Raw genomic sequence first — 100,817 nt, 5'->3', positions numbered from 1 at the left:
CACCGGGGAGATATCTGGCCACCAGCGGGGAAATCACTGGCCACCTATGGGGCGGCAACTGGCCGCCTACGGGGATTTTTCACTGACCGCCGACACGCCTCCTGTTCGAGTCGGCCGAGAAGATCGCGGACCGTATGGAAAGCGCAGCCAGCTGAGACCGGCTCACTGATTGACGCCACGCCCTGTTGGTTCTCGGACCGAGAATTCCTGTGTGAGACGGGAAACATCTCATGAATGACGATGGTGCTGAGAACGTCGATGAAGTTCGGCGGAACGCGCCGTTCCTCGTCTTCGACGACGCCGACCTCGATGCCGCCGTCGAAGGTGCCTTGCCCGCGCAGTAAGAATTGCGGTCACGCCGCGCGAGCTGGTCTCGGTAGTCGGGTAGTGACCCGGCTGTGTCAGGGGACCTTGGACCGACGACCACCGACGAGACGGGAGCCGGAGATGGCCGCGACAGGTAGGGCACGTTCGCGACGATGCCTTTCACCCGGGGGGCTCGTAGTCGAATTCTCTGTCGGGCAGGGCAAGGCCGTGCATGCCGTGGCTGGCATCTCGATCGATGTGCGGGAAGGCGAGACGCTCGGACTCGTGGGCGAGTTCGGCTGCGGGAAGTCGCGCGATCCCGCAGAACTCCCATCTCCGACATCTGGTGAGGTGCCGGTTTCGCACACGGCGCGACCGCGGTGCGAAGAACTGGTACCTGCCCGGTCTGCTGGCGTGGTGGGCGAGCATGGGGGCCGGTCTGGCCGGGTGCGACTCGCACGCCGGCCAGGCCTCATTCGCTGGGGCCGATCCGGCGCAGCGGCGAGCCTGTTCAGGGACGGAGCTGCGGGCGCAGGCCGTCGAACACGACCGTCAAGCTGCGGGTGCGCAGCTGCTCGTCCCAATGCTGCCGGTCGGCGGCCAGGCACATCGCCGTAATCAACGCGAGCACCTCCGCCATGCCCACCTCTGCGCGCACCGCGCCGGCGGCCTGGGCTCGCCGCAGCAGCACCCCGGTGGCCTTTTCCAGGTCCCGGTGCATCGGTGCGGTGCCGGCCTTGGGGTCAAGGCCCGCTACGGCGAGGGAGTCCACGAGCGCTTTCTCCCCGGTGGTCTCGGTGACCGCGAACGTGAAGAACGTGAAGAACGCGTCACCGGGGTCTGTGGCGTGGGCGGCGGCGTGTGCGTGGTCCAGTAGGCGCCTTACACGCTCGACGACGACAGCCTCGTACAGGGCTTCCTTCGTCGGGAACTGCCGGTAGATCGTCGCCAGGCCGACGCCGGCCTGGCGAGCGATCTCCCGCATCGATGCGGCACTGCCGTCCTTGGCGAGCACCCGCTCGGCGGCGGCCAGCACCTTGAGGCGGTTGCGCTGCGCGTCTGCGCGCAGGGGCCGGCCAACAGTCGACTCGGGCACGGGTCCTCCTCGCTGCGCTCCTGGGCAATGATCATGGGTGCGCGCTCCGGCGACGCCCACGGAACCGGATCTGCCGTTCCGAGTCCAGGTACGATACGCCATCGGCGGCATCATCCACCTCGGCGGGGCGGCGCGTGCCGATCGCGCGGGCTCGACAGGCATGCGCCCCATCGTCGGGCCGGATAGCCGTCTCGGTGAGCTCGTCGACCTGCGCGGTCGCTTCGTCCAGCAGCAGCACGTCCGGGGTGGCCGGCAGTGCCCGGGCCAGCGCGATGCGCTACCGCTGGCCGCCGGTGATTGGCGGTCAGTGAGTGAGGCCGCGTGCGGTCTGCGCTTGCGCCGGGGGATCGGCAGGTGGGTCGTCGGGGTGGTTGTGCGCGGTGATGTCGAATCCGCGCGGCACGAGTAGGTACACCGCGATTGCGGCGAGCAGCATAATGACCCCGCCGACCAGGGCCGCTCGGCCGAGCGCGGTGACGAACGCGGCAGTGGCGGCAGCGGCTAGTTCGGGCAATCCAGCGCTCTCTGCGACGATGAGAGCGCCGACGACGGACTCGTTCGCTTCGACTGCCAGCTGCCCGGTGATGCCGTCGCCGGTGAAGTTCTGGATGTCCAGGTAGGCGCGGTAGAGGACGGCGGCGATGCTGCCGAGGAGGGCGATGCCGAACACATTGCCCAGGTCGTACATGGATTCCTCGATCGCGGCGGCATTTCCGGCCTTCTCCTGCGGGGTGCTGCCCATGATGATCGCTGAGGCGATCGCCAGCGCGCCGGTCCCGGCGCCGACGAGCACCAGGGGGGCGATTAGTTGCCAGTACGTGTCCAGGCCGCGGAGGGCGAACAGGCCCACCAGCCCGATCCCGGCGACCGCCAGACCGCCGGAGAGGATGGCGCGTGCTCCGAACCGGATCGCGAGGGTCGGGGCGAACGGTGCCGTGGCCAGGGATCCAACGGCCATCGGCAGCAGAGCCAGACCGGCGAGGATGGGGGTGAACCCGGCCACGCCTTGGAGCCACTGGGCGACCAGCAGCATGATCCCAGCCATCGCGAGGCTGGCGGTGAACGCGGCGACGGTCCCGGCAGTGAACGGTTTGCTGCGGAACAGGCGCACGTCCAACAGCGGGTCCGGACGCTTCAGGCAGCGCCACACGAACAGGGTCAGCAGCAGCGCGGCCACGATCACCGTCCATGAGGCCAGGTCGGATCGCGGCGGCCACGGCCGGCGTCAGGGCGCAGGTACACCGGGGGCCGTCACCGGCCGGGCCTCTGGCTGGGTGACCCGGGCCGCCCCGGCGACCGCGGCCAGGAACGTCGCCAGCACCACCCCGCCCACGTCGAACGCAGACACCGCGCGCATGCGCACAGCATAGGCAGCCGCACCCGGCGCCGGCGGGACGTCTAGCCAGCCGACCTTGCCGCTCCACCGTGTTGACTGGATCGCCGCCACCGCTAGCCCTACGACCAGTAACCCAGCGACTAGCGCCAGCCACCGGCTGACAGTTCGAAGCCCCGTCGATGCGCGGGGGGCCCGAGTCCTGACCGTTCGCGCCGCTCGCCCTCTGTCGGTCCGACGCATGCCCTTCAAGCCGCCACACCCTCGGAGGTTTCACCATGTCCGCCACCACGAAGATCGCGGTCTTGGCCGCCATCGCCCCTGCGTTGCCCATCGCTCTCTGTCCGGATTGGACTGGGCCATTTTTCGCGCCCGCCATCGGCAAGATCAGCTGAAGCTCAAGGGGCCGTGCGCTGTTGTCACATCGTAACTGGTCTCTTTCGGCGTGGCTTGTTGATGTTCTGTCGAATCTTGTTGATCATGGTGTGGTGTCTGCTGATCGGCGTCCGTCCTATGAGGAGCTTGCTGCGCTTGTTGTGCGGCAAGCTGAGCTGATCGAGCAGTTGCAGACGACCGTCGAAACGCTCCAGGATGAGGTTGCGGAGTTGAAGCGGAAACTGGGACGGAACTCCAAGAACTCGTCCAAGCCGCCGTCGTCGGACTCGCCGTTCATCAAGCCCGCTCCGACGTCGCTGCACCGCAAGAACGGCAAGAATCCGGGTGCTCAGCTCGGCCATCCAGAAGCGACACTTGCCTTGGTCGACCATCCGAACGAACGGAAAAGGCGCGAGCCCGGCACGTGCACGGGTTACGGCCCTGATCTCTCGCAGGCTCCCGAAGGAGGGAGGGGTGGAGCGTCGGCAGGTGTTCGATCTGCCGCCGATGACGGCGCGGGTGACCGAGCATCAGCTCATCGCGCGCCGCTGCTCCTGCGGGACCATGACCTGCGGCACGCCGCCGGGGGGTGTGACGGCGCCGGTGCAGTACGGGCCGCGGATCACCGCGATCATCCTCTACCTCTACGCAGGCCAGTTCCTGTCGAAGAAGCGCACCGCGCAGGTGCTGGCGGAGCTGTTCAGCGCCCGGTGAGTGAGGGCACCGTCGCGGCGACGACCCGCCGGGCCGCCTGCCGCCTGGATGACTTCCTTACCCAGGTCGGCGATCGCATTGCCGCATCCGACGTGGCCGAGTTCGACGAGACCGGCCTGCGGGTAGCTGGCAGCCTGCGCTGGGTCCACTGCGCCCGCGCCAGCAAGTACACCTTGATCGCCTGCCATCCCAAACGTGAGAAGAGGAGCATCGACCACGCCGGTGTCTTCGGCCGGTTCCGTGGTGTCGCGGTGCGCGACGGGTGGGCGCCGTATGACACCTACGTCAACGCCGAGCATCAACTCTGTTGCGCGCACGCCCTGCGCGAGTTGCAGGCCGTCGCCGACACCACGCCGGAGGGTGTCGTCAGCGCGGGCGATGTGGGGTTCAACGCCGGGCCGAACGTTGGCGAGGTGCGCGAACACTACCGAATTGGACTGACAAAGTGATACGACGTGAGCGACTGCGGTCGTTGCAGGCTGTCGTGGTGGCAGCGCTGGTGCTGCCCGTCTCGGCGTGCTCGTCGGGTGATGCCGCCCAGTGTGAGGAGGCGTTCACCGCGGCGGCGACCTCGGTCGCCGGCGTGACCTCTGCGGAGTGGGACTGCAACTTCGGCTTCGGTGGCGGCTGGGTACGTGGTGACGTGGTGGTCGAAGCGGCCGGCGAGGACGAGGCCATCGCGGTGATGGACGCCGTCCTGCGGGCCTTCGCCGCGTCGCCCGACCTCGAGGATGGTTGGTCGACCCCGCAGGAGTACGCGACCCGAGACAGGTCGGTCATCGTCTCAGCGGGCGACGTGGGGTTCAATGGCCCGCCGAACGTCGGCGAGGTGCGCGAGCACTACGGCATCACACCAGGCTGACAGCCATCCGCAGCGGCCGCACAGCCGACCATCACCACTGGCCACAAACGGCCCGGACGAACGTGGTCCCACGCAGTGCGATCAGGACGTCGGGCTCGCGGCAGAATCCCACCCGTCTCCGGTCCGAAGGCCTTCGCCGTGCGCATTGCGTCGGGCGTGCTGGACAAACTCGACGAACCACTCATCGCGATCAGCTATGCTCGGCACTCCACGTGCCGCGGGGTACCGTGCACGACGACGAACGGGCTGCGTATGCCGCCCTGCGAACTGGGGCGACATGAGTGGCATGGCGAAGTGGAACCTGGGCATCGGCGCCGGACTCCTGGTCGTGGCCGTGGTGTGCTCGATACTGGACTTGATTCCGGTCGCGGTGATCGCTGGCATCCTTGGCCTGATCGGGCTCGTCATCGCCGGGTACGACGTGATCTACAACTGGCTGGACCGGGCCCAGTTGCGCCGTCGGGCAGCCAGGGCCAGCCGGGAGAACAAGGGCCGGCAGGGTCACTGAACAGAGATCACCAACGCCGCGACAAGTGGTCTCATCGCCAGCACGACACCAAACCCATGCAGCAGCAACGAAACAGCGTGCCGCCGCGCACGTGTGGGATCCCCTGCCGGACGACCTCCAGTGGGCCGAAGGTGTTGGTCGGGGTCAGTAGCCGACGACGAGCAGGCCGCGGTGCGCGGTGGGTCGTTCGAGTTCGTCGGCGAAGGCAAGGGCGTAGTCCGCTACGCCGATCCACGAGCGGCCGTCGGGGTCTGTGAGCTGCGTGGTCGCGGTGCGGTACCGCCCGGTCCGGACACTGTGGACGTGCGGCCCGAACTCGGCAGCCGGGGCGAGGTAGAGCCAATCGACCGAGTCCGGTGTGGATTCGAGTAGTTCCAGGGTGTGGCGGTGGGCGGCTACTCGCGGAGCGAGCCAGTCTGGGAAGCCGGGAGTCTCGGCCAGGGGCGGGCCGCCGGGGGTGAGCGGGAGTAGCGCCGAGGTGCCGACGATGCCGAGTCGGGCGCCGGTCGCCTCGGCCGCGGTGACGAGGACGGGAGTGCTCGCCGCCAGCCCGCCGTCGTCGTCGATCGGTGGGAGGGCGGACACGATCACCTCGGCCCCGGCGGTCATCTCGGCGACCAACGACGCGTCGTGGACGCTCCCGGTTGCGGTGGCTGTCGGGGAGGGGCTGCGGGCGACGGCGGTCAGCGCGTGCCCGCGGGTGGTGAACTCGCGGGCCAGGGCGTCGCCGACGAATCCGGTACCGAACAGGACGATCTTCATGATGCTCTCCCGGTCAGCGGTTGGGCAGGACGAGGATCTTGCAGTGCCGTTCGGGATCGCCGAGCTGGTCGAAAGCCCAATCGACCTCTGCCAGACCGACCTCACCGGAACCGGGAAGTGAGGCGGACGAGCCACGCTGGCTCGACGACGACGAGACGGCGGCGTGGTTGGCGCTCGTGTCGGTGCTCTCGACCCTGCCGGCTGCGCTGGACGCGCAGCTCCAGGCCGACTCGGAGCTGTCGTTCTACGAGTACATGGTGCTCTCCAGCCTGACCCACGCCTCCGACGGGACATTGCGGCTGCGGGACCTGGCCCTGCTCACGAACGGGTCGCTGTCGCGGCTCTCTCAGGTCGCGACTCGGCTCGAGGCCCGCGGCTGGCTGCAGCGCCGCCGCGATCCGGAGGACGGCCGCACCACCCTGGCCGTCCTCACGACTGCGGGCCGGACCAAGGTCGACGAGGCCGCACCCGGGCACGTCGAGACGGTCCGCAGGCTGGTGCTGGACCCGTTGACCAAGGCGCAGGTCCGGCAGCTGCGCGAGATCCACCACCGGATAGCAGGCGTCCTCTCCCCTGGAGGTACCACGATCTTCGGACCGCACGGCGTTTGACCTTGGTGCGCCGACAGCGCAACCCATGCCAGCTGGGCGGGTAGCGTGCTCGTATGTCTGTTGGCGTGCGGGGGCGCCGGTGGGCGGTGCGCGGGCTTGCGCTGCTGTTTGGTTGCTTGTTGGCGCTGGCGTTTCCGGCCGTCGACGCGTGGTGGCTGGGGTGGGTCGGCCTTGTCCCGCTGGTGCTGTTGTTCGGACGCGCGGGCTCCTACGGTGAGGCCGCCTGGCGGAGTTCGCTTGCCGCGCTGGGGTTTTTCCTCACCCTGTTCCAGTGGCTACTGCCGCACGTGGGAATCCTGGCTCTTGTGGTGGGCGTCGTCGCGGGTGTCCTCTGGGTGCCGTTCGGGCTGGCGACGCACCGGCTGCTGCGAGAACCGTCTGCGGCACGGGTGGCACTGGCGGTGGTGGTGCTGCCGTCGGTGTGGGTCAGCGTCGAGGCGCTGCGTTCTTGGGAAGGTCTGGGCGGCGCCTGGGGTCTGCTCGGTCTGACTCAATGGCAGGTGCGGCCGGTGCTCGCCGTGGCAGCGCTCGGCGGCGTGTGGTTGCTCAGCTTCGTGCTGGTGGCCGTCAATGTCGGGCTCGCCGCCGTGTTCCTTCCTGGCGCCGGCCGGGCGGCGCGGCTGATCGGCGGCGGACTCGTCGTCGTACTCGCCGCATTCGCGTTCGGCTATGGGCTGCTCCGGCCGGAACCGGTGGTGACCGGCAATGTTCGTGTGGTGGGGGTGCAGCCTGGCGTCGTGTACGGAGGTGACGCGCGCTTCGCCGCGCACCTGGAACTGACCCGGAGGGCCGCGGGTCTTGGACAAAACGTCGTGGTCTGGGGGGAGAGCAGCGTGCCGTTCGACCCGGCGCGCCGTCCCGATGTGGCGGCTCGGCTGGCGCAGGCCGCGGCGACGGTGGGAAGTGACGTGCTGGTCAACGTCGACGCGCGAGCAACGGACGGTCGGATCATGAAGACGACTCAGCAGTACGGACCCGGCGGGTTGGCGGGGATGTATGAGAAGCGGCGGCTGGTCCCGTTCGGCGAGTACGTGCCGTTGCGGCTGCTGCTCGGAAAGGTGCTCCAGGGCACCGAGATCGCCAAGGAAGACCGGGCCCCGGGCAGAGACCCGGCGATACTGCGGGTTGGTGGCGTACGGATAGGTCCACTGATCTCGTATGAGTCGATCTTTCCCGACATGCGCCGAGAACTCGTTCGGCTGCACGCCGACATCACGGTGGTGCAGAGCTCCCTCACGTCGTTCGACGGAACCTGGGCACAGCCGCAACAGGCGAGTGCCGAGGCGGTCCGGGCGGTGGAGTCCGGCCGTTCCGCCGTCCTGGTAGTGCTGAACGGCACGTCCGCGGCGTTCGATGCACAGGGCAGGCGGCTGGCCTGGATGCCGCCGGACTCGCACGGGATCTTCGTGGTCGATGTGCCGCTGTACCAGGAGATCACTCCGTACGTGCGGTGGGGCGATTGGGTTCCGGTCACGGCAAGCGCGATCACCGCGATCGCCATCGCCCTACTACTCGCGCACACTGCGCGAGCGCGGCCCGGCGAGGGCGCCGCGACCGTGCGGCCGCGACGCCGGGGGTCGTAGGGTCGGCGTTATGGAGTCCGACCAGTTGGGTCGGCGGGTGTGGTCACTCTTCACCCCCTACCGAACGAGTCTGGTGGTCATCGTCGCGGCCGTTCTGCTGAGCAGCGGGCTGGGCATCATCACCCCGTTCCTCACACAGGCAGCGTTCGACCGAGCGCTCTTCCCCACGAACGGCAGCGGCGTGCACCTCACGCTGCTGGCGTGGCTCGTGGGCGGGATGGTGGCGGTGCCCGTCGTGTCGGCTCTGATCGGTGTCTACCAGACCTACCGGACCACGTTGCTGGGCAACCAAGTGATGGCCGACCTCCGTGGACGGCTGTTCGAGCATCTTCAGAAAATGGACCTCGCCTTCTTCACAGCCACGCGCACCGGGGCGATCCAATCGCGGCTCGCCAACGATGTCGGCGGTGTGCAGTCGGTGCTGTCGGAGACCGCGAGCTCGATCCTCGGCAACGTCGTGACGGTCGTGGCCGCGCTGATCGCGATGGTGCTGCTGAGCTGGCAGCTGACCCTCGTCGCGGTGGCGATGACGCCTGTGTTCGTGCTGCTCCAGGTGCGGGTGGGCCGGGTCAGGCGCCAGCTCGCCGGGCGAACCCAGGAGTCGCTCTCGGACATGACGGCGATCACCCAGGAGTCACTGTCGGTGTCCGGCGTGCTGCTGGCCAAGGTGTTCAACCGGCAGCCCTACGAGGTGGCGCGCTATCGCGACGAGAACACCCGCCAAGTCGACCTGCAGGTGCGCCAGGCGATGTCGGGGCAGTCGTTCTTCGCCGTGGTGCAGACGTTCATGGGCATCACCCCGGCGCTGGTCTACCTCGTGGCCGGGTTCCTCATTGCCGCTGGGATCGGGGTCAGTGCCGGTACCATCGTCGCGTTCAGCACCCTGCAGTCGCGGTTGCTCTTCCCCACGGTGAACCTGCTGCGCGTCTCGCTCGACGTGCAGACCTCGCTGGCGCTCTTCGGCCGGATCTTCGCCTACCTGGACCTGCGGCCGCGGATCGTGGACGCGCCGGACGCGCGCACGCTCGAGATCACCACCGTCAGCGGGCGCGTCGAGCTGGACCGCGTGTGGTTCGCCTATCCGCCCGCCCCCGTTGCGGGCGCCGCGACGGACACGGCACCGGCGGCAGACCGGACCCGGGGCAACGGGTCCGGTGGCGACGGCCGGGGTACGTGGGCCGTGCGCGACGTCTCCTTCACCGTCGAGCCGGGGCAGCTGGCCGCGATCGTCGGGCCGAGCGGGTCGGGCAAGACGACGATCTCCTACCTCGTCCCACGGCTCTACGACGTCGACCGCGGCCGGGTGCTGATCGACGGGCGCGATGTCCGCAGGCTCACGCAGGCGTCGGTGGTGGACGCTGTCGGCATGGTCACGCAGGACACGTATCTGCTGCACTCCACGGTCCGTGACAACCTGCGGTACGCAAAGCCCGACGCCGACCAGTCGGAGATCGAGGAGGCTGCCAGAGCGGCCAACATCCACGACCGCATCCTGTCCTTCGCCGACGGCTACGACACGGTGGTGGGGGAGCGTGGCTACCGGCTCTCCGGCGGGGAGAAACAGCGGCTCGCGATCGCGCGGGTACTGCTGAAGGACCCGCGGATCCTCATCCTCGACGAGGCCACCAGCGCGTTGGACACGACCAGCGAGCGGCTGGTGCAACAGGCGCTGGAGAACGCGACGAGACGGCGCACCACGATTGCCATCGCGCACCGGCTCTCCACCATCCTTGGCGCCGATCTGATCCTCGCTGTGGAGGCGGGCCGGGTGGTGGAGCACGGCACTCATGCCGAACTGCTCGCGCAGGACGGCCTGTACGCCCGCCTCTACACGGAGCAGTTCGCCGGCGGGAAGGTCGAGGCGCGCTGCGCCGACGGCGTCCTCTTCAGCGACGGGGCGACGCTGGTCGCCGGACACACGGACGGCCCGGCCGTCCGTGCCGTTCAGGACCGCAGGGCCACTACGTAACACACCGTTGGATTCGCACCGTTGGGATCACCTCGCCAGGACGAAAGACGCCGAAGGCGACGAGGCGCATCCATGCGCTCTGGCGGGTACGCCCACTGTGTCGGCCATGGCTTGGCGCAGTTCGGCTGGCGCGACGACCTCGACGTCGATACCAAGCCGCAGCAGCTCGCCGTAGCCGTGCTCGGTGCTCTCGGTCGGGATGACCGCCTCGATCCATCCCGCGCCGCCGGCGGCACCTCGCCGAGGTGCAGGCCCATCCCCACGTACAGGACGAGATCCTGCCGGGCATCGAGCGAGCCTGAGACGAGACGCCATACGTAACCTCGGACCACGCGTTTTCCGACGTGCTCCGTCACACGATCGCGTAACTATGACGGAAGTTGTCAGGGTTGGCGTCGAGGATGGTGCTCCGGTCGCCGTCGATGGCTGGGCGTGGACCGAGACCTATGGATGTATGTATGAAGGGTGCTCAATGCGTGAAACGCCGGAAGATCTCACAGAGCTGCAGGCGCTGCTGGACGCCTCGCTTTCCAGTTCCACCCAGCACCTCCGCTCGATCATCAACTCCGAGAGCACTCTGACCGCTGAGCAGCTCGCTGGGGTCCTCACTGGTATGTGCACTCTGGCGCTGTCCACCGTGACGGCGAAGGGGGAGCCGCGGATCAGTGGCGTGGACGGGCATTTCCTGCACGGGAAGTGGCACTTCGGCACGGCACGTGGCGCTGCCAAGGCGCGTCATCTGGCCGCCCGACCGGCCGTCAGCGCCGCATACATGCTCGGCGAGGAGTTGGGTGTGTTCACGCACGGCACCGTGGAGGTTCTCAATCCCCAGGACAGCGATCCGGCCGCGGACTGGCCGGTTCTCCGCGCCTACTTCGCGGGCTTCTACGGTGACGACGCCTTCGACTGGGACAACGACGTGGTCTACTACCGGCTGCACCCACACTGGATGACTGTCTACGCAGCCGACAGCAGCAAGCTCACACAGGCGACGACGTAGTGGCGTGACCGGTTCCTCTCAACCGGTCGCCTACCGAAGTGACCGGAAGCCCATGCGAATCTCTTCTGAAAAGGTTTGCGGCTGTTCCCAGGCAGCGAAATGGCCACCCTTGTCGACCTTGTTGTAGTGGATGAGGTTGGGAAACGCCTGCTCTGCCCAACTGCGTGGGGTTTGATAGAGCTCGTCGGGGAAGACGCTCACCGCAGTCGGGACGGAGACACCCTTGGGGCTGAAGAAGGCGAATTTGTTTTCCCGGTAGAGACGAGCTGAGGATATCGCCGTGTTCGTCAACCAGTAGAGCGTGACGTTATCGAGGACATCGTCTCTTGTAAGGCCCTCGGTGGCACCGTCAAAGACGCGGGAGATCAGCTCCAAGCTTTTCGCGTCATGGTCGAGCAGAAACGCCGCCAAGCCGACCGGTGAATCCGCCAAGCCGGTCAACGTTTGCGGACGGCTCGCCATCATATACGCGTAGTTCGCGTGCTTATAGAAGAAGTCCAGCTGCTCGTACGTACGTTGTTCCTCGGTCGAGAGACCTGCCGGCATCGGCGCACCGGCCGCAGCCGCCGCGTCAACGTCGGGTGGAATCGCGCCAGGCATATTGGTGTGAATGCCGACCAGTTCCGGAGGCGCCTGCACGGCCACCAGATCCGTGATGACCGCGCCCCAATCGCCCCCTGAGGCCACAAACTTCGTGTAGCCAAGGCGCTTCATCAGCTCTATCCAGGTACCCGCGATGCGTTCTGGGCCCCAGCCGGGAGCGGTCGGCTTGCCGGAAAACCCGTAGCCCGGCAACGACGGAATCACCAGATGGAAGGCGTCCGATGCGCTCCCGCCATGCGCCGTCGGATTGGTCAGTGGATCAACGATCTTCAGCTGTTCGATGACAGATCCTGGCCATCCGTGCGTGACGATGAGCGGGAGCGCATCGTCACGCTTCGACCGAACGTGGATGAAATGAATGTCCAGCCCGTCGATCTCGGTCATGAAGTGCGTGAGGGCCTTCAGCTTCGCTTCGCACTTGCGCCAGTCGTAATCTGAGGACCAATAGGCCGCCAGCTTCTTCATCGTCGTGAGCTGTACACCCTCCGACTGATCATCAACGGTTTCCTTTTCGGGCCAGATCGTGGCATTGATGCGCGCGCGCAGGTCCTCAAGTTGGGCCTCGGGGAAGTCGATCGTAAACGGACGGATCCCGTTGGCGCCCGCTGAGGGATCGGTGGCGACAGACATGTGGGTGTCCTCTCCGTTTCGAACTGATTCGCGGTTGTGTGGGGTCTTCCCGCCCTCCTGCCGCGACAAACGGCACCGTCTGTTCAACGCCCGGTGGGACTGCGTCCGCGCAGTCGCACCGACAGCAGCAACGCGGCAGCGGAGCCCACGATCCAGATGCCCTGGATGATGAACGGCTCGCTGTGCTGCGCCGAGGGGAAATAGGCGGCTGTGTGCAGGATGCTGACCGTGGCGCCCTGCGGCAGGAATCGGCCGACGAAGCCGAAGAAGCCCGGCAGGAGGGGCGCGGCCACCGCACCTCCTGACGAAGTGTTGCCCAATATGACCAGCAGTGCCCAGGTCGGGATGATTGCCGCACCGCCGAACAGCACCAGCATCGTGGACGCCAACAGCGCCGACGCAGCGATCTCCAGCGACGAGGCCAGCCATAGCATGCCGATCGACGCCGGTAGGGCACCAATCAGGGGCCCTACCACAGCGGCGAGCACCATACCGCCCACCACGGCCAGCACAGCAAGACACGCCAGCCAGGCGGTCAGCGACAGCTGCGGCGCGTAGACACGCAACTGGAACACCGACAAGAACCCCAGAATCGTGCCCCCGAGCATGACGTAGAACGACACCAGTCCCTGCGGATCACTGGGCGGCAGCGGATGGGCATCGATGATCTCCAGTGTCGGAGACACGCGTTGTGCCCGCTGTCCCGCCTGTTGCAGCACGCGCGCCACCGACACTCCGGCCGCACTCGACAACAGCAGTTGCGGACGATCGGACGTGCCCAGCACGGCCACATAGATCGCCTGCTCGTCCAGCGCGCCCCGTGCCTCGGAGGCCGACGGAAACCTGCGAAAGTCCAGCGCGCCGCCGGTCGCGGCCTCCAACTGCGGCACCAGATCTGACGGTAGGTACGCCTCGCCCGTGATCCCCGCCGGTATATGACGCGGGGCAGGCCGGCCCAGCACCAGGCTGTACGAGGCGACGAAAAGCCCCGCCATCACGATCGCGATGGCGAGCACAACCAGCGCGTTGCGGTACGGCGCCCGCGCCAACTGTCTGACCGCGCGTCGGCCCACACGCCCGACCGGGGTCGTTCGGTCCGGCGACGAGGGCTTTTCTGACGGCGAGTCGTTCGCGTGCTCGCCCATACTCCTCCCCGGACATCACCCGGCGGCCCGTGTTGATAATCGCGACCTGGCCGGTAGCGCACCCGTGCGTCACATTGTCTCGCCTCACAACGGATCCGGGCCAATTGACCCGCACAACCCCAAATGAGATGCGGTCTTTGATCGACATGAGCACGGCACCGGACGGGGCACGATGCGAACCGTGAGGCCCCCGCGCGCCTCGAGGTTTCTCAGCAAGATCGGCCCACAGCTCCAGATACCGGCTCGGTCAATGGAATCCAGATCGTCTTTTCGGCTTTGTGCTTGCACTCCGAAGTCGCCTACCCGGGGATCTGGCCGAACGTGCTAACATCTGACCATGCGGTCAAAAGACCAGGCGGATGGCCAGAAGCGTCGCTCGTTCATCGAAGATGCGCGGCGCGCGCAGATCATCAACGGCGCCGTCGAGACTCTCGCGGAGCACGGCTACGCCGGGACCTCCTTGGCGAGGATTGCCAGTCGCGTTGGCATCAGCAAGGGCGTCATCTCCTACCACTTCGCCGGCAAGGAAGAGTTGATCGAACAGCTGGTGGAGCAGGTCTACGGCCGGATCATCGAGTTCGTCGCTCCCCGCCTCGAGCTGGAACGGACGGTCCTGGGGAAGCTCCGGATTCGTATCCGCGCAGTCGCCGACTACGCGGGCACGCATCGCGCCGAGATGGTCGCTCTGATCGAGGTTTTCGAGAATCTGCGCGATTCGAATGGTCGGCTTCGATACGGAGATGCCTTCAGAGAAACCCTCTACCGGAGCCAGGAAGAAGATTTTCTCGCGGGCCAGGCGACCGGCGAGCTTCGCTCATTCGATGCCCGTGTCATGGCGGTCACTGTGGAGGCAGCGATCGACGCCATGATCGCCTACTCCGACGCTTACCCTGATCACGATATCCAATCGCATGCCAACGAGCTGGCAGACCTCTTCGAACATGCCATCAAGGCGCCGGGCGCCCCGGCTACTGGCGATTCCTGACGCAGCATCCCATATTTCCCGCGCATTCCGGCGACACCACCCACTGGTCGACGGCTCAATTCACCATGCCCCGACATTCGGTGAATCGGTGCGCCCGGCCCTGACGTAACAACATTGGAGAGATCATGACATCGAGTACGGGTCGTACCCCTGAGGCGGCCTTATCTACGGAGCGGACGGCTCGTGTCCCTGCGCCGGACTTGGCGCGTGGGTTCATGCTGCTGCTGATCGTACTGGCCAACTCGGCCTATTACTTGTATGGCCGAGACCACTCGGGAAGTAGCGCCCACCCGCTTGATGGATCGACCGTCGAGAAATTCGTGCAAGCAGTCATGATCATCGGCGTGGACTTGCGTGTCTACCCGATGTTCGCATTCCTCTTCGGTTACGGCCTCATGATGATGATCCGCAGCCAACGAAAGAAAGGGATATCGGACCGGGACGCTCGGGGACTGGTGCAGCGACGAAACCTCTGGCTGATTGTTCTCGGCGCCGTCCACGCCGTTTTGCTCTGGGGTGGGGACGTTCTGGGCGCGTACGGATTGACCGGCCTGATCCTGGTGTGGTTCTTCATGCGTCGATCCGACCGCACCCTGCTGGTGTGGGCCGCTATCGGCACGACGCTGCTGTTCCTGGTGGCGGCGCTCTCTGTCCTCGAGGGCCTGGCTATCTTGGCCGGCGAGCAGGCCCCTAACGGTGTCGGCGCCTGGGCCACCGGCCTCATAACCCAGAGCGTCTCCGCCGAAAACGTGGTGACCGCGGCCATCGCGCGGATCACGCTATGGCCGATCCAGATCTTCGCCGTCCAGGGCATTGCCGGGATGGTCGTGCCGGTATCGATTCTCCTCGGGATCTGGGCGGCCAGGCGCCGAGTCCTCGAGCGCCCCGGTCAGCACCGGCGACTGCTCTGGATCGTTGCCGTGGGCGGTATCGCCATCGGTTGGGCCGGCGCGTTGCCGCACGCGCTGACGCACGTTGGCATATTCGGCGACCTCGAACCAATGTTGTCATCGTTCGCCGCACCGCAGATGGTCACCGGCCTGGCCTGCGGCCTCGGTTACGTCGCGGTGTTCGGCCTCATCGGTGACCGACTGTCCGGCCGGGCTCTCGGGTCATGGGCAGGCGCGGTCAGCGCGGTGGGGAAGCGATCGATGACGTGCTACCTCGCCCAGTCGGTTCTGTGTGCACCGCTACTCGCGGCCTGGGGTTTCGGACTCGGCGCACGCCTCGACAGCGCCACGATGGCCGCGTATGCGGTCGGCGTGTGGCTGATCACCCTGGTCTACGCGATGTACCTGGAACGAGCAGGCAAAGCCGGCCCTGCCGAGACCCTGATGCGGCGACTGACGTACCGGGTGCCGAACACGCCGCGGCGCTCTCCTGCGCACGGCGAAACCTCATAAGCAGTCACCGTGGGGAAATGGTCTGCGGTCACTGCCGGCGCCGTTTTGATCTCATCCCGCGAGGTCATGCCGGACAGCGATCGATGCCCCGTCGATGATCTTGGCGGGGTGAACGCGGTCCAGCTCTGCCCGGTTTCGTTCAGACGCCTTCGACTGCTGTCAGCCGCCCGGCCTTGACCGCGTTGACGAATTCCTGGTGATCGCGCTCGTTCTGGTCCGCGTACGCCTGCGAGAAGCCCGTGATCGACTTGTCGAACGCGTCGGTGCCTCCCAGGTACTCGGCGATGGCTACCGGGTCGCCAGAGCGAGCGTGGGCGCGGGCCAGCGTCCATCCGCACATGCGGGCGTAGGACGTGAGCCCGAGCGGGAGCAACGTCTCGATGTCCACCGAACCCTTCATGTCGCGCAACTGCCGCCAGTAGAAATAGCGGCGTACGTCCACGCCCTTGGTCCAGCCGAGGTAGACGTCGCTGGCCGCCTGCATCATCCGTTGCCCCTGAACCACTCGCTCGCCGGGCTGCCGGTAGCGGCTCTTGCCCACATACGGTTCCAGCACCGACTTCGTCGCCTCCTTGACCTGCAGGAACAGCGGGTCGGCCGCGTCGCGTCCCTGCAGCAGCACGATGAAACACCGGGTCCCGACGCTGCCGACGCCGACCACCTTGCGGGCCGCATCGATGATCTCGAACTGCTTCAGCAGGTGCCGCCGGTCGTCGTCCAAAGTTTCCGAGTAGGCGCGGAACTGATCGCGGATCGAGTGCTCGGCCTCGTCGGCCGACAGCCCATAGGTCCCGGCCAGATCCCGAAGCGGCACGACGAGCGGCGGCTGCGAGACGATCCGGTAACCGCCGTCGACCTGCTCACCGAGCTTGGACAGCGCCTGCAGGCTGTCGTGTCTGCGCGCCTTCCCGGCGATCTTCTCCGCCCGCCTTTCCGCCTTTTTCGCCAGCTGCTCGTCCTTTTCGTCCTTTTTCTCCGCCTTGTTCTCCTTTGCCTTCTTTGCCTTCTTTGCCTTCTTGGTCTCTTTCTTGGTCTCGGCCACCACGCGGCGGATCGTGGCCATCAGCTCATCCTTGTCCAGCCGGGCATACCAGATGTCCATCGCGCCCATCTGCGCGAAGTCGGCCATCGCCTCTCGGTAGGCCCGCACTGATGCCAGCGTCGCCGCCCGGATGTCCGCCTTGGCGAACCCATTGTTGCGGCCGGCGACGGTGAAGCTGGCCGCCATTCGCTTCACGTCGTACTCGAAGGGCCCCGGCAGCGTCTCGTCGAAGTCGTTCACATCGAACAGCAGCAGCCGCTCCGGTGAGGCAAACAGGCCGAAGTTCAACAGATGCGCATCCCCGCACAGCTGCACCTCTAGCCCGGCCACCGGCGTCGGCGCGAGGTCGGCGGCCATGACTGTGGCCGCGCCCCGGTAGAAACTGAGTGGCGAGACCATCATCCGGCCATGCCGCACCGGCACCAGGTCCGGCTCGCGGGTCTTGTCCTGTCCCTCCAGCAGCGCGACCGGGTCCGGGTGGTCCGCCGCCGGGTTCCACTGGGCATGGCTCGACAGGGGCACCTGGTCCCGGGCCTGCAGGCCCTTGGCTTTGCGATCGTCGACGCTCGGGTGCGCGATCTTCCTTGCGGCCATCTGGCTCACCTCCATGGGTTGCTGGGCGCTCGGACGCCGGCCCGCGAGCGGCCACTCTCCCAGGCCGAACCAGCACGAGCAGGTTGCCTACGCAGCCTGCTGTTTCTCCAGCTCTTGGTACCCAATATCCTGCGGCGACGCGCAGGAGACCACATCGCCCAGCCGGTGTGACACGCTCCCTGGGTCCTGTCGACTCGCCCCTGTGGTGTTCCGGAGTCGATCGCTGTCCCCTTCGGTCAGGATTCACCGGGAGACCACGCAACCCGTCACGCATCGACCTGACGGTCGCAGCGCGAAGTCGCGACCTCATTCCTCGTTCTGGACGCTCCACTCGACGAGGGGGTGCAGGACACGCATGAGGCTGGCGCCTCGCAGCAGGTCCCGGAGCGGTCGGGCGGTCGCGTCGATGGGCAGGATCCGATCCGCGGTCCCGTGCAGGATGAACGCCGGCTTCCCGCTCTCGCGCACGGCTTCCACGTCGCGGCGGAAGTCCTCGATCCACGAGGGCACGAGGCGTCGCAGTGCATGAACGTGGCGCTGCCCGGACTCACGATGGCCACGGCGGTGAGCACCTTCTGCTGCGGGGCGTAGATGAAGATGTTGCCGGGCAGTGGTTCTCGCCCTTGTAGGACAGCTCCAGGCTCACTCCACCCAGCTCGAGGACGAGCTCGTCGTCGAATGTCTCGTCGGGTCGCGGGTCTTCGATCTCGATGTCGCGGAATTCGAACGGCCCGTCCTGCACCTCGAGAACGGCGGCTCGCGCGGACGTGGTCATACGTCGTGCGCCTCCCGCGAAGCGCCGTCGGCGCCGTGGTGACAGTGGACAGAGATCATCAAAACGACTCCCAGATCGGGGTTGTGGGCCGCAGGCGCCCCTCCAGCGTGTCCGAACCTACGTCGGCTACCCGCGCTCGCGGATCGGTCGCCATATCGGTCACGGCCTGGTTTCTTTACTGCCGGAGACCTGTGCGCGAGGCCTGTTCGACTCGGGCGATCAGGCGGCTGTTGTGAACGGCGTGGCCGAATCCCGGGGTGTGGTGGGTCCCGTTCGCGATGTCGCGTGCCAGGCTGGCGTACACCTCACCCACATTGATGGACGCACCTGCCCAGATCTCGGCGGCGGTCGAGCCGGTACCGGTGGCGACGGGGCTGTCGGGCGCGGTGAATTCCACGCTCGACGACAGCGCGAGGTCGCCGACCTGAACACCTGCGGGGTGATCGCCGGTCAGCTTCAGCCAGCCGTCCGATCCGCGCACTTCCAGGCTGAAGTGGGCGTCGGGCGCGGGCACGCCTGCCAGGATCTGCACTCCGGCCGGCGCGCCCGACGAGGTCTTGGCGATGGCGTCGTCTCCTTTGGACTCCCCTCGACGCCGAAGTGACCGCGCGTCACCTCGGTCCGATGGCGTCCGATGTGAAGGTCTGGCGCCACGAGTCCAATGGCGATTCTGTTGCGGCGCCAAGGAAAGCTGCGCAAGTCCGGGGTGGGAATCAGGTGCATGGCCGCGGCCCGGCGCTGCGGAGCCGATGTGGATCGTCTCGGCCCGCGGTGGTGATTCGTGTCGAACCACCACGGCATCACCTGGTTGATGTCGGGGTCGGTGCCGGCGGCAGCGACAACTCGGCGTAGATCTGGTTGAGAACGGTGGGAAGCAGGGCGACCGCCGTGGTCCGGCCGTCCGGAGACAAGGTCAAGTTGGCCCAGATGGTGAGCGTGACGTCGTTGGCCGGGTCGTACCCTATGAATGAGTTGAACCCGGGAAGTTCACCGCCGTGGTACCACATCGCGGCGTTCGGTGCGAAACGCTGATAGGAGATTCCGTATCCGTATTTCTGGCCGTCGGGCGCGTTCGGGTTCTCGGGTTGCAGGCTGTCGAGCCATTGTCGCTGGAAGTCGGCATTGAAGACCTTTCCCGAGGCCAGTGCCCGGATCCACGTCGCCACGTCATCCGAGGTGGAGATGACGCCCCCGGCAGCAGTGGCGTACGAGGGATTCTGCCGGGTGTAGTCATTGGGCTGGAGTGTTCCGGCCCGGGCGGCGGCCTGCAGGTCGGCCGGGTAGGTCTGGTCGATGAACGCGTACGCGGATCCACCGTAGAGGTAACCGTGCGAGTAGCGGTCCGGGATGGAGTTGTCGGTGGCTGCGGGAAGTGAAGTCTGCCGCAGGCCTAGCGGCCCGAACAAGCGCTCCCGCAACTGCTGTGCCAAGGGGCGTCCACCGATCTTCTCGGCCACCAGGCCCAGCAACGCATAGTTGGTGTTGTTGTACTGGTACGCCGTGCCGGGCGGGAACATCGGCGGGCGCTGGAACGCGATGGCCAGCACTTCTCGAGGGGTGAAGACTTTCGCCGGGTCGGCATCCAAAGCCGCCGCCAACTCGGGTGCTTCCGTGTAGTCGTACAGGCCGCTGCGCATCTTCAGCAGCTGCGCGATGGTGATGTTGTCACCGTTGGGCACACCGGAGACGTATCGCGACACCGGGTCGCTGAACCTGAGCTTGCCGTCCTGGGCGAGGAGCACGATCAGCGCCGAGGTCATGGTCTTGGTGTTGGAGGCGATGCGGAAGTGGGTGTCCGCGGCGGGCGGTGTGCTGGTGCCCAGTTCCGTGGTGCCGACCGCCGCCGTGAAGTTGCCCTGGGGGGTGCGCAGTAGCACCACCGCCCCAGGAACCACGAGCTCCTTGGCGGCAGCCGCCACGGTTGCGTGGAATGCGGCCGGGTCGATGGGCTTCAGCGCGGACTGCCCTGGTGCGGAGCCGGTCGTCGTGCCGGGCGGCGCCGTCGTCGGTGCGGACGGGGAGCACCCCGCGATCGTCAGGACAACACCGAGCGCGAGCCCTGCGATGCGCCAGGAACGTGCTTTCCGCGACCGAATTCCTGCGTCACGCCGACTCCGTGCCGTGGGTACCACCGCCTTCGCCCCAGGAGTCGAGCACCTCGCTATTGATGTCGTCACCGGACGGTCGCCGTCGTAGAAGCCAAAAAGCTTAGCATCCCTCGCTTTCCGCACTCAATCCCTGCTGAAAATCATTGCCGGACCAACAAAGCAGGGCACTGTGACGAGCCCACCGGCTTTCGTCGTGGCCGCCAAGCTGGCTGAGCGGCGGCTTGGCTGTCGACGCGGACGGCTGCCGCGCCCGCCCTCCGGGATGACCACGAGCTTCGACGCGATCGCACCTCGTCGCTGACAATGCCGACTGTCGGCCGGTACGCCGCTGTCCACGCAACTGGCCCCCGAGGGAACCGGAACCATGGTCCACTGGAGCGGACTCCGGGAGCGGTTGAACGAAACCCGGCGGGGACTTCCTCGACGGCGTTGTCAACGATTGCCGAGGAGTAACGCATGATTATGTCCGCGAGTTTTGACCGCGCTTGTTCGTGGATTCTGACCGCACATGTTGATCACCCGTCATGATCAATGTCGATCGGTTTCGACCGAACTCTGGCGTTCCTCCGATCAAGTGTGGCCGGCACTCGACGCACCTCCGGGTCGTTTGTCCTCCGCTCCGCTCTGGGCGCTCCCAGTGTTGCTTGCTTGCTTGCGCGCTGCGTGATCATCACGTTGCCAGTCGTAGGGCCATCGACAGCAGTACAGAGTGGAACAGGTTATCGCGCTGGCGATGTGGCGAACGCTGCGTTCCCGAATGACCGCTATGCGGCAGAAGAGCGCGTCCCGAACCCAGAACGGCCCAACCGCAGGGCAACCCTCAACTGATTGGCACGCCTGCGATCAGACAGTGATGGCGACTTTGCCTCGGGCATGGCCGCGCTCGATGTAGCGCAGCGCCTCGGGGATCTCGGCGAACGGGTAGGTCCGGTCGATGACGGGTGCGATCTGTTCCGTCTCCATGAGTTCCGTCAGGAACCGCAGGTCCGTGGAGTTGGGCTTCCAGCTGACGGTGTCGATGCGGTGGCTGACGAAGGGGGAGGCCAGGGTCCCGCGGAGCACCTGCGCTGCCGGGCCGAGCAGCCCGCCGCGGGCCGAGGCGATGCCGCCCACGATCACGAGCGTCCCGCGGGAGGTCAAGGGGCGCCGTAGTGCCGCTAGCGACCGGTCGCCCACGTTGTCCATGACAAGGTCGTATTGCCCCTTCCGTTCGGTGAAATCCTCGCGGGTGTAGTCCACGACGTCGTCCGCGCCCAGGGAACGGACCAGTTCGACGTTGCGGGTGCTGCATACGCCGGTGACCTTGGTTCCGAACGTCTTGGCGAGCTGGACGGCGAACGTGCCGATGCCGCCGGAGGCCCCGTTGACGAGAACCCGCTGCCCGGCAGAGATCCTCCCTGCGTCTCGCAGCCCCTGCAGCGCGGTATGCCCGGCCATCGACACCGACGCCGCCTGTTCGAAGGTGAGGCGGGCGGGCTTGACGGCCAGCCTGTTCTGCGGGACGGCGACGGTCTCGGCGAACGAGCCCAGCCGGACCTCCCCGAAGACTTCGTCGCCGGGATGTAGTCCGGTCACCTCCTCGCCTACCCGCTCGACGACGCCGGCGAGGTCGGCGCCGAGGACCAGGCCCGGTTTCGGCCGGCGCAGGCCAATGCTCAGCCGTACCAGCTTCGGGTCGGCCCGCATGTGACGCCAGTCGTAGGGGTTGACGGACGCCGCCCGTACCCGCACGAGCACTTCATCCCGGGCGATGCCGGGTTCGTCGACGTCCTTGAGAGTCAGCACTTCGGGCGGGCCGTAACGGTCCCAGCTCCAGGCCTTCATGGCGTCTTCCTTTCGGTGGGTGTTCACACACCGGGGTGAGCGGGTCGGTCGGGATCACCTGAACGGACTCAGGCTCTGGTTCCGGTTCTCACGGGCGCTCGCCGGCCCAGGGCCCGGTGTGGCCGGTGTCCACATACCGCCTCCCACTCGACTCGTTGCCTTACGACGTAAGATAATCTTACGTCGTAAGGCTACCGTACGACGTAAGGGAGTCAAGGGTGCAACGGAAAGGGGCTCAGCCGGTAACCAAAGGTGACGCGACGTGCGGCGCGCTCGGTCGTATTCGGAGGGGTCACGAACCGGCGGCGCGGCGCCGTTCCAGCCCTTCGAGGATCAGGTCGAGTGCGAATTCGAACTCGAACTGGTCGTCGCAAAAGCCCAGGGTGCCGTCCGGATCATCGTGGATGGCCTCCGCCAGCATCCCGACGACGTTCGGGAACCGGTCGACCATCTGCTCCATCATCGCGGCGGCCTCGGCGTTCGCAGTCTGGGCGCCGTCGGGCTGGAACAACTCCTGAGCGAACCCGAGGGCGCGGCTGCCCAGGACGTGCAGCGCACGGTGGGCCAGATCGAAGGAGAACCCGCCCGCCCGGAGGACGGCGATGACGTGGTCGATGTACGCGATGACGAGCGGGCTCGTGGTGGTGCGGGTTTCGAGTACCTGCGGGGCCCAGCGGTGGCGAAGGAAGACCTCCCGGGCGGCGAGGATCCGCGCCCGCAACGCCGCCTGCCAGTCATCTTCCGGGGACGGAGCCACGACCTTGTCCACCGCCACCATGATCTCCTCGAGGATCACCTCAACGACGCCGTCGAGAACGGCCTCCTTGTTGGCGACGTGGTGGTAAAGCGACATCGCCTCGGCCCGGACCTCCTGCGCGAGCCGGCGCATGGTGAGCGAGTCGAGGCCGTCACGGTCGGCGAGCCGCACGGCGGCGCGCAACACCCGCCTCCGGCTCAACGGAATACGGGGCTGCTCGGTCAGCTCGTCGGCGTCGGTCCGCGGGGTCATGGATCTTCCTCTCGACGCACTCTACCCATACACGGTAAGTCTGCCCGGTCCAAGCCAGGCGCCGACCATCAGCACGAGGCTCTGCCCACCCGCCGAAGCGTCACCTAGGAGCCGTACCCGCACAAACACCGGAATTCCCCAGCATCCGCTCATCGGCAGTAGCGGACGTTCGGTTGCCGTCGCCCTGATCGGTCCGCACGATGAATCTGACCCTGGTGCTGGACTGGTTCGAGCGCCACATGCCCGCCGATGTGACGTTCACAGTGGCGCCGGACCACGGGGTGAGGCGGCAGGCGGGATCAGCTCAGAAGCCGTTGGCGCGGCCCTCGCGGCGTGGTCCGCTGCTCGCGCTGAGCGTTCCGTCGTCAGTGCGCCAGGCCATCTGGTAGGTGCCCATGTGGTAGTCGTACTCGGGTAGCGGGTTGGTGAGGACGCCGAGCTTGGCGAGGTCCGCGCTCACTCCGGGGGCGAGCCGCGACTCGACCGAGATGGTGTGGTCGGGTTGGTAGGGCAGGCAGCGCGGAGCGTCTTCGGCGTCGTAGGGGTCCATGCCGAAGTCGAGGATGTTCGACAGGACCTGCGGCACCGTGCAGTGCACGTTGCCCGGCGACCCGAGCGAGAGCCACGGCCGCCCGTCACGCAGGACCATCGTGTTGGACAGCGTGGACCGCATGCGGCCGCCGCCGGTCACCCAGCCCTCGAAGGGGGAGTCGAGGCTGTTCATGTAATGGCTGCCGACCATCGGCACACCGCCGACGACCTCGCCGGGGATGCCGCCGCTCTGAAGTGTGTTCATCAGCTGCACCCAGTTGCCCTGCTCGTCGACAACGGTCAGCTCGCAGCTCCCAGCCGGCTGTGCGGACGCACCGGACGCCGCCATCGCCGGCACACCACGGGTGAGCTTCACATGTTCAGTGAGATCGACGGTGGCCTTGGCGTTGCGCAGGATCTCGGCGAAACCCTTGATGAGTTCCTTCGAGGTCAACGCCGCGGTGGTGTCGCCGAACAGCAGGGGATCGTTGAGCAGACCGGTTTCGTGTGCGGCGCGGCGCAGCGCGTGGGCGAGGTAGTACAGCGCCTCCGCGCTGTGCGACCAGTGACCGACCGAGGTGATGTCGAGCTCGTCGAGTATGCCGAGGACGATCTGGCAGTAGATTCCCTGGCGCTCCGGCGCCGACTGCTGCACGACGGTGTTGCCTCGGTGCTCGAACCGGTGACCAGTCGTCCAGCGGGGCGGGATAGCGGTGAGATGCTCGAGTTTCACCGGCCAGCCGAGCGCGTTGCCGCGTGCCACGAAGTCCTGGGCCCACTTGCCGGTGAGGAAGTAGTCGGGTCCCTCGGCCGCGAGGTTGCGCATCGTCGTGGCCAGCTCGGCGGATGCCCAGCGGTCGCCGACCTGGGGCAGGTGACCGCCGGGGGTGAAGTGCTTGCGGCCCGACTCGGTGTAGAGGAAGAAGTCGACCGTCTGCGCCATCACCAGATGCTCGAACGAGGTGACCACGTGGCCTTCCTCGGCCCACTGGACAGCGGGTGCGCACAGCTTCTCCCACGACTGGGTGCCGAAGCGCTCGTGGAGCGCCTTCATGCCGGGCATGAACCCGGGCACCACGGCGCGTGGCATGCCGGGCAGCTGTGCGTAGAGACCCTTCCCCGCCGGGATCGGCGCGAAGGGTGCCAGCCCCGCAACGATCGTGCCCATGCTGTTGAGCTCGGCGATCTCCCCAGTGCTCGCGTCGTGGACGAGCGCGGTCACCGTGCCGGTGTGGTTGGTCATGTCCTGCTGGACGACCGCCTGCACGAGGCTGCCGGCGATGGCGGCGTCGACGGCGTTGCCGCCCGACCGCAACGTGTCGAGCATGACGTCGGTGACGACGGTGTGCTGGCTCGACGCCACCGCTCGTTTGCCGGTGACAGGTACCTTCGTGCCGACCCTGCCCAGCTCGGGATCGGAATACGCGCTGCCGGTCATGTTCCTCCTCGATTCGGCTTGTTCCTCGCGGCCGGGTCGGCGAGATCGTCGACCATCGCCCGGAACTCGTCGGTCATCTGCTGCTTGCTTCTCGTGGGTACTCCGGCTCTCGACTCTGGACCGGTCGTGCCCGGAAATCGATCGACAGATGTCGCGAGCCGGCTCGCGCGACCGCGACACCTGACGTGGCTACCGGCCGGTGCCGGCAGGCGGCCGTTCACCCAGTAGGTACTCGACGAAGTAGTCCCACATGATCGTGCGGGTGTATGGGGTGACCACGTTGTAGTGGTCGCCGCCCGGCCAGATCTTGAGGTCGAACCGGCGGTCGGCGTCCATGAACGCCCGCACGAGCGCGAGTGTGTGGTCCATGGTGGCGTTCGCGTCGTTGTCCCCGCACAGCAGCAGAAGACGGCCGCGAAGCCGCTCCGCCAGGTGCAGGTTGCCGAGGTCAGCGAGCGCCTGTGGGTCGTGTGGGTCCCCGTCGCCGAGGAACCAGTTCCAGCTGCCCTTGGGCATCTTGCGAGCATCGTGCACACCGGCCGAGCTGACCGCGACCGTGAAGAAGTCCGGGAAGTACAGCATCGAGCGGACCGAGTTGTAGCCGCCGTAGGAGTGGCCGGTCACGCCCACGCGCTCGAGATCGATGGGGTAGCGGTCGGCCAGGGCGCGGATGGCGGTGACGTGGTCCTCGATGCCACGCGGCTCTGCCGGGACGCCGTGGGTCCACTGCCGGAACCCGCGGTCCCTACCCGGAGTGCCGCGTCCGTCCAGCACGACGGTCGCGAAGCCGAGCGCCGCGTACGCGGCGCCCAGCTGTCCCCACGCCGGGTTGGCGCCACCGGTCAGCCAGCCGGAGGGCTGCGTGACCACCTGGAAACCGGCGTACATCAGATCGACGACCGGGACCAGGCTACCGGCTGGGACGTCGCGCGGCAGTGTGATGAGACCCCACAGCTCGGTCTCACCGTCGTCGGCGGTCACGTGGAACTGTTCCGGCACCGCAAATCCGGTGTGGAGCAGTGCGGTGACATCGGCTCGCTCGAGCTCGCCGGCCACGGCCCCGGTCAGGGTGTCGCGCAGCAGGATCGTCGGCGGAGTGGACACAGTGGACATATGGTCGACGAACCATTTCCCGCTAGGGCTGATCGAACTGGCCGGTGTGTCACCGAAGATGGCCGCGAAGAACTGCGGCGCGGGCGCGATCAGCTCGTGATCGGCAGGCTCGGGGGTGAGCAGGGTCTGCTCGCCGCCGTCGAGGTCCGCGCGGAAGACGGTGCGCCAGTACGGGTTGCGCTCGTCGTCGCCGCACCCGGCGACGAAGATCACCGTGCGCCGCTCCTCGTCAACCCGGAGGATGTCGCGAACGACGAGATTGCCGCTCGTGATGGCACCCAGCCGGGCGCCGGTGGTGAGGTCATGACGGTACAGGTGTCCCCAGCCATCCTCCTGCGAGAACCAGATGACCTCGTTCGACTTCGGCAACACGCGGATGAGCGGCAGGCTGTAGAGATGTGTGTTGGGCTCGTACATCGGGTCGGCCGTCTCGGTGAGCACCACGGTCTGGTCCCCGGTCTGGACGTCGATCCGGACGAGTGACGCCGTTCGCGCGCCCGTGCCGTGGACGAACAGGTACACGGCGGACTCGTCGGAAGCCCAGGTGACCGAGTCCGCGCCGACACTCGACAACGTCGACAGGAGGTCGCGTCCGGTGTCCAGCACCGTGTGCTCGCCGGTCTCGACGTCGATGAAGGCCAGCTGGTGATCGCCCTTGGCGGTCTCGTCCTCGTGGTGGTAGCGGACGGGCCGCAGCCGCGGCAGCGCCCGGTCGGCCGGAAGCTGGTCTACGAAAGGATGCTCGGGCGTGTCGCGTTCGTCGAGTCGCGCGGTGAGCACCCAACGTCCGGAGGGTGAGAAACAGGTCATGGCGGGCGGTGACACCCGGTCCGACACAGCCAGCGGCAGCAGCGCACGGCTGTAGTCGGGCGTGGCGCCCCACGCACGGAACGGTTCTCCGTCCGAGGTGAGTCGCCGTTCCGAGCCGGCGCCGAGGTCGCGCAGCCAGAGATCGTCACCGCGGCGAAACACGTGACGCCGGCTGTCCGGGCCGGTCAGCGCACCGGGTTCCGGGACATCGCCATACCGGTCGCCGACGGGGGAGAGCACCGCCCTTCGGCCATCTTCGAGTCCGATGTAGACATCGCTGTTGTCGCCGCGTCGATAGGCGACGACAGCCGTCGTGGCCAGGTCGACGGGCGAGCCGAACACGGCCGCGAGCCGCGGCGCCAGCTCCGCCGGGTCGAACAGGGGCTCGCGCCGGAAGCCGTCCGGGTCCACCAACACGTACTCGAACCCGCCTCCGTCGGCGTTCCGCCGGTGCCAGAACCGGTCGCCCTCACCTGTCCACTGAGGAACGATGCGCTGATTGCACATCAGCCCCGGAAGCCGTTCCGGGACCAGTGCATGGGCCTGTCGGTATCGGTCGGTGAGTTCGGACGGGCTCGACGGCATCGGTGGTGACCTCCATGACGCGGGGCATCCTCACCCATGAGCCTGACGCTGACAACGGCGCGTTGAACATAGACAGGTGTCGACCAGATACCCGTTGGAACGTCACGTTTGTCGGATGTGGAGCCGGCGACCGGTCCGGTAGGTGGTGTCCTCGAACCGGTGGTGTCAGCGCGCGTCTTTCACGGCGCGGCCAACGTACTCGTCTGGCGCGTGGTTCCCGTCCAGGGCCGGAGCTTCTCGGGGTTGCGGATGGCCCAGATGTGCTTGATCCGGTCGCCTGCGATGTCGAACGCGTACACCGTTACGGTGACACCGTTGTGCTGGGCGATCAGACCGGCCTGACCGTTGACCGTGAGCTCCAGAAGCGTCAGGTGGGGTGCCGCGTGTGCGATCTCGACGCTGGCGCGCGCGACTTGTTCGCCGCCGTGGATCGGGTCGAGGAAGGCGATGGCGAGGCCGCCGCTGTCGGCGACCGACGTGGCGTTGGGGTCGAGCAGGCCGATGAGCGCGTCGATGTCCTTCGCTTCCCACGCGGCCTTGAAGTCCCGGACGATGTCGGCGTGCCGGGCGGTCGGCGTCGCGGGGGTCTGCGCCGCGCGGATGCGGCGGCGAGCCGAGGTGGCGAGCTGGCGGCAGGCGGCCGGCGTGCGGCCGACGATCTCGGCCACTTCTGCGAAGGGGTAGCGGAACACGTCGTGGAGGATGAACGCGACGCGCTCGGCCGGGGTCATCGACTCGAGCACTACGAGGAAGGCCATGTTCACCGACTCGTCGAGGGTGACCCGGTCGGCCGGGTCGGCGGCGGTGGCTCCGGACTGCCCGCTGATCCACTCCGTCGGTTCGGGTAGCGGCTCGGGGATCCATTCGCCGACGTAGCGTTCCCGCCGGGCGCGGGCGGAGGTGAGCATGTTGAGGCAGATGCGGCTGGCGACCGTGGTCAGCCAGGCGCCGGGGGACTCGATGGCTTCCTGCTGCTGTGGGGTCATGGCGTACCAGCGGGTGTAAGCCTCCTGCACGGCGTCCTCGGCGTCGGCCAGGGAGCCGAGGAGCCGGTAGGCGACGTTGATCAGCTGACGCCGCTCGCTCATGATCGCGCTCAGGCCGGAGGAGTTCATGTCAGTTCGACGAGACAGCGCACCGAAGTGTGACGTTGGCGGCCCAGGAAACACCCCGGTGGCGTGCCCCATCACATTCCGCGGGGCTGTGCGGTCAAACCACTGAGAGACCAAACAATCCAGCAAGACAGGAATCTGAGCGGCATCATGGAGGATACAAATGAGCGACCTTGCGCCAATCGCTGACCGGACCGAGATCGAGGTGCTGCGCGGCGAGCACGTCGACGCGCCCATGATGGGCGACTACGACCGTTTCGCGTCGCTGTTCACCAAGGATGCGGTGTGGCGGATCCCCTTCGCCAACATCGAGTTCGCCGGGCGGAAGGAGATCCGCGCCGGGATCGAACGGCTGCAGGATGCGTGGGAGTTCTATGTGCAGAACACGCACCCGGGCACGATCCAGCTCGATGGCGACACCGCGTCCGGCCGGGAATACGTCTTCGAGATTGGTCGCCAGCGCGACGGCAGGTCGGTTGTCGTGTACGGCCTGTTCCATGACCGCTACCAGCGCACCCCGGATGGCTGGAAGTTCACCGAGCGCGTTTTCGAGCCCAGGTACCTCGACACCACTCCGCTGACGGGCGGACCGCCCGAGGGATCCTGGGACGACCAGTAACCCGCTGACCGGCCCAGGCCCACCCGTGCGCTGTACGTGCATGACCCGCAGGCGCGGCGGGTAGCGCACCGCTGGGTGCGCCAGTGGTTCAGGCTGTCAGTCTTCCGAGCGGTGGCGTGGGTGGTCGGCGGGTACGACTGCCGAGTAGAGGGCTGTCCAGCAGGATGGGCAGCAGTATGGCCGGAAGACTACGGGGCGTCGATGTAGTCGGCCGGGTTGGCGATGATCTGTGGCCCCGCATTGGTGGGGGAGCCCTCGTAGCTGGCGAGTGCGAGTTCGGCGTCTGCCGTTCCGGCCTCGCCCAGGACTTGACCTGCAACCGCAGGTTGAAGCTGCGCGGCGACATAACCAATCTGTGATGTTCGATGTCGTCCTTCGGGATCGGCTTCACACCGAATAATCGAACGCATGTTCATCATCATTCCCGTCTGGAGCTCACGACATCGCCGGCGATCCGCAAGAGAGCCGCCGCCTTGTCGAGGTCGTCACCCAGCACAGAAGCAAGTGCGGGAACACCTTTGACGAGAACGGATCCAACGTCGCGCACGCCGTGCCGCCACAAGCATTGGTAGTCCCAGCGGTCCACTGCGTGCCCGGCGCGGACCACCAGCTCGGTGAATGCGGCGGGCACACCGCGGTCCAGTTGCAGAGGTAGCTGGACCAGGTCGGCGCGGTCGATCGACGGATGCACCTCCAGCGCCAACTGGACGACGCTGTCGATCACGTCGCGCGTGCGGCTGAGTACCGGGTTGATCGGCACGATCTGACGTGCTCCCGTCGCCGCAAGCCGGCCCTCGATCTCGGTCATAGCGACCAGCCTGACCCACTTGAGGCAGATGAGCGCCCGCGCAGCGCGCTCGAACCCGTTCGAGGCATTCAGCACCGTGCTGGTGACGACCTCAGGGAAGCCCTGCCGGGAGAAGTACGTCATCGTGTCCCGCCACCTGGAGTTACGATCAATGGCGACCGCGTCCATCTCGGCCGTGCTCTGTGCCAGGACAAGCAGCAGTTCGTCCGTGACAGCGGCCGGATCCAGTTCGCGCAACAGTCGGACGACCTCGAGCGCGGACCTGACGCCGAGGGTCCCCCCGCTCAGCACCGCACCGAGTGAAGTCAGGCGGAGGTCTTGCCCAGTGCGGTCAACCAGTCCCACCGCGCTCAGGGCATCAGCCGTCCGGAACACGTCCTGCGGTGTCAGTTCGAACTGTGCGCCGTCTCCACGACGCTGATGCGCCGCCAGACTGTGGTTAAGAAACTTGTACACATCTGGCGACCACACCCGCAGGGGGTTCCGTGCACGCAGTAATGCCAACGCCCTCAGCACCAGCGAGTCGCGGTCCGGCTCGTCCAGCAGAGACGACCGCACTTTGCCGGGCACGCCACGGACGAAGTGGTCGAACACGTTATATGGATCTCCTGCGTGGACCGGCATCACAGCCCGCCCTAGAGACGTCCTCCCCGCTCGCCCCACCATGTTCTTGTATTTCGACACCGAGCAGTCCCAAGGCTCTCCGCCGCTGGGGTCCCCGAGATCGCGCACCACCACCACGTCCGCAGGGAAGTTCACGCCTTGAGCAAGCGACGTGGTGCACACCAACACCTTGATCTCACTGTTCGGCTCGCGGAAGGCCCTCTCCACCACCCGCCTGGCGGCATCGCTCAGGTCTCCTGTGTGGAATGCGACGCCGTGCCGCAGGCAGGCCGCCAGCGCGGTTCGCACCCGCGTGTGGTCCTCCCTCGGCAGGGCGTCGAGCACACGCGCTGCCGCAGGCAGTTCCAGTCTGCTGAACCACTTCGCGTCCGACATCGAAGCCTCGCGAGAACGCCGGAACACGATCACCTGACGGCCCTGGCGGACCTCTAGCCTGACCAGCTCGAGAACGGTGTCGAAGTCGGCGTCGTACTTCGGCCGCATCAGGAGCTGGTCACTGGATTCTGTCCCGTTCTCGTCCCGGTGCCGGAATGTGCCGTCCGGTGTGAGAGTGCCTTCCACCAGCGAAACCTGTCGCGCCGACCACCGCAACACCCCCAATTCGAGCCAGGTGTCGAGGTGGCTGTAGTCGTCTCCCAGTCCGGAGGACAACGCGATGATTTGCGGCCTGCCGGCTTCGGGCCGGGACATGACCGAGGTAAGAAACAGCTCCAGCGCGGCACCGCGCTCGGTGTCGCCGATCGTCTGCACCTCGTCCACGACCATCGTCTTCACATCGCGGAGCAGCTCAGGATGCGCCTGAACAAGTCCCGCGTACGTCTCGTACGTGAGCACCGCGAGTGTGTATCGACCGTTGACGATCGCCGGTACGTCGGCTGAGAGCTCGCCGGTGGCTCGCACGACCTGGATACCCAGCGGTCCGTACATCCCGGCGAAGCGCGTGTAGAGCTCGTTCACCAGCGCTCGCGTCGGCACGAGGAACACCGAGCGGCCCCGGCGCAAAGCTGACCGGACGGCGGCCATCTCGCCCACCATCGTCTTGCCCGACGCGGTCGGCGCGACGACCAGCACGCTGTTGCCGCGCAGGATCCCACTCTTGTTCACCGCGGTGCACTGGAGGTCGTTCAGCGAACCGATGTGGTGTCGCCACAGGTCGAGGACCGCGTCGGTGAAGCCGTGCTCGCGCAGACTGGACAGCTCGGTGGTCGCCAATCGCGGCGCATGAGGCCCGGCCAGAGCGCGATAAGCGGGCCCGGCCTCCATTACCGGCCACATCAAGTCCTCGCGCGACGACGTGTCGACTACCGGGTGCTGCGACCGCTCGAGCAGCGCCGCGCGGCTCGCTACGTGGCGGCGAACGCTCTCGAACAGAGCACGGAGCGGAATCTTGTCCTCGTTCGTGGTCTCGGCTTCGCCGGTCAACGCCCGTAAGAGCTGCCCGGTGAAGACGCCGTGCCCCAGCTGAGGATCTTCGTAAGCACCCTCGTCCTCACCGCAGGCGGTGAGCAGGTGCAGCGCTGCACCGGGCGCAGACGGCACCTCCAGCGGCCCGGTCGCCGTTCCCGACCACACCGCCTTCGCCCCGGCCCCGCCCGCGAAGCAGCAGTCGAGCAGTACCACGACATGACGCACAGGCAACGAACGCAGGTGGTCGAACAGCTCCGCCAACGGCAACGCCGTACCCGCGAGATCCGCCATGTCGGTGTCGTGGACGATCAGATCGTGCGTGCTCGAGCCGTGGCCCGAGAACATGATCATCACGACGTCGTCGGGCGAGCTGGTCGCCCGTAGGAGTTCGAGTTCCTTGATCAGCCGAGGTCGCGTCACCTTCTCATCAACCAGAAGAGTGAACGCTCCGCCATCGAAGTTGTCCTCGAACAGCGCGTGCGCCTTCCGCACGTCCCACGCAGCGGCGCGCAGTTGGCGCATCTCGTCCGACAGGTAGCTATCGACACCGACGAAAAGTCCCCGGAAGGAAGGCCCGACGTGCTCCACCTCTTCGCCTCCATCGATGCCGGCCGACGGGCGACGATGATAGCCGCCGACGTGGTCAGGGCTCGCTGATGCCACCCGCTGGACGAGTCGTGGTGCGCGTCTACTCCAGTCAGGCGTCCAGGGCAAGCCGGTCGTGCCCGAGGTTTCTGGCGGCGAAAGCCCGGCCAGCCGAGTGGAAGGCTGTGGCCAATCCGGCGGAACGGCGCGGGCTCCCCACGTTCGCCACGAACCCGGTCGACCGCGTGCTGGACCGGGTCGAGTTCGAGGAGCTAGCCGTCGAAGCCGCTGTAGGGGAGCACAACTCGACCGCGCGGCCGCCGCGCTGGCACAGCAGTCTGTCGCTGTGGATCGACCACGCGGCGAGGACCTATCTGCGCGCCGCGGCGCAGCTGTCGGAAGTCGATGGACAGCGTCTGCTGCCGGTGCGGCACCAGTGGGCCGTGCAACATCCGGTCAGGCCACCCCAAGACCAGGACGTACGGGAGATCCGCGCGATCGGCCGCGGGTACGAGTCCGAGGATGGCGAGCTGCGGGAAATCAGGCTGTTGCGCACGTACTCGGTCGATCCCGAGCACAGACCATTTTCCCCGCCCGACCTCGCCGAGATCGCGGCCACCGCCTTTGTGCTGGCTGACGGCCGGACGCTCATCGGCCCGTGGCAGGTCCCGTTCGTTGTGAGCCGGACGGCGCCGGCCGTGCGGCGGGTGCGAATCGTCGAGGTTGGCCTGTACGACGGAACACATCACGTGGTGCTCGACGAACCCACGGCCACCGTGCGTGATCTCTACTCCCAGCATGCCCGCGGCCCGTTGAGCGAGTCCCTCGACGGCTCCGACCTCCTGCCGGGTTACGACTGCGTGCGATGCCACCTCCGCAGTACGTGCCCGGCGTTGCCCCAGCACGCGGGGTTACTCGGTGTCCACGACCCGACCGCACCGGCCCGAACGTGGTCGATCACCACCGGCCGCTACTACCGGAACTGCCCGTGCCAGGCGCACTTCAGAGAACTGCGGTTGCCTTACCCGGCCCACCGCGAGTACGGCGTGGAGGCACGCCGGGGCAACGCCGTGCACCAGTGGCTGGAAGACCAGCACAAGCGCCCGTCCCGCCGCTCGTGCCGGCCCGCCGAGGTACCTCCAGGATCGTCGTGGTGGTCTGAGTGGACGTTGTTCGGCGACGACGCCCGGCGTGGTGACCAGATGATCGGCGACCACGCCGACGAATGTCCACTTGCGACCATGACCTCCTCGGACACGATCATGACCGAGCACCCGATCGTCGTGTACGACCCCGAGGCGAACGTCATCGTGCACGCTAAGATCGACACGGTTTACACCGAACGCGGCCGGACCGTGGTGCGCGAGACAAAGACCACCGGTCGAGTGCACGAGGGTGACCTGCTCCGGAGGTACCCGCAGATCGCACTGCACCTCGTGCTCGCAGCCGGAGGCCACTTCGGTGACATTGTCCGTGTCGAGCTCGAACGCCTCACCCCGGCAGGCGCGTTGGTCACCCGCTTTAATCCCCGCGATGATTGGCTCGTCGCCGAAGCGCGCGAAGTGGTGCACGACCTCGCTGCGCCGTGGCACGCCGATCTTTCCATGCTGCCCGAGCCGGGTCGCGCCTGCGACACCTGCGAGGTGTCCATGTGGTGCCCCGAGAACAGGAAGAAAAACGATTGAACGAGCATTCGCCTGAGCAGCGACAGGAACGGGTGGTCGCGGCCGCTGTTCGCGCCGCGTACGCGTGGAGTGTTCGCGAGGAGTTCCCGAAGCAAGCCATGGAGGAGATCTGCCGGATGATCGGCGTGATCACTGAAGCACGCGGTCCTGGTTTGACGCCTACCGAACCGATAACACTGGTTGAGGCGTTGCGCCGGTCATTAGGCGAATTGTCTCTCTCCGGACATGCGGAGGAGTTCGCCCGAGCACAACTGCTCGACGGCGACCTCCTGACCGATGACGCATACGACCTCGCGGCCGAGCATGCATGTTCACTCGCTCAGGACAGTGAGCGAACGGAGGCTTGGTTGCCTCGATGGACCAGGATGCGCGCGGACAAGGTGAGCAGTGATGTGTTCCGCGAGCTCGTCGAGGATGGTGACCAGGATATGTACGTCAAGTCTCGGAGGTTTCTGATCGAGCACCCAGCAGGGCGCAAGGACGTGCTCCTTGACGAGCGGGGCAAGACGGACGCTCAACCGGTCGGTGACTACCTGCCCTTGGCAGCACACCAGAAGTACGTCGACGGGGAGCGGCAGCTTTGGTGGTCCTGCCCGCGCTGCAAATACCCGATGGTGGTGGAGTCCGGTCTGGTGCGGTGTCAGCACGCGCGGCACGATGCCCGGTTCCAGCTGGACACCACCACGACGACTCCGAAGCTGCTGAAGATCGGTGCCGGCGGCAAACACCGCGCTCCGGCCGCACAGCGTGCCGAGGGGGTTGTGTGCGTGGAACGTGCTGTCTGGCAGTCGATCGTGATGCCCGGCGTGACCGAGCTCCGCATCGCCGCGAAGCTCGGCAAGTATTCCGAGGTCTTGTTGTGGCCAGATCTCGACGCGTACGACCTGCACGTCGTCACCGGTGACTACCAGTATGACGTCAAGGAGTACCGCTCCGCCGACTGGCTCATCGCCCGCCTGCGGGAACGCGGCCCCGACACCGGGATCGCGATCCTCATTCCCGACACCCACGGCGATCAGGTCGAAGCGCTCACCCAAGCAGGGTTCGAGGCCGTCTCGGAAAGGCAGGCCGTCAAGCTCGCGCGCCGTGCGGCCGAGGAGGCGTTGTGAAGAACAACAGCAAGCTTCGTCACGTGCTCCGGGCAGCCGTGGGCATGGCTGCGGCCTACTTCCGGCTCGACGAGATCAACGGCCGGCAGGTGATCACACGCGACCAGGTTGCCCTCGCGCTCGACGGGCACATCGAGGCGTGGGGCAGCTGGGAGAAGCTGTCCTACGACGAGCGCCGCCGGTTCGGCCGCCTGATCGGGATGCGGAACAATCGGCTCGCGGACGCGGCGGTTACCTGCAGGCTCCTCGATGAGGTGCTCGCCGTCGAGGGCCAGGACGACTTGCCGGGCTGCACACCGGCCGCCGACTATACAGACTCCGGTGAGATCCACGTCGAACTCGCCATGCCGCCGCTGGACTTCGTCGATGGCTGCCTCGCCACCCTGGACGACCTGACGCGCAAGTCCAAGCGGTGCCTGCCCGTCGCGGAGCCCGGCACCTATCATTCGGTCCTGCGGGTACCGCACCAGGGCGGTCACATCGAAGTCGTTGACGCGACGTACGACATCCAGCCGCACCACATCCCGGCCCCGCCGCCTCCGCCCCCGGTCCGAGACGCGTTCGACATGCCCTCGATCAAGGTGCCGTTCCGGGAACTCGCCGACATCGCGGAAGAGCTCGACGAACAGTTCGGCACCACCCACCGGTCCAAGGCGGTACAGCGGTTCATCAACGAGATCGAGGGCGAGTTCGACCCCCTGACCGCTCGCGCCGACCGGAAGCTCGAGCTCACCGCGGGCAAACTGAACGAGCTCATCGCATACACCGGCTTCGGCAAGTCCGTCGTGCTCATCGAGACGTTCGCGTGCTGGGCCGTCGACCGCGGCCTCGTCGTGACATACGTTCTGCCCAACAACTCGGATGTCGCCAAGTACGCCCACATCATCGAGACCGCGTTCACCGAGACCAAGCGGACTGCCAAGTCGGTGACACCGTGGGTCTCCCCACGCTCGATGTTCACCGTGGCGAAATCGGTGACCAGCCCTCCACATGGCTGGACATGGCACCAGTTCGGTTATGGCTGCGCTCTCGCAGCCGCTGCCACGACGGACGAGTCGGTCGACACCTGGGCCCCCGGCAGTGAGCCGTGCACGACTCTTCGCGCGCCCAAGAAACGCCGCGTCGACGAGGACCGGACGGTCGCGTGCCCGTTCCGGCAGTCCTGCGGCCGTTATCGGCTCGTGCGCGCGGCCCTCACCGCAGACGTCATCGTGACCTCGCACGCGAACCTGCACCTGGGCATGCTCCAGTTCCCGGTTGACGACGGCCTCGGCGAAACAGACCGGATGTCCGTCGAGGAGCTGGTTCTCCGGCGTAGTCACGTCGTCGTCATCGATGAGGTCGACGACTTCCAACGCGGAACGATCTCCCAGGCGGGCAGGAGCCTCATCCTCGACGAGGCGGGCAAACTCGACACACCGCTGCGCAAGCTGGACATCGAGTTCGGCGCCGCGTTCGGCCGCGTCCGCGCCCAGGTGGACGCGAGCGTCCGGGACGCGTTCCACACGATCCGCTACCTCTCCGAGCTCTACGTCAGCCACCTCGCGTACGGACGGATCGGCTCTCCGGAACCCGGTGTCCGCAGGCGGTGGACGGTGCCGGGCCGGTGGGACCATTGGCTCACCGCCAGGTTGTTCGGGCTCGATGACGAAAAGGTCGAAGGTCATCAGGTCGCGATGTTCGAGTCGTTGTTCCCCGGCCCGCGCTTTGGCGCCCAGCCGGACGAGCCGCAGCACTTCGAGCAGATGCGGCCCCTGATCGAGGGCCTGACGGCGGCCGGCTCGTCTGGGGGGACCGTCGCGACGGTGCGCAGCCGGCTCGAGTCCTTGCTCGGGCCGCAGAAGATCGAGGACGAGTCCGGTCAGCAAGAGATCGTCGCGATCATCCTCGACGAGCGCGACCGGGCGCGCACCATCGACCGGATCGTGCGCCGCGCCATCCTGGAACGCGTCCGCTTCCACCTGCACGAGCTGATGAGCGCCAGCCCCCAGCTGGTCAACGCCGGGATCGAGTCGGTGCAGGCGATCGCCGACGCGCTGGGCACCTACGGGCGCTGGAGGTTCACACCGACCGGCCCGCTCGGCAGGCTGGTGTTCGCGTTCACCGAGCACGTCGATACCGACGACATCGACGACGCCTGGTTGCACACCGCCGCGTTCGGCGGCGACCCGCACGCGTATGTGACGGGACTCGGCGAAGCCACCGCGCTCGCCCACGCCGGCGTCCGCCGCGCGGTGCTCGGGCTCTCCGCGACCTCCTACTTCCCACTGGCACCACACCACCATGTGCACGTGCAACCGAAGTGGTGGGTGTGCGACAACTCCGGCAACGTTGAGATCCTCGCGTCCGAGGTGCAGCGCGGCGACGGCGAGGCGGTCCGAATCTCCGGGTTGGACGGTGGAGCTCGCAACGTCGCGATCCAAGAGCTCGCCGGCTTGCTGTGGCGCGACGAGAACGGTCTCAAGAACGAGCTGGCCAGGCTGCGCAAGGAGCAGCCGGACCGCCAGCGGGTGTTGCTCGCGACGACGTCCTACGCCGCGGGCAAGCACCTGGCCAAGGGACTCGTCGCAGCGGGTGTGGCGCCGCACGACATCTGCCTGGGTGTCAGGCCCGCTTCGGACGAACGAACCCCGGACGAGGTGCACGTCGCCGACGACACCTGGTTCACGCTGCCCGCGAACCGCCTCGACGAGATGCCCGGGTTGAACTGCCGCATCCTCGTCGCCCCGCTCGCCCGAGTGCAGCGCGGGATCAACATCATCGGGAAGGACGACCGCTCGGCGCTGGGCTCGGTGTGGTTGATCATCAGGCCGATCCCCCTCATCGACGAGCCCGAGGAACTCGTCGCCCACATCCAGGCGATGGCGCACCGACGTTGTCCCGACGGCGCCGAGGATCTCGCGGAGCTGCTCCGCGAACGGCGGGGCGAAGCGGGCAAGTACTTCGACAAGATCGTGCGCAGCAGGCCGTACTTTTCCAGTCAGCCGCCGTCGGCCAAGCTCGGCGTCGTCGCCGAGATACTCAACGGCGCGATCCAGCTCGTCGGCCGCGCCCGGCGAGGCGGCACGGACGCGCGGCTGCACCTCGTCGACGGCGCGTTCCTGAACCCGAAGCGAGGCCCCAACTTCGCCGCGCTCATCCAACAGCTCAGCGCCGAGTGGACGAGTGACGAGCAGGAGCGGATGAACGAGATCTACGGCAGCACTCTCCGATCGTTCTTGGCCTACGCCGACGAACACAGCAACTCACAGCCGATCAATCCACCGGAGGAAGTGTCCTGAACATGAACGTGCTCGCGTTCCGGATCCCGCGCCGCCTTGTGAAGCAGGTATTGGGCACGGTCACCGCGTACCCTCTCCCGAAGGAGTTCCTGGAGGCCTGGGACCAGCTTCCACCGCCACCCAGTAAGCACCACAAGCAGCCATACCGGGCGCTGGCCATCGCGCTGACCGCAGCCACCGGACAACCCGTCCGGCTGTTCGGCGAGCGCGATCTCGCGGAGAGTGAGCGGCAGCGGGGCGACCGCATGTTGCTCGTCACCGACGCACTGCTTGACCACCGGTTCCGCTTGGCAGTACGCGCTTGGGAACGACGTGTGCGGGGCGGCCACGCCGCCGACATTGAACTCGCTGATCTGCTCCCCGAGCCAGAGAAGGCCAGATCGTTGGCGCGGTACGTCCAGTTCCGGAAGAACGGCGTACCACTCGCAGCAGGCTGGGTCTTCGAGATCGCCACCTGGCAGGTGGTGCGGAAGCTCGCGGCCGTGCCGTTGCGTGTCAGTGACGATCGGTCCCAGCGCCTCCGCATGGACACGAATGGTGACCTGCTCGCGTGGGACACGAACGACGTGCTGCGCGGGCAATCGCAAATGCTCTTCGGCATGTGCCGGGTCAGTGCGAAGCTGACGACGCGTGCCGGCGTCGACGACTTGGTGCTGACTTTCGATGCCCACGTCTCCCGCTTCCAGACCAAGTGGGCGTACGCGAAACACGCGTGGCAGGACCGCGACGGGAGCAAGCCGCTCGTTCGCATTCCCTTGTGGCACAAGCGCCACGACGACAACTCGTGGATCACGCACCTTCACTCTGGCATCGAGGCGGTGCTGAAGGCGAACGAGATCAGCGCCATCCGGGTCGGTCAGGACCTCCCGCTGGAGCCGGGCGGCATCCGGCCGAGCGCGCGGAGCTTCTATGACCACGCCGTCGGCAGCGGTCAGGGGCCGCGCTATCTGGCGAGGCTGCACGAGCACGTGCGCAAATGCCTGCCGGAGCTGGAAGAGCTCCAGCTCCGGCAGGACAAGAGGATCGTCGTGCCCGTACGGAAGACCAAAGCGGACGACCTGCCCGACATCGACATCTGCTCCACCGGTCACCAAAGCATCCTCATCCTGTGCCTGTACGCGACAACACACGCGCACAGCCGGATGCTGGCCGAGCTTCGCGCGCTCGCGAACGCCGATGTCTCTCCGGTGCCAGGCGGCGCACCGGTACCCGTGGTGCCAGGCGTCGAGGTCGCCGTCCGGCACTGTCCCGAGTTCCTGAAGCACGGGGTGCACAACCAGGCCGCCTTCCGCGACGAGGTGCTGGATCTGGAGCCGATGGATGGCAGGCTCGTCGTGGCGTGGGTCGAGACCGAGTACCACCCGGAAGAGCCCATCGAGGCCAAAGACGACGCGAAACCACGACTCCGCAGGCTGTTCGCCAAGCGCGGCATTCCTTCCCAGTTCCTCGCCACGGATCCGCCCGGGCGCAAGGCTCCCCGCACCGAGCGCGACGAAGAGAGGAAGGCGAAGGAACAAGGTCATGCCGCCCGCAGCGCCCTTCGCGAACTCTTCCGCCTCGCTGGTGCAACCGGCCGCCACTTGTCGGTGCCTCCGGGTGGGGGCGAGGCGGTCAACCCTCTCGGGCGCGACGCTCTGCTCGTCGGCATTCACGCACGACGTCAACAGACCGGCGGCGGGGACGAGAAACCCCTGGTACTCACCATGGTCGCGATCGACGTCCGGTCGAACGCGTCGTCGTGGCGCACCCTCATGGCGGGCACGACGACACATACCTGGTTCCCGGCCGCGCAGGGCATCGCGGAGTTCCACTCGGGCGACATCGGTACCTCGTCACTGGGACGCACCGAGGCGAAGGCCGCTAGGACCCGCGACCACGTGGAGAAGATGCTCCGTGAGCTGGTAACCGGGAATCGCACAGGCCTGCCGGTGGTGGTTTTCGTTGACGCGGCCGCGACCAGGTCGATCTGGCCGGGCCTGCAGGACCAGTCGCTAGGTGAGGGGCCTTTGCCAGGCGATCTCCTGGCGTCAGCGGGTCACGACGTCGCCATCGTGCGGTTGAACGACGATCTCCATGAGATCGGCCGTCCCGTCAACCGCGCGGGCGGCAGACGCCCCGCTGACGCCGAGGCCCCCGGTTCACCGGGACGCACGCCGAAGCTATACCAGGTGGCGGACTCGAATCGGCCGCTCTGGATGTTCCCGCGGATGTCCCGCACGATCGACTCGCTCGGTGGGAGGGCGGGAACGTTGGCCACCCGCTGGACGCTCTCCGCGGAGAACGCGCGCCAGATGGGGCTGCCCTGGCACTCCTACACCGCGACCGAGATCCTTGTCGTGCGCGCCGGTGGGTTCGACCCCGTCGCGCTCGCGGCGATGACCGCCCGGCTGTGCGAACACCCGGTGTCATGGGCCGGCAGAACCGTGTTCCCCGTACCGCTGCACCTGGCTGTGGGTGCCGATCGCGACCACCCCGATCACCGCGCCCCGGCGGACACGGACAGGTGATAGTGCGGAGCTCAGTCCTGCGCCATCGGGCGGTCGAACAGGGGGCACTGGGGCGGCATGGTCGCCGTCAGCGGCGATGCGCTCCGATCACATCGTCCGGTGGCGCACACGAAGCCGCCGGACATGGCGTGCAAGGCCGCCGACCGGCGCTGGAACGGGTCGCCTTTGCTGATGATGTTCTGACTGCCCTCGGCGGCGTTGTTCACGTCCGACAGGAACTTCGCCCAGTCGCTGATCTTGGCAGAGCCCGAGCGAGTGCTGTCCATCAGCTCTTCCCACACGTCGCCGTACCCGAACGCGAACGCGTCGACTCTGATCTTGTCGTAGTCTTCGCAGATCGTTGCCCACTTGGTGCTGTCGGTCAGCACGGTTCCTCCTTGGATGAAGTGATCACGTAGTGAACCCTGTCGAGATCACCTTCGGCCCCGGTGTCGCCGAGAGCGCCGAGTGGTACTCGTTGCTCCGCCGCGTCCCGTGTGACGGCGGTCCGGGGAGCTGGCCTGCCGGCACGTCGTACGTCGAGATGATCCGGCGGCTTGACGGCGGGCGCAGCGGCGGGGTCGTGCTGCTGGCCGAGATCCACCACGGGCCGGTCAACTCGCTGTGCGTGATCAAGATCGACTGCGCCGAGGTGCTCGTCGACGAGTGGGCCGCGCACCAGAACCAGATCGCCCCGCTGACGTCCGCGCTCTTCGCACCTGTCATCGCAGCCACCCCGGACGTCGTGGCGGGCCGGGCCGAGCACGACGACCTCGGTGCCGTGGTGTACAGCGAGGCCAGCGAGTACACCGGCCAAGCCGGGGACACCGTGCGCACGCTCGGTGAGCTCGTCAGCGAGGCGGAGGCGAACCCCGAGGTGCTGCCGGAAGCGCTGCACGTGCTGGAGCACGCCCTGCGCGGCGCGATGAAGCCTCTGTACGGCGACCACGAGCTCAAGGACGGCAAGTCCTCGCTGCGCTACCTCAACAAGTCCCTCGGTCCCAGCCTCGACCTGCGCGTCGACGACGGTCCGGCCGAGACGATGGCCCACGACTTGGTGCTGCGCCGCACGCTCGGCGGGTTCGACGAAGATCTGCGAACGGGTGACCGGATCCGACTGCGCGATCTGTCGAAAGTAGACGGTTTGTTGTCCGGGGATGACTTCGGGATCACGACCGGGGACACCGACCACAACGGCGACTTCGCGTGCGGCACCGTGATGCGGAGTCGCGGGCGCGAACGGCGAGCCCGGTTGCTCGACGCAATTCAGCCGACAGAGATCGCCGACGGGTGGTGGCAGGTCGGCGATGTCGTGGTGGCGGACCCCTTCATCGCGCTGGAGACCGTGCTCACCGACACCGTCGCGAACCGCGTTCTCTCGCGGTCGCACGGTGATCTCAACACCACGAACGTCGTGGTCGTCGGGGGGCACCCCTGCTTCATCGACTACGCACGCACGACCCGCCGGGCCCCGCAACAGGCGGATCACACGTGGCTGGAGGTGTCGTTCCTGCGGGACCAGTTCGCGCACCTGCCGTTCGATCTGGTCGTCGCGGTGCAGCGGGCACTCGCCGTCAGCAGCATGCTTCTCCAGCTCGACGTTCCCGCTGACGAGGCGCGCCACCATGGTCGAGAGCTCCTCGGGGCAGCGCCGACAATCGCCTTCGAGGTGCTCTTCACAGTGCGGAAGTTCGCGCACCAGTGCTATCCGCACGATGCGGGGGCAGAGTGGTGGAAAGACCACCTCTGCCACCTCCTCATCGCCGCACATCGCACGTTCAAGTGGACCGGCGAGGTGCAGACACCCGCCAAGCTCCGCGTTGCGGCCGCGGCTGCCTCCGTCGCCACTGAATGGCTGACGGACGGGTCACCGTTCACCCACTGGCCGCAGCATAAGCGCGACCGCACGATCGACCAGTTGCGTGGCCCTTACGTCAAGAAGCACGGCTCCGAGGTTTTGCGACACGTCCGCACCAACCTGCAGTCGGAGCACGAGACGTTCATCGACGTGAGCTGCGAGGCAAACGAGTACCTGTCTGGGCGACGCAGCGCGGTCGCAGCGGCCGAGCAGCCGATGGCGGCAGTCCTCACCGGAGGGGCGCGCAGCGGCAAGACCAGAGTCCTGGACGAAGCCGCCCATCGGACCGCCGTGGCAGGGAAGCGGGTGCCTTTGCTGCTGAACGCAAACGACATCAACTCACCTCTGCTCACCCGAGAGGCCCTCTGCTTCGACGCCCTGCACCTGTTCGTCGATGGTCTCGACGAGGCACCTGACCGCGCTGCCGCGGTGGCCGCCCTGGGGGAGTTGCGCGAGAACCACCCCGGCCTGCCTATCCTCGTCTGCAGCCGGTCCGTCGACGGCCTGTCGTCGTTCGACGAGGTCCGGCTCGCGGGCTTCGACGAGGAAGCCCTACGCGCCCACCTGTACCGGACGGCGCCGGCGTCGACCGTTCCCGTGCTGCTGCACACTCTTCTCGACGATCCGGCGTGGCAGGCCCTCGATCTCCGGCGGCCACGGTCCCTCGCGATCCTGGATGAACACCTCCAGACGGGCGAGCTGCCCTCGTCGCCCGCTGCGGCGCACGAGGCGATGCTGCGCGGTGAACTGGCCGGGTCCCAGTTCAACGAGGCCGTCGAACTGGCGGCACGACGGCTCGATGAGGACACCGCCATAGCCGATGCCGCATCGGCGACGACGGCGCCCTTCACCGAGCCGTCGGACCAGCATTTCCTGGCCGCGCTCGCGCTGCGCCGGCTACCGGTTTCCGAGGTGGCTCAGCGAGTGAACGCGCCAGCTTGGGACGCTGCGCTCCGCGTCCTGGTGTCTATGCCGGACGCCCCGGACGACGTCGTGCGGCAGGTCGTCGCCGCCCTCGTGAACGTGGATCCCGTGCGCGCGGGGCACCTGCTTCGAGCAGCGCACTCGCCACCGAAGGTTCTGCTCGCCGCATTCGTCTCCACACAGCAGGAAGCCTTGAAACGCAACGACCCGGGGGGGCTGGCGGCGTTGGGTTCACCACGAGCAGTCGCTGAAGTCGTCGTCGACAGGCACGCAGGCACGCCGCCGCGACTCACTGGACTGGTGTTGTTGCAGCAGTTCGTCGACAAGGCGCGACCCGGAGCGGAGCACCGGCGGGCGCGAACGGCATTGACCGATGTGGTCGGCGCGGTGCTCGGCGAGCCGAACCCGTCAGAGCTACTGGTGCTCGCGCTAGGCTGCGTTGTGCGGTTCGAGCTGCGCGGACTCGAGCTGCACCTCGCCGATCACTTGACCGAGCGGCACCCGTGGCAGGTGGTGCACGCCGCCGCCGAGACACTGTGCGGACTCGGCGTGCGGCTCACCGAACCGGCCAGGCAGACTTACCACCGCCGCGCGAGGGCACGGCTCGACGAGGTGGTCAACGCCTTGTGGCGCACTGCGGACCTGGCCGTCGCCCGCTCGCTTACTCACGAGCGACACACACTGCTGAGAGTGCTCGCTGACCACCCGTCATCGGTCGACGTTCTCCTGCGGCACCGCTTTGCCTTGGACGTCGTCGGTGCAGATGCCCTGCTCGACAGGTGGCTACCGCATGATGCGGAGGAAGAACCGTCATCGTTGTTCGGCCAGATCACGGACGGTGACCCGGCGGCGGTTGTAGCCGCCGCACACCGTTTGCTGAAGGAGTGGAACCAGGCGGAGCGGCTGCTGGCGCTCGTCGGTGACGACCCCGACCTGATCCGGCTTCTGGTCGCGGCGGCTGCCGTGATGGTCGCGAAGCCGGTCAACCGATCCAATACGGACAGGGCCGAAAAGCTCTTCCTCGCGGTGCTGCCACACGTCGAGACCGATCGACTCGAAGGCGTTTCCGCACTGCTCCTCGCGATATCCCGGGTGGACCCCGCTCGCGCGGCGCGCCTCGCCTCGACCGCGGCGAAGGCGTTCACGGAACGTCGGTTCCCCGCACGTCTGTACTGGCCGTGGAAGTCCGTGTTCAGCCGTTGCCGGGGAAGGATAGCCGACATCGAGCTGATGCTGTGCGGGTCAGAGCAGCAGGCCGCACTCGCCGTCTACGCACTGGGTTCGTGGGACGTCCCCGGTACCGGTCGACCGGGACCGGGGAAACTCAGCGCTGAGGCAGAGGAAGCGCTCTGGCGAGCCCGGCCCGAAGCGGACGCTCCGGCGCTTGACATCGACAGCTGGGCTCGCGCTGTAGCCGCGGTCGGCTTCCCCCGCGCGCTTCCACACCTGCGTGAGCTGCTCGAGACCGTGCCGGACGCTCCGGTGGAGGTCGGCACGGACGGTGGAGTCGAGCAACACGCCCTAAGGGACGTCCTGCGCCGAGCGCTCGCACACCTGGAACAGTCCACTCAAGGCTCTGTGGCGGACCACGCGATGCCGTAACCGAAACCCGGTCGCAACGCAGTGAAGTTCGCGCCCACCTCCCCGGCACCGTCAACTTCGACAATCGGGCCGGGAGGAACGTCGAGGTCGAGGAGCGCACGGTGGTGCAGCCGGTCGAGCAACCACACCATGCGAGGTTCGCGGCCGACGGCGAACCGGATCTTCACGTTCAGCGCGGCACACGCAATGCTCGGCACCATCGCGTAGTAGGGCCGGATCGGCTGCCCGTCGACCACCCGGTAGGACATTTCGTAAGTGAGCTCCTCACCTCGGTCCAATGCCTGCGGCAGCTCGAGCACGTGTTCGAAATGGCCGTTGCCCACTCGGCGTTCAGCGGTGATCCGAGCGCCCTGCAAGATTCTGGCCTCGACCTTCCGCGACGCGTCCGCATGGGACGGCAGGACCGGCAGGGTGAACCGGGTGCGGATCCGCTGCAGACCGGCTCTGGTCGCAGTGATCGTCCGGCGCTCGATCACCTCGGGCTCGTCCCCGTCGAGGCGCACCAACGCGGCCAGCCTCTCGACTGCCCAACCGGTGTCCAGATCGTCCGGGTCGATCGCGCTCGCGATCACGGCGGCGAGCCGGTCCAGCACAATGTCGATGCGGCGCCGGGCGGTCCTCGGCGAGACCTTGAGCTCCTCCGCCAGGAACGCCGTGCGCTTGCCCAAGCTGGAGAACTGGAAATCACCGTCGAGGGCCATCGCCGCGCGAACGATTACCCGGTCCGTCTCGGGGAAGTCGTCGGGCGGCAGCCTGGCCAACGCGCGGACGATTTGCTGGCGCGCGTCCTCGTCGGAGATCGTCCGGGACACGGTCGCCCACGCACCGATGTGGCCGCCGATGTGGTCGCGCAGTCGCGGCCGCCTCAGGCCCCAGCGCTGACACAACTCCCGCAGCTCGGCCTTCAGCTGGGCCTCGACATCGTTCGTCACGTACTCATACTGGCGGAATTCGGCGCACGGCCAGGTTGGCCACAATCTGGCCACAACGGTCTTCTCGGCTAAGAGAGCATGACGCATCGCCCGAACAGACCATTGGCGTTGAGGAGACTCCAGTGCCGCCGAGAGATGTGCCCACAGCCGGTCACACCGATGTCCAGCTCTTGCACGAGCTCGCTCACCAGGGCGAACTCTCCGCTGCCTTAGCCGCAGCCGACGCGAGAACCCGACGGCGCCTCGACCGTGCGCTCTACACCGTTGTGTGGCCGATTGTCTTCGACAGGATCACTCGGAAGGCGGAACACCGGCGCGGTCACCACGTGTGCACCCGCAGCGTGAACCGCATGGGATCAGACTGCCTCGACAGGTTCCACGACGACGTCGCGGCGGTGATCAAGGCTGTTGCCGAACGAACGACCACCCAGGTTGAGGACCTCACCGCGTGGATCACCGCGGTCGCGCGTTTCGCTGTGGTCGACGCGCACCGCAAGCGGCGCGGCGCGATCGGGGCTCAGCAACGCCCGCGGCTCCCGCAGTGGCTGATCGTGCAACTCGTCGACGAACCGTGGCTGACCTCGCTCGCACTAAGGGTTCTCGAGTGGGTGGGGATCCCCACGACCGCGGGTCATCAGCTCTGGCCACTCGGAAGCTGGACCTTGATCCGCGCCCAGACCACCGGCGACTGGACCGGCAGCAGCCAGGAAGTCGTCGCCGGCGAGGTGGAGCGGGTCCTCGTCGCCATGCGGCAACGTCCGCGTTGGTACGCCGATAACGTCGAACGCCCGTTGGGGCACAAGCAGGCACCAACAGCGGGACAACCCAACCAGGACATCGGTCCGGCCCCGCTCGCGCTGGTCAGGCCTGACGAACGGGCCGACTCAGTGCTTTCCGCCGTCGCTCAGGTCGCTACCGACGTCATCGCGGAACGGCTTCGACGCGGTGAGAACGCACACGCCGTCGTGCGGGACGTCGTCCTGCGGTTGTTCTGCGACGGCGATGTCATTCCAGCGATCTCCTCCGCCCCGCACGCCGCCTTCGCCGACGAGTGGCTGGAAGAGCAGTTGATCGCCACGCCTGGAATGGACCGGATCGTGGCTGCGGTCGTCGCCGCCGTGCGCACCGGAGACGACGCTCAGCGAGCAGTATGAGCCCAGTGCGTGGACGTGCTCCTCGATCACCCAGGAGCACGGCGGTGTCCGCGCCGACCCGCTTCGCTCCGGCGAGGACGGCGGGCGGCTCGCCTCTCGGCTCCTCTGCCACGCGCCGACGTTGCGCGACCGGCAGATCCAGATTCGGTCCGCGCCCCTTGGCTCTGTGCACATCCGCTGACGCCCTCCGGTTCCGTGGGTTCACCACCCGGGTACTGACGGACGCACGCCTCAACCGGCGGTTCGTCGGTGATTGGGCGCCGTCGACGGAGTCAATGCGGCACCAACGAACGCAGCAATGGCGGCGCTGTTCGGAAGACGCGGTGCCCTCGTTGGCAGAACGGCTGCGACAAGGAGTGATGATGGCCTGGTCCAGCGGGTCCACCCGCGTGATCCGACGGCGTGTTCCGGTGTATCCGCGGGGAGCGGAACGAACGGTGCGCGTTTCCTATGCAGCTTTGCTCCGAGTCCGGGAGGACGACCGGTACGTGCTCTTCGCCACCGGATCCCGACCTGGTGCGTTCACCCCACCGGGCGGCGTCTTCAAGTACTTCGCGCCGGGGGCGGACCTGCTCGAAGGGCTGGGCTTCGAGGCCGACCGCCGCATCGAGCGTGGCGACGGCATGCGCGCCGATCTGCGCGGACTGCTGCCGGAGCGGTCAGTGCCCGAGTTCCGCCGTTGGTTCGCGAGCGGTGCGTACCGCGAGGACGCCGTCGAGTGCCTGCAGCGAGAGTTGGTCGAAGAACTCACCGAGGTGAGCTTCCCCGAGCTGGCGGACGCAGTGCCCGCCACCCGGTTCAGTCACCTGCGCACCATCGTCGAAGGGCCTAGTCCCGTGCCCGGCAGGCCGTACCGGCAGCTGCGCCGATTCGAGTTCTACGACCTGGTGTGCGCGAACCAGGCGGCGGCGTCACTCCGCGAGCGACTCCTCGAGCTCGCGGATGCGCCGGACGTGTCGACGGTCATCTCCGCCACGAGCTCGGACATCGGTCAAGGGCGTTGTGGCAAAGCCCTGATCGCACCGCACTCCGCCTATCTCGCCGGGGAGCAGCGCACCTGGCCCGACATCCCCGCGGTCCGGTGAACACCGGGAGCAGCGGGCGACGCCCGCTTCTGGTCCCGAACGGTGAATCGCCTGATCCGCGGACGCGCACGGTGGCGACGGTCGACTGCACGCCGATCTCCATCGTGCAGCGCGATCGCACGGTGGTCATCACCATGTCGATCAGTCCGGCGCCGCCGCCCAGCGGCTGGCGCTACGTCGCCGCGTTCGTCCGTGGCCGGCTCAGCCCCGACACGAACGTCCTCGACCTCAGCGGCCCCGACAGCCTCACCTCCGTGTCCGGACTAGGGAAGCCGTCGTTCAGTTGGTTCGTCGGCGGGTTCGACGGTCCCCCGTTGCCGAACGCGCCCCTCGTCGTGGAGGCGGTTGTGCCCGCCGGCGTGGAGACACGCGAGGCCAGCCTGACGGTTCGTGCTGACTTCTCGCTTGCCAGGGAGCGAACACTGCTCGTGCGCGGCAGGCGTCTCGAACACGGTCGAGCAGGCGAGCCGTGGACGTTCACGCTGACGCTCCCCGCAGCTGCTCGTCCCTCCGCCACCACCTCGCCGATGACCGAGGTCAGGCTGTGCGTCGCTACGGACATCGAGCGGTACAGCCGATTCCTCAACCCGGAAGCCGCGCGCGCTCAGGAACGTTTCGTGGCGTTGCTCAGGGCGGCACGCGCACACGCGGGTATCGACGAGTCGGCTGTCGTGGTCGAGCCCGCGGGCGACGGCCAGTACGCGGTACTGCCGTCATGCCTCGACGAAACCGTCGTGATCCCCAGGCTCCTGGAAGGCTTCGCCATCGCGCTGCGGGAGGCGAACGACAACGTCAGTGACCGACATCGCCTCAGGATCCGCATCGCGATCGACCGCGGTATCGTCACGCCGGGCGCCAACGGGCACATCGGCACATCCACCATCGTCGTCCACCGGCTGCTGGACTCGCCGGGCTTGCGGCAAGCTCTCGCTGCGCGGGTTCACCACGACCACGCACTCATTGTCTCCGACACCGTCTACCAGGACGTGGTGCGTCACGAATACGGGAGTTTGGCGGCCGCTGAATTCCACGAGACCGTTGTCAACCTACCCGCGAAGAACTTCACGGCGCGCGCCTGGCTGCATTTACCAGTATGACGGGCGGTCGGCCGACGGGTTCAGGTCGGCCGACCGCGACTGGTCAACTGATCACCAGCCCGCCAGGAGGGCGAACAGGTAAACGATGAAGTGACTCTCCATGCCAGACCTCCTCTCGGTGTTCGGCCTGAACGCGAGCGTCCGGACCGGTCACCGGCGCGGAGTTGGAGGGAGCGACCTTGGGTGCGCCAGTCGGTCCGGCGACGGCGGCCAGGAACACTCCGGCCCCGACACCGAGCACGAATGACATGAGAACCACCCGGATCATCGTCGAAATCGAGCAGAAAACACCCACGACAGCAACTCCTGACCATACTCCAGCCGGAACAATCGGACTGGGCCACCAGAATTCGGAGCAGGCTCCGATCAGCAGCACCAGAGATAGAATGGCGATCTGCCCGGAAAAGAACCGCGCCGCTTGGCACAGGAGTTGTGTGTAATTTGGCTCAGAGCCGCACCAGGGATTTCAGAACGTCGAGACGGTGCACAACGATCCTCTTGCGACCGGTGCTCACCACACCCCTTTCACGCAGGAGCCCGAACGCACGGGCGACAGCGCGGCGTGACGCGCCCAAGTGTGCCGCGATGTCCTCTTGCGTGAGTGGGGACTCGATGAAAATCTCTTTGCCGTCGACCACTCCGCGTTCGCCCGCGAGGTCGATGAGGTACTTGGCGAGTCGTTTGCTCACGTCCAGGGCAGCGGCGCCGATCCTGGCGTTCTCCGCGTCACGCAGTCTCACCGCCACTGTCTTCAGCAGCGCGACCGCGATGCCGGGAAGGTTCGTCAACGCGGCGAAGAGCTCGCTCTTCGTCAGCTGGACGGCCACCACGGGCCCGATCCCACGTACCGAGGCGCTACGGGGCCAGCCGTGCACGGCGGCGAGTTCTCCCAGGACATCTCCGGGCCCGCGGAGCGCGTAGACGACCTCCCTTCCGTCGTTCAGGGAAGTGGCCACCCGCACCCAGCCGGAGAGCACGACGAGTACGTGGTCCGACGGATCACCCTCGGTTAGCAGGGTGCCGTTCGCCGGGAATTCGCGGCGCAAACCCCGACCTAACAAAAGATCCCGATCACCTTCGGCCAGGTAGGAGAGAAAACTCCCGGCCACGAATTTCTCACCCGTCACGTCCCACCTCTCCGACCGCGGACACGGTTCACACTAGCGACGAGCGCCGCCAGATGACCTCCGCCGATGCGGGCACCTTTGTGTACATCGTCATCGCCCCTTCATCGGACCGAGGTAGGGCTGCCGATCTCGTCGATGACCGAGAAGAACTCTCGGCGGACGAACCAGGGACCTCAGGGCGCCGTGCCGGTGTCCGTCGACTTCTGGAAGAAACAAGATCACCAACCACACGTTCAGGCACTGATCGGACACGCGCCGCAGGCCACCGCCGAGCAAGGCTACGACCGTGCGAGCTTGAAGGTCGATGATGCGGTACGTGCGATGGACGCTCGAGAGTCGACGCACACATCCTGAAGACCGACGACGGCTCAGGAACCGAGCAGTGAACCCGGAGGCTTTGGACGGCCAGGCGAACGGTCGACACCCATCTCGATTGGGTTGACGGCGGAGGCACGACTTCACCATCGCCGGGCACGCTCATTCGAGATTTCTTGTGGTCGAGAAACTGGCGGTGAGGAAACTCGTAGTAGCCGGGCCGGTACTCCGGCCACTAGTCGATTCCTCCCTACATCGGGGGAAGATCACCAGGCCGAAAACCGTGCGCAGGAACCGGATGTCGTTCGGTCAGTCGCCCCGCCAGGTCACCGGTCGCGCCGAAGACCACGAAAACCGTGTGCTGAGGACATCGCTGCAACTGGGCCATCCCCTCAGCGTGCTCCGCTCCCGGTTGACTCGCATTACGAGCGGGACGACTGCCGGTGCACAAAGCCACCGCATGGTACGCAGTGAGCACCCAACGTCGGCCGTGGCGTTGGGTTCGCCGACGACCTCCGGCGGCCCTCCCAGGCTTGCTCGTTCACCGGCCACCGAATGATATGGGTCCACAACGGACCAACAGCCGAGCAGAGCACCCCCTGTCGTGTGTCATAGTGGGTTGGTGCACGAACGCCTGCTGGAACAGCCGGTCATAGCCAGTGTGAAGGACGAGGCCGGGCTGGACGCCGTCGTGGAGGCCGAGCCGCAGATCGTCTTCCTCCTGTTCGGGTCGATCCTGACGCTGCCCGACCTCGTCGAACGGCTGCGCGCGGCGGGCAAGACCGTGCTGGTCAACGTGGATCTGGTCGAGGGGCTGGTGGGCCGGGACATCGCTGTGGCCTTCGTCGCCGAGCGGACGCGGGCCGACGGGGTGCTCAGCAGCAAGGCGGCCATCGTGAAGGCCGCGAAGGCGCGCGGGTTGCTTGCGGTGCACCGGTTCTTCCTTGTCGACTCGTTCTCGTACCACAATGTCGGCAAGCAGCTGGCGATCTCCCAGCCCGACTACATCGAGATCCTGCCCGGGTGCGTGCCCCGGGTGATTACCTGGCTGCGCAAGGACACCGAGGTGCCGATCATCGCGGGCGGGCTCGTGTGCGACAAGGACGACGTTCTGGCGGCACTCGCCGCGGGGGCCGTCGCCATCGCATCGTCCAATGTGGATGTCTGGGCGATGTGAGCCCTCAGTCGCCCGCAGACGCGAGCCACGTGAACAGCGGGTCGGTATAGGTGGGCAGCTCCCGGTACACGTCCACCAGCTGCCGGTAGCGTTCGTGGGTCGCGTGGTCAGGCGTGAACGCCGTGCCGGGCCGTACCATTGCCGCCGTCGCCTCGTCGAAGCCGCCGAACAGGCCCAGTCCCACGCCCGCACAGATCGCCGAGCCCAGCTCCGCGCCGCCCTGCGCGCGCCGTGCCGGCAGGTCGAACGCGTCGGCCACGATCCGCATCAGCACGTCCGAGTCGGCGCCACCGCCGGACACCAGCACCCGGTCGAACTCCGTGCCCAGCTCCGCGGCCATCGCGTTGCCGTTGCCGCACATGGTCAACGCGATCGCTTCGAGGACCGCGCGGTACATGTGGAACGGGCCCTGTCTGCCGTCGAAGCCGAGGAACGCGCCCCTGCGGAACGAGGCGTCCACGGGCGCGAGCCAGTCGAGCACCGCGACGAGGCCGTCGGACCCAGGCGGCACCGTGGCAGCGCCCTCGTTGAGCCAGTCCTGCTCGCCCAGTAGGTCCCGCAGCCAGCTGACCGTCCACATGCCACGCCGGATGCCGTGACTCTCGTAGAGGTACTCGCGCGGCCTGCAGGCGAAGTTCGTCCAGAACGCCTTGGCGTCGTGGACGTTGCGCGCCCCGGTGGTCATCCCCGCGATGTAGGTGCCGAGCGACAACAGCAGGGTCCGGTCGTCGCCGAGACCGCCCCCGAGTGCCTCCACCGCCTTGTCGTTGGCGGTGGCGAACATCGGCACGCCCTCGGGAAGTCCAGTGTGCGCGGCCGCCTCCGCGGTGATGGTGCCGAGCTCGTCGCCGGGCTGGACCAGCTCGAACAGCATCTCGCGGGGGAGTTCGGGCCGGTCGATCCACGTCCAGGTGTCAGTGTCGATCGGCCACACACCCTGGTAGTTGGCGGCGGTGTCGCGGAACTGTCCTGTCATCCTCGCGGTGATGTAGCCCGAGGAGGCGGTGACGTAGCGGACGTCCGGGTTCACGTGCTCGTACGGCCGCGAGACGCGCTCGTCCATCCAGCTCAGGACCGGCTGGGCGAGTGTGCCGTCGGCGCGCAGCATCGCACGGCAGAACCGGATGGTGCACAGCCCGACGCCGAGGATGTCCTCCGGCCTGCCGTCGAACGCCTCCAGCGCCGCGCGCGTGGCCGCGCCGATCGAGTCCCACAGGTCGTCATCGGGGTGCTCGACCACGCCCGGCCGCGGCGTGTCGTTGGGGCGCAACGGGACGCGGGCGCGCGCGTGGACCGTGCCGTGCTCGTCGAACACGGTGACCTTGGTGCTCTGCGAGCCGTTGTCGATGCCGAGCAGGTATCCCGGCATCAGCGGTCCCCGAGGGGGAAGATGGTGCCGGGGTTCATGATTCCGTTGGGGTCGTAGATTTCCTTGAGCTTGCGCAGGATCGGGTAGGCGCTGCCGTGTTCTTCTTCGGTCCAGTGAGCGCGGTACTTGCCGATGCCGTGGTGGTGCACCATCGAACCGCCGCGGGCCAGTGTCTCCTCGACAATGATCGCGTTGAGCGGGATGTGGTACTTCGTGATCTCCTCTCGGGGTTCGCAGTTGATGTCGTAGTCGTAGACGAAGTACATGTTCGTCCCCGTCTGGTAGCTGTGCGAGGAGTGCCCGCCGAGCATCGTGATGTCGTCGACGTGCGGGTACTCCTTGGTGATACGCGAGATCACGGCGTCGTAGATGTCGCCGATCACCGACCAGTTCGCCGACACCTCGGTCGTGTAGCCCAGGTGGTGCTCGGCCAGCATCGTCTCCTGCTCGGCGCGGATCTTGTCCGGGCCCCAGTTGAGGTTGTCGAACCACGCGCGGACCAGTTCCGGGTCCACACGCTCGTTCCGGTGTTTGCCCACGACCCGGTCGATCTCCGCGCTGGTCGCCTCGGCCAGCCCTGCCGGGCCCTCCGCGAGGAACACGGCCACGCACTTGCCGTCGGCGAAATGCGCGAAGTGCTGCGCGGCGTCCTGCTCGGAGTAGACCCGCGCGACGGAGGGATGGTAGCCGTTCGTCACGATCTCGCGCAGGATCTCGATGCCGGTGCGCACGTCGTCGAGCAGGTAGCCGTGGAAGCGGTTGTTCTCCGGCTGGTACTTGAACAGCTTCACCGTGACCTCGGTGACGAAGCACAGCGCGCCCTCGTTGCCGATGACGACGTGCCGGATGTCCGGGCCCGCGGCCCGGCGCGGCACGTTCTTGATCCGGCTGACCGCGCCGTCGGGGAACACCGCCTCCAGGCCGACGACCATGTCCTCGATTCCGCCGTACAGCGTGGAGAACTGGCCGATCGAGCGCGTGGCGACCAGGCCGCCCAGCTGCGCGAGCGGCTTGGACTGCGGTGAGTGGCCGGTGGTCAGGCCCAGCTCGCGCACGCGATCCTCCAGTACCTGCAGCGGGACGCCGCACTGCGCGGTGGCCTGCATGTCGACCGGGTCGACGTGGTGGATCTCGTTCATCTCCGACCCGTCGAGCACCACGGTGCGCCCGACGCTGGTCTCGAGCCCGCCCTCGGTGCCGGTGCGGCCCGTGCGCGGGACGATGTTGACCCCGTGCTCGTTCGCGAACGCCAGCACCGCCGCGACCTGCTCGGTGTCGGCCGCGCGCACGATGGCGATCGGGAACGGCCCGTCGTAGATGCCGTGCACGGCGGTGTACTTCTTGAACCGGTCGACGCTCGCCTCACGCAGCAGCCGCTCGTCGGTGTCCACGCGCTCGGCGCCGGCGATCTCGCGCAGCCGGTCGATGATGGCGGTCGTGTCCATTGTGTCCTTCGCTTTCGTTCCGGTTGGGTTCATCGGGTGAGGTAGCCGCCGTCGACGGTGAGGACGTGCCCGTTCACGTAATCAGAGGCGCGGCTCGCTAGGAAGACCACCGCGCCCATCAGGTCGGCCAGCTCACCCCAGCGGCCGGCGGGGATGTGGTCGAGGACGCGTTGGTTGGTGACCGGGTCCTCGCGGGTCCGTGTCGTGAGGGGGGTGGCGAAGTAGCCGGGGGCGATGGCGTTGCACTGGACGTTGTGCGCGCCGAGTTCGTCGCAGTAGGCCTTGGTGAAGCCGACGATGCCGTGTTTGGTCGCCGCGTAGGCCGGAGACATCTGGCCGCCGAGGAAGGAGAACAGGGAGGCGATGTTGATGATCTTGCCGTGGCCCTGCTCCGTCATCCGCCGTCCGGCCAGCCAGCCGAGCTCGAACGGCGCGGTCAGGTTGAGCGCGACCATCGGGTCCCATTCGTCGCGGCCGAACTCCGCCACCGGAGCCAGTGTGGAGATGCCCGCGGAGTTCACGAGGATGTCGACCGAGCCGAGGGTGTCCACACAGGACTCCACGACACGGGCGGGCTCGCCCGGTTCGGTGAGATCGGTCTTCAGCGTCTCGAAGCGGGTGCCCGCGTCCTCGAGGAGCCGCCGCGTCTCGCCGCCGTCGTCGATCACGCTCGGCACGAAGACGTTCGCACCAGCCTTGGCCAGCGCGACCGTGAACGCGCGCCCGAGGCCGGTGTTGCCACCCGTGACGATCGCGTTGCGGCCGTTCAGAGAGAACAGGTCGAGGGAGAAGTCCTGGATTTCCAACGAAAGCCTTTCTACGGATGGGGAGGTCAGGTCATGGCCGGGGTGCGCGGCTCCGGCTCGGCTGCCGTTTCCCTTTGCTGTACCCACAGTGTCAGGGAGGTCAGTACCAGGCCCAGCACACCGGCGGCGGTGAGGAAGCCGAACAACATGCCGTAGCCGCCGTGCGGGGCCGTGCCGGTCGTCGGGTCGCCGATCCACCAGGCGACCAGGCCGGGCAGGAACGCGTCCGGCAGGTAGGCCAGCCCGGACGCGAGGCCGATCACGCCGCCGCGCTGGTCGGCCGGGATGTTCGCTTCGGTGATGCTCGCCCAGTACACGCCGCGGCTGGCGAACACCATGAACGACAGCACGAACATCAGGGTCACCGCGACCCACTGCAGCGCGGGCGTGCCCGGCAGGAACAGCAGCACCGCCACGCACAGCGTGGCACCGGCGAAGGCGACGCGCAGGAACCGTGGCGTGGACCGGGTGACCTTGTCCACGCAGAACCCGCCGACCGGGCCCGCGACGAACTGGAAGACGTAGCTGCGCACGACACCGAGGATGCCGATCAGCCCCGCCGTGACGCCGAAGTTGTGTTGCAGCAAGGGGGAGAAGTAGCCGAGCGTCGTGTAGAAGCAGTACATCAGCATGATCGTGCCGCCGAGCAGCCAGGTGTACTTGTTCCGCGCGGCCGTCAGCACCTGGCGCAGCGACAGGGCCGAGCGCTCGCCGTCGGGCGCGCGGTCGGCGTGGTCGCGCAGCGCGAACCAGATCAGCACGGCGAGGACGAGACAAAGGCCGCCGTAGATCGCGATGAGGGTGAGCACACCGACAGCCGGGGCCAGCGCGGTGCCGATCAGGTACGCCCCGAGCAGGCTGATCAGCGTCGAGGTGACGCCGCGGATTGCTTCCAGGAAACCGAAAAGCCTGCCTTGCTGTTCGGCGGATCCGAAGGCGCCGATCGCCTTCACCAGAGCAGGCCAGTAGAGCGCCATTCCGGCGAACGCCATCGCGATGTGCGCGAGCAGCACCGTGGTGTAGCCGGGGATGACGGTCAGCGACAGGTCCGCGAGCCCGGTGATCGCCAGCGCGGCCACGACCAGCGTGCGCGGGGCGAAACGGTCCGCGAACCAGCCGCCGGCGAAATACATGATCGCGGCCACCGCGCCGAAGACGGACATGACGCCGCCGTATTCCTGCGCGGTGAGCCCGAGCGCTTGATAGGTCGGTTCCAGGAAAACGAAACGGATGTAGGCGACCTGGAAAATGACACCGCCGGATATACACAGCAGTAAATAGCTCAACCGCCTCCGCGCAGCGTTCACCTGGACCACCTCGCCGTGGGAGATAAAGGCACAAAAAAAGAGAACAGTATCCCCGTGGCGAAATTGGGGTTACTGTTCTCTGCGTCTCTAGTAACGTTGTATTCAGTTCTGGTGGATGGCAGCGTACCCACAGCTCCGCGAGCGTGTCAAGACCAGTGTTCCCGTGGGTTTGGCCTGGTCGGCGGCGGTCTCACTCGCTCCGGTAACGTTCGGGTGGCCGTGGCTCGGCAGGTCGAGGGCCTTCCGGTAGCCGCTCCGAACTCGCCCGTGGTGGTGTATTGACACTCCGAGGAAGCGGTCCCCATACTCGACGCTGCCACAAAGGGGAACGTGTTCCATATGTGGAACGAATGCGGTTCGGGTGGCCCATCCGTCTTTTTCACAAGGAGTTGAAAGCCTGCCGGGCGCGGGATCGCTACGTCATCAACCGGGACGGACCGCCGCTGCCACCCGTTCGATGAGGTCGTAGGGCACCGGTTGCCGGTACATGAAGCGCACGGTGTCCTTCTTCGTTCGGTACGGCTCTAGCAGCGTCTCGAGTTCGTCGTCCAGGCGCGGTACCGGATAGAGGCCGACGTGGGTCTTCCAACCGGCGAAATGCAGGGAGTACCTGCCGCCGAGCATGAACGCCGGCATGCCGTAGCGGATCCGCTCCTCCGCGCCAGGCAGGGCCCGGCGCATCGCGGCGGCCACTTTGGACAGTACCTCCCGAGTCTCGGGCGGGTGGGCGGCGACGTATTCGTCGATGCTGCCCGGCGCGGTCACGACCGCCTCCGTTCGGGCGGGAGGACGCCGTCGGAGCCGGTGCCGCCCAGCGGCGTGCCGGCCGCCAGCGGCTGCCGGGTGGACCTCTGCCGCCTGTGCCGCAGCGCCGCCGCGGCGAGGAAGCTGAGCGGCGCCAGGGTCAGGTGGCAGGTCGCGAGCGCAATCGTGCTGGCGGTGTCGAAGCCGGCTGGCAGCGTCATCAGCCCAATGGTCCCCACAGCCGCCAGCGGCGCTCCGACCAAGGCGAAGCGATACAGTGCCGGCCAGCGCGGGCCGGCCACCGCCACGAGCAGCAGGCCGGCCAGCAGTGGCACGGCGGTGAAGCCGGCCACGGTGACCGCGTCGACGGCCATCGACCGGCCGTCGCGGGTGAAGGCGTACCGCGCCCCGGCTGTCAGGCCGGTGGCGTACACGACCAGGTTGATCGCGACCGCGGCGACGACAGCAGTGGCCACCACCGCGCCCCTCGACCACGACCCCCTTCGCCGTCGCGACGTCAGGTCGCCGTCCGACCGGAGGATTTCGGTCCACCTCATGCCGGCACCTGTCCACGGCGCAGGAATGCTTCGATCCGGTTGAACGCGCCGACCCACACCTCGCCGGTGAAGAAGTCGCGGATCTCTGGCGTCGGGAAGCCGCTCTGCATTACGGTCATCAGCGTCCCGCCGTCCTTCGGCTCGAAGGTGACCTCAATGGTCGTGGTCATGGTCATGCCGTCCGGGCTGCTGCCGCGGGACTCGGTCACCAGCCGGTGCGGGCGCTCAATGACCAGGAAGGTCTGCACCTCCCGGAACAGCTGATCCGGGCTCGGGCCCCACACCGCGGTCTGCGTGCCCCCGACGCGCAAGTCCACCTCAATCTCGACGATTCCCGGCGCCTCGTCGAGAATGCTGAACCAGATCTTCTGCTTCTCCGCGTCGGTGTAGGCGTCGAACACCTCCTCCGGGGTGGCCGGCAACTGCCGCGTCATCCTCAGTTCCAAGTCCTCTGTGCCGGTTGACCGCTCCGCCGACTCGCTGCTCACATCGCTCACGCGTCCGCTCCCTTTCCGTCTGCCCCTTTGAGGAGGGTGAAGTAGGCCTCGAGACCGTCGAGACGACGCTCCCAGAGCCGTTGGTAGAAGCTGATCCAAGCCATCGCGTCCTCCAGGCGCTCCTCGCCTAGGCGACACACCCGTGTGCGGCCGACCTTCTCGCTGATCACCAGATCGGCGTCCTCGAGCACCCGCACGTGCTTGGCCATTCCCGTCAGGCTCATCGCGAACGGTTCGGCCAGTTCCCCGAGCGAAGCCGGTCCGCGTCCGAGGCGGACGAGCACCTCCCGTCGGGTGGAATCCGCCACAGCGGAGAAGACCCGGTCGAGTACCTCATGGTGAACCATACGGTTGACTATAAATCAGTGAACCGAAAGGTTCAATATCTCCGCGGGTCCGACGTGACCGGTAGTGCTGTCAAGGCGCTGTCCCACGCCCGGGTACTCACGAGGCACGCCGCGACGAGGAGGTGGACCACGTGGTCGCCTACTTCGAGGTCCTGCACCGAGTTGCCGACCTCCGTCGAGGTGATCGTCCGAGTGGCAACACCCGATGCGGCATGGACGTCGGGGACACCCGGCCCCGGCGCTGCAGCCTGAAATCCAGTCCTGGCGTTCGTGGTAAAGCAGCTCGCCGACAAGGTCGTGTGCGTTGTCGGCGACCGTCGTAGAAATAGCTCTCCCGAGGTTCGGACGCTGAGCGATATGGTCGATTCCAACGCGCCGACCGCAGCGAGTTGGAATGGGGGCGAGATGAAACTGTTCCGACGTCGGCGCCGTCGAGGGTTGCGGAACTACGTTTACGTCTCGGACACCAAGCTGGACATGTTCTTCGAGCAGATCGACCCAGCGGACCGGCGGCAAGTGTCGGCGGAACTCTCACTGGATCTCGGGATCGCCGGCGTGGCGATCAGCACCGCCGACCAGCCGGCCGCAACACGCATGGCCAAGCTCGCCGTGGTCGAACGTTACATCGACAACCACCACCAGGTCGGCACTCCTGGCTTGCCAGGACGGGAGTTCTTCCGCGGACGGATGCCCATGTACTGGGGCGCACTACATGCCGAGGAATACTTGAAGGATCACCCCCACGACCCCGCCAGGGCAGCCGCGGACTTGCTGGTATTTCGGGGGTTCGATCCCCAGGACGGATCAATGGTGTTCCTCACCGGATCGCCGGGTCACCTGATCCACCAAACCCAATCGGAGCAAGCAGCGGTAGGGCTCTCGTCGATCATGATTTTGCAGCATCTTCTGGAGTTGCTTGACGACGACGCTTACCAGCCCTACGACCAGGTGGCCTCAAGGGCGCTGAAGGTGGGTGCACGATGCCGAATTCGAGGCGCCCAACAGTACCTTCAGTTCCTCGCCGTACCGTTCGGCGACACCTTCTTCCCACTGCCCACACGCCTCGGTGACCCCTGGGCAGGCGACTCCAGCGGTCCGGCCGAGAACCACGGCGTGATCGGCACTCCCCTCTACGTCGCCCACGGCTGACCCGATGCCGGGGCAGGCCGAACCTGCTCAGTAGCTGTGTCGAGCCCGCGATCGCCGCTGGTTTGATGACTTGATAAGTTCATCAAACCAGGAGGTGGATGGATTGCCCGCGCGTTCCCGAACGACTGAGCCGCTGTACCGGATCAAGGCGGACCTGTTCAAGTGCCTCGCGCACCCGACCCGGATCCAGGTGCTTGAAGTGCTGGCTGCTGCGGGGGATGAGGGTGCACCGGTGACGCAGTTGCTCGGGGTGACGGGTTGCGAGGCGTCGCAGCTTTCGCAGCACTTGGCTGTGCTGCGCCGTACTGGTGTGGTGGCGTCCACGCGCACGGGTAATGCCGTGGAGTACTGGCTGGCGCAGCCTCTTGTCGGCGAGCTGCTCGTTGTGGCGCGTGCCTTCCTGTTGTCGAGTCTGACTCCGGGATCCGATCAGTTGGAGGCGGCGCGCCGCCTGCCGCCGTTGCCGGGCGCGAGCCCCCGGGCGCTGCTGGAGGCCGTCGAGGAGGACCGGGCGTGAGCGCGCTGTCCGCGGCGCGGAGCCTGCTGCCGCGTCGGGACGATTACGACCTGCGTCCGACCGTGCTGCGTGCTGACGTGCTGGCCGGGGTCACCGTGGGTGTGGTCGCGCTGCCCCTGGCGCTGGCCTTCGGGGTGAGTTCGGGTGTCGGCCCGGCGGCCGGGCTGGTGACCGCGGTCGTCGCCGGGCTGGTGGCGGCGGTGTTCGGTGGCTCGTCTGTTCAGGTTTCCGGCCCTACCGGGGCGATGGCTGTGGTTCTGGCGCCGATCGTCGCCGCGCACGGGCTTGCGTCCGTGGCGCTGGTCACCGTCCTCGGTGGACTGATCGTCCTCGCCGCGGGTCTCGCTCGGCTGGGCCGTGTGGTGACCTTCATCCCGTGGCCTGTGGTCGAGGGCTTCACGTTCGGTATCGCGTGCATCATCTTCCTGCAGCAGGTTCCCGCTGCGGTCGGTGTCGCCGCCGAGCCAGGCCACAACACGCTCCTGACCGCGTGGGACGCCGTGCGGGAGGTCCTCGCCGGTGGCGACTGGGCAGCCGTGGCCTGGCCGCTCTGCACTGTGGGAGTCGTCGCGGCGATCATGGTGTTGCTGCCGCGGCTGCATGCGGCGATTCCAGCTTCGCTGGTGGGTGTCGCTGTGGTCACGCTCGCCGCCGAGGCCCTGCAGGCGCGGGTGCCGAGGATCGGTGCTCTGCCGGATTCCTTGCCCGCACCGGTATTCCCGGCGCTGGAGTTGGGCGCGGCGCGGGAGCTGGCCGGTGCCGCGCTCGCGGTGGCGGCGCTGGCGGCCATCGAATCGCTGCTGTCGGCACGGGTCGGGGGCTCGATGGTTCAGGCGGGTCCCGGGGTCGCGAACGTCTACCAGCCCGACCGTGAGCTGGTGGGCCAGGGGCTTGCCTCGGTGGCGAGCGGCCTGTTCGGCGGGATGCCCGCCACCGGCGCCATCGCCCGCACTGCGGTGAACGTGCGCTCGGGAGCCAGGACGCGGCTTGCGGCGGTGGTACACGCTGTGGTGATCCTCGTGGTCATCTACGCCGCGACCGGGCCGGTGTCGCGTATCCCGCTCGCCGCGCTCGCGGGCGTACTCATGGTCACGAGCTTCCGGATGATTCCTGTTAGGACGGTCCGTGTCGTGCTGGGCGCGGGCTGGTCCAGCGCGGTGACGTTCATGGTGACGGCGGGCGTCACGGTGGCGTTCGACCTGATCCAGGCCATTGAGGTCGGGATCCTGGTGGCTGCCTTTTTCGCGCTCCGTCAGGTTGCCCGTGGGGCCGGGGTGCATCGCGAGACACTGCCCGGCCCGGCCCAGCCGGGCGACGAGCGCATCGCCCTGTTCCGGCTCGAGGGAGCCATGTTCTTCGGTGCGTCCGAGCGCGTGCTGAGCCAGGTGTCCGAGCTGTCGATCACAGACGGCGTGGCGGTGGTCGTGTTACGCCTGTCGCAGCTGCGCATGGTCGACGCGACCGGCGCCAAGGCGCTCGGCGAGCTCGTCGGCGGCCTTCAGGCCCGTGGTGTGACCGTCCTGGTCAAGGGCGTGCAGCACCGGCACCGCAGGCTGTTGACCACCGTCGGGGTGCTGGGCGAGCTCCGCCACGAGCGCCACGTCCACGACCACCTCGACGACGCGGTCGCCCACGCCCGCGCGCACGTGAGGAAAGCAGCCGAGACCGCAGACACGCCACCGCGGTGACCTTCGCGCCCTCGCTGGATCGTTAGCAGGAAGCGCATCTCGGTGAACATGTCGTAGCCGTAGCAAAGCTCGTGGGTGTGGCATGTCACGACACGGCTTCCTGGTCGGCGAACGCCGTGTGATGCCGCCCTAGCGGCAGCATGAGTGGCCTGCCGGAGGTGGGGTCGGTGATGATGCGGCTGTCGAGACCGAACACGGCGCGCACGGTGTCGGTGGTGAGCACCTCGCCTGGATGCCCGGCGATGTGCACTCGCCCGTCGGCGAGCGCAACGAGGTGGTCGGCGTAGCGAACTGCGAGGGTGAGGTCGTGTAGCACCATCACGATGGTCGTACCGCGGTCGCAGTTGAGGTCGGTGAGCAGGTCGAGCACCTCGACCTGGTGGCTCACGTCGAGGAAGGTGGTTGGCTCGTCCAGCAACAACAGCTCGGTCTCCTGGGCGAGCGCCATCGCGATCCACACCCGTTGCCGCTGTCCGCCGGACAGCTCGTCGACCGCACGCTCGGCCAGGTCGAGCGTGCTGGTCGCCTCCAGAGCCGCGGCGACCGCCTCATCGTCACGACGGCTCCACCGGGAGAGCACGCGCTGGTGCGGATGCCTGCCCCGGCCGACGAGATCGGCGACGGTGATGCCTTCGGGTGCGATCGGCGACTGGGGGAGCAGGCCGAGCGTGCGGGCGAGCTCCTTGGCAGGCATCCGGTGTACCTGCTTGCCGTCGAGCAGCACGTGCCCGTCGCGGGGGGCCAGCAGCCGGGACATCGAACGCAGCAAAGTGGACTTGCCGGACGCGTTGGCGCCGACGATGGCGGTGATCCGCCCCGGGGGCACGGTGAGGTCGAGTGAGCTGATCACAGTGCGGTCCCGGTAGCCGAGCTCGAGCCGCTCGGCGACGAGGGTATGGGATGCGGTCACAGTGAGCCTCCCGTGCGGTTGGTTCGGATGATGAGGTACAGCAGGTAGGGCGCACCGAGTGCACCGGTGACCACCCCGACCGGGTAACGGGTGCCGAAGGCGAACTGTCCGACGAGGTCGGCTGCGAGCACGAGCAGCGCTCCCACCAACGCCGATGGGACCAGCAGGACGCCGCGGGGCCCGACGATGCGCGCCGCGATCGGCCCCGCCAGGAACGCGACGAATGCGACCGGCCCGGCGGCGGCGGTGGCGAAGGCGATGAGGCCGACGGCGCCGACAATGAGCAGGATGCGGGTGCGTTCCGTGTGCACGCCCATGGCAGCAGCCGCATCGTCGCCGAGCTGCAATATCGACAGATTACGTGCCTGACCGAGCAGCACGGGTCCCAGCGCGGCGAGGGCGATCAGCACCGGGAGCACGTCGCCCCAGGTGACGCCGTTGAGGCTGCCGGTGAGCCAGCGCATCGCCTCCTGCAGCTCCCATTGCGGGGCTTTGCTGAGCACGTACGCCGTGACGGAGTTGAGCATCGCGGCGATACCGATGCCGATCAGAACCAGCCGCGTGCCTACCACTCCGCTGCGGAACGACAACAGGTACACCATGATCGCCACAGCGAGCCCGACGACAATGGCGAACACCGACACCCGCGCGCCGCCGAACCCCAGGATGACGATGGCGAACGCGGCGGCCGCGCTCGCACCCGCGCTGATGCCGATGATGTCAGGGCTGGCGAGTGGGTTGCGAAGCATCGTCTGAAACGTGATGCCGCCAAGCCCGAAGCAGGCGCCGGCGACCACGGCGAGCGCCGCCCGCGGCAGGCGCAGGCGCCCGACGGTGAACGAAGCACCCGGAACATCGTCACCGAGAAGCACGCCGAGCACCTCGCCCGGTGTGTAGAACGTCCTGCCGACCATGAGTGCGAGCGCGAACATGGCGACGATGAGCGCGGCGAGTACGGCGATGACGATCCGCCGTCGGCGGCCGCGCCGGACACGGCTTGCGGTGACGATCCCGACGCTCGAAGCGTCATGGGCGGCGAGTGGGGTTTTCACAGCTCACGCACCTTCTGCCTGCGCACGATCGCGATGAAGAACGGGGCGCCGACGAGCGCGGTGATGATGCCGACGTCGACCTCCTCTGGACGGGCGATGACGCGGCCGAGCACATCGGAGGCGGTCAGCAGGCCCGCCCCCGTGAGAGCGGAGAACGGCAGCAACCAACGGTGGTCTACGCCAACGAGCAGCCGGCACAGGTGAGGGACGACGAGCCCAACGAATCCGATCGGGCCCGCGACCGCTGTCGCCGCGCCACACAACAGCACTGCTCCGAGGGAGGCGAACCCGCGCGCGATGGCCACGCGCTCACCGAGCCCCGCGGCCAGTTCGTCACCGAGGGCGAGGGAGTTGAGTGCGCGGGCGGAGAGCAGGCAGATCACCGTTCCGACCGCAAGGAAGGGCAGGACCTGCCCAATGGCTTCGAAACTCGCGCCGCCGACACCGCCGATCTGCCAGGAGCGCACGGAGCCGGCAATGTCGCCGCGTGGCAGCACTACCGCGCTGATGAACGAGGCGAAGGTTGCGGTGGTCGCCGCCCCTGCCAGAGCCAGCTTCAGCGGCGTTGCCCCGCCCCGGCCGAGCGAGCCGATAAGGTAGACCAGCACAGCGGTGACGGCCGCGCCCGCGATGGCAGTCCAGATGAAGCCGCTGAACCTCCACAGGCCGAACCAGGCAATGCCGGTGACGACGGCGAGGGAGGCCCCCATGTTCACGCCGAGTATGCCGGGATCGGCCAGCGGGTTGCGGGTCACACCCTGCATCACCGCGCCGGCCAAGCCGAGGCAGGCGCCAAGGAGAAGGGCGAGCACGGTGCGGGAGATGCGTTTGGTGACCGCCGCCTGGTTGAGACCATCCACGGAGCCGTCCAGTGCGGCGATCACGTCGTCCCATGAGACGACCCGCGAGCCGATCACGACGGACGCGACCACGAGCCCTGCCAGCACAACCGCCACGACGAGCAGCCACAGCAACCTCACCCGCGTCGGGCGCCGCAGGACGGCGACGCCCGAGGTCGACGGCGATACGCCAGCGGTCACCTCGCCCGGTCCACGGCCTCGGCCAGCAGGGCGACATAGTCCTCGAGGACCCACGAGATCGCCAGCGGAGTCGGGTTCGCCGCGGTCCCCAGCGGCCCGCTGCCGTCGAGGAACACCACCGCGTTGTTGGCGATGGCAGGCATCTGCGACAGCAGCGGGTCGGCCTTCAGGGCGTCGACCAGCGCCTGGTCACCGTAGGTGACGATCAGCTTCACGTCGTCGAAGAGGTCCACCCTTTCAGCGCTGATGCTGCCGGAGAACTCGCCGGCCCCGGACGCCTCGGCGACCGCCTTGGGGGTGCTCAGCCCGAGGTCCTTGAAGAAGGCCGCCCGGGTGTCGTTTTCGGTGTAGAAGTTCACCGTGCTCAGGTCGGTGGTGTCGACGTGTGTGACGAACATGGTCGCTTTGCCGGCCAGCTGTGGATACTCACCGACGGTGGTGGCGAGCTGCGCCTCGATGTCCGCAACCAGCTGATCACCCTCCTCGGCAAGACCGAGGCCCTTCGCGTTGTAGCGGATGACCTCGCGCCAGGACGTTGCCCACGGTGCCGTCGGGTAGGCGACGACCGGTGCGATCTCGCTGAGTGTGTCGTAGTCCTCTTTGGTCAGTCCGGAGTAGGCGGCGAGAATGACGTCGGGGTTGGTGTCTGCCACGGCCTCGAAGTCGATGCCGTCGGTCTCGTCGAACAGTGCTGGAGTCTCCGTGCCCAGCTCGTCGAGTTTCTCCTGCACCCATGGCAACAGGCCGTTGCCGTCATCGTCGCCGAAGTTCGCCGCGGCCATGCCGACCGGCACGATCCCGAGCGCAAGCGGCACCTCGTGGTTGGCCCAGTTGACAGTGGCCACCCGCTGTGGAGCTTCCTCGATGGTGGTCGTGCCCAGTGCGTGCTCGATGACGATGGGAAACTCACCCGACGGCGCGTCGGCGGCACCGGACTGAGGTGCCTCGGAAGGAGCCGTGGAGCAGGCGGAGAGGGCAATGGCGACCGATCCGGCCAGCGCCAGGACGAAGGAACGACGTGAAAACATGCGGAAGAAGCTCATCTCTCAAGAAGGGCGGGGCCCTCACTCGCCGCCAAATCTTCGGCGAGTTAGGTGAGGGTTACCTAAAATCCTAGGAAGAATCCGCTGGCTGGCGCAATCGAGCGTTCCGGACATCGGATGTAGTGGTTCAGACATGAGTTCTGCGCAGGCGGTTCAGCCGGCTGCCGTTGAGGCGTTACGGAACTGCCCTGGAGTCAGCCCGGTCGTGCGTCGGAACGCGGCACCGAAGGCGCTGGCCGAGCCGTAGCCAAGGCGTTCGGCAACCTCTTCCACACGCATGCCGGACGCCAGCAACAGCACCGCCCGTTGCGCCCGGACAGCGGCCTGCCACCCCGTGAAGCTCAAGCCGGTTTCAGTGCGGAACGCTCGCGCGATGGTGCGTTCGCTGACCCCGAGCCGGCCGGCCCAGGCCGGGAGGGAGCGCGTGTCGCCCGGATCGGCCTCGAAGGCCTCGGCGATGGGGTGCAGCAGTTCGCTCGTGGGCATCTGGACGAGAAGCGCATGGGACGAGGGCGTCAGCACGTCCAGAACGAGCTGTTCTGTCAGAGCGCGCGAGGCCACACCGAGCGAGTCTTCGGCGAGCCGGTCCAGCAGCAGGCTCAACAACGGGGTGATCTCGACCGCGACCGGCTCGTCGGACAAGCCGGGCACCGCCTCGGTGTCGAAGTGCGCGGTGCGATACCAGGTGCCGGCGGGTGCGTACCCCACGTGCACGACCCCCGCCGGCAGCCAAAGTCCTATGACAGGCGTGATCGTCCAGGTGCGCGTCCCGATCGTCGCGTTCGAGGCCCCTCGCCGGTTCCAGAGCAGCTCGTGCGTCGGGTGCGCGTGAGCCTCCCATGCGGTGTCGCGAGAGACGAGCTCGCCCGGGCCCGAGATGACGAAGGGCACCTCGACCGTGCCGGCCGCGAACACGGGCAACGCGCGGCTGTCGATCGCCTGCGGTTCCCGTCCTTTCCACAACTTGGCCACGAACTGATAAGGTAAGGCAAACCTAAATGCCTCGTGTTGTGTGGTTCACCACGACAGCACAGTCCACTGAGAGGGCACAACTCCATGGCCTTCACCGACGGCCGCAAGATCGGCGGGCTCTACACCGCAGAAGTCCTGCGCACCGACCGCGTCACCCCGCACATGGTGCGCGTGACGTTCACCGGCGAGGACCTGAAGCGGCTGCCCGTGCGCGGTTACGATCAGTGGTTCCGCCTGTTCCTGCCCCGCCGGAACGGCCAGACCGACTTCGCTGCGGTGCCGGAGCGGTTCGGCATGGCCGGCTACCTCAAGTACCTCACCGCGAAGTCGGGCACCCGGCCGCCGTTCCGTAACTACACCGTCCGCGAGCTTCGACCCGACCTCGGTGAGCTCGACGTCGACTTCGTCGCCCACGGCGACCAGGGCATCGCCGGCCCCTGGGCCCGGCGCGCCCAAGCTGGAGAGCGGGTCGCGCTCATCGACCAGGGGCGCGGCTTCGACCCCATCGATGACGCCGGCTTCGTCCTCCTCGCCGGTGACGAGTCGGCACTCCCGGCCATCGCCGGCATCCTCCGCAGCCTGCCCCGCAGCACAGCAGGCCTGGCCATCATCGAGATCCCCACAGCGGACGACATGCAGTCAGTGGAAGCGCCATGCGGGGTCGAAGTGCGCTGGCTCGCGCGCACCGATCCCCACGAGCGTCCCGGCATCCTCGCCCTCGAGGCGGTGCACGCCTACTCGCCGGCGCAACCCGCCTCCCTGCAGGCCTACCTCGCCGGCGAACAGAGGTGCGTAGCGGAGAGCCGACGGCACCTCGTCACCGCCGGCGTGCCGAAGTCCCGCATCGCCTTCACGGGTTACTGGAAGGTCGGGCGCGCCGGTTGAACATGTGGGGCTCGCGCAGCCGGGAACCCATGCTGCGCTCAGCCGAAGCTGCCGAGGTGATTCAGTGCCAGGTCATGGATGTCGCGGTTGCGGAGCGTCCCAGCGGCGAAGCGGGCGGCGAGCGGTCCCCGTACCGGACGGTTGAGGATGAGCGGCACGAACTGCTCGTGTCTGCTGCCGTGTGAGCGGAGCTTCCCGTGCAGCTGGCTCAGGTCGTGGTCGGCGGCGGTCCGGCCGAGCGCGGTACTCGCGGAGGCGGTGACGGCGAGATCGCCGATCCGGTCGGCCGGGAGTTCGTAGCTGGTGGCGGCGTCGGCCCTGTCCCAGATCTCCTCGATCCCCGGGAGTGCCGCCAGCACTTCCCGCGCTGCCGTGCGGTGTTCGGGGGCCAGGTGCAGCCAGGCGAAGCCGCCCAGCGCTCCGTGGTGCCGGACGTAGGGGTCGGTGATGGGCAGCACCACCTCGTCCACGGGCACCCTGCGCTCGGTCAGTACGTCCATCAGGTAGTGCACGCGCGGGTCGCCGTGCTCGTCGTGCTTGGCGTTCATCCCGTGGTCGGCGGTGATCGCGACCGTGCAGCCCGTATCGAGGTATTCGCCGAGCAGCGTGTCGAACTCGGTGAGGAACAGGTCGGACAGCTCCTCGCCGGGCGCGGAGGCATGCTGCACCCGGTCGGTCAGCGAGACATAGAGCAACCGCAGATCGGGAGCGTGCCGCAGCGCCGCCAGGCCGATGCGCATCGCATAGTGGCTGGCGAGTGGGTCGTACACATCGGGCGCGGCCGCGCCGACGAGCTGCTCGACATCACTCACCCCATACCGGGGCAGCGCTGATCCGGCGGCGCGTTCCACGCTGACGCTCGGCACACCGCCATGGCCGAGCAGTAGCCGAAGCTTGTCCTTTGTGGTCACCGTGAGGGTGGGCACTTCCTGGGCGGCGAATGCCGCGTGAATGCTGGGCGCGCGCAGGTACTTCGGATCGTTGAGCAGTTCGAGCGAGCCGTCGGGGAGGCGGCAGTAGTTCCCGGGAATGCCGTGCAGCGCCGGGGAAACACCGGTGACGATGGAGATGTTGTTCGGGTTGGTCAGACTGGGGATCTCCGAGCGGCCGATGCCGAACTCGCCCCCGTTGTCGAGCATCCGCCGCAACCGTGGCATGGTGCCCCGATCCAGGGCGTCGTGGAAGTACCGCGGATCGCCGCCGTCGACCGTGATCACGACCACTGGGTGGTCGGGGACGGTGTAGGGCCGGTCGTTCACGGTGATGGTCTTCACGGTGTTCCTTCCTCTCGAACGCGTTCGAGAAACAGTTCCTCGATCAGGGTCAGCGGCCGGTCGGCCAGCCGGATGAGATGGATCGGGCGCTCGGGAGGCGCCGGGTCGAGATGCAACTCGGCGACCCTGCCCAGCAGCAGCGCGTGCTCGGCGGCCGCGCGGGGAAGGCAGGCGATGCCGAGCCGGTGCTCGACGGCGGCGATGATGGCGCTGGTGCTGGCGATCGTGCTCAGATGCACCGCGGGTATCCGCCATTTCCCGAGCAGTTCGAGCTGGTACTGCCGGGTGGCCGAGCCTTCCTCGCGCAGCAGGACCCTGCTGCCGCGCAGCACGTGGGGATCGACGTGCTGACCGGCGAGTGGGTGGTCACCCGCCGCGATGACGAGCTGCCGTTCGGTGCCGATCTTGCTCACGTCCAGTGCGGGCCGTTCGCACGGTGCCGCGAGCAGCGCCAGCGGCAGATCGCCGTCGATGACGCGCTGGGTGATCGCGGCCGAATTATCGACGTGCAGGTCCACTTCCACGTCGGGGTAGCGTTCGACGAACGACGACAGCAGCCCTGGCAGCAGGTGCTCGGTGACGGTCGTGGTGCCGCCGATCACCAGCGCCCCTGCGACAGGGGCGCACCGGACCCGGGCCACCTGGTCCATGGCCTCGTCGGCCAACGAGAGCAGGGAGCGCGCGTACTCGAGGAAGGTCTTCCCCGCCTCGGTCGGCCGGGAGGACCGTGTACTGCGGTCGATCAGTACCGCGCCGATCTCGCCTTCGAGTTGTTGCAGGTACGAGGAAACGGTCGACTGGGCGACGCCGAGCGCACGCGCGGCAGCGGACACGCTGCCGTGATCGGCGATGGCAATCAGCGCTTCGGCGTGATGCAGGCTGAATCTCCTGGTCATAATGGATTCTCCGGAATTCAGATGACGCGCGCCCTGATGCGCGAGGAGATCAGATCGATCGAGGCCACCGTGAGAATGATGACGATGATGATCGCTGAGACCTCCTGATACTGGAACAACCGCATCGCCACCTGCAGTTCGAAACCGAGCCCTCCCGCACCGACCATGCCGAGCACGAAGGCATGCCGCACGTTGGATTCCAGCCTGTAGAGGCTGTACGTGATCACCTCGGGGAGGATCTGCGGGACGATCGACCACCGGATGGTCGCGAATATGCCCGCACCGGTGGATTCCAGCGCTTCTCTCGGTCCCGGATCGATGTTCTCGATGGCCTCCGCGTACAGCTTGCCGAGTTCCCCGCAGGAATAGACGGTGAGCGCAAGCACACCGGGAAAAGGGCCGAGCCCGACGGCCGCGACGAAGATCAGCGCCCAGATGATGTCCGGCAGGGAACGCAGACCGCTGAGCAGCGCTCGGGACACCGCGTAGATCGCCGGGTTGCCGCCGAACAGGTTCTTGGCCGCTCCGACGGCCAGGAACAGGCTGATGATCACTGCGAGCAGGGTTCCCCAGACCGCCACCTCGACGGTGGTGAGGATCGGGGTGACCAGGCTCGGCACTACCGAGAGGTCGGGAGGGAACATCCGCCAGAGGAAGTCGAGCAGGTTCGGGATTCCCTCGACGAACGTCGAGGGGCTGATCGACAGATCGTTCGCGCTCCAACCGAGGAAAGCGACGGCGGCCATGACCAGCACGGTGTTGCGTGCCCAGCTGAGGTTGCGCTTTCGCCGCGACTCCAGCCGCGCCGACGCGGGCGCAGGACTGCGTGTCGCCGTCAATTCATGTTCCCCTTCGGTGTGCCCTGGCCGTAGATCCGGGTCACGTCGTCGGCGGAAAGGTCGGCCGCACGTTTGTCGATGGCCAGTTTCCCGTCGAGCAGGGCGATGACCCGGTCCCCATAGGACCGGGCGTACTCGAGCTGGTGCAGGCTGATCACCAGGGTGGTGCCCTTTCCACGGTTGATCTCGGCGAGCAGCGTGAGAATCTCCTCCGCGGTCACCGGGTCCAAGCTCGCGACGGGCTCATCGGCGAGGATGATCTCAGGATCCTGTGCCAGCGCACGCGCGATGCCCACCCGCTGTTTCTGCCCGCCGCTGAGCTGATCGGCGCGCTTGCCGGCGTACCCTTCCAGGCCGACCTCGGCGAGAAGGGACATCGCACATTCCTTCTCGGCGCGAGTGAAGAACCCAGGAATCGACCTGTAGCCGGGAATTCCGGGCAGCATTCCACAAAGGACGTTCTGCAGGGCCGTCAGCCGGTTGACGAGGTTGTAGCCCTGGAAGATGATCCCGGCCTTGCGCCGGATGCCGCGCAGGACCGACTTCTCCTTCGTGACACGCTGCCCGGACACCGTGACCGTTCCCGCATAGGGCTGGACGAAGCCGTTGATGCACCGGAGCAGGGTGGACTTTCCCATCCCGCTGCGGCCGAGGACGACGCAGAAGTCGGACCGGGGGATCGTCAGGTCGACGCCGCGCAGCACAGCCTCGCCGGGACCGTGGTAGCTCTGGTGGACGTTGTCGAACGAAATGGCCGGTTGCGTGACTGTCACAGCTCCGGCTCCAGGCCGGTGGCGGCATAGGCTTCCCGGACCAGGTCGTAGACCTCGTCGTCGGCTCGGTCGAACCGTGCGAACCCGGTCCCTTCCAGACTCGCCGTCAACTCGGGTGAGTTCTCCAGCAGGGCGGACCTGAGGGATTTCTTGACGTCCTCGGGAAGGTCCGCGCGGTAGGTGATGGGGTCCGCGGGGATCTCCATCGACTCGAACACCGTCTTGATCTCGTCCTGTGCCACCAGCCCGCTCTCCACGAATCCCGCGATCTTCCTGCTGGAGACCGCCGCGACGTCGGCCTGGCCGTTGATCACCGAGAGCAGGGAGGCGTCGTGGCTGCCGGAGTAGATGACCTGTCCGAACAGTTCGTCCGCCTCATACCCGGCCTCGACGAGTGCGTACCTGCCGAAGATGTGTCCCGAGGTCGAAGCCGGGTCGGTGAACGCAACGGTCTTGCCGGCGAAGTCAGCGATCCCATCGATGCCCGAATCGGACCGTACGACGAAGCTCGTCCGGTAGTCCACTGTGTCCTCCGCCTGGATCGCGGCGGCGAAGGCTTCAACTCCGCTGCTGACGGTCTGGGTGGCGAGGACGTACTCGGAGGGACCGAACCACGCCGCGTCCAGGTGCCCGGAGTTCATGGCTTCGATCACCGCCGTGTAATCGGCGCCGACATAGGGTTCGACCTCGAGCCCGGTCTCCTCGCTCAGGTGGGAGATGAACGGCTCGAACTTTCGCAACACGGCAGCCGAATCCTCATCGGGCGCGAGTCCTAATCGGATGGTGTCACTCCGCCCGCCTCCCGCATTCGATGCGCTCGGCGAGCCGCAGCCCGCCAGCGCGGCCGACACCAGGACGCCGATCGCGGCGGCCACCAGACTGCCTTTCACGACAGGATTCCGCATCGCCTGTTCACTCCTCTGCGCGTGCCTCCGGCACACTGTGGACCGTGTCTCGCGGCCACGCTAAGCGCCACCGCTCGCAGCGCAATGTCCACGAGGAACCAGCTCCGCGAAGTCCACGTGAACACGAGGAGCACACCCGATGACCGCCATCACGATTCCCGATGGAAACGCGCACCGGAATTGGCGAAAAGGGATCTGTTGTGCTGCGCGCGCTACGTTCCGGATGCGGCGGTCAGCTCGTCCGCCCTGGCCCGCATGAGCTGACGGACGATGTGGGCGGCCCGTGAGGGCTGCGTGTTCTGCCGGTGGGTGAGGCAGATCTGCACCGGGCGTGTGTCGCGCAGCGGAATCCACACCAGATCAGGAATATCGGCTGAAGTCTCGATCTTGGCCAGGATGCCGAGACCAGCGCCCTCGGCGACCATCACCTTGAGGGTCCTGGCCGACATCGCCTCGACGACGATGTCGGGACCGGTCACGTGCCGGTGCAGCAACTCCCACAGCACGGTGCCCGCTCGCATGGTGACGATCGGCCAGGTGCCCAGGTCGCGCCAGTGCACGTGCTCGCGTCCGGCGAGCGGATGATCGTTGCGCGCGTAGACCCCCATCGGCGCCGAGACGAGCGGCACCCGGTGCAGCCCCGCCGCGGCAGGGCTCATTGGCACAGTGACCACCGCGAAATCCAGTTCACCGTCGAGAACGGCGCCCTCGACATCGGCGGAGCCTCCCTCCCGGACGGTGAACCGCAGGCCGGGGTGACGCTTGCGCAGTCTGCCCACGACCGGCGCGACGATCGTCTCCGCAGTCACCGAGATCGCGCCGATCCGCACCTTGCCGTGGTAGGCGCCACCGGCCGCCATGGCCGACTCGCGCAGTTCCTCCTCCGCCGTGACCAGCCTCCTCAGCGGGTCGAGCAGTGCCTGGCCTGCCGCCGTCGGCCGCACGCCGTGCCTGCTGCGCGTCAGCAGCACCACGTCGAGCTCCTCCTCCAGCAACGCGATCTGCTGGCCCACGGTCGGCTGGCTGACCTCGCAGCGGGCCGCGGCCGCACGTAGTGATCCGGTCTCGATGGCGGCCAGGAAGTACCGCACTCGCTCCACGCGCATCGGAACACCATAAAAGCAAAAGCTTTCACCCGTAAGCTCCGATCACTTCTTCCTTCCCGCACGACCAGCAGGACATGCTGTGCCGGCTGACAAAGGCGTCCCGAGGTGAAAGGAATACCTGGTGTCCGATGGTCCACTGGGCGGGGTGCGCGTACTGGACGTGTCGACGATCCTGGCAGGCCCGTTGGCGTCCTCGCTGCTCGGCGAGTTCGGCGCCGAGGTGATCAAGATCGAGCAGCCGGGCGAGGGCGATCCGGCGCGGCTGTACCCGCCGTTGGAGGACGACGGCGTCTCCGCGGCCTGGGCGATGCTCGGCCGTACCAAGCAGAGCGTCACTATCGACCTACACGCGCCGGAGGCTTCCGCCCTCGTCGGACGGCTGGCCGCGACCGCCGACATCGTGGTGACCAACTTCCGTCCCGGGACGCTGCGCCGTTTCCGCATCGACTTCGACGACCTGCGGGCCTACCGGCCGGACCTGGTGATGGTGCACGTGAGCGCGTTCGGCCGCACCGGCCCATACGCCGACCGGCCCGGTTTCGCCCGCGTTGCGGAGGCCTTCGCCGGACTGACCTACCGCACGGGCGACCCGGAACGGCCACCGGTCTTCGCCGGCTATCCCGTCGCTGACGGTGTCACCGGCATCTACGCGGCGTTCGCGGCGATGCTCGCCCTGCGGCAGCGGGACCGCACCGGCGAGGCCCAGCTGGCCGACATTCCGCTCTACGAGCCGCTGTTGCGCATGATGGAGGACTTCGTCGTCGAGTACGCCGCGACCGGTGAAACCCGGGAACGCCAGGGCAACCAGAACCCGCACATCAGCCCGAACAGCCTCTACCGCACCCGCGACGGCCGCTGGCTCGCCCTGCCCGCCTCGACCGAGCAGATGTGGCGGCGGCTGGTCAAGGTCATGAATGCCCCCGAGCTCGCCGTCCACGACACCATGACCGCTCGGCTGGACCACCGTGACGAGATCGAGGCACGGGTGGCCGAGTTCGTCGGAGCACACGAACTGGAGTCGTTGATGACCCTGCTCGTCGAAGCAGGGGTGGCCGCGGGGCCGGTCAACTCGGCCGCCGACATCTGCGCCGACCCGCACATCCGCGCGCGCGGATCGGTGGTCGAGGTCGCCGGCGGCGAACGCCCGCGGCTGATGCAGTCGCCCGCCGGCCGGTTCTCCGGTTTCGAGGGCACGATCGGCAGCCGTGCGCCGGGTCTCGGCGAGCACACGACTGAGGTGTTACGAGAGGTCGCCGGGCTGACCGGGCCCGAGATCGAGGATCTGCGCCATCGCGGAGTGGTCTGAAACATAAGGAGCCGCACATGACTATGGCAGTCGTGTCGATCGTTGTCCTGGTCGCCCTCTTCGCGGCCACCCTGATACCCGCGTTCGACCTCGGGCTGGGCGCACTGGCCGCGGCGTTCATCGTGGGCCTCGCGGCCGGTGTGCCCGCCGACGAGGTGACCGGGTTCTTCCCCGCCGACTTCTTCATCCTCATCGTCGGAGTCACCGCACTGTTCGCCGTCGCCCACGTGAACGGGACCCTCGACTGGCTGCTCGACCTGCTGCTGCGGCTGGTCGGTGGCCGGCTGGTGCTCGTGCCCCTGGTGCCCTTCGTGATCGGCGCCGTGCTGACCGCGGTCGGCACCCTGCCCGCGGCGGCGACCGCCATCGTCGCCCCGATCGCACTGGGACTGGCCGCACGGTACGGAATTTCACCACTCGTGGCGGCCGTTCTCGGTGTCACCGGCATCATCAGCGGACTGCTCTCACCACTCGCCGTCTACGGCGTGACCGCCCGCCAGCTCGGCTCCAGGCTCGGCATCGACCTCCCCGGCTCGGCACCGATGACCTTCCTGCTCGGTGGCCTGCTGACCGGGCTGGTCGTGTCCCTGGTCTCTCTGCTCATCGGTTTGCGGACCGGCGCCGTTCCTCGCGGCCGTGTCGCCGCCACTCAGGACACCGCTCCCGCCGCGGGCGGAACCGGGCCCGGCGCTGCCACGGCCACGAAGATCGCGCCCACGGCGAAGGGCACCCACCGGGGCCGGCTTCTCACCGTGCTCTGCCTGCTCGCCGTCGTCGTGCTCTCGATCGGGTTCGAGATGAACATCGGCTACCTCGGTGTGACCGCGGCGCTGATTCTGCAGCTGGTGCTGCGGCTGGAGCCCGGCGCCGTGGTCTCGAAGATCCCGTGGTCGGTGGTCCTGCTGATCGGCGGACTGCTCACCTACGTCGGCCTGATGCAGCACCTGGGCGCCTTCGAGCAGATCAGCGACCTGCTGCGGGTCGAAGGCTCAGCGGCACTGAGCCTGCTGGTGCTGTGCTACATCGCCGGCATCACCTCGTTCGCCGCCAGTTCCATCGCGGTGTTCGTGACGGCCATGCCGCTGCTGCCCCCATTGGTCGAGGCCGGTGTCTCCCCGGTCGGCGGGGTGCTCGCCATCGCGCTGGCATCGGTGCTGGTCGACATCAACCCGCTCGGCATCACCGGAGGGCTGATCCTCGGCGCGGCCGAACCCTCGGCCCGGCCGCGCCTGTTCCGCCAGTTGCTCACCTACGGACTGGTCTCGATCGCCGTCGCGCCAGCTCTCGCCTGGCTGGTCTTCAGCTGGTGGTGAGGTCTACAGGCTCGAGGCGTTCCTCCAGATCGTTGAGCAGGGCGTGCACCGGTGCCCAGCACAGGCGCACGCTGTCCTGATCGAAATCCGGTTGCTCGGCGAGTTCCTTCCGAGGATGGACGAAGTTGCGATAGTCGCGCACTCGGTGAGCAACGCCGGTAACACTCCCTCGACGAAACTGCCGATCCCAATGATCGCGAAAGTGCAGGCTTCGGCGAAGGCGCAGATGTCTGCGTCCTTCGCGCGTTTCACCAGCACATCTACCGTCGCCGACTACGGCAAGAAGTGGGAACAACTGCCGCAGTTCTTCGAGGACTTCCGTGACGCCGACCTCGGCGAGGTTTTCACCCAGGATCTGATGAACGCCGGCATGCATTCCCCGAGCTTCGACGGGCACCGGCTCAGCGAGGACCAGGAGATGACCATCTACAACCACCACCGCGTCGCCGACCGTTTCATCTGGACTCACCGAGTCCAGATTGGATCCTGTCGCCGACCGTGGTCTGCCCCAGGGCCGTGGCGAAGCCACCTGCCCCGGGGCGCGGAGACTACCGTGCGCGGAACGCCTTGGTGACCTATCTCCCTCGTGCGCTCGAGCGGCACGCCGACGGCGCGGGCCTGGATCGCGGTCATCTCGACGCCGGCTCTTCGATTCCCCGCCCGGGGTACCGGTGCGGGAGCTGATGATCCAGGGCAACCAGGCCATGTCCGCCAGGGAACGCATCGGAGCGAATCGACGGCACCACCCGTGGCAGCCGCGTTCGCCAGCTCCGACGGTACCCGGCCAAGAGCAGGCCTTCGTCGAACAGCTCGACGCCTTCGGAACTGACCTGTTCACCCCGGCCTGATAATGCCGGCCGCGCCGTCGTTGGCCGGGTGATCGGCGCGGGTCCGGGTACTGACAGCCCCTCCCTCCAGGTGACGGACGCACCTAGCGTCGAATGCGCAAGGCACGATTCCGAGGAGAGAAGGAACACCCATGCAGTACCGACCACTTGGTCGCACGGGGGTCCAGGTCAGCCCGCTATGCCTCGGGGCGATGATGTTCGGCCCGTGGGGCAATGACGACAGGGTCGACTCGATCCGCATCATCCACGCCGCGCTGGACGCGGGGATCAACTTCGTGGACACCGCTGACGTCTACTCCGGCGGCGTCTCGGAGGAGATCGTCGGCGACGCACTGTACGGGCGCCGTGACGACGTGTTCCTGGCGACGAAGTTCTTCATGCCGTTGGACGACGACCCGAACCATCGCGGCGGCTCACGCCGCTGGATCATGCGCGAGGTGGAGAACTCGCTGCGCCGGCTGAAGACCGATTACATCGACCTGTACCAGGTGCATCGGCCCAGCCCCGACACTGACGTCGAGGAGACCCTCGGAGCCCTCACGGACCTGGTGCGGCAGGGCAAGGTCCGCTACATCGGCTCGTCCTCGTACTCGGGCTCGCAGATCGTCGAGGCGCAGTGGGCGTCGCGCGAGCGGACCCTGGAGCGGTTCGTGACGGAGCAGCCGCCGTACTCGATTCTGGTGCGCGGCATCGAGGAGGACGTGCTGCCGACCGTGCAACGCTACGGGATGGGTACGCTCACCTACAGCCCGCTGGGCGGCGGGTGGCTGTCGGGCCGGTGGCGGAAGAACGCCGCCCCCGCACCCACCTCCTCGGCCCGGCCGAGCGCCCGGTTCGACATGTCGACCCCGGCGAACCGGCGCAAGCTCGACGTCGTCGAAGACCTCGCGCAGCTCGCCGAGCAGGCCGGGATGACGCTGATCGAGATGGCGATCGCGTTCGTCATCAACCACCCCGGCGTCACCGCCGCGATCGTCGGCCCCCGCACGATGGAACAACTCGAGTCCTACCTGCCCGCTGCCGAGGTGACGCTCTCCAGGGAGGTGCTCGACCGGATCGACGAGCTCGTCGCCCCCGGCGTGACGATCAACCCTGATGACAACAGCTACGGCGCCCACGAGCTGACGCTCGCGGCGCGACGCCGCCAGACCTCGCATCCGAAAGGAACACCCGCATGAGTGCATGGACCGACGACGAGTTCCGCTCCCTCGCACGGGCCGGCGAGATCCGCGTGGCGGGCCGCCGTCAGAACGGTTCGCTGCGCACGCTCGTGATCGTGTGGCATGTCATCGTGGACGGCAAGCTGTACGCGCGCTCCGTCCGAGGCGCCGACGGCCAGTGGTACAAGGGCGTCACCCGCCACTTCGAGGGCGCGATCAGCTGGGGCGGTCGCACCCGGCAGGTGACCTACATTCCCGACGACTCGGCTGACGACGCGATCGACGCCGCCTACGCGGCGAAGTACGGCAACGGTTCTGCGACTCGCTCGATCACCGGCGCCGAAGCGCGGGCGACCACACTGCGCATCGAAGCCCGATAATCCGCTCGGGGCCACGTCCTGGTCTGACCTGGTGTGCTTCGGCCACAACCCAGTCGGCCGAGAGATGGTCACCGCGCGGGGATACCAGGGCAGCCTCGGCAACTCGCCCCATCATGTGCCGCAGTGTGCTCAACCCTCGCGGCGCAGACCAAGGGGAGGGGCGACGCCGGTGACGTACTTCGCGTCGTCCGACGCCAGGTACAGGATCGCCTCGGACACCGCTTGTGGTCGTTCGTTCCGCCAGTACCCCATCCGGTGCCTGCAGTACGCGCTGGCCGAGGACTCGGCCGGCGACGGAGCCGCCCGCGGCGGATACGGCGTGATCCGCGACTACCAGGTCCTCGAGGCCGGGACGCTGCTGAAGTACTCCAACGAGAACACCCTGGACGTGCTCGCCCGTGGCGTCGAGGGCGGCGGCAGCGGCCGGCACAGTTACCTCGTCCTGCGACCCGGAACCGACGGCGAAGAGGTGCTCATGCGCCGGACGAACGACGCGGGGGTGCTGCGCCCGAACGACGTGGTCCGGGCCGTGTCCGGAGGCGGCGGGGGCTGGGGGCGTTCACCCGGGCATGCGTAACCGGCCGGCCTCCGGCCGGTTCGACGTTCGTCGAGATGAAGGCGGCAGGGGTTCAACAACCGCCAATTGTTCGCCGATGGTGGCGACCATACGCTCATGACACCCCGGAGGCCGGGCGCGATCGGCCTCATCCCCGCCCGTGAGCGGGCACTCGCACCGAACCCCGACCGAAGGGACACCCGGTGAGCGACGACCACATGACCACCGCGGCGCCGGCCGGCCGCGTCGATCGGCTGGGCGCGGAGTACTTCGAGCTGTTCGTGTCCGCGTACCCGTTCACCGCGACGACGTTCGGGATACCCGGCCACGACGCGCAGGTGCCGGACGTCTCGGCCGAGGCGCAGGCGGAGCTGGCGCGCCGGATGGCGAGCATCCGTGACCGGGTCGCGGCGCTGAGCCCGGAGCAGCTCGACGACACCGACCGCACCTCGCGTGCGCTGCTCGTGCACGACGCGCAAGCGGTCGTGAACACGGTCCAGGCCCGCGAGGACGCGTGGCAGCTCGGCAGCCTGACTGGCGCCGTGTACGCCGTGCTCGGTACGGTCCCGAAGGTCGCGCTGACCGACGCGCGGAGGGCGGCGGACTACGCCGAACGCTGCGCCGCGCTGCCGTCGTACGTCGACGCCTCGACCGAGGCGTTGCGCCGGGGCATGAGCGACGGCCTCGTGGCGAGCCGCCGGCTGGTCGAGTCGACGATCGCCACGCTCGACGGCTACCTCTGCGCCGCCGCGGGCTCCGACCCGCTGCTGGCTCCGTTGGGGCAGGGGGAGGACGCCGCCGTGCGGGGAAGGGTGCAGGACGCGGTGGCCGGCGGGGTGCGACCGGCGATGGCCCGGCTGCGCGACGTGTTGCGTGACGAGCTGCTGGCCGCGGCCCGGCCGGACGAGAAGTGCGGCGTCATGCACCTGCCCCGTGGCGAGGAGATCTACCGGAGGCTGGTCGAGCAGCACACGACGACGACACGGACACCGGAGGACCTGCACGACACCGGTCTGCGGCTGGCGGAGCAACTGCGGACGGAGTTCGCAGAGCTGGGCGGCCGGGTGCTGGGCACGAGCGACTTCGACGAGGTGAAGACGCGGCTTCGCGATGACCCGGCCCTGCGCTACGCCTCGGCGGAGCAGATCGTGACGGACGCGCGGGAGGCGATGCGCCGGGCCGAGGACGCGGTGCCGGACTGGTTCGGCCGGCGGCACCGCGCGCCGTGTGAGGTCGACCGGATGAACGCCGCCGAGGCGGAGACGTCGGTGCTCGGCTACTACCAGCCGCCGGCCGGGGACGGCAGCAGGCCGGGCCGGTGCTGGCTGAACACGTCGCATCCCGGAAGCCGGACCCGGTACGAGTGCGAGACCCTGGCCTTCCACGAGACCGTGCCCGGGCACCACCTGCAGTTCGCCCTCGCCCAGGAGCTGGACGAGCTGCCGGCGTACCGGCGGCGGGGAGATGAGATGAATCGCAAGGGTGATGTCGGCGCGCGTAATCGTGCTTGACAATCGCCGTTTACACCAGGCTCTAGAAATAATAGATTATCGATGTTCTGCGTTCGGCGGCGACCCCGGGAAGTTCACCGAATCCCTTGCCCTACGAGAACTATCGGCCTCCGTCGGCTCAGTTGGCGATGCCTACGACAACGCTCTAGCAGAGACGATCATCGGAGGTGTTCAAGACCGAAGTCGTCAACCGGAACGGCCCGTTCAAGACCCCCGCCGAGGTCGAATACACGTTCATGGAATGGGTCGACTGGCACAACAATGCCCGCCTGCACCCACGCCTCGGCTACCACACACCCACCGAGCACGAGAGCGCCTACTACGCTCAACACCAGCCACGCCGACCGGCACTGGTCTAAACCCAAAGCCGGTCCCTCACCCGTGACGGTTCAGTTTCTACTTCGGAACCACACACGTCTCCGATCCGCTGGCGGCGGCGGTCGGCTTGACGGTCGTCAACGTCCTCGCGCAGAACGCTTTCGACGAAACCGCCCGGCGGCTCGGCGACGTCCGCGGACGAGGGCTCCTCCAGGGGATCGAACTCGTCACCGACCGCGCGACGAAGCACCCGGCGAACGACTTCGGGGCCGAGGTCACCACCGCGTGCTTCGACCTGGGCCTGCACCTGAACATCGTCCAGTTCCCTGGCGCCAGCAGCATTTTCCGGATGGCACCGCCGCTCACCATCACCGACGCCGAGCTCGATCGCGGACTGGACATCCTCGACCAGGCGCTCACCATTGCAGCGCGGCGCGCCTGACAGTGATCGGTCACTCCAGTTTCAGTGCCCCTCGCACATCGCTGAGCAGGGTGACCATGGCTCGTTCGGCGACGCCTGCGTCGCCGGTGCAGATGGCTTCCATGACGGCTTCGTGGTAGCCGATGGTTTCCGGGACGGGGTAGTCGGAGCGGCCGTGGCTGGGTGACTCCTTGAGTACCTCGGCGATCGGGTCGGCGAGCGCGGCGTACATCGCGTTGCCGGACGCTTCGAGGATGATGCGGTGGAAGTCGATGTCGGCGGCGAGGTAGCGCACGGGCCGGTGCGCCGAGCCGTAGCGGCGCATGTCCTCGGCCGCCGCCCGCAACGCCTCGCGCTGGTCGGCGGTGGCGCGCAGCGTGGCCAGGTGCGCGGCGATGGGCTCGATGCCCAGACGCAGTTCGGTGAGCGCACGCAACTGGTCGGCGCGGTGCTTGCTGTCGAGGCGCCAGCGGATCACCCGTGCGTCGTAGACGTTCCACAGCCGCTCCGGGCTGATGGAAATGCCGGTGCGGCGCTGTGAGGTGACCATGCGCAGGGACTCCAGGATGCGCATGCATTCGCGGGCGACGCCGCGCGACACGGAGTAGCGCTGCTGCAGGTTCTCGAGCGTGAGGACCGATCCGGCCGGGAGGTCTCCGCTGACGATGTCCGAACCAAGCGCGTCAAGAACCGCCCAGTGGAGCGTCGAGGCCGACATGTGACCACCCTACTCATGGCCGCGGCGGTCACCGGGCGCCGCGCGGGAGGGGCCTGGCCGGCCCGGACGGACGACGTTGCGCCAGGGGCGCAAACCGAGCAGTGCCTCGGCATTGTGCGCTATCAGGGCGGCGTAGCCGCGTGGCCGGCCACCCGCCGCGTGCGGGCTGATGATCACGTTGTCCAGCCGCCACAGCGGTGACGTGGCCGGCAGCGGCTCGGTCTCGAAGACGTCCAGTGCGGCGCCGCCCAGCGACCCGCTGGCCAGCGCCTCGGTGAGCGCCGCCTCGTCGACGGTGCTGCCCCGGCCGACGTTGACCAGCCACGCGGTGCGGGGGAGCAGCCTGATACGCCGGGCGTCGAGAACGTGCCGGGTGCCCGGCGCGTCCGGGAGGATCATGAAAAGCAGGTCGGTCGCGGGCAGCAGTCCGTCGACGTCGTCCTCGGCGACGACGCGGAAACCGTCGCGTTCGCCTGCCATGCGCGCCACCCCGGTGACCTCGGCCCCGAGCATCCGCAGGTACTGGGCGAGTGTCCGGCCGATCCCGCCGAACCCCCACACCAGGCACCGGGCGCCGGCCAGTGTGGTGAGCTCGCGGGCGTTGTCGAGGTCCTGCAGCCCGCCGCGGTCGCTCCACTCACCGGCCAGTTGGGCGCGGAGGAGCAGGTCGAGCCTGCGGGCGGCGGCCAGGCCGAGCATCAGGGCGTGCTCGGCCACCGGCGCGTCGTGCAGGCCCGCACCGTTGCAGATGACGACGTCGTCGTCGAAGCCGGCCGCGGTCAGTGCCTCGTAGCCTGCGCCGAGCGTCTGGACCCAGCGCAGCCGGGGCAGCCGCGGGACGGCGGCGCGGATCCAGGCCGCGCTGGAACCCCAGAGCACCAGCCCCTCGGTGTTCCCGGCCGACACGGGCAGCTCGGCCCTCGGGTCGTATGCGACCGCACGAACGCCATCGGGCAGCGCGATCGTCATGTCGACGGTGGTCGGCAGCAGGATCTCGACGGAGCCGGTCATCGGTCAGTCCTCCACCTCAAGAGTTCGGCGGCGCTGCCGCACCTTCGGCAGCGCCGTGCTCAGCAGTACCAGGACAGCCAGCCCGAGCAACACGACGGCCGTCGGCGACGACACGAAGATGCCGAACCCGCCGTCGGACAGGACCAGCGACCGGCGGAAGTTGGTCTCGAAGATCGGGCCGAGGATGAACGCGAGCACGATCGGCGCCGGTGGAATGCCGATCCGCCGCAGCAGGTAGCCGAGCAGGCCCGACACCACCATGACGGCGACGTCGAAGGTGTTGCCGTTGATACTGTAGGCACCGACGATCAGCACGGCCAAGGTGAGCGTGGACATCACCGCCACCGGGATCTTCGCGATCCGCACGAACACCGGCAGCAGCGGGATGTTCATGACCAGCAGGATCAGGTTGCCGATCACCATCGAGCCGACGACGCCCCAGAAGATGTCCGGGTGCTCGGAGATGAGGTCCGGCCCTGGGGTGACGCCCTGGATGAGGAGCGCGCCGAAGATCACCGCGAGCACGCCGTTGGGTGGGAACCCGAGGGTGAGCAGCGGGATGAACGTGGAGATGCTCGCGGAGTTGTTGGCGGTCTCCGGACCGGACACCGCCTGTGGCGCGCCGTGTCCGAACTTCTCCGGGGTACGGGACGCCTTCCGCTCGACGCCGTAGGAGACGAGCGACGCCAGGACCCCACCACCGCCGGGAACCAGGCCGAGCCCGGTGCCGATCAGCGAGCCGCGGCCGATCGCCCCGGCGTTGTCCTTGAGGTCGCGGGCGGTGGGCAGCACCCGCCCGACGTGCTGGGTGGTCGACTCGCCGCGCCGGTTGTTCGCGATGGTCACGAGGATCTCGCTGAGGCCGAACAACCCCATGATGACGGCCACCACGTCGATGCCGCCCATGAGTTCTGGCACCCCGAACGCCCACCGGCTGGCCCCGCTCATCGGGTCCTGGCCGATGGATGCGAGCAGCAGGCCGATGCCGACCGCCACCAGCGACTTCGTCATCGTCCCCGCGGAGGTGTAGGCGACCAGGATCAGACCGAGGAAGGCCAGTACCGCGTACTCGGGGGAGCCGAAGTTCAGCGCGAAGTCGGCCAGCGCCGGCGCGAACAGCACCAGGCAGCAGGTCGCGACCATCCCGCCGACGAAGGAGCCGATCGCGGCGAGCCCGAGGGCCCGGCCTGCCTGGCCCTGCTTGGCCATCTCATGCCCGTCGATGGTGCTGACCACCGACGCCGCCTCACCGGGGATGCGCAGCAGGACCGAGGTGATGGTCCCGCCGTACATGGCGCCGTAGTAGACCCCGGCGAGCAGGATCACCGCGGTGGAGGCGTCCAGCCCGAACGTGATCGGGAGGAGCAGCGCGACGGTCGGCGCCGGGCCCAGCCCGGGCAGCACGCCGACCATCATGCCGACCGACACGCCGAGCAGGACGAAGAGCAGGTTCTCCGCGCCGAGCGCGAGTTGTAGACCGTCGAGGAGGTTCTGGAGGACGTCCATGGTCACCGGATCCCGGTCAGTGCGCCCAGCGGGAAGGGCACCTGGAGCAGTTCGATGAAGACGACGACGATGCCGGCGGTGATGGCCACCGCCCCGATCAGACTGCGCAGCACCGATGTCCTGGTGACGAGGACGAACCAGTAGAAGCAGCTCAACGCTGTCGTGACGGTGAGTCCCAGCAGCGTCAGCAGCGACGGCGTCAGCGCGAGCAGCGGGACGGCGACGGCAACCGCCACCGCGTCGGCGCGGGTGATGCGGCTGACCTCGTCGACCACGATGCGCGGGTTCACCAGCGCCGTCACGACGAGGGCGAGGGTCGCCACGGAGACGATGCCGATCCAGAACCCCGGCGCGGGCCGCGCCGGGGTGCCGAACTCCAGTGTCGTGAACGCGCCGACGGTGGTGACGGCCGCCAGCACGGTGAGGACGGCGAAGCCGATCCGCCCGAACCGCAGGTCGGCTGTGTTGACGTCGGTGTCAGCGGGGGCGGTCATGTCAGCCGCGGCCTTGGGCGTAGTCCGACGCGGCCTGGTGCAGCAGCTCGTCCACCTCGGCACCGGCGACGAACTCGCTGGGCGCCACGCCCTCGCCGAGCGAGCTCTTGACCTCCTCGGAGGACATGCAGGTCCGCATCGCGTCCTCGAGCGTGGCGACGACGTCGTCGGGGGTGCCGGGCTGGGTGGCGAGGAACCAGAAGGAATCGGCGTACGGAAGGCCGGTGTGGCCGAGGGACTCCAGCGTCGGCACGTCCGGCATCGTCTCGATCGGCTCGGTGACGGCCGTGGCGAGCGCGCGGACCTCGCCGGAGGCGATCCGCGGAAGCACGACGCCCGCGTCGGCGGACAGGTACCCGGCCTGGACCTCGCCGGAGACGACCGCGGTCATGGTGCCGCCGTTGCCGTCGAACGGAACCGGTTCGATCCCCAGCCCGCTGGTGGCGATCAACGCGTCCGCGGAGATGCCGGGAACGCTGGTGGCGCCGGGGATGCCGAGCAGTACGGTCCCGGACTCGGCGGCGGCGAAGAAGTCCTCGGCGGTCGTGAACGGTGAGTCCGCGGGGACCACGAGCACGATCGGGGCGGTGCCGATCATCCCGATCGGCCGGAAGCTGTCGACGTCGTAGCCGACGTCGCCTTCCAGGATCGGCGGCAGCACGGCGTTGGCCGCGGTGGTCGACACCAAGGTGTAGCCGTCCGCCTCCGCGCGGGCGAAGACACCGTTGCCGACGGCGCCGGAGCCGCCCTCGCGGTTCTCGACGACGACGGTGGTGTCGAGTTCCCGCTCCAGACACGGCGTCAGCACCCGGGTGGACAGGTCGGTGGACGAGCCTGCCGGCACCGGGACGATCACGGAGATGTTCCGGGACGGGTACTCGCCGGAGGCCGGGGCCTCGGTGAGCGAACAGCCAGCGGTGAGCAGCAGTGCTGCCGCGGACAGGGCCGGGATGGGGGAGAACCTCATTGTTCGAACCTTCCTCGAGCACGGACTCGGGTTATGTGGATACGCCTGGCGGGAACACGTAGGTGTCGATGTCGGGGATGCGCGGCAGCCACTCCTCGGCCCAGCGCTGTTCGATGCCGTCGCGCCAGGTCGTGGCGGCGGCGGTCAGCTCGGACACCACCTCGGGATGGCCGGCCGCTCGGTTCATCGTCTCGCCGGGGTCCTCCGCGAGATCGGCCAGGAAGACGGGCTCGGCAGGCGGCAGCCCCTCTTCGAGCTGTCCATTGAGGACCAACTTCCAACAGCCCTGCCGTACGGCCGTCTGCGCGCCCTGTTCCCAGAACAGCCGGTCGTGGGGTGAGGCCGCGCCGTCGGCGAGCACAGGGAGGACGTCGCGGCCGTCGAGCTCGTACCTCTCGGGTTTGCCGCCTGCGGCGGTGAGGACGGTCGGGAAGACGTCCATCGCCGCCATCGGCTCGTCGATCACCTGTCCCGCGCCGATCACGGCGGGCCAGCTGACGGTGCCGGGCACGCGGATGCCGCCCTCGAACAGGCTGAACTTGTGGCCCTTCAGCCCGCCGGAACTGCTGCCGCGGTAGGGGGTCTGTGTTCCGTCCAGCCAGTTGCGGATCTCGCGGGAAGGCCCGTTGTCCGACATGTAGGCAACGATGGTGTTCTCACGCAGTCCCTGGCGGGTCAGCTCGTCCAGGACGGAGCCGACGGCGTCGTCCAGCGCGCTGATCATCGCCGCCATGATCATCTGGTCCCATGGCAGGTGGTCGAACCGCTCCTTGTACTTCGCGGGCGCGTGCAGCGGATAGTGCGGGGCGTTGAACGGCACGTAGAGGAAGAACGGCTCGGCCTCCGCGGCGGCACGGCGGACGGCGCTCGCAGCCCGGCCGGCCACCAGGTCGGTGAGGTACTCGCCGTCGTGGTAGATCTCCGACCCGTTCTCCCACAGGTCGTGCAGGGGCGTGCCGAGGTGGGTCTGGCCGTTCATGGTGACCCGGCGGTTGTTCGGGCTGTAGTGGATGTGCGAGTAGTAGTCGACCGCGCCGGCCAGGTGCCCGAACGTGCTGGCGAACCCGTGTGCCTCCGGGCGCGATTCCGGCGTCAGGCCAAGGTGCCACTTGCCGACCAGCTCGGTGTGGTAGCCCAGTTCGCTCAACGCGGTCGCGAGCGTCGGCACGTCCTGGGTCAGGCCCGGCGTCGTCCGGTAGCCCTGCAGGATCGACCGCACGCCTGCGTTTCCCGGATACCGCCCGCTCAGCAGAGCCGCCCTTGACGGCGAGCACACCGGCGAGTTCGAGTACCAGTTCGTCAGCAGGGCGCCCGAGGCCGCCAGCTCGTCCAGCCGTGGTGTCCGCACCGTCGGCGAGCCCATGCACGACAGATCGCCGTAACCGTGGTCGTCTCCGACGAAGATCACCACGTTGGGCCGGTCAGGTCGGACGCTCGCAGCCATCGATGTGCACTCCCTTGTTACTGGCGATTGGCTCGGAAAGGTAGCACCTAACGGTGAAAGATACAATCTTTGCGTCTCGTATCGGACCCGATACGTCAAATGCCGCATCTGCTGCCGACATATGACCGAGCTGTCGTGGCCCGGTACGACCGTGGTCTCCGCCGTCGAGGACGCAGGCGACGTGACGACCCCGGCGTCGTGCCGGTTGACCATGCGCGTCGCCGATCGCGTCGACTCCGGTGTGGTCACGGTCTGGGTGTACTTGCCACTGCACACCTGGAATGACCGGTTCCAGGGTGTCGGGGGTGGCGGGTTCCTGGGCGGCGATCCGGCGCGCCTGATCGACCCGCTACGCGCAGGCTATGCCGCTGCGGCAACCGATGGCCGGCCCACGCCGGCTCGACCGCTGACTTCACACTCAGTCCCGACGGCAGCCTCAACTGGCCCGCGATCAAGGACTTCGGTTACGAGGGAATCCAGGACATGACCACCACCGCGAAAGCGATGGTGCACGCGTTCTATGGAAAGAACCCCGCCTACTCCTACTTCAACGGTTGCTCGACGGGCGGTCGGCAAGGAGTGATGGAGGCGCAGCGCTATCCGGACGCCTACGACGGGATTCTCGCCGGGGCGCCGGTCATCAACTTCCCCAAGATGCAGACCGGTCAGCTGTGGGGCCAGGTGGTCATGCTGGCCGAGGACAACCCGGTGGCGGCCTGCAAGTTCGCGGCGGCGGTGACAGCCGAGGTCGACGCGTGCGACACCGTGGGCGATGGTGTTCGCGACGGTGTGATCGGAGACGCGCTCGCCTGCCGATTCGATCTGTCCACATTGATCGGACAGGTCACGCCCTGTGGCACGATCACCGCGGCCGACGTTGCGGTCATGGAGAAGATCCGGCAAGGCCCCCGCAGGCAGAACGACGACTTTCTCTGGTACGGACTCTCGCCTGGTGCACCGTGGATGACCCCGACCTGTCCGCCTTCCGTCGTGCGGGTGGCAAGCTGCTGCTGTGGCACGGAGAAGCGGACTTCGGAGTGCCGTTTCAGGGCACAGTGGACTACTACGACCGGGTCAGGTAGGAACTCGGTCCTGGTAGGACACAGCAGTTCGTGCGGCTGTTCCTTGCCCCAGGGGTCGGCCACTGCCGCGGCGGCGCCGGGCCACAGCTGACTGATCCGCTGGGCGCCCTGGTCGGCTGGGTCGAGCACGGCAAGGCCCCGCGGACCTTGGACGCGGCGCGCACCGGGCCCGATGGCGACGTCACCGGAACCCGGCCACGGTGTGCCTGTATCCCACCGTGGCCGAATGGACCGGCAGGGGAGATCCCGCCGACGGCTCGACCTACCGCTGCGTACCGGCACACAGGAAGTAGAGCGGACTGCCTTCTTCACACACGAGCCCCTGGCCGGCAACGCTGCCGGCCAGGGGCCTCTTTGTGCTCTCAGCCGTCGGACTCCGCGGACGGGATGTAGGCGCCGGGAACGTCGTTCGGCGCGTAGATCTTGTCCTCACCCGGGTAGGGCTTGGTCCACTCGTGCGCCTCGTACCACCCGAGGTGGTTCATCTGCGCGGGGTTGGTGGAGTCGGCCTTGGCGTCGGGCCCGGTGACCCGCTGCTGCGCCTTCCAGTCAGCCCACTGCGCCGCGACCGCCTGCTTGTCCGCGGGCACCGTCACCGACGGCACGGCCGCGGCGGCCGGGTTCTGCGCCGCCGGAACGTCGGCGCCACAGGCAGGCAGGGTCTTCAGGCCCGCGGTCAGCGAGGTCCGGTTGGGCAGAGCGGTGAACGGCGTGAAGTCGGGGTTCTGGGTGAATGCCCCACGCATCGGGGTGGCCGCGCTGTCCTTCTGGTTCATCGGCTTGATCCCGAGGATCTGCTCGATGGTCCGGATCATCGTGATCTGCGAGTAGTAGTGGCTGTCGACGACGCCGTGCCGGGCCCAGGGGCTGATGATCTGGATCGGGGCACGGTGGCCGTCGACGTGGTCGACACCGGCCTGGGAGTCGTCCTCGACGATGAAGATCGCCGAGTCCTTCCAGTACGGGCTGTGCGAGATCTCGTCAACGATCTTGCCGGTGGCGAGGTCGTTGTCCGCGACCTGAGCCGCGCCGTTCGGCGGACCACCGGTGTGGTCGCTGGAGAGCCAGAACATGTTCAGGTTCGCAGGCCCGTTCTTCTCGAAGTCACGCTTCCAGATCTCGTACCGGTAGATGTCCGGAACACCGGTGTCGAACTTCGGGAAGCCGTGCACCGACACGTCGTTGAGCGACGGGATCGGCGACGACGAGACCATCGGGTAGGCCGTGTCCTGCCCGGTAGCCGCCATGTTCTTGGTGTCGCAGTACAGGTTCTGCCAGTTCGCGCCTGCCGGTTTGGTCAGGAACTGCTGGAACTCACCGAAGTTGCGCACGGTCTTGCCCGCCGCCTGCGCACCGGTCCAGATGAAGCCGGTCCGCTGGTGGCCGAGAGCGTCGTCCTCGGTATCGTAGCTGCGCTTGTACTCACCGGCCGAGGACTCGGTGTACTCGGGGTTGTCCGACTGCATGAGCCAGTTGTGCCCCTCGGCGGAGTTCGTGCCGATGTCGTAGGTGTTGTCGTACAAGCCGAACTCCCTCGCCAGCGCGTGCTGGTTCGGCGTCACGTTCTCGCCGTACTGCGCGAGCGACGGGTCGCCGTTGCCCTGCGGGAGGTCACCGAAGACCTGGTCGTAGGTCCGGTTCTCCTTGACGATCAGGAAGACGTGCTTGATCGTCGACGGGTCTCCGAGCTTCAGCGGGACAGGCACCGGGCGCTTGTCGCCCGTGCCGTCGGACAGTGTTACCGAGCCGCCATGCCAGCCGTTCTGGGTGAAGACCTTGCCGGTCTCCGCCTTGATGTCGCCATCGCTGGGCAGTGTGAACCGCGTCAGGCTCGACGTCGTGTCGTGGGTACCGTGCGTGGCGCCGGTCGAGCGGCGGGCGTCGATACCACGGGTGTTGGAGACCACCACCTCGTTGCCGACGGTGGCGATCTCCGCGGGGAAGAAGTCCGTCGGGAGCAGGCCGACGTAGCTGACCGGCTCCAGTGGGGTCGTGTACCGGTAGACGGCGACCGCGTTGGCGCGGCCGAGCGTGACCAGCAGGTGACCGTCGTCGGTGAGCGTCACCGCGTCGGGCTGGTAACCCACCGAGGCTTCCGGCCACGGCTGGGTGGAAATAGTCTGGACCACCTTGTCGCTGGCGGTGTCGATGACCGAGACGTCGTTGGTCGCGGTGTTGGTGACGAACAGTGCCCCGTTCTTGGCGTACATCGCGGTCGGGTGCAGACCGACGTCGACGCTGCCGACCGTGGCGGCCGGGTTCGCCAGGTCGATGACGCTGACCGTGCCGGTGGTGGTGGCAGCGGTCACCTGGTCGGCAGGAACCTGGGTGTGGTACGAGTTGATCGTGGGCTCGCCAGGCTTCGCCGGACGCCCACCCTCGTTGCTGACGTAGAGTGTGTTCCCTACCTTGACCAGGTCACGCGGGGCATTGCCCACGGCCCAGCTCTGCTGGATGGCCCCGGTCGCCGCGTCGAGGGCGACCACGCGGTTCTGGCCGTTGACCGCGGCGTACACAGTGGACCCATCGGGTGCGAACACGGCTGCACTGACCAGCGCGTGCCTGGGCCCGTCCGCCGGGATCGAGACGAAGGTCGGGTTGGCGAGAGTGCCGTCGGGGTTGACCGTGAACCTGCGGTAGCCGTCGGTCTGCCCCAGCCACAGCGACTTACCGTCGGGCGAGTACGTGGGGCCTTCCTGGCCGACGTCGTTGGCGGGGATCCGCAGACCCGCCGCCGCGTTGTTGCCGACGTACTGCTGCACCGTCCATGTCTTCAGATCCACGATGGCAAGCGCCATCCCACCGTCGGCGACCGAGGCCGCGACGTGGGTGCCGTCCGGGCTGAGCGTGGACGACATGATCTTGCCCCTGTTGAGGACGAGGCGTTGACCGTACGGGGCGATGTACTGGTCGGCGGACACGACCTGGCCGTTGTCGGTGGTCTGGCCGACCTGGTCGGTGCCGAACTGGTGTGTCTGTGCGAAACCGATGCTGCCGCCGACTGCGACGAGGGCGAGCGCGGTGGTGCCGGCGGTCGCGAGGCGTACTCGGCGGCCGGTGAGTTGACCGAGAAGGCCTGACCGGTCCTTCTCGGCACGCCGTCTACGGCGCGTTACCTGCATTGAGTCATCCCTTCGATGTGGTGGAGAGCAGTTCGACGTTGCCGTCGAACTGCCAGAGCGGGTTGGGTTGGTCCCCGGTCGGGGTCCGCACCTGGAAGTAGCCGTTCACTTCCTTCGGTCCGTCGCCATCGGCGACGTACCGCCCGTCTGACATGACGTCGAGTTGGTAGATGGCCGATCCGGTGGCCTCGACGCCGGGGAGATGCCACGAGACGACGCACCGCCAGTCGTTGCCGGGGCCCTGGGCTGCGACCCGGCCGTCGCCCTTGGTGCAGGCGACCGTGGTGGCGAGTTGCTCCTCGGTCACGTCCGGCCGGTTGAGCTGCTGGGCTTGCTGGCGGTAGAGGTGGGCGAACGCCGTGGCGATCGACTGTTGCAGCTTGTCCTGCTCGATCCCGGAACCCATGGCCGGGGTCGATGCGGCGATGATGCCGACCGTGACGGCGAGGAGTCCGGCCAGCGGCAGGGTTCCGACGGTGAGTGCCCGCCGACCCGAACCGTCGTAGCTGAGGTTGGTGAAGTCGCGCCGCAGGAAGACCAGATAGGCCAGCACGGTTGCAACGGCGGTCCACAGCAGACTGACCCCGATGCCGATCAGGAGCGGACCGACTTGTGCCGGGCTGGTGAACAGGCCGTTCCACGCGATGAAGGCGTAGCTGGGCAGGGCGAGACGGACGGCGACCGGCAGCGGCAGCGTCTGGGCGAGCGCCATCGCGAGGGCGACGACCGCGGGCAGGAGCAGGCCTGCCGGTGACCGTCCTAATGCGACGGACCCGAGTAGCCCGATCGCGGCGAGGGCCAGTGTCGGGGCAAGCACGCAGACCCACGCGAGCAGGACCCGCCCGGCGGCATCAGCAGGGGCCAGCAGGTGGCCGTCGAGGCCGACCAGGGGCCGGTTGCCGACCGCCACGACCCCGCCGACCGTGCTGGACACGGCCATCCCGGCCACGAGCACCAGGATGACAGTGAGGCTGGCGAGCGCCTTCGCCACGAAGATCCGCCGGTACGACCGGACCGCCACCAGCAGGTGGCGCCAGGTGCCGAGCCGGTCCTCGGCGGCGAACGCGTCACCGGCGACCACCGAGGTCAGCAGCGGAAGTGCATACGTGCCCGCGAAACCGAGCATCACCAGCGGTCCAGCCCACCCCGTGGCGTTCATCCAGCGACCGAAGAGGGTGTCGACCGGTAGCGAGCTCTGCTGGCTCACCGCGGCGACGAACAGCGCGGGCGCGATCCAGCAGGCGAGCACCAGCAAGCGAATTCGCCACTGCGACAGCAGTTTGACCAACTCGAAGCGGTAACCACGCGCCACCGAGACCGGGCGGGCAGCGGGAGCAACGGGCTCGGCGATCGTTGCGGTCATCAGGTGGACTCCTGCTGTTCGGTGAGGGCGAGAAACGCGGCTTCCAGCGGCGACACCACGGGTGCCAGCTCGCGCACCGCGATGTCCGTGCGCACGAGCGCCGCCACCAGGTCGTCGAGGGCGGGCAGCAGAGCGCGCACCACGAGCAGCCCGGTGTCCTGCCGGGTTCCGGCAGCGGGGTCGTCGACGAGGTGGAGACCAGGCAGGTCACTGATCAGCCGGCGGGCGGCGTGCGGGGCGGAGGTGCGGAGTCTGTAGTCGAGTTCGCGATCCTCGGTGGAGAGTTTGGCCAGCGCTCCGGTGAACACGACCTGCCCCACGGCGAGGATGGTGATCTGGGAGCAGAGTGCCTCGAGGTCGTCCATCCGGTGGCTGGAGAGCACCACGGTCGACCCGTCCGCCGCGAGCCTGGTGAGGACCCCGTACAGGTGTTTCTTGCCGGCGGGGTCGAGGCCGTTGAAAGGCTCGTCGAGTACCAGCAGCCGGGGACCGGTGAGCAGGGCGGCGGCGAGCCCGAGGCGCTGGCGCATGCCGAGGGAGAAGCCCCGGACCCGGTCGTCGGCGACGTCGGTGAGCCCGACCCGGTCGAGCACGTCGTCGATTCCCGTCGTGCGCGCACCGCGGCCGCGGAGCGCGGCCAGCGCGGAGAGGTTCTGCCTGGCCGTGAGCGAGGGATAGAGGCCGGGCCCGTCCACGAAGCCGGTGACACCGTCGGGAGCGGCCAGCGCCCGCCCGACCCGCGTCCCCAGTATCTCGAGGCTGCCCTCGTCGGCGACGGCCAAACCCAGCAGCAGGCCGAGCAACGTCGTCTTCCCGGCGCCGTTCGGCCCGACCAGCCCGTGAATCTGCCCCTGTGCCACATCCAGGTCGATGCGGTCGAGCGCGAGGACATCGCCGAAACACTTGGTGATGCCACGAGCCCGGACTGCGACGGGTGTGTCCATAGCGCCCTTTCCGTTCGTGAACCGGTCACGAAACTTAGGCACAGGAAATGACGCGAACAGGGGTCGCTAATTGAACAGTCACGAAACGGGGGTCGACTGGAAATCGTCGGCTGAAAACTCCCCGGAACAGCTGGTTTGTCCATTTTTCTGGGGTTTTCTCTGCCATGTCCAAAACGGGCTGAATGACACGCGCCAACCGATACGTACTACTGAAAACGGCCAAGTGTCCCTGCAATTGTTCCCACTTCGCCCGATTAATCCGCGGTGCTCCATTCGATTCAACATATCGTTGAACGCATTTCGGAGCGTGCGGATCGTGGAACGGCGGGCGGGCCTCCAGCGTGGAGGACCGCCCGCCGTCGTCGGCCGGCTCAGGCGGGTGCGACTGCCGCCTCGGTCGGCCGGGACCGCAGGCCCAGCCAGGTGGACAGGAGGGTGGCGCCGAAGGTGAGTGCCGCCGCGGCGCCGGTGACCGCCAGGTAGATGGCGATCGGACCCTTCGGCAGCAGCGAGCCGTCCGTGACCAGGGTGAACGGCAGCAGTGTCGTGAACGCCACCACCGTGCCGAGCAGGACGCCGATGACCGTGGTCATGCCCGCCTCGACCGTCATCATGCGCAGGACCTGGCCTCGGGTGGCGCCGGTCAGGCGTTGCAGGCCGAACTCACGCCGGCGGGCGGTCGTCGACATGACCAGGCTGTTCACCACCGAGATGGCCGTGTACGCGATGATCATGCCGGCCATCAGGTAGTTGATCCACGCGCCGAGCTCCTGGTCCTTCGCGTAGCTCGTGACCAGGGTGTCCCGGTCCACCACCGCAAGGCCGGGCGCGACACGGGCGAGTGCCAGCGCCACCGTGGCCGGGTCGTCGGTGCGGATTGGTTACGCCACCCCGGGCGAGGGCAGTTTCGTTGTCGCCGACAGTGAATCACTGGCCGGCGTGATCGCCGAATTCGAGCGCGCCAGCAAGCGTTCCCGCGTGATCGCCGCCGATTTCGCACTCGACGACACCAGGACGCATCCCCAGGCCGGCGATGTCAGCCTGCGGTTCATCCACCTGCTCCTGATCGAGGATTTCGCCCGTCACGCAGGCCATGGCGACATTCTCCGGGAACAGATCACCACCGCACGATAAGCCTCGTTGCCGTGGCGTTATCGGCTCAGGCCATGGACACCAGGCGTGCTCCACCGTCGGCTTCGATGACCGTGCCGGTGATGTTGGCGTTGGTTGCGGCCATGGCGACGACGTCGGCGATGTCCTCGGCTGTGGCGACCCGGCGGGCGGGGAGTGCTTGTGCGGCTTGGGCGAAGTAGTCGCGTCGCGCATCCTCGGGTAGGGCGTTCCACCATGGAGTGTCGACGAAACCGGGGGACACCCCGTTGACCCGGATGGGGGCAAGCTCCACGGCGAGCGGTTTCACCAGTGCTTCGACGGCTCCGTTGATGGCTGCGATGCCTGCGGTTCCGGGCATTGCGGCGCGGGCTGTGATCGCGCCCAGCAGGGTGATCGAGCCGGTGGGGGCGAGGTAGGGCAGCACCGCCTGGATGGTGGTGATGTGGCCCCAGAACTTGGCGTCGAAGGCGCGCCGGAGCATGTCCAGGTCCAGTTCGGCGATCGGCCCCGGACCCTCGTTTCCGCTGAGGGTGATGACGAGCCAGTCGATCGTGCCGATCGTTTCGGCAACGGCGGTGATCGCATCGCGGTCGCCGCCGTCGGCCTGGTGGCCGATCAGTGCCGGATCGGTCGTGGCGATGGTGTCGAGCCGCTCCTTGCTCCGGCCTCCGATGTGGACGGTTGCGCCACGGTCGTTCAGGCGGCGGGCGGTGGCCAGGCCGATGCCCGACGTTCCGCCGACGATCAACGCGGTGTGCTTGCTCATCGTGATCTCTCCAGAAGGTCAAAATCGAACCGATACGTCTCGGTTTGATTTAAGCTAGCATGGGTGCCGATGAGCGACCAACCTGTTCCAGTACGCCCAGGACGCAAGCGCAGCGAGGAGAGCCGGCTGGCAATCCTCACCGCCGCGTTCGAGCTCGCCTCCGAGGTCGGCTACGCGGGCCTGACGATCGAGGGCATCGCGGCACGATCCGGCGCGGGCAAGCAGACGATCTACCGCTGGTGGCCGTCGAAGGCCGACGTGCTGCTCGACGCGCTGGCCGTCAAAGCCGACCTGCACGTGCCCATTCCCGACGAAGGGGACTACACCGAGGACTTTCGCCGGTTCCTGACCACCAGCTTCGCCCTTGGCCGCAAGCAGCCGGTCGTTGACGCCCTCCGCGCGCTCATGGCCCAGGCGCAGATGGACGCCGAGTTCGGCGAGCGCTTCCGAACGGAGTTCCTCCAACGCCGTCGAGACGCGCTCCGGATCATCCTGGATCGCGCGCATGATCGCGGGGACCTGCCACCAGGACCGTCTCCGGACACCATCGCGGACATCGTGTTCGGCACCATCTGGTACCGACTTCTGGCCACCGACCGGCCTCTCGACAAGCGGCTGGCCGACGAACTCGCCACCATGCTCGCCCCGCCACGCCCCACCTCGCATTCGACCCGAAGGACACATGCGTGAACCGACAGCGGACGATCTTCGTCACCGGGGCCACCGACGGCCTCGGTCGAGCTCTCGCCCACCGGCTCGCCGCCGATGGCGCTGACCTGATCCTGCACGGCCGGGACGCCGGCAAGCTCGACCACACCGCGAACGCCATCCGCGACACTCATGGCGGGCACGTCCGCACCGTCGTCGCCGACCTGGCCGAGCTCGCCCAGGTACGCGTGCTTGCGGCGGACGTGCTGGACGTGACCGATCGGCTTGACGCATTCGTCAGCAACGCGGGCATCGGCAGCGGCCACCCCGACGGCCGCACCCGCCAAACCAGCGTCGACGGGCACGAGCTGCGGTTCGCGGTCAACTACCTGGCCGGGTTCCTGCTGACCCTGGAACTACTGCCCCTGCTGCGGCAGTCGGCACCCGCCCGCGTCGTCAACGTCGCTTCTCTCGGCCAGCACCCGCTCGATTTCCACGACCTGATGATCGAGCACGGCTACAACGGGACCCGCGCCTACGGCCAGAGCAAACTCGCCCAGATCATGTCCGGTTTCGAACTCGCCGAACGCCTGGCCGCAGCCCAGGTCACGGTCAACAGCCTTCACCCGGCGACCTACATGCCGACCAAGATCGTCCTGGACGAGATCGGTCACTCGGTCGACAGCCTCGACGCGGGCGTCGCCGCCACCCACCGCCTCATCGCCGACGGCGACCTCGCGACCACGACCGGCCGGTTCTTCAACCAAGCCCACGACGCCAAAGCCCACCCGCAGGCCTACCACGACCACGCGCGCCGCGAACTCTGGCAGCGCAGCCTCGAACTCGTCGACCACCCGGACATCAGGTGAAACGGGTGCGCAGTCAGAGCAACGTGTCGAGCGTGATCGGCAGGTCGCGAATGCGCTTGCCGGTGGCGTTGTAGATCGCGTTCGCCACGGCGGGGCCCGCGCCGGTGATGCCGAGCTCGCCGATGCCGCGCGCGCCCACCGGCGCGTACGGGTCGGGGATGTCGTTCCAGATCAGGTCGATCTGCGGGACGTCCAGGTGCACCGGCACGTGGTACTCGGCGAGACTTGCGTTCAGGATGCGGCCGTTGCGTTCGTCGAACTGGGTTTCCTCCATGAGTGCGAGCCCCAGCCCCATGATGATCCCGCCCCGGATCTGGCTGGCCGCGGTCTTGGCGTTGAGCACGCGACCGCAGTCGATCGACCCGAGGAAGCGGCTGACGCGGACCTCTCCGGTGACCTCGTTGACGCGGACCTCGCAGAACATCGCGCCGAACGAATGCATCGACCAGTTCATCATCTCGAGCGGTGGGGGACCGCTCGCCTCGACCGTCAGCTCGTCGCGCCCGGCACGGGAGAGGATGGAGGCGTAGCTCTCGTGCCGCTCGGGCTCATCGAGCTTGGCGAGACCACCGTCCAGGGTTCCGATCTCGTCGGCTTCGAGCCCGGCGAGCGGTGAGTCGTCGCCGACGAGCTTGAGTAGCTCGCCCACCAGGGCGTGCTGGGCGGAGACAACGGCTGCCCCGATCGACGCGCTCTGCTGCGAACCGGCGGCCGGCACGAGTCCCGGCAACGCCGAGTCGCCGTACTCGAACGACACCTCGTCCGGCTCGAGCCCCAGCCGCTCGGCGACCACCTGGGCCTGCGCGGTCTCGGTGCCCATGCCCATGTCGTGCGCGGCGACCTCCACACGGGCGCTTCCGTCGTCGCTCAGCGTGATCCGCGCCGCGCCGCCGGGGAACCGCACGTAGGGGTGCGACGCGGCCGCACATCCCATGCCCACCAGCCATTCGCCGTCGCGGACCGAGCCGGGCACCGGGTTCCGCTCCGCCCAGCCGAACCGCTCGGCGCCCGCGCGCCAGGCCTCGACGACATGGCGCGAGGAGAAGGGCCGCCCGTCGGTAGGGCCGGTGGTGGGTTCGTTGCGGATACGCAGCTCGACGGGATCCATGCCCAGCGTTACGGCCAGCTCGTCCACCGCGCACTCCAGCGCGTGGACACCGACGGCGCCGCCCGGTGCGCGCATGCTGCCGTTGGCCACCATGTCGAGGTAGGCCATCTGCACGTCGAGCAGGAAGGTCTCCGCCGCGTAGTGGCTGTGCGTCGCCAGCACGAACGGCTCGGGCCACAGGTTGTTCCGGGTCGTCGCGTGCGTCCCGGTGTGGATGAGCGCGGTGAACCGGCCGTCCTCGGCCGCGCCGATCGCGACTCGCTGTTCGGTGCGTGCCCGGCCGCCGATCAGCCGGTACACGCCCTCGCGCGACACCGCGATCCGTACCGGGCGGCCCGCGATCCTTGCGGCCGCCGCAGCGAGAACCTGGTGCTGGCTCACGAGTTTCCCGCCGAAACCGCCGCCCACGAACGGCGACGTGACGTGCACCTGTGACTCGTCGATGCCCAGGATGTGGGCCAGCGTCCAGGCGGTGTGCGACACGATCTGGGTCGCGTCGTGCACCACCAGCTCGTCGCCGTACCAGGCCACCGTCGACGCGTGTGGCTCGATCGCGTTGTGATTGTGCGGCGGGGTGCGGAAGCCGACGTCCACCGAGACGGCGGCCGCCGACAGCGCGCCCTCCGCGTCACCGATCTCGAGGTGCAGCGGCAGTTGGAACTCGGCGGTGTCGGTGCCGGCTGCCTTCGCCTCGGCGAAGGAGGTGACGGCGTGCTCGGCCTGGTAGGTGGGGCCGACCAGCGACGCGGCGTGGTCGGCCTGCTCCTGGGTCTCGGCGAGGACGAGGGCGACCGGCTGGCCGTTCCAGTAGACGCGTTCGTCCTGCATGATCGGCATGGTGTCGCCGCCGCCCGCCTTCTCGCTGCTGCCGAACAGCTGCATCGGCCGCATCCGGGGTGCGTTGCGGTAGGTCATGACGAGCACCACACCAGGGGCGGCCTCCGCGGCGGCCGTGTCGAGCGTGGCGATCCGGCCCTTGGCGATGGTGCTGAAGACGAGCGCGGCGTAGACCATGTCGTCGAGTGGA

At 67.7% G+C, this 100,817-nt stretch carries 92 protein-coding genes and 4 pseudogenes (1 of these 96 running past the window's edge); 41 read left to right on the top strand and 55 right to left on the bottom strand.

Annotated features, from left to right (window positions below; all coding sequences use genetic code 11):
- Positions 1-447: 447 nt before the first annotated feature.
- Positions 448-618, top strand: a pseudogene (locus tag ABZ863_RS18930) (peptide ABC transporter ATP-binding protein); the annotation flags it as partial.
- 199 nt (positions 619-817) lie between these two features.
- Here ABZ863_RS18930 and ABZ863_RS18925 read toward each other — a convergent pair.
- The 4 genes from ABZ863_RS18925 to ABZ863_RS18910 all read right to left on the bottom strand — a co-directional run bounded on the left by ABZ863_RS18925 (position 818) and on the right by ABZ863_RS18910 (position 2,759).
- Positions 818-1,402, bottom strand: a complete 585-nt coding sequence (locus ABZ863_RS18925) for a helix-turn-helix domain-containing protein (RefSeq protein WP_358537131.1) — start codon at positions 1,400-1,402, stop codon at positions 818-820.
- Between the two features lie 31 nt (positions 1,403-1,433).
- The gene (locus ABZ863_RS18920; protein WP_358537128.1) at positions 1,434-1,640 is read right to left on the bottom strand and encodes a hypothetical protein; all 207 of its coding nucleotides are present in this window, start codon (positions 1,638-1,640) and stop codon (positions 1,434-1,436) included.
- A 66-nt stretch (positions 1,641-1,706) separates the two neighbouring features.
- The gene (locus ABZ863_RS18915; RefSeq protein WP_358537126.1) at positions 1,707-2,579 is read right to left on the bottom strand and encodes an MFS transporter; all 873 of its coding nucleotides are present in this window, start codon (positions 2,577-2,579) and stop codon (positions 1,707-1,709) included.
- Positions 2,580-2,627: 48 nt separating this feature from the next.
- Positions 2,628-2,759 (bottom strand): hypothetical protein, encoded by a 132-nt coding sequence (locus tag ABZ863_RS18910; RefSeq protein ID WP_358537123.1) that lies wholly within the window; start codon positions 2,757-2,759, stop codon positions 2,628-2,630.
- Between the two features lie 461 nt (positions 2,760-3,220).
- On the opposite strand from ABZ863_RS18910, the pseudogene ABZ863_RS18905 reads away from it, so the two are divergent.
- From ABZ863_RS18905 to ABZ863_RS18885, 5 genes and pseudogenes are all read left to right on the top strand, one after another.
- A pseudogene (locus tag ABZ863_RS18905) lies at positions 3,221-3,421 on the top strand (DUF6444 domain-containing protein); the annotation flags it as partial.
- A 163-nt stretch (positions 3,422-3,584) separates the two neighbouring features.
- A complete protein-coding gene (locus tag ABZ863_RS18900; RefSeq protein ID WP_358537139.1) occupies positions 3,585-3,824 on the top strand; it encodes a hypothetical protein in 240 nt (79 codons plus the stop codon).
- A complete protein-coding gene (locus tag ABZ863_RS18895; RefSeq protein WP_358537136.1) occupies positions 3,821-4,273 on the top strand; it encodes a transposase in 453 nt (150 codons plus the stop codon). Before ABZ863_RS18900 ends, ABZ863_RS18895 begins: the two co-directional genes overlap by 4 nt.
- Entirely contained in the window at positions 4,270-4,686 is a 417-nt protein-coding gene (locus ABZ863_RS18890) for a hypothetical protein (RefSeq protein WP_358537121.1), read from the top strand. The genes ABZ863_RS18895 and ABZ863_RS18890 overlap by 4 nt, the downstream gene beginning before the upstream one ends.
- Before the next feature lie 286 nt (positions 4,687-4,972).
- Complete coding sequence (locus ABZ863_RS18885) at positions 4,973-5,194, top strand: hypothetical protein (RefSeq protein WP_358537118.1); 222 nt, start codon at positions 4,973-4,975, stop codon at positions 5,192-5,194.
- 144 nt (positions 5,195-5,338) lie between these two features.
- On the opposite strand, the gene ABZ863_RS18880 is transcribed toward ABZ863_RS18885, so the two are convergent.
- Positions 5,339-5,956 (bottom strand): NAD(P)H-binding protein, encoded by a 618-nt coding sequence (locus tag ABZ863_RS18880; protein ID WP_358537116.1) that lies wholly within the window; start codon positions 5,954-5,956, stop codon positions 5,339-5,341.
- Positions 5,957-5,994: 38 nt separating this feature from the next.
- Between ABZ863_RS18880 and ABZ863_RS18875 the strand changes: the two genes are divergently transcribed.
- From ABZ863_RS18875 to ABZ863_RS18865, 3 genes are read left to right on the top strand one after another with little or no spacing between them, the layout of a single operon-like run.
- A complete protein-coding gene (locus tag ABZ863_RS18875) occupies positions 5,995-6,567 on the top strand; it encodes a MarR family transcriptional regulator (RefSeq protein WP_358537113.1) in 573 nt (190 codons plus the stop codon).
- 53 nt (positions 6,568-6,620) lie between these two features.
- Positions 6,621-8,150, top strand: a complete 1,530-nt coding sequence (lnt, locus tag ABZ863_RS18870) for an apolipoprotein N-acyltransferase (RefSeq protein WP_358537111.1) — start codon at positions 6,621-6,623, stop codon at positions 8,148-8,150.
- A gap of 10 nt (positions 8,151-8,160) precedes the next feature.
- Positions 8,161-10,119 (top strand): ABC transporter ATP-binding protein, encoded by a 1,959-nt coding sequence (locus ABZ863_RS18865; protein ID WP_358537109.1) that lies wholly within the window; start codon positions 8,161-8,163, stop codon positions 10,117-10,119.
- A gap of 27 nt (positions 10,120-10,146) precedes the next feature.
- On the opposite strand, the gene ABZ863_RS18860 is transcribed toward ABZ863_RS18865, so the two are convergent.
- Positions 10,147-10,434, bottom strand: coding sequence for a WYL domain-containing protein (locus tag ABZ863_RS18860; RefSeq protein ID WP_358537106.1), 288 nt, complete (start codon positions 10,432-10,434; stop codon positions 10,147-10,149).
- 157 nt (positions 10,435-10,591) lie between these two features.
- Here ABZ863_RS18860 and ABZ863_RS18855 point away from each other — a divergent pair, with 157 nt between their 5' ends.
- A complete protein-coding gene (locus ABZ863_RS18855) occupies positions 10,592-11,119 on the top strand; it encodes a pyridoxamine 5'-phosphate oxidase family protein (protein ID WP_358537104.1) in 528 nt (175 codons plus the stop codon).
- Between the two features lie 30 nt (positions 11,120-11,149).
- On the opposite strand, the gene ABZ863_RS18850 is transcribed toward ABZ863_RS18855, so the two are convergent.
- Positions 11,150-12,352, bottom strand: coding sequence for an epoxide hydrolase family protein (locus ABZ863_RS18850; protein ID WP_358537101.1), 1,203 nt, complete (start codon positions 12,350-12,352; stop codon positions 11,150-11,152).
- A gap of 83 nt (positions 12,353-12,435) precedes the next feature.
- The gene (locus tag ABZ863_RS18845; protein WP_358537098.1) at positions 12,436-13,368 is read right to left on the bottom strand and encodes a hypothetical protein; all 933 of its coding nucleotides are present in this window, start codon (positions 13,366-13,368) and stop codon (positions 12,436-12,438) included.
- Positions 13,369-13,834: 466 nt separating this feature from the next.
- Here ABZ863_RS18845 and ABZ863_RS18840 point away from each other — a divergent pair, with 466 nt between their 5' ends.
- Both ABZ863_RS18840 and ABZ863_RS18835 read left to right on the top strand, forming a co-directional pair.
- Positions 13,835-14,482 (top strand): TetR/AcrR family transcriptional regulator, encoded by a 648-nt coding sequence (locus tag ABZ863_RS18840; protein WP_358537095.1) that lies wholly within the window; start codon positions 13,835-13,837, stop codon positions 14,480-14,482.
- A gap of 215 nt (positions 14,483-14,697) precedes the next feature.
- Entirely contained in the window at positions 14,698-15,885 is a 1,188-nt protein-coding gene (locus ABZ863_RS18835) for a DUF418 domain-containing protein (RefSeq protein WP_358537092.1), read from the top strand.
- A gap of 139 nt (positions 15,886-16,024) precedes the next feature.
- Here ABZ863_RS18835 and ABZ863_RS18830 read toward each other — a convergent pair whose 3' ends face one another.
- The 10 genes from ABZ863_RS18830 to sigJ form a co-directional block, all read right to left on the bottom strand.
- Positions 16,025-17,521 (bottom strand): DUF2252 domain-containing protein, encoded by a 1,497-nt coding sequence (locus tag ABZ863_RS18830; RefSeq protein ID WP_358537089.1) that lies wholly within the window; start codon positions 17,519-17,521, stop codon positions 16,025-16,027.
- Positions 17,522-17,827: 306 nt separating this feature from the next.
- Entirely contained in the window at positions 17,828-18,031 is a 204-nt protein-coding gene (locus ABZ863_RS18825; protein ID WP_358537087.1) for a hypothetical protein, read from the bottom strand.
- 37 nt (positions 18,032-18,068) lie between these two features.
- On the bottom strand, positions 18,069-18,296 hold the full coding sequence (locus ABZ863_RS18820; RefSeq protein WP_358537084.1) for a hypothetical protein: 228 nt from the start codon (positions 18,294-18,296) through the stop codon (positions 18,069-18,071).
- A 175-nt stretch (positions 18,297-18,471) separates the two neighbouring features.
- Positions 18,472-18,810: a hypothetical protein gene (locus ABZ863_RS18815; protein WP_358537082.1), complete on the bottom strand. Its 339-nt coding sequence runs from the start codon at positions 18,808-18,810 to the stop codon at positions 18,472-18,474.
- Positions 18,811-19,096: 286 nt separating this feature from the next.
- Positions 19,097-20,428, bottom strand: a complete 1,332-nt coding sequence (locus ABZ863_RS18810; RefSeq protein WP_358537080.1) for a serine hydrolase domain-containing protein — start codon at positions 20,426-20,428, stop codon at positions 19,097-19,099.
- Between the two features lie 819 nt (positions 20,429-21,247).
- Positions 21,248-22,228, bottom strand: a complete 981-nt coding sequence (locus tag ABZ863_RS18805) for an NAD(P)-dependent alcohol dehydrogenase (protein WP_358537077.1) — start codon at positions 22,226-22,228, stop codon at positions 21,248-21,250.
- Between the two features lie 292 nt (positions 22,229-22,520).
- A complete protein-coding gene (locus tag ABZ863_RS18800) occupies positions 22,521-23,237 on the bottom strand; it encodes a TetR/AcrR family transcriptional regulator C-terminal domain-containing protein (RefSeq protein ID WP_358537075.1) in 717 nt (238 codons plus the stop codon).
- 304 nt (positions 23,238-23,541) lie between these two features.
- Entirely contained in the window at positions 23,542-25,206 is a 1,665-nt protein-coding gene (locus tag ABZ863_RS18795) for a gamma-glutamyltransferase (RefSeq protein WP_358537073.1), read from the bottom strand.
- Between the two features lie 189 nt (positions 25,207-25,395).
- Positions 25,396-27,714: a DPP IV N-terminal domain-containing protein gene (locus tag ABZ863_RS18790; protein ID WP_358537070.1), complete on the bottom strand. Its 2,319-nt coding sequence runs from the start codon at positions 27,712-27,714 to the stop codon at positions 25,396-25,398.
- A gap of 179 nt (positions 27,715-27,893) precedes the next feature.
- Positions 27,894-28,829, bottom strand: a complete 936-nt coding sequence (sigJ, locus tag ABZ863_RS18785; protein ID WP_358537068.1) for an RNA polymerase sigma factor SigJ — start codon at positions 28,827-28,829, stop codon at positions 27,894-27,896.
- Between the two features lie 160 nt (positions 28,830-28,989).
- On the opposite strand from sigJ, the gene ABZ863_RS18780 reads away from it, so the two are divergent.
- Positions 28,990-29,445, top strand: a complete 456-nt coding sequence (locus tag ABZ863_RS18780) for a nuclear transport factor 2 family protein (protein ID WP_358537065.1) — start codon at positions 28,990-28,992, stop codon at positions 29,443-29,445.
- Positions 29,446-29,633: 188 nt separating this feature from the next.
- On the opposite strand, the gene ABZ863_RS18775 is transcribed toward ABZ863_RS18780, so the two are convergent.
- Positions 29,634-29,861, bottom strand: coding sequence for a hypothetical protein (locus ABZ863_RS18775; protein ID WP_358537063.1), 228 nt, complete (start codon positions 29,859-29,861; stop codon positions 29,634-29,636).
- A gap of 2 nt (positions 29,862-29,863) precedes the next feature.
- Positions 29,864-32,872 carry a DEAD/DEAH box helicase gene (locus ABZ863_RS18770; protein WP_358537061.1) on the bottom strand — a complete coding sequence of 1,003 codons (3,009 nt, stop codon included), beginning with the start codon at positions 32,870-32,872 and terminating at the stop codon, positions 29,864-29,866.
- Between the two features lie 182 nt (positions 32,873-33,054).
- Here ABZ863_RS18770 and ABZ863_RS18765 point away from each other — a divergent pair, with 182 nt between their 5' ends.
- From ABZ863_RS18765 to ABZ863_RS18750, 4 genes are read left to right on the top strand one after another with little or no spacing between them, the layout of a single operon-like run.
- Positions 33,055-34,554, top strand: coding sequence for a PD-(D/E)XK nuclease family protein (locus ABZ863_RS18765; protein ID WP_358537058.1), 1,500 nt, complete (start codon positions 33,055-33,057; stop codon positions 34,552-34,554).
- Complete coding sequence (locus tag ABZ863_RS18760) at positions 34,551-35,663, top strand: hypothetical protein (protein WP_358537056.1); 1,113 nt, start codon at positions 34,551-34,553, stop codon at positions 35,661-35,663. The genes ABZ863_RS18765 and ABZ863_RS18760 overlap by 4 nt, the downstream gene beginning before the upstream one ends.
- Positions 35,660-38,944: a hypothetical protein gene (locus ABZ863_RS18755; protein ID WP_358537054.1), complete on the top strand. Its 3,285-nt coding sequence runs from the start codon at positions 35,660-35,662 to the stop codon at positions 38,942-38,944. The genes ABZ863_RS18760 and ABZ863_RS18755 overlap by 4 nt, the downstream gene beginning before the upstream one ends.
- Positions 38,945-38,946: 2 nt before the next feature.
- Positions 38,947-41,451 (top strand): RNaseH domain-containing protein, encoded by a 2,505-nt coding sequence (locus ABZ863_RS18750; RefSeq protein ID WP_358537051.1) that lies wholly within the window; start codon positions 38,947-38,949, stop codon positions 41,449-41,451.
- 11 nt (positions 41,452-41,462) lie between these two features.
- On the opposite strand, the gene ABZ863_RS18745 is transcribed toward ABZ863_RS18750, so the two are convergent.
- On the bottom strand, positions 41,463-41,819 hold the full coding sequence (locus ABZ863_RS18745; protein WP_358537049.1) for a hypothetical protein: 357 nt from the start codon (positions 41,817-41,819) through the stop codon (positions 41,463-41,465).
- Positions 41,820-41,848: 29 nt separating this feature from the next.
- On the opposite strand from ABZ863_RS18745, the gene ABZ863_RS18740 reads away from it, so the two are divergent.
- Positions 41,849-45,814: a hypothetical protein gene (locus tag ABZ863_RS18740; protein ID WP_358537046.1), complete on the top strand. Its 3,966-nt coding sequence runs from the start codon at positions 41,849-41,851 to the stop codon at positions 45,812-45,814.
- Here the strand turns inward: ABZ863_RS18740 and ABZ863_RS18735 are convergent.
- On the bottom strand, positions 45,781-46,746 hold the full coding sequence (locus ABZ863_RS18735; protein WP_358537044.1) for a hypothetical protein: 966 nt from the start codon (positions 46,744-46,746) through the stop codon (positions 45,781-45,783). The two genes, ABZ863_RS18740 and ABZ863_RS18735, sit on opposite strands and share 34 nt — an antisense overlap.
- Positions 46,747-47,096: 350 nt before the next feature.
- On the opposite strand from ABZ863_RS18735, the gene ABZ863_RS18730 reads away from it, so the two are divergent.
- The 3 genes from ABZ863_RS18730 to ABZ863_RS18720 all read left to right on the top strand — a co-directional run bounded on the left by ABZ863_RS18730 (position 47,097) and on the right by ABZ863_RS18720 (position 50,082).
- Positions 47,097-47,900 carry a hypothetical protein gene (locus ABZ863_RS18730; protein WP_358537041.1) on the top strand — a complete coding sequence of 268 codons (804 nt, stop codon included), beginning with the start codon at positions 47,097-47,099 and terminating at the stop codon, positions 47,898-47,900.
- Positions 47,897-48,985, top strand: coding sequence for a hypothetical protein (locus ABZ863_RS18725; RefSeq protein WP_358537038.1), 1,089 nt, complete (start codon positions 47,897-47,899; stop codon positions 48,983-48,985). Before ABZ863_RS18730 ends, ABZ863_RS18725 begins: the two co-directional genes overlap by 4 nt.
- A 71-nt stretch (positions 48,986-49,056) precedes the next feature.
- Positions 49,057-50,082, top strand: coding sequence for a hypothetical protein (locus tag ABZ863_RS18720; RefSeq protein ID WP_358537035.1), 1,026 nt, complete (start codon positions 49,057-49,059; stop codon positions 50,080-50,082).
- 446 nt (positions 50,083-50,528) lie between these two features.
- Here the strand turns inward: ABZ863_RS18720 and ABZ863_RS18715 are convergent, their stop codons facing one another.
- On the bottom strand, positions 50,529-51,209 hold the full coding sequence (locus ABZ863_RS18715; RefSeq protein WP_358537032.1) for a Crp/Fnr family transcriptional regulator: 681 nt from the start codon (positions 51,207-51,209) through the stop codon (positions 50,529-50,531).
- 135 nt (positions 51,210-51,344) lie between these two features.
- Between ABZ863_RS18715 and ABZ863_RS18710 the strand changes: the two genes are divergently transcribed.
- On the top strand, positions 51,345-51,563 hold the full coding sequence (locus tag ABZ863_RS18710) for a hypothetical protein (protein WP_358537030.1): 219 nt from the start codon (positions 51,345-51,347) through the stop codon (positions 51,561-51,563).
- 583 nt (positions 51,564-52,146) lie between these two features.
- Positions 52,147-52,701 (top strand): glycerol-3-phosphate responsive antiterminator, encoded by a 555-nt coding sequence (locus ABZ863_RS18705; protein ID WP_358537027.1) that lies wholly within the window; start codon positions 52,147-52,149, stop codon positions 52,699-52,701.
- Between the two features lie 4 nt (positions 52,702-52,705).
- Here the strand turns inward: ABZ863_RS18705 and ABZ863_RS18700 are convergent, their stop codons facing one another.
- From ABZ863_RS18700 to ABZ863_RS18665, 8 genes are all read right to left on the bottom strand, one after another.
- Positions 52,706-54,070: an FGGY-family carbohydrate kinase gene (locus ABZ863_RS18700; protein WP_358537025.1), complete on the bottom strand. Its 1,365-nt coding sequence runs from the start codon at positions 54,068-54,070 to the stop codon at positions 52,706-52,708.
- Positions 54,070-55,515 (bottom strand): FAD-binding oxidoreductase, encoded by a 1,446-nt coding sequence (locus ABZ863_RS18695; protein WP_358537022.1) that lies wholly within the window; start codon positions 55,513-55,515, stop codon positions 54,070-54,072. The genes ABZ863_RS18700 and ABZ863_RS18695 overlap by 1 nt, the downstream gene beginning before the upstream one ends.
- 29 nt (positions 55,516-55,544) lie before the next feature.
- Positions 55,545-56,321 (bottom strand): SDR family oxidoreductase, encoded by a 777-nt coding sequence (locus tag ABZ863_RS18690; protein WP_358537020.1) that lies wholly within the window; start codon positions 56,319-56,321, stop codon positions 55,545-55,547.
- Between the two features lie 26 nt (positions 56,322-56,347).
- Positions 56,348-57,628 (bottom strand): MFS transporter, encoded by a 1,281-nt coding sequence (locus ABZ863_RS18685; RefSeq protein ID WP_358537018.1) that lies wholly within the window; start codon positions 57,626-57,628, stop codon positions 56,348-56,350.
- Positions 57,629-58,051: 423 nt separating this feature from the next.
- Positions 58,052-58,393, bottom strand: coding sequence for a DUF1801 domain-containing protein (locus ABZ863_RS18680; protein WP_358537016.1), 342 nt, complete (start codon positions 58,391-58,393; stop codon positions 58,052-58,054).
- On the bottom strand, positions 58,390-58,929 hold the full coding sequence (locus ABZ863_RS18675) for a DUF6069 family protein (RefSeq protein ID WP_358537014.1): 540 nt from the start codon (positions 58,927-58,929) through the stop codon (positions 58,390-58,392). Before ABZ863_RS18675 ends, ABZ863_RS18680 begins: the two co-directional genes overlap by 4 nt.
- Positions 58,926-59,426: an SRPBCC domain-containing protein gene (locus ABZ863_RS18670; RefSeq protein WP_358537011.1), complete on the bottom strand. Its 501-nt coding sequence runs from the start codon at positions 59,424-59,426 to the stop codon at positions 58,926-58,928. The genes ABZ863_RS18675 and ABZ863_RS18670 overlap by 4 nt, the downstream gene beginning before the upstream one ends.
- Positions 59,423-59,773 (bottom strand): metalloregulator ArsR/SmtB family transcription factor, encoded by a 351-nt coding sequence (locus ABZ863_RS18665; protein ID WP_358537009.1) that lies wholly within the window; start codon positions 59,771-59,773, stop codon positions 59,423-59,425. Before ABZ863_RS18665 ends, ABZ863_RS18670 begins: the two co-directional genes overlap by 4 nt.
- Positions 59,774-60,130: 357 nt before the next feature.
- On the opposite strand from ABZ863_RS18665, the gene ABZ863_RS18660 reads away from it, so the two are divergent.
- The 3 genes from ABZ863_RS18660 to ABZ863_RS18650 all read left to right on the top strand — a co-directional run bounded on the left by ABZ863_RS18660 (position 60,131) and on the right by ABZ863_RS18650 (position 63,127).
- A complete protein-coding gene (locus tag ABZ863_RS18660; RefSeq protein ID WP_358537007.1) occupies positions 60,131-60,922 on the top strand; it encodes an SAVMC3_10250 family protein in 792 nt (263 codons plus the stop codon).
- A gap of 103 nt (positions 60,923-61,025) precedes the next feature.
- Positions 61,026-61,439, top strand: coding sequence for a metalloregulator ArsR/SmtB family transcription factor (locus ABZ863_RS18655; protein ID WP_358537005.1), 414 nt, complete (start codon positions 61,026-61,028; stop codon positions 61,437-61,439).
- Positions 61,436-63,127, top strand: a complete 1,692-nt coding sequence (locus tag ABZ863_RS18650) for a SulP family inorganic anion transporter (protein WP_358537003.1) — start codon at positions 61,436-61,438, stop codon at positions 63,125-63,127. Before ABZ863_RS18655 ends, ABZ863_RS18650 begins: the two co-directional genes overlap by 4 nt.
- 85 nt (positions 63,128-63,212) lie before the next feature.
- Here the strand turns inward: ABZ863_RS18650 and ABZ863_RS18645 are convergent, their stop codons facing one another.
- From ABZ863_RS18645 to ABZ863_RS18625, 5 genes are all read right to left on the bottom strand, one after another.
- Positions 63,213-64,037: an ABC transporter ATP-binding protein gene (locus ABZ863_RS18645; protein WP_358537001.1), complete on the bottom strand. Its 825-nt coding sequence runs from the start codon at positions 64,035-64,037 to the stop codon at positions 63,213-63,215.
- Complete coding sequence (locus ABZ863_RS18640) at positions 64,034-65,089, bottom strand: iron chelate uptake ABC transporter family permease subunit (RefSeq protein WP_358536999.1); 1,056 nt, start codon at positions 65,087-65,089, stop codon at positions 64,034-64,036. The genes ABZ863_RS18645 and ABZ863_RS18640 overlap by 4 nt, the downstream gene beginning before the upstream one ends.
- Entirely contained in the window at positions 65,086-66,129 is a 1,044-nt protein-coding gene (locus tag ABZ863_RS18635; RefSeq protein ID WP_358536997.1) for an iron ABC transporter permease, read from the bottom strand. Before ABZ863_RS18635 ends, ABZ863_RS18640 begins: the two co-directional genes overlap by 4 nt.
- Positions 66,126-67,157 carry an iron-siderophore ABC transporter substrate-binding protein gene (locus ABZ863_RS18630; RefSeq protein WP_358536995.1) on the bottom strand — a complete coding sequence of 344 codons (1,032 nt, stop codon included), beginning with the start codon at positions 67,155-67,157 and terminating at the stop codon, positions 66,126-66,128. The genes ABZ863_RS18635 and ABZ863_RS18630 overlap by 4 nt, the downstream gene beginning before the upstream one ends.
- A 168-nt stretch (positions 67,158-67,325) precedes the next feature.
- Complete coding sequence (locus ABZ863_RS18625) at positions 67,326-68,144, bottom strand: AraC family transcriptional regulator (RefSeq protein ID WP_358536993.1); 819 nt, start codon at positions 68,142-68,144, stop codon at positions 67,326-67,328.
- A gap of 84 nt (positions 68,145-68,228) precedes the next feature.
- On the opposite strand from ABZ863_RS18625, the gene ABZ863_RS18620 reads away from it, so the two are divergent.
- Entirely contained in the window at positions 68,229-69,029 is an 801-nt protein-coding gene (locus ABZ863_RS18620; protein ID WP_358536991.1) for a siderophore-interacting protein, read from the top strand.
- Positions 69,030-69,067: 38 nt separating this feature from the next.
- Here the strand turns inward: ABZ863_RS18620 and ABZ863_RS18615 are convergent, their stop codons facing one another.
- From ABZ863_RS18615 to ABZ863_RS18590, 6 genes are all read right to left on the bottom strand, one after another.
- Positions 69,068-70,303 carry an alkaline phosphatase family protein gene (locus ABZ863_RS18615; RefSeq protein WP_358536989.1) on the bottom strand — a complete coding sequence of 412 codons (1,236 nt, stop codon included), beginning with the start codon at positions 70,301-70,303 and terminating at the stop codon, positions 69,068-69,070.
- On the bottom strand, positions 70,300-71,199 hold the full coding sequence (locus ABZ863_RS18610; protein WP_358536987.1) for a LysR substrate-binding domain-containing protein: 900 nt from the start codon (positions 71,197-71,199) through the stop codon (positions 70,300-70,302). The genes ABZ863_RS18615 and ABZ863_RS18610 overlap by 4 nt, the downstream gene beginning before the upstream one ends.
- Positions 71,200-71,216: 17 nt before the next feature.
- Positions 71,217-72,038, bottom strand: a complete 822-nt coding sequence (gene phnE, locus ABZ863_RS18605; RefSeq protein ID WP_358536985.1) for a phosphonate ABC transporter, permease protein PhnE — start codon at positions 72,036-72,038, stop codon at positions 71,217-71,219.
- Positions 72,035-72,811: a phosphonate ABC transporter ATP-binding protein gene (phnC, locus tag ABZ863_RS18600; protein WP_358536982.1), complete on the bottom strand. Its 777-nt coding sequence runs from the start codon at positions 72,809-72,811 to the stop codon at positions 72,035-72,037. The genes phnE and phnC overlap by 4 nt, the downstream gene beginning before the upstream one ends.
- A complete protein-coding gene (locus tag ABZ863_RS18595; RefSeq protein WP_358536979.1) occupies positions 72,808-73,716 on the bottom strand; it encodes a phosphate/phosphite/phosphonate ABC transporter substrate-binding protein in 909 nt (302 codons plus the stop codon). Before ABZ863_RS18595 ends, phnC begins: the two co-directional genes overlap by 4 nt.
- A gap of 212 nt (positions 73,717-73,928) precedes the next feature.
- Positions 73,929-74,822, bottom strand: a complete 894-nt coding sequence (locus ABZ863_RS18590; protein WP_358536977.1) for a LysR family transcriptional regulator — start codon at positions 74,820-74,822, stop codon at positions 73,929-73,931.
- A 121-nt stretch (positions 74,823-74,943) separates the two neighbouring features.
- Here ABZ863_RS18590 and ABZ863_RS18585 point away from each other — a divergent pair, with 121 nt between their 5' ends.
- Both ABZ863_RS18585 and ABZ863_RS18580 read left to right on the top strand, forming a co-directional pair.
- Entirely contained in the window at positions 74,944-76,128 is a 1,185-nt protein-coding gene (locus ABZ863_RS18585) for a CoA transferase (RefSeq protein ID WP_358536975.1), read from the top strand.
- 17 nt (positions 76,129-76,145) lie between these two features.
- Positions 76,146-77,441, top strand: coding sequence for an SLC13 family permease (locus ABZ863_RS18580; protein WP_358536973.1), 1,296 nt, complete (start codon positions 76,146-76,148; stop codon positions 77,439-77,441).
- On the opposite strand, the gene ABZ863_RS18575 is transcribed toward ABZ863_RS18580, so the two are convergent.
- Positions 77,428-77,910: a hypothetical protein gene (locus ABZ863_RS18575; RefSeq protein WP_358536971.1), complete on the bottom strand. Its 483-nt coding sequence runs from the start codon at positions 77,908-77,910 to the stop codon at positions 77,428-77,430. The genes ABZ863_RS18580 and ABZ863_RS18575 overlap by 14 nt on opposite strands.
- A 202-nt stretch (positions 77,911-78,112) precedes the next feature.
- On the opposite strand from ABZ863_RS18575, the gene ABZ863_RS18570 reads away from it, so the two are divergent.
- The 7 genes from ABZ863_RS18570 to ABZ863_RS18540 all read left to right on the top strand — a co-directional run bounded on the left by ABZ863_RS18570 (position 78,113) and on the right by ABZ863_RS18540 (position 82,656).
- Positions 78,113-78,289, top strand: a complete 177-nt coding sequence (locus ABZ863_RS18570; protein WP_358536969.1) for a hypothetical protein — start codon at positions 78,113-78,115, stop codon at positions 78,287-78,289.
- A 131-nt stretch (positions 78,290-78,420) separates the two neighbouring features.
- Positions 78,421-79,467, top strand: coding sequence for an aldo/keto reductase (locus ABZ863_RS18565; protein ID WP_358536967.1), 1,047 nt, complete (start codon positions 78,421-78,423; stop codon positions 79,465-79,467).
- The gene (locus tag ABZ863_RS18560) at positions 79,464-79,829 is read left to right on the top strand and encodes a DUF2255 family protein (protein ID WP_358536965.1); all 366 of its coding nucleotides are present in this window, start codon (positions 79,464-79,466) and stop codon (positions 79,827-79,829) included. Before ABZ863_RS18565 ends, ABZ863_RS18560 begins: the two co-directional genes overlap by 4 nt.
- Positions 79,830-79,998: 169 nt before the next feature.
- Complete coding sequence (locus ABZ863_RS18555; RefSeq protein ID WP_358536963.1) at positions 79,999-80,406, top strand: hydantoinase B/oxoprolinase family protein; 408 nt, start codon at positions 79,999-80,001, stop codon at positions 80,404-80,406.
- Positions 80,407-80,588: 182 nt separating this feature from the next.
- Positions 80,589-81,896 (top strand): DUF885 domain-containing protein, encoded by a 1,308-nt coding sequence (locus tag ABZ863_RS18550; protein ID WP_358536961.1) that lies wholly within the window; start codon positions 80,589-80,591, stop codon positions 81,894-81,896.
- A 167-nt stretch (positions 81,897-82,063) separates the two neighbouring features.
- Positions 82,064-82,255: an IS3 family transposase gene (locus tag ABZ863_RS18545; protein WP_358536960.1), complete on the top strand. Its 192-nt coding sequence runs from the start codon at positions 82,064-82,066 to the stop codon at positions 82,253-82,255.
- A gap of 86 nt (positions 82,256-82,341) precedes the next feature.
- The gene (locus tag ABZ863_RS18540) at positions 82,342-82,656 is read left to right on the top strand and encodes an aminotransferase class III-fold pyridoxal phosphate-dependent enzyme (RefSeq protein ID WP_358536958.1); all 315 of its coding nucleotides are present in this window, start codon (positions 82,342-82,344) and stop codon (positions 82,654-82,656) included.
- Between the two features lie 10 nt (positions 82,657-82,666).
- Here ABZ863_RS18540 and ABZ863_RS18535 read toward each other — a convergent pair whose 3' ends face one another.
- Genes ABZ863_RS18535 through ABZ863_RS18510 form a run of 6 tightly spaced genes read right to left on the bottom strand, consistent with a single transcriptional unit; the run spans position 82,667 to position 88,775 of the window.
- Entirely contained in the window at positions 82,667-83,353 is a 687-nt protein-coding gene (locus ABZ863_RS18535; RefSeq protein WP_358536955.1) for an FCD domain-containing protein, read from the bottom strand.
- A gap of 9 nt (positions 83,354-83,362) precedes the next feature.
- Positions 83,363-84,364 (bottom strand): NAD(P)-dependent oxidoreductase, encoded by a 1,002-nt coding sequence (locus ABZ863_RS18530; protein ID WP_358536953.1) that lies wholly within the window; start codon positions 84,362-84,364, stop codon positions 83,363-83,365.
- 3 nt (positions 84,365-84,367) lie between these two features.
- A complete protein-coding gene (locus ABZ863_RS18525) occupies positions 84,368-85,870 on the bottom strand; it encodes a tripartite tricarboxylate transporter permease (RefSeq protein WP_358536951.1) in 1,503 nt (500 codons plus the stop codon).
- Between the two features lie 2 nt (positions 85,871-85,872).
- Entirely contained in the window at positions 85,873-86,364 is a 492-nt protein-coding gene (locus ABZ863_RS18520) for a tripartite tricarboxylate transporter TctB family protein (protein WP_358536949.1), read from the bottom strand.
- A gap of 1 nt (position 86,365) precedes the next feature.
- Positions 86,366-87,331, bottom strand: a complete 966-nt coding sequence (locus ABZ863_RS18515) for a tripartite tricarboxylate transporter substrate binding protein (protein WP_358536947.1) — start codon at positions 87,329-87,331, stop codon at positions 86,366-86,368.
- A 31-nt stretch (positions 87,332-87,362) separates the two neighbouring features.
- Entirely contained in the window at positions 87,363-88,775 is a 1,413-nt protein-coding gene (locus ABZ863_RS18510; RefSeq protein WP_358536945.1) for a sulfatase-like hydrolase/transferase, read from the bottom strand.
- Between the two features lie 441 nt (positions 88,776-89,216).
- On the opposite strand from ABZ863_RS18510, the pseudogene ABZ863_RS18505 reads away from it, so the two are divergent.
- Both ABZ863_RS18505 and ABZ863_RS18500 read left to right on the top strand, forming a co-directional pair.
- Positions 89,217-89,678 (top strand): annotated as a pseudogene (locus ABZ863_RS18505) (tannase/feruloyl esterase family alpha/beta hydrolase); the annotation flags it as partial.
- Positions 89,679-89,734: 56 nt separating this feature from the next.
- Positions 89,735-90,250, top strand: a pseudogene (locus ABZ863_RS18500) (tannase/feruloyl esterase family alpha/beta hydrolase).
- On the opposite strand, the gene ABZ863_RS18495 reads toward ABZ863_RS18500, so the two are convergent.
- The 4 genes from ABZ863_RS18495 to ABZ863_RS18480 form a co-directional block, all read right to left on the bottom strand.
- Positions 90,220-92,979, bottom strand: coding sequence for an alkaline phosphatase family protein (locus ABZ863_RS18495; protein WP_358536943.1), 2,760 nt, complete (start codon positions 92,977-92,979; stop codon positions 90,220-90,222). The pseudogene ABZ863_RS18500 and the gene ABZ863_RS18495 sit on opposite strands and share 31 nt — an antisense overlap.
- Before the next feature lie 4 nt (positions 92,980-92,983).
- A complete protein-coding gene (locus ABZ863_RS18490) occupies positions 92,984-94,342 on the bottom strand; it encodes an ABC transporter permease (protein WP_358536941.1) in 1,359 nt (452 codons plus the stop codon).
- Positions 94,342-95,286 carry an ABC transporter ATP-binding protein gene (locus ABZ863_RS18485; protein ID WP_358536939.1) on the bottom strand — a complete coding sequence of 315 codons (945 nt, stop codon included), beginning with the start codon at positions 95,284-95,286 and terminating at the stop codon, positions 94,342-94,344. Before ABZ863_RS18485 ends, ABZ863_RS18490 begins: the two co-directional genes overlap by 1 nt.
- 371 nt (positions 95,287-95,657) lie before the next feature.
- Complete coding sequence (locus tag ABZ863_RS18480; RefSeq protein ID WP_358536937.1) at positions 95,658-96,140, bottom strand: FtsX-like permease family protein; 483 nt, start codon at positions 96,138-96,140, stop codon at positions 95,658-95,660.
- 1 nt (position 96,141) lies between these two features.
- Here ABZ863_RS18480 and ABZ863_RS18475 point away from each other — a divergent pair, with 1 nt between their 5' ends.
- A complete protein-coding gene (locus tag ABZ863_RS18475) occupies positions 96,142-96,420 on the top strand; it encodes a DUF664 domain-containing protein (RefSeq protein ID WP_358536935.1) in 279 nt (92 codons plus the stop codon).
- A 25-nt stretch (positions 96,421-96,445) separates the two neighbouring features.
- Here the strand turns inward: ABZ863_RS18475 and ABZ863_RS18470 are convergent, their stop codons facing one another.
- Positions 96,446-97,165 (bottom strand): SDR family oxidoreductase, encoded by a 720-nt coding sequence (locus tag ABZ863_RS18470; protein ID WP_358536933.1) that lies wholly within the window; start codon positions 97,163-97,165, stop codon positions 96,446-96,448.
- 69 nt (positions 97,166-97,234) lie between these two features.
- Between ABZ863_RS18470 and ABZ863_RS18465 the strand changes: the two genes are divergently transcribed.
- Both ABZ863_RS18465 and ABZ863_RS18460 read left to right on the top strand, forming a co-directional pair.
- Positions 97,235-97,855 (top strand): TetR/AcrR family transcriptional regulator, encoded by a 621-nt coding sequence (locus tag ABZ863_RS18465; protein ID WP_358536930.1) that lies wholly within the window; start codon positions 97,235-97,237, stop codon positions 97,853-97,855.
- Positions 97,852-98,682, top strand: coding sequence for an SDR family NAD(P)-dependent oxidoreductase (locus tag ABZ863_RS18460; protein ID WP_358536928.1), 831 nt, complete (start codon positions 97,852-97,854; stop codon positions 98,680-98,682). Before ABZ863_RS18465 ends, ABZ863_RS18460 begins: the two co-directional genes overlap by 4 nt.
- 13 nt (positions 98,683-98,695) lie before the next feature.
- Here the strand turns inward: ABZ863_RS18460 and ABZ863_RS18455 are convergent, their stop codons facing one another.
- A protein-coding gene (locus ABZ863_RS18455; protein WP_358536926.1) for a xanthine dehydrogenase family protein molybdopterin-binding subunit crosses the window boundary here: on the bottom strand, positions 98,696-100,817 show its 3' portion. Its footprint extends 188 nt past the window's final position; 2,122 of the gene's 2,310 nt are visible here — the last part of the coding sequence; its start codon lies beyond the right edge, outside the window; it ends in the stop codon at positions 98,696-98,698.

The organism is Saccharomonospora sp. NPDC046836, assembly GCF_040645195.1.
GTDB lineage: Bacteria > Actinomycetota > Actinomycetes > Mycobacteriales > Pseudonocardiaceae > Prauserella_A.
The sequence above is the reverse complement of the archived record's forward strand: the minus strand, read 5'-3'. Positions and strand labels throughout refer to the sequence as shown.

Coding starts and splice junctions, on each gene's coding strand:
- ABZ863_RS18675 (WP_358537014.1), bottom strand. CDS start 58,929: ATGAGGTGGACCGAAATCCTCCGGTCGGACGGCGACCTGACGTCGCGA.
- ABZ863_RS18580 (WP_358536973.1), top strand. CDS start 76,146: ATGACTATGGCAGTCGTGTCGATCGTTGTCCTGGTCGCCCTCTTCGCG.
- ABZ863_RS18620 (WP_358536991.1), top strand. CDS start 68,229: ATGGCCTTCACCGACGGCCGCAAGATCGGCGGGCTCTACACCGCAGAA.
- ABZ863_RS18910 (WP_358537123.1), bottom strand. CDS start 2,759: ATGCGCGCGGTGTCTGCGTTCGACGTGGGCGGGGTGGTGCTGGCGACG.
- ABZ863_RS18470 (WP_358536933.1), bottom strand. CDS start 97,165: ATGAGCAAGCACACCGCGTTGATCGTCGGCGGAACGTCGGGCATCGGC.
- ABZ863_RS18820 (WP_358537084.1), bottom strand. CDS start 18,296: ATGACCACGTCCGCGCGAGCCGCCGTTCTCGAGGTGCAGGACGGGCCG.
- ABZ863_RS18565 (WP_358536967.1), top strand. CDS start 78,421: ATGCAGTACCGACCACTTGGTCGCACGGGGGTCCAGGTCAGCCCGCTA.
- ABZ863_RS18535 (WP_358536955.1), bottom strand. CDS start 83,353: ATGTCGGCCTCGACGCTCCACTGGGCGGTTCTTGACGCGCTTGGTTCG.
- ABZ863_RS18780 (WP_358537065.1), top strand. CDS start 28,990: ATGAGCGACCTTGCGCCAATCGCTGACCGGACCGAGATCGAGGTGCTG.
- ABZ863_RS18595 (WP_358536979.1), bottom strand. CDS start 73,716: ATGCGGAATCCTGTCGTGAAAGGCAGTCTGGTGGCCGCCGCGATCGGC.
- ABZ863_RS18495 (WP_358536943.1), bottom strand. CDS start 92,979: ATGCAGGTAACGCGCCGTAGACGGCGTGCCGAGAAGGACCGGTCAGGC.
- ABZ863_RS18525 (WP_358536951.1), bottom strand. CDS start 85,870: ATGGACGTCCTCCAGAACCTCCTCGACGGTCTACAACTCGCGCTCGGC.
- ABZ863_RS18515 (WP_358536947.1), bottom strand. CDS start 87,331: ATGAGGTTCTCCCCCATCCCGGCCCTGTCCGCGGCAGCACTGCTGCTC.
- ABZ863_RS18590 (WP_358536977.1), bottom strand. CDS start 74,822: ATGCGCGTGGAGCGAGTGCGGTACTTCCTGGCCGCCATCGAGACCGGA.
- ABZ863_RS18560 (WP_358536965.1), top strand. CDS start 79,464: ATGAGTGCATGGACCGACGACGAGTTCCGCTCCCTCGCACGGGCCGGC.
- ABZ863_RS18465 (WP_358536930.1), top strand. CDS start 97,235: ATGAGCGACCAACCTGTTCCAGTACGCCCAGGACGCAAGCGCAGCGAG.
- ABZ863_RS18805 (WP_358537077.1), bottom strand. CDS start 22,228: ATGAAGGCCTGGAGCTGGGACCGTTACGGCCCGCCCGAAGTGCTGACT.
- ABZ863_RS18750 (WP_358537051.1), top strand. CDS start 38,947: ATGAACGTGCTCGCGTTCCGGATCCCGCGCCGCCTTGTGAAGCAGGTA.
- ABZ863_RS18860 (WP_358537106.1), bottom strand. CDS start 10,434: ATGGCGTCTCGTCTCAGGCTCGCTCGATGCCCGGCAGGATCTCGTCCT.
- ABZ863_RS18795 (WP_358537073.1), bottom strand. CDS start 25,206: ATGACCGGCAGCGCGTATTCCGATCCCGAGCTGGGCAGGGTCGGCACG.
- ABZ863_RS18725 (WP_358537038.1), top strand. CDS start 47,897: ATGAGCCCAGTGCGTGGACGTGCTCCTCGATCACCCAGGAGCACGGCG.
- ABZ863_RS18660 (WP_358537007.1), top strand. CDS start 60,131: ATGGTCGATTCCAACGCGCCGACCGCAGCGAGTTGGAATGGGGGCGAG.
- ABZ863_RS18490 (WP_358536941.1), bottom strand. CDS start 94,342: ATGACCGCAACGATCGCCGAGCCCGTTGCTCCCGCTGCCCGCCCGGTC.
- ABZ863_RS18790 (WP_358537070.1), bottom strand. CDS start 27,714: ATGCCGTCGAGCCCGTCCGAACTCACCGACCGATACCGACAGGCCCAT.
- ABZ863_RS18800 (WP_358537075.1), bottom strand. CDS start 23,237: ATGACCCCGCGGACCGACGCCGACGAGCTGACCGAGCAGCCCCGTATT.
- ABZ863_RS18855 (WP_358537104.1), top strand. CDS start 10,592: ATGCGTGAAACGCCGGAAGATCTCACAGAGCTGCAGGCGCTGCTGGAC.
- ABZ863_RS18610 (WP_358536987.1), bottom strand. CDS start 71,199: ATGACCAGGAGATTCAGCCTGCATCACGCCGAAGCGCTGATTGCCATC.
- ABZ863_RS18630 (WP_358536995.1), bottom strand. CDS start 67,157: ATGTTTTCACGTCGTTCCTTCGTCCTGGCGCTGGCCGGATCGGTCGCC.
- lnt (WP_358537111.1), top strand. CDS start 6,621: ATGTCTGTTGGCGTGCGGGGGCGCCGGTGGGCGGTGCGCGGGCTTGCG.
- ABZ863_RS18775 (WP_358537063.1), bottom strand. CDS start 29,861: ATGAACATGCGTTCGATTATTCGGTGTGAAGCCGATCCCGAAGGACGA.
- ABZ863_RS18700 (WP_358537025.1), bottom strand. CDS start 54,070: ATGCCGGGATACCTGCTCGGCATCGACAACGGCTCGCAGAGCACCAAG.
- ABZ863_RS18830 (WP_358537089.1), bottom strand. CDS start 17,521: ATGGCCGCAAGGAAGATCGCGCACCCGAGCGTCGACGATCGCAAAGCC.
- ABZ863_RS18835 (WP_358537092.1), top strand. CDS start 14,698: ATGCTGCTGCTGATCGTACTGGCCAACTCGGCCTATTACTTGTATGGC.
- ABZ863_RS18885 (WP_358537118.1), top strand. CDS start 4,973: ATGGCGAAGTGGAACCTGGGCATCGGCGCCGGACTCCTGGTCGTGGCC.
- sigJ (WP_358537068.1), bottom strand. CDS start 28,829: ATGAACTCCTCCGGCCTGAGCGCGATCATGAGCGAGCGGCGTCAGCTG.
- ABZ863_RS18695 (WP_358537022.1), bottom strand. CDS start 55,515: ATGGACACGACCGCCATCATCGACCGGCTGCGCGAGATCGCCGGCGCC.
- ABZ863_RS18530 (WP_358536953.1), bottom strand. CDS start 84,364: ATGACCGGCTCCGTCGAGATCCTGCTGCCGACCACCGTCGACATGACG.
- ABZ863_RS18880 (WP_358537116.1), bottom strand. CDS start 5,956: ATGAAGATCGTCCTGTTCGGTACCGGATTCGTCGGCGACGCCCTGGCC.
- ABZ863_RS18665 (WP_358537009.1), bottom strand. CDS start 59,773: ATGGTTCACCATGAGGTACTCGACCGGGTCTTCTCCGCTGTGGCGGAT.
- ABZ863_RS18840 (WP_358537095.1), top strand. CDS start 13,835: ATGCGGTCAAAAGACCAGGCGGATGGCCAGAAGCGTCGCTCGTTCATC.
- ABZ863_RS18850 (WP_358537101.1), bottom strand. CDS start 12,352: ATGTCTGTCGCCACCGATCCCTCAGCGGGCGCCAACGGGATCCGTCCG.
- ABZ863_RS18520 (WP_358536949.1), bottom strand. CDS start 86,364: ATGACCGCCCCCGCTGACACCGACGTCAACACAGCCGACCTGCGGTTC.
- ABZ863_RS18710 (WP_358537030.1), top strand. CDS start 51,345: ATGACCGAGAAGAACTCTCGGCGGACGAACCAGGGACCTCAGGGCGCC.
- ABZ863_RS18510 (WP_358536945.1), bottom strand. CDS start 88,775: ATGGCTGCGAGCGTCCGACCTGACCGGCCCAACGTGGTGATCTTCGTC.
- ABZ863_RS18865 (WP_358537109.1), top strand. CDS start 8,161: ATGGAGTCCGACCAGTTGGGTCGGCGGGTGTGGTCACTCTTCACCCCC.
- ABZ863_RS18730 (WP_358537041.1), top strand. CDS start 47,097: ATGGGATCAGACTGCCTCGACAGGTTCCACGACGACGTCGCGGCGGTG.
- ABZ863_RS18485 (WP_358536939.1), bottom strand. CDS start 95,286: ATGGACACACCCGTCGCAGTCCGGGCTCGTGGCATCACCAAGTGTTTC.